This window comes from Sphingobacterium puteale, from assembly GCF_050986225.1.
Taxonomy (GTDB): domain Bacteria; phylum Bacteroidota; class Bacteroidia; order Sphingobacteriales; family Sphingobacteriaceae; genus Sphingobacterium; species Sphingobacterium puteale.
On the sequence record NZ_CP158959.1, the window covers coordinates 4,844,397 to 4,959,739 of the forward strand.

Annotated in this window: 85 protein-coding genes and 1 tRNA gene (2 of these 86 cut by a window edge); 22 read left to right on the forward strand and 64 right to left on the reverse strand. The window is 40.7% G+C overall.

Annotated features, from left to right (window positions below):
- The 6 genes from ABTV71_RS20615 to alaS form a co-directional block, all read right to left on the reverse strand.
- Nucleotides 1-596, reverse strand: partial view of a M14 family zinc carboxypeptidase gene (locus ABTV71_RS20615; RefSeq protein WP_433900883.1) — the beginning only. Its footprint begins 808 nt before the window's first position; 596 of the gene's 1,404 nt are visible here — the first part of the coding sequence; the start codon lies at nt 594-596; its stop codon lies beyond the left edge, outside the window.
- A 1-nt stretch (nt 597) separates the two neighbouring features.
- Nucleotides 598-1,653, reverse strand: a complete 1,056-nt coding sequence (locus tag ABTV71_RS20620) for a S66 peptidase family protein (protein ID WP_121122226.1) — start codon at nt 1,651-1,653, stop codon at nt 598-600.
- 10 nt (nt 1,654-1,663) lie between these two features.
- Nucleotides 1,664-3,001, reverse strand: a complete 1,338-nt coding sequence (locus tag ABTV71_RS20625; RefSeq protein WP_433900884.1) for a dihydroorotase — start codon at nt 2,999-3,001, stop codon at nt 1,664-1,666.
- 206 nt (nt 3,002-3,207) lie between these two features.
- Nucleotides 3,208-3,903, reverse strand: a complete 696-nt coding sequence (locus ABTV71_RS20630; RefSeq protein ID WP_121122230.1) for a response regulator transcription factor — start codon at nt 3,901-3,903, stop codon at nt 3,208-3,210.
- Between the two features lie 102 nt (nt 3,904-4,005).
- Nucleotides 4,006-5,103 (reverse strand): TlpA family protein disulfide reductase, encoded by a 1,098-nt coding sequence (locus ABTV71_RS20635; protein WP_121122233.1) that lies wholly within the window; start codon nt 5,101-5,103, stop codon nt 4,006-4,008.
- A gap of 273 nt (nt 5,104-5,376) precedes the next feature.
- A complete protein-coding gene (alaS, locus tag ABTV71_RS20640; RefSeq protein ID WP_433900885.1) occupies nt 5,377-7,992 on the reverse strand; it encodes an alanine--tRNA ligase in 2,616 nt (871 codons plus the stop codon).
- A gap of 429 nt (nt 7,993-8,421) precedes the next feature.
- Here alaS and ABTV71_RS20645 point away from each other — a divergent pair, with 429 nt between their 5' ends.
- From ABTV71_RS20645 to ABTV71_RS20660, 4 genes are all read left to right on the forward strand, one after another.
- The gene (locus ABTV71_RS20645) at nt 8,422-9,270 is read left to right on the forward strand and encodes a universal stress protein (protein WP_121122236.1); all 849 of its coding nucleotides are present in this window, start codon (nt 8,422-8,424) and stop codon (nt 9,268-9,270) included.
- A gap of 14 nt (nt 9,271-9,284) precedes the next feature.
- On the forward strand, nt 9,285-10,127 hold the full coding sequence (locus tag ABTV71_RS20650; protein WP_433900886.1) for a universal stress protein: 843 nt from the start codon (nt 9,285-9,287) through the stop codon (nt 10,125-10,127).
- A gap of 90 nt (nt 10,128-10,217) precedes the next feature.
- The gene (locus ABTV71_RS20655; protein WP_121122241.1) at nt 10,218-11,564 is read left to right on the forward strand and encodes an OmpA family protein; all 1,347 of its coding nucleotides are present in this window, start codon (nt 10,218-10,220) and stop codon (nt 11,562-11,564) included.
- A gap of 184 nt (nt 11,565-11,748) precedes the next feature.
- The gene (locus tag ABTV71_RS20660; protein WP_433900887.1) at nt 11,749-13,110 is read left to right on the forward strand and encodes a S41 family peptidase; all 1,362 of its coding nucleotides are present in this window, start codon (nt 11,749-11,751) and stop codon (nt 13,108-13,110) included.
- Nucleotides 13,111-13,115: 5 nt separating this feature from the next.
- On the opposite strand, the gene ABTV71_RS20665 is transcribed toward ABTV71_RS20660, so the two are convergent.
- The 6 genes from ABTV71_RS20665 to ABTV71_RS20690 all read right to left on the reverse strand — a co-directional run bounded on the left by ABTV71_RS20665 (nt 13,116) and on the right by ABTV71_RS20690 (nt 21,139).
- The gene (locus ABTV71_RS20665; protein ID WP_433900888.1) at nt 13,116-13,430 is read right to left on the reverse strand and encodes a hypothetical protein; all 315 of its coding nucleotides are present in this window, start codon (nt 13,428-13,430) and stop codon (nt 13,116-13,118) included.
- A gap of 78 nt (nt 13,431-13,508) precedes the next feature.
- Nucleotides 13,509-14,312: a hypothetical protein gene (locus ABTV71_RS20670; protein WP_433900889.1), complete on the reverse strand. Its 804-nt coding sequence runs from the start codon at nt 14,310-14,312 to the stop codon at nt 13,509-13,511.
- A gap of 56 nt (nt 14,313-14,368) precedes the next feature.
- A complete protein-coding gene (locus tag ABTV71_RS20675) occupies nt 14,369-15,724 on the reverse strand; it encodes a hypothetical protein (RefSeq protein WP_433900890.1) in 1,356 nt (451 codons plus the stop codon).
- A 211-nt stretch (nt 15,725-15,935) separates the two neighbouring features.
- Nucleotides 15,936-19,271: a TonB-dependent receptor domain-containing protein gene (locus ABTV71_RS20680; protein WP_433900891.1), complete on the reverse strand. Its 3,336-nt coding sequence runs from the start codon at nt 19,269-19,271 to the stop codon at nt 15,936-15,938.
- 161 nt (nt 19,272-19,432) lie between these two features.
- Nucleotides 19,433-20,395 (reverse strand): FecR family protein, encoded by a 963-nt coding sequence (locus tag ABTV71_RS20685; RefSeq protein ID WP_433900892.1) that lies wholly within the window; start codon nt 20,393-20,395, stop codon nt 19,433-19,435.
- A 129-nt stretch (nt 20,396-20,524) separates the two neighbouring features.
- The gene (locus tag ABTV71_RS20690; protein WP_433900893.1) at nt 20,525-21,139 is read right to left on the reverse strand and encodes an RNA polymerase sigma factor; all 615 of its coding nucleotides are present in this window, start codon (nt 21,137-21,139) and stop codon (nt 20,525-20,527) included.
- 262 nt (nt 21,140-21,401) lie between these two features.
- Between ABTV71_RS20690 and ABTV71_RS20695 the strand changes: the two genes are divergently transcribed.
- Both ABTV71_RS20695 and ABTV71_RS20700 read left to right on the forward strand, forming a co-directional pair.
- Complete coding sequence (locus ABTV71_RS20695; RefSeq protein WP_433900894.1) at nt 21,402-23,258, forward strand: DEAD/DEAH box helicase; 1,857 nt, start codon at nt 21,402-21,404, stop codon at nt 23,256-23,258.
- A gap of 212 nt (nt 23,259-23,470) precedes the next feature.
- The gene (locus ABTV71_RS20700; RefSeq protein ID WP_433900895.1) at nt 23,471-25,234 is read left to right on the forward strand and encodes an AMP-dependent synthetase/ligase; all 1,764 of its coding nucleotides are present in this window, start codon (nt 23,471-23,473) and stop codon (nt 25,232-25,234) included.
- A 223-nt stretch (nt 25,235-25,457) separates the two neighbouring features.
- Here the strand turns inward: ABTV71_RS20700 and rlmB are convergent, their stop codons facing one another.
- Both rlmB and ABTV71_RS20710 read right to left on the reverse strand, forming a co-directional pair.
- Nucleotides 25,458-26,252 (reverse strand): 23S rRNA (guanosine(2251)-2'-O)-methyltransferase RlmB, encoded by a 795-nt coding sequence (rlmB, locus tag ABTV71_RS20705; protein ID WP_394342584.1) that lies wholly within the window; start codon nt 26,250-26,252, stop codon nt 25,458-25,460.
- Nucleotides 26,253-26,325: 73 nt separating this feature from the next.
- The gene (locus tag ABTV71_RS20710; RefSeq protein WP_433900896.1) at nt 26,326-28,182 is read right to left on the reverse strand and encodes a DNA polymerase III subunit gamma/tau; all 1,857 of its coding nucleotides are present in this window, start codon (nt 28,180-28,182) and stop codon (nt 26,326-26,328) included.
- A gap of 362 nt (nt 28,183-28,544) precedes the next feature.
- Between ABTV71_RS20710 and ABTV71_RS20715 the strand changes: the two genes are divergently transcribed.
- Nucleotides 28,545-29,240 carry a hypothetical protein gene (locus ABTV71_RS20715; protein ID WP_433900897.1) on the forward strand — a complete coding sequence of 232 codons (696 nt, stop codon included), beginning with the start codon at nt 28,545-28,547 and terminating at the stop codon, nt 29,238-29,240.
- A 160-nt stretch (nt 29,241-29,400) separates the two neighbouring features.
- Here ABTV71_RS20715 and ABTV71_RS20720 read toward each other — a convergent pair whose 3' ends face one another.
- The 5 genes from ABTV71_RS20720 to ABTV71_RS20740 all read right to left on the reverse strand — a co-directional run bounded on the left by ABTV71_RS20720 (nt 29,401) and on the right by ABTV71_RS20740 (nt 38,206).
- Nucleotides 29,401-30,675 (reverse strand): BACON domain-containing protein, encoded by a 1,275-nt coding sequence (locus tag ABTV71_RS20720; protein ID WP_433900898.1) that lies wholly within the window; start codon nt 30,673-30,675, stop codon nt 29,401-29,403.
- 13 nt (nt 30,676-30,688) lie between these two features.
- The gene (locus tag ABTV71_RS20725) at nt 30,689-31,582 is read right to left on the reverse strand and encodes a DUF1735 domain-containing protein (RefSeq protein WP_121122286.1); all 894 of its coding nucleotides are present in this window, start codon (nt 31,580-31,582) and stop codon (nt 30,689-30,691) included.
- 78 nt (nt 31,583-31,660) lie between these two features.
- The gene (locus ABTV71_RS20730; RefSeq protein WP_433900899.1) at nt 31,661-33,709 is read right to left on the reverse strand and encodes a RagB/SusD family nutrient uptake outer membrane protein; all 2,049 of its coding nucleotides are present in this window, start codon (nt 33,707-33,709) and stop codon (nt 31,661-31,663) included.
- 23 nt (nt 33,710-33,732) lie between these two features.
- The gene (locus tag ABTV71_RS20735) at nt 33,733-36,864 is read right to left on the reverse strand and encodes a SusC/RagA family TonB-linked outer membrane protein (RefSeq protein WP_433900900.1); all 3,132 of its coding nucleotides are present in this window, start codon (nt 36,862-36,864) and stop codon (nt 33,733-33,735) included.
- A 19-nt stretch (nt 36,865-36,883) separates the two neighbouring features.
- A complete protein-coding gene (locus ABTV71_RS20740; protein WP_433900901.1) occupies nt 36,884-38,206 on the reverse strand; it encodes an IPT/TIG domain-containing protein in 1,323 nt (440 codons plus the stop codon).
- Between the two features lie 1,103 nt (nt 38,207-39,309).
- Between ABTV71_RS20740 and ABTV71_RS20745 the strand changes: the two genes are divergently transcribed.
- A complete protein-coding gene (locus tag ABTV71_RS20745) occupies nt 39,310-40,509 on the forward strand; it encodes a hypothetical protein (protein WP_433900902.1) in 1,200 nt (399 codons plus the stop codon).
- Between the two features lie 36 nt (nt 40,510-40,545).
- On the opposite strand, the gene ABTV71_RS20750 is transcribed toward ABTV71_RS20745, so the two are convergent.
- The 4 genes from ABTV71_RS20750 to ABTV71_RS20765 form a co-directional block, all read right to left on the reverse strand.
- Nucleotides 40,546-40,701 (reverse strand): hypothetical protein, encoded by a 156-nt coding sequence (locus ABTV71_RS20750; RefSeq protein WP_433900903.1) that lies wholly within the window; start codon nt 40,699-40,701, stop codon nt 40,546-40,548.
- Nucleotides 40,702-40,705: 4 nt separating this feature from the next.
- Nucleotides 40,706-40,879: a hypothetical protein gene (locus tag ABTV71_RS20755; RefSeq protein WP_433900904.1), complete on the reverse strand. Its 174-nt coding sequence runs from the start codon at nt 40,877-40,879 to the stop codon at nt 40,706-40,708.
- A gap of 211 nt (nt 40,880-41,090) precedes the next feature.
- Nucleotides 41,091-42,461 carry a hypothetical protein gene (locus ABTV71_RS20760; RefSeq protein WP_433900905.1) on the reverse strand — a complete coding sequence of 457 codons (1,371 nt, stop codon included), beginning with the start codon at nt 42,459-42,461 and terminating at the stop codon, nt 41,091-41,093.
- Nucleotides 42,462-42,528: 67 nt separating this feature from the next.
- Nucleotides 42,529-45,402 carry a TonB-dependent receptor domain-containing protein gene (locus tag ABTV71_RS20765; RefSeq protein ID WP_433900906.1) on the reverse strand — a complete coding sequence of 958 codons (2,874 nt, stop codon included), beginning with the start codon at nt 45,400-45,402 and terminating at the stop codon, nt 42,529-42,531.
- Nucleotides 45,403-45,807: 405 nt separating this feature from the next.
- Here ABTV71_RS20765 and ABTV71_RS20770 point away from each other — a divergent pair, with 405 nt between their 5' ends.
- The 3 genes from ABTV71_RS20770 to ABTV71_RS20780 all read left to right on the forward strand — a co-directional run bounded on the left by ABTV71_RS20770 (nt 45,808) and on the right by ABTV71_RS20780 (nt 48,566).
- Nucleotides 45,808-46,449, forward strand: coding sequence for an ABC transporter ATP-binding protein (locus tag ABTV71_RS20770; RefSeq protein WP_433900907.1), 642 nt, complete (start codon nt 45,808-45,810; stop codon nt 46,447-46,449).
- Between the two features lie 46 nt (nt 46,450-46,495).
- On the forward strand, nt 46,496-47,902 hold the full coding sequence (locus ABTV71_RS20775) for an ABC transporter permease (protein WP_433900908.1): 1,407 nt from the start codon (nt 46,496-46,498) through the stop codon (nt 47,900-47,902).
- A gap of 187 nt (nt 47,903-48,089) precedes the next feature.
- Nucleotides 48,090-48,566, forward strand: a complete 477-nt coding sequence (locus tag ABTV71_RS20780; RefSeq protein ID WP_121122305.1) for a hypothetical protein — start codon at nt 48,090-48,092, stop codon at nt 48,564-48,566.
- A gap of 78 nt (nt 48,567-48,644) precedes the next feature.
- Here ABTV71_RS20780 and ABTV71_RS20785 read toward each other — a convergent pair whose 3' ends face one another.
- The 9 genes from ABTV71_RS20785 to ABTV71_RS20825 all read right to left on the reverse strand — a co-directional run bounded on the left by ABTV71_RS20785 (nt 48,645) and on the right by ABTV71_RS20825 (nt 57,660).
- On the reverse strand, nt 48,645-49,358 hold the full coding sequence (locus ABTV71_RS20785; protein WP_121122307.1) for a 16S rRNA (uracil(1498)-N(3))-methyltransferase: 714 nt from the start codon (nt 49,356-49,358) through the stop codon (nt 48,645-48,647).
- A 19-nt stretch (nt 49,359-49,377) separates the two neighbouring features.
- Nucleotides 49,378-50,691 (reverse strand): hemolysin family protein, encoded by a 1,314-nt coding sequence (locus tag ABTV71_RS20790; RefSeq protein WP_121122309.1) that lies wholly within the window; start codon nt 50,689-50,691, stop codon nt 49,378-49,380.
- 8 nt (nt 50,692-50,699) lie between these two features.
- Entirely contained in the window at nt 50,700-51,242 is a 543-nt protein-coding gene (locus tag ABTV71_RS20795; RefSeq protein WP_121122311.1) for an inorganic diphosphatase, read from the reverse strand.
- Between the two features lie 8 nt (nt 51,243-51,250).
- A complete protein-coding gene (locus ABTV71_RS20800; protein ID WP_433900909.1) occupies nt 51,251-51,901 on the reverse strand; it encodes a DedA family protein in 651 nt (216 codons plus the stop codon).
- A 141-nt stretch (nt 51,902-52,042) separates the two neighbouring features.
- Nucleotides 52,043-52,459 (reverse strand): HIT family protein, encoded by a 417-nt coding sequence (locus ABTV71_RS20805; RefSeq protein ID WP_108635710.1) that lies wholly within the window; start codon nt 52,457-52,459, stop codon nt 52,043-52,045.
- A gap of 284 nt (nt 52,460-52,743) precedes the next feature.
- The gene (gene greA, locus ABTV71_RS20810; protein WP_077438377.1) at nt 52,744-53,217 is read right to left on the reverse strand and encodes a transcription elongation factor GreA; all 474 of its coding nucleotides are present in this window, start codon (nt 53,215-53,217) and stop codon (nt 52,744-52,746) included.
- 132 nt (nt 53,218-53,349) lie between these two features.
- Complete coding sequence (locus ABTV71_RS20815) at nt 53,350-54,048, reverse strand: response regulator transcription factor (RefSeq protein WP_077438378.1); 699 nt, start codon at nt 54,046-54,048, stop codon at nt 53,350-53,352.
- Nucleotides 54,049-54,150: 102 nt separating this feature from the next.
- Nucleotides 54,151-55,809 (reverse strand): sensor histidine kinase, encoded by a 1,659-nt coding sequence (locus tag ABTV71_RS20820; protein ID WP_121122313.1) that lies wholly within the window; start codon nt 55,807-55,809, stop codon nt 54,151-54,153.
- A 9-nt stretch (nt 55,810-55,818) separates the two neighbouring features.
- Nucleotides 55,819-57,660: a prolyl oligopeptidase family serine peptidase gene (locus ABTV71_RS20825; protein ID WP_433900910.1), complete on the reverse strand. Its 1,842-nt coding sequence runs from the start codon at nt 57,658-57,660 to the stop codon at nt 55,819-55,821.
- Nucleotides 57,661-57,843: 183 nt separating this feature from the next.
- Between ABTV71_RS20825 and ABTV71_RS20830 the strand changes: the two genes are divergently transcribed.
- Entirely contained in the window at nt 57,844-58,134 is a 291-nt protein-coding gene (locus ABTV71_RS20830) for a DUF4286 family protein (RefSeq protein WP_433900911.1), read from the forward strand.
- 34 nt (nt 58,135-58,168) lie between these two features.
- Here ABTV71_RS20830 and ABTV71_RS20835 read toward each other — a convergent pair whose 3' ends face one another.
- The 6 genes from ABTV71_RS20835 to ABTV71_RS20860 form a co-directional block, all read right to left on the reverse strand.
- Nucleotides 58,169-58,576 carry a DUF983 domain-containing protein gene (locus ABTV71_RS20835; protein WP_433900912.1) on the reverse strand — a complete coding sequence of 136 codons (408 nt, stop codon included), beginning with the start codon at nt 58,574-58,576 and terminating at the stop codon, nt 58,169-58,171.
- A gap of 30 nt (nt 58,577-58,606) precedes the next feature.
- Nucleotides 58,607-58,870 carry a hypothetical protein gene (locus ABTV71_RS20840; RefSeq protein WP_433900913.1) on the reverse strand — a complete coding sequence of 88 codons (264 nt, stop codon included), beginning with the start codon at nt 58,868-58,870 and terminating at the stop codon, nt 58,607-58,609.
- Nucleotides 58,871-58,897: 27 nt separating this feature from the next.
- Nucleotides 58,898-59,599 (reverse strand): RluA family pseudouridine synthase, encoded by a 702-nt coding sequence (locus tag ABTV71_RS20845; RefSeq protein ID WP_121122321.1) that lies wholly within the window; start codon nt 59,597-59,599, stop codon nt 58,898-58,900.
- Nucleotides 59,600-59,736: 137 nt separating this feature from the next.
- Nucleotides 59,737-60,741 (reverse strand): MlaD family protein, encoded by a 1,005-nt coding sequence (locus tag ABTV71_RS20850; protein WP_121122323.1) that lies wholly within the window; start codon nt 60,739-60,741, stop codon nt 59,737-59,739.
- Nucleotides 60,742-60,746: 5 nt separating this feature from the next.
- Nucleotides 60,747-61,520 carry an ABC transporter ATP-binding protein gene (locus ABTV71_RS20855; protein WP_108635701.1) on the reverse strand — a complete coding sequence of 258 codons (774 nt, stop codon included), beginning with the start codon at nt 61,518-61,520 and terminating at the stop codon, nt 60,747-60,749.
- A 6-nt stretch (nt 61,521-61,526) separates the two neighbouring features.
- The gene (locus ABTV71_RS20860) at nt 61,527-62,285 is read right to left on the reverse strand and encodes an MlaE family ABC transporter permease (RefSeq protein WP_108635700.1); all 759 of its coding nucleotides are present in this window, start codon (nt 62,283-62,285) and stop codon (nt 61,527-61,529) included.
- 257 nt (nt 62,286-62,542) lie between these two features.
- On the opposite strand from ABTV71_RS20860, the gene ABTV71_RS20865 reads away from it, so the two are divergent.
- From ABTV71_RS20865 to ABTV71_RS20875, 3 genes are all read left to right on the forward strand, one after another.
- Entirely contained in the window at nt 62,543-64,066 is a 1,524-nt protein-coding gene (locus ABTV71_RS20865; protein ID WP_433900914.1) for a DUF6600 domain-containing protein, read from the forward strand.
- Between the two features lie 257 nt (nt 64,067-64,323).
- Entirely contained in the window at nt 64,324-65,505 is a 1,182-nt protein-coding gene (gene pncB, locus ABTV71_RS20870; protein ID WP_121122327.1) for a nicotinate phosphoribosyltransferase, read from the forward strand.
- Entirely contained in the window at nt 65,498-66,199 is a 702-nt protein-coding gene (locus tag ABTV71_RS20875; protein WP_121122329.1) for a class I SAM-dependent methyltransferase, read from the forward strand. Before pncB ends, ABTV71_RS20875 begins: the two co-directional genes overlap by 8 nt.
- Nucleotides 66,200-66,332: 133 nt before the next feature.
- Here the strand turns inward: ABTV71_RS20875 and ABTV71_RS20880 are convergent, their stop codons facing one another.
- The 8 genes from ABTV71_RS20880 to ABTV71_RS20915 form a co-directional block, all read right to left on the reverse strand.
- The gene (locus tag ABTV71_RS20880; protein ID WP_433900915.1) at nt 66,333-67,214 is read right to left on the reverse strand and encodes a DUF4097 family beta strand repeat-containing protein; all 882 of its coding nucleotides are present in this window, start codon (nt 67,212-67,214) and stop codon (nt 66,333-66,335) included.
- 104 nt (nt 67,215-67,318) lie between these two features.
- A complete protein-coding gene (locus ABTV71_RS20885) occupies nt 67,319-68,137 on the reverse strand; it encodes a hypothetical protein (protein WP_433900916.1) in 819 nt (272 codons plus the stop codon).
- A complete protein-coding gene (locus ABTV71_RS20890; protein ID WP_147430301.1) occupies nt 68,127-68,684 on the reverse strand; it encodes an RNA polymerase sigma factor in 558 nt (185 codons plus the stop codon). Before ABTV71_RS20890 ends, ABTV71_RS20885 begins: the two co-directional genes overlap by 11 nt.
- Nucleotides 68,685-68,927: 243 nt before the next feature.
- Entirely contained in the window at nt 68,928-69,410 is a 483-nt protein-coding gene (locus ABTV71_RS20895) for a hypothetical protein (RefSeq protein ID WP_220700023.1), read from the reverse strand.
- A gap of 70 nt (nt 69,411-69,480) precedes the next feature.
- Nucleotides 69,481-71,076: a SusD/RagB family nutrient-binding outer membrane lipoprotein gene (locus ABTV71_RS20900; protein ID WP_433900917.1), complete on the reverse strand. Its 1,596-nt coding sequence runs from the start codon at nt 71,074-71,076 to the stop codon at nt 69,481-69,483.
- A gap of 12 nt (nt 71,077-71,088) precedes the next feature.
- On the reverse strand, nt 71,089-74,430 hold the full coding sequence (locus tag ABTV71_RS20905) for a SusC/RagA family TonB-linked outer membrane protein (RefSeq protein ID WP_433900918.1): 3,342 nt from the start codon (nt 74,428-74,430) through the stop codon (nt 71,089-71,091).
- Nucleotides 74,431-74,533: 103 nt separating this feature from the next.
- Entirely contained in the window at nt 74,534-75,637 is a 1,104-nt protein-coding gene (locus ABTV71_RS20910; protein ID WP_433900919.1) for a FecR family protein, read from the reverse strand.
- A gap of 166 nt (nt 75,638-75,803) precedes the next feature.
- On the reverse strand, nt 75,804-76,361 hold the full coding sequence (locus ABTV71_RS20915) for an RNA polymerase sigma factor (RefSeq protein WP_121122341.1): 558 nt from the start codon (nt 76,359-76,361) through the stop codon (nt 75,804-75,806).
- A 107-nt stretch (nt 76,362-76,468) separates the two neighbouring features.
- Here ABTV71_RS20915 and ABTV71_RS20920 point away from each other — a divergent pair, with 107 nt between their 5' ends.
- The 4 genes from ABTV71_RS20920 (at nt 76,469) to ABTV71_RS20935 (ending at nt 79,055) form a co-directional block, all read left to right on the forward strand.
- The gene (locus tag ABTV71_RS20920) at nt 76,469-77,617 is read left to right on the forward strand and encodes a hypothetical protein (protein ID WP_433900920.1); all 1,149 of its coding nucleotides are present in this window, start codon (nt 76,469-76,471) and stop codon (nt 77,615-77,617) included.
- Between the two features lie 106 nt (nt 77,618-77,723).
- On the forward strand, nt 77,724-78,242 hold the full coding sequence (locus ABTV71_RS20925; RefSeq protein WP_433900921.1) for an NADPH-dependent FMN reductase: 519 nt from the start codon (nt 77,724-77,726) through the stop codon (nt 78,240-78,242).
- A gap of 84 nt (nt 78,243-78,326) precedes the next feature.
- Nucleotides 78,327-78,548: a VF530 family DNA-binding protein gene (locus ABTV71_RS20930; protein ID WP_121122347.1), complete on the forward strand. Its 222-nt coding sequence runs from the start codon at nt 78,327-78,329 to the stop codon at nt 78,546-78,548.
- 54 nt (nt 78,549-78,602) lie between these two features.
- The gene (locus ABTV71_RS20935) at nt 78,603-79,055 is read left to right on the forward strand and encodes a KTSC domain-containing protein (RefSeq protein ID WP_121122349.1); all 453 of its coding nucleotides are present in this window, start codon (nt 78,603-78,605) and stop codon (nt 79,053-79,055) included.
- Between the two features lie 135 nt (nt 79,056-79,190).
- On the opposite strand, the gene ABTV71_RS20940 is transcribed toward ABTV71_RS20935, so the two are convergent.
- From ABTV71_RS20940 to ABTV71_RS20950, 3 genes are read right to left on the reverse strand one after another with little or no spacing between them, the layout of a single operon-like run.
- Nucleotides 79,191-80,885 (reverse strand): hypothetical protein, encoded by a 1,695-nt coding sequence (locus ABTV71_RS20940; RefSeq protein ID WP_433900922.1) that lies wholly within the window; start codon nt 80,883-80,885, stop codon nt 79,191-79,193.
- A gap of 47 nt (nt 80,886-80,932) precedes the next feature.
- A complete protein-coding gene (locus ABTV71_RS20945; RefSeq protein ID WP_433900923.1) occupies nt 80,933-82,048 on the reverse strand; it encodes a FecR family protein in 1,116 nt (371 codons plus the stop codon).
- Nucleotides 82,045-82,578, reverse strand: coding sequence for an RNA polymerase sigma-70 factor (locus ABTV71_RS20950; protein ID WP_121122356.1), 534 nt, complete (start codon nt 82,576-82,578; stop codon nt 82,045-82,047). Before ABTV71_RS20950 ends, ABTV71_RS20945 begins: the two co-directional genes overlap by 4 nt.
- A gap of 384 nt (nt 82,579-82,962) precedes the next feature.
- On the opposite strand from ABTV71_RS20950, the gene ABTV71_RS20955 reads away from it, so the two are divergent.
- Nucleotides 82,963-83,526, forward strand: coding sequence for a porin family protein (locus ABTV71_RS20955; protein WP_433900924.1), 564 nt, complete (start codon nt 82,963-82,965; stop codon nt 83,524-83,526).
- Nucleotides 83,527-83,760: 234 nt separating this feature from the next.
- A tRNA-Pro gene (locus ABTV71_RS20960) sits at nt 83,761-83,834 on the forward strand.
- A gap of 146 nt (nt 83,835-83,980) precedes the next feature.
- On the opposite strand, the gene ABTV71_RS20965 is transcribed toward ABTV71_RS20960, so the two are convergent.
- The 3 genes from ABTV71_RS20965 to ABTV71_RS20975 form a co-directional block, all read right to left on the reverse strand.
- Entirely contained in the window at nt 83,981-85,765 is a 1,785-nt protein-coding gene (locus tag ABTV71_RS20965) for a hypothetical protein (protein WP_433900925.1), read from the reverse strand.
- Nucleotides 85,766-86,228: 463 nt separating this feature from the next.
- Nucleotides 86,229-87,794: a RagB/SusD family nutrient uptake outer membrane protein gene (locus tag ABTV71_RS20970; RefSeq protein ID WP_121122362.1), complete on the reverse strand. Its 1,566-nt coding sequence runs from the start codon at nt 87,792-87,794 to the stop codon at nt 86,229-86,231.
- A 42-nt stretch (nt 87,795-87,836) separates the two neighbouring features.
- On the reverse strand, nt 87,837-90,821 hold the full coding sequence (locus ABTV71_RS20975) for a SusC/RagA family TonB-linked outer membrane protein (RefSeq protein ID WP_433900926.1): 2,985 nt from the start codon (nt 90,819-90,821) through the stop codon (nt 87,837-87,839).
- 434 nt (nt 90,822-91,255) lie between these two features.
- Here ABTV71_RS20975 and ABTV71_RS20980 point away from each other — a divergent pair, with 434 nt between their 5' ends.
- Nucleotides 91,256-95,215: a hybrid sensor histidine kinase/response regulator transcription factor gene (locus ABTV71_RS20980; protein WP_245971267.1), complete on the forward strand. Its 3,960-nt coding sequence runs from the start codon at nt 91,256-91,258 to the stop codon at nt 95,213-95,215.
- A gap of 75 nt (nt 95,216-95,290) precedes the next feature.
- Here ABTV71_RS20980 and ABTV71_RS20985 read toward each other — a convergent pair whose 3' ends face one another.
- The 12 genes from ABTV71_RS20985 to ABTV71_RS21040 all read right to left on the reverse strand — a co-directional run.
- The gene (locus tag ABTV71_RS20985) at nt 95,291-96,616 is read right to left on the reverse strand and encodes an MFS transporter (protein ID WP_433900927.1); all 1,326 of its coding nucleotides are present in this window, start codon (nt 96,614-96,616) and stop codon (nt 95,291-95,293) included.
- A 101-nt stretch (nt 96,617-96,717) separates the two neighbouring features.
- Complete coding sequence (locus ABTV71_RS20990; RefSeq protein WP_433900928.1) at nt 96,718-99,027, reverse strand: family 65 glycosyl hydrolase domain-containing protein; 2,310 nt, start codon at nt 99,025-99,027, stop codon at nt 96,718-96,720.
- Nucleotides 99,028-99,047: 20 nt separating this feature from the next.
- Nucleotides 99,048-99,695, reverse strand: a complete 648-nt coding sequence (gene pgmB, locus ABTV71_RS20995; RefSeq protein ID WP_121122370.1) for a beta-phosphoglucomutase — start codon at nt 99,693-99,695, stop codon at nt 99,048-99,050.
- Nucleotides 99,696-99,728: 33 nt separating this feature from the next.
- Nucleotides 99,729-101,597 carry a glycoside hydrolase family 13 protein gene (locus tag ABTV71_RS21000; RefSeq protein WP_433900929.1) on the reverse strand — a complete coding sequence of 623 codons (1,869 nt, stop codon included), beginning with the start codon at nt 101,595-101,597 and terminating at the stop codon, nt 99,729-99,731.
- Nucleotides 101,597-102,616, reverse strand: a complete 1,020-nt coding sequence (locus ABTV71_RS21005; protein WP_433900930.1) for a SusE domain-containing protein — start codon at nt 102,614-102,616, stop codon at nt 101,597-101,599. The genes ABTV71_RS21000 and ABTV71_RS21005 overlap by 1 nt, the downstream gene beginning before the upstream one ends.
- 61 nt (nt 102,617-102,677) lie before the next feature.
- On the reverse strand, nt 102,678-104,273 hold the full coding sequence (locus ABTV71_RS21010; RefSeq protein WP_433900931.1) for a RagB/SusD family nutrient uptake outer membrane protein: 1,596 nt from the start codon (nt 104,271-104,273) through the stop codon (nt 102,678-102,680).
- 40 nt (nt 104,274-104,313) lie between these two features.
- A complete protein-coding gene (locus tag ABTV71_RS21015) occupies nt 104,314-107,280 on the reverse strand; it encodes a SusC/RagA family TonB-linked outer membrane protein (protein WP_433900932.1) in 2,967 nt (988 codons plus the stop codon).
- 11 nt (nt 107,281-107,291) lie between these two features.
- A complete protein-coding gene (locus tag ABTV71_RS21020; RefSeq protein WP_433900933.1) occupies nt 107,292-109,877 on the reverse strand; it encodes an alpha-amylase family glycosyl hydrolase in 2,586 nt (861 codons plus the stop codon).
- Between the two features lie 195 nt (nt 109,878-110,072).
- A complete protein-coding gene (locus tag ABTV71_RS21025) occupies nt 110,073-111,083 on the reverse strand; it encodes a LacI family DNA-binding transcriptional regulator (protein ID WP_433900934.1) in 1,011 nt (336 codons plus the stop codon).
- Between the two features lie 526 nt (nt 111,084-111,609).
- The gene (locus tag ABTV71_RS21030) at nt 111,610-112,893 is read right to left on the reverse strand and encodes a Gfo/Idh/MocA family protein (RefSeq protein ID WP_433900935.1); all 1,284 of its coding nucleotides are present in this window, start codon (nt 112,891-112,893) and stop codon (nt 111,610-111,612) included.
- Nucleotides 112,894-113,002: 109 nt separating this feature from the next.
- Entirely contained in the window at nt 113,003-114,844 is a 1,842-nt protein-coding gene (locus ABTV71_RS21035) for an alpha-L-fucosidase (RefSeq protein ID WP_433900936.1), read from the reverse strand.
- A gap of 53 nt (nt 114,845-114,897) precedes the next feature.
- A protein-coding gene (locus tag ABTV71_RS21040; protein WP_433900937.1) for an SGNH/GDSL hydrolase family protein crosses the window boundary here: on the reverse strand, nt 114,898-115,343 show its end. Its footprint extends 520 nt past the window's final position; the window shows 446 of its 966 coding nt (coding positions 521-966); the start codon falls outside the window, past its right edge — the gene reads right to left on this strand; it ends in the stop codon at nt 114,898-114,900.

Below are 115,343 nucleotides of genomic sequence, written 5' to 3' on the forward strand. Positions count from 1 at the left end.
TTAACACATCTCGCATAATCATATGCTGGGGCCAACAAGGAAATTGTTACTGGGGTGGCGGCACCAGGGATATTATAGTAATTATTCTGATTATGGAGATTAAATGCAAAATCAGGTTTTAGTAACATCGCCTGCGCTTTCAGAAGAGCGCCTTCCACCGTTGCAACAGCACGTGCATCGCGATTCATATCCACATCCATCGCCGTTCTCCGCTGATAACGTTCTGCGCCATCGGGATTCAACATCGGAATAAAATATAAAGTCAGTTTCTCCGCTATTTCCTTTCGAAAGTTATCAAAACCATCCGTCTCCCCATTAAAAAAGTTAAACAGGTCAAACAGCGCCATTGTTGCCGTAGGTTCGTCCCCATGCATCTGCGACCATAACAAAATCTTTATGGGCCCTTGCCCATATTTCAACCTAAAAATCGAACGATCCTCTACTGACTGTCCAATCTCTTCAACAATAAATTGCTTACTGATCTCATTTCCTTGCAAAAGTGGCAAGATATCAGCATGATTAAATCGCCTATGCTGCAAAGCCTTTTCTTCATATAAAGAAAAGGCTTTGATAAAATCTTCTTTTACTAAATTCATCTTAATCTTTTAAGGCTCCCTCAAGTAAGGTGATCGTTCCCTGCGATGCATCCATTCTCACCTTTGCACCTACCGGAAGGATAAATTGCTCCGCAATATGTCCAATAATAGCTCCACTATAAGCAGGCACGTTCAAGGGCCTGATATAATCATTGAATAGCTGATCCAATGTCACAGAGCCATAGCCTCCCGACGGCTTACAATTGGTACATTTCCCAAAAATAAAACCTTTGATCACCGCCAATATTCCTGCATTTTTCAACTGACAAAACATCCGGTCAACACGTTCCATATCTTCATCCACTTCCTCTATAAAAAGGATCTTATCCTTAAAATCGGGTAGATAGGCCGAACCACATAATCCGGTCAATACCGTCATATTTCCGCCAAGCAGTACGCCATCGACAGTACCGGGAGAAATTGTGGCTATCCGGTCTTTCGTCTGTACAATATTATCCCCTTTTGATTTAGGGTTTTCAAATACCGCAGGTTTATTCGCTACAAATTGCGCATTAAATGCATCGGCAAGCTTCTTCGTCCATGTGCTTATACCGACAGCACCATGGAAAGCAACAAGTCCGGTTTTCGCATACAAAGCCAGAATTAACGCCGTTATATCTGAATAGCCCAACAAAATTTTAGGATTTTGGGCGATCATCTTATAATCAAGTCTGTCCAGAAGACGGGAAGTTCCCGAGCCTCCCCTGACACAAACTATTGCTTTGACAGCCTTATCAGCAAACATATCATGTATATCGGCGATACGCTCCTGATCTGTCCCCGCCAAATTACCATAACGGCTACGGATATGTTTCCCCTCTTTCACTTTAAACCCCAATGTTTCAAAGATCTCGCGAGCGATAGTAATTGATTCCTCATCGTCCAATACACCTGCGGGAGTTATCAATCCAATCGTATCACCGAACTTTAGCTTCTTTGCCAGCAAAGTAGCTGGCTCTTTTAAGCCTGTCACGGTTTCTGTAGCGCGCCCAGCCCCTAACACCGGAATGGCCAATGCGCCCAAAGCAATTGATTTTATAAAAGCCCTTTTTTCCATATTAAGCTAATTACCTATTGAACAACAGTCGCTCACCAGCGCCCTTTTCAATGATTTGTCCTTTCGAAAACGCAACTTTACCAGATACAATAGTATGTTCGATGGTTGAACTAAAGGTATGGCCTTCAAATGGTGACCATCCGCATTTAGAAAGAATATTTGATTTTGAGACGGTATAGGGTTTATTCAAATCTACGAGTACAAGATCCGCCCAATAACCTTCACAAATATAACCACGATCTTCTACCTGAAACAATGTTGCCGTATTATGTGCTGACTTTTGAACCAATTGTTCCAAGGTCATTTTACCTGCTTTGACCATATCCAATAATGCTTGTAAAGCATGTTGAACCAAGGGGCCACCGCTAGGAGCAGATGCATATGGCTGTGTTTTTTCCTCGATTGTGTGTGGGGCATGATCTGTCGCTATGACATCAATATGTCCATCCAATACCGCTTTAAGAATATGATCACGATCATTGGCCGTCTTAACAGCCGGATTCCACTTAATAAAATTTCCCTTTGTCGCGTAATCCTGATCAGAAAACCAAAGGTGATGGATACAGGCTTCCGCCGTAATTTTCTTGTCCTTTAATGGAATATCATTCCGAAATAGCTCAATCTCTTTTGCTGTTGATATGTGTAAAATATGTAATCTCGTATCATGCTTTTTGGCTAATTCCACAGCCTTGGATGAAGACAGGTAACAAGCCTCTTCAGAGCGGATCAAGGGATGCATTTCAATCTTCAATCCATCTTCACCATATTTTTCTTTGAATGTTGCCAGATTAGCCTTGATCGTTGCTTCGTCCTCACAGTGTGTCGCAATTAATGTCGGAGCGTTAGCAAAAATACCTTCTAAGGCCTTTTCATTATCGACCAACATATTGCCAGTGGACGATCCCATAAATACTTTTATACCGCAGACATTACGTGGATTGGTTTTCAGGACCTCCTCTAAATTATCGTTAGCGGCTCCCATAAAGAATGAATAATTGGCTAATGCATTCTTTCCTGCAATATCATATTTATCCTGAAGCAGTTCTTGTGTCAAGGTATTGGGAACCGTATTTGGCATCTCCATAAAGGAAGTTGTCCCACCTGCAACCGCAGCCCGACTTTCATGCCAGATATCCGCTTTATAAGTTAATCCGGGCTCCCTAAAATGAACCTGATCATCAATTAATCCAGGAAACATGTGCAGTCCCTCAGCATTGATTTCCTGATCCGCAGGATGGTTAATCTCCTGTGCGATCATTTCGATTCGACCATTGCTGATGTATACATCAGCAGCCTCAACTTTACCTTCGTTAACAAGTTGTGCAGATTTTATAAGAATAGATGACATGTTGATCTCTTTACTTTGGTATCTGTCAAAAGTAAAGATTTGTTGTCGTGATACCAAGTTATCTGTTCAAAAGAGTTGTCCTATTAAGGCGACAAAAAGCAGATAACATCCATCCTTATACCTATTGGATCATAACACATCGGCTTTTTCTAAAAAAAGCACAAAAATCCGGGCTGGAAACAAAAAAGAGGCCTAAGCCTCTTCTTTTATTCTTTATCAAATTTGTAACCTACTCCTTTTACAGTGGTCACATAATCGTCGCCTATTTTTTCACGGAGCTTACGGATATGTACATCTATCGTACGGTTGGTGACAACCACTGAGTCCTCCCAGATACTTTTTAGGATCTGTTCTCTTGTGAAAACTTTATTGGGTTTGGATGCCAACAGGTAGAGTAATTCAAACTCCTTTTTGGCAAGCACAATCTTTTGCTCTCCTTTGTAGACTAGGAAGGAATCTCTGTCTATCACCAGATCCGCGATCTCGATTTTGTCCTGTACAGAAGAATCAGACTCCTCCGACGCATTTCTTCTTAATATCGCATTGATGCGGCTCATCAGCGCTCGGGGCTTAATTGGCTTGGCAATATAATCATCCGCTCCAACATGAAATCCGGCAATTTCCGAATATTCTTCACTTCTGGCAGTCAAAAATACCATAAAGGTATTTTTGAATTCAGGCATCGCGCGCATGATGCGACAAGCTTCAATACCGTCCATCTTGGGCATCATCACATCGAGGATGATCAGATCCGGGTTTACTTGTTTGGCAACTTGTATTGCCTCTTCTCCATTGTGCGCTGTAGAGACCTGATAACCTTCACGATTTAAGTTGAATGCAATTAAATCCAAGATATCCTTTTCGTCATCAACAATTAAAATCTTTTGTTTCGAAGAACTCATTTGTCTTATTTTTTTGCTAAAATATGAACAAAATGATAACAATCGGTTAATCTAATGTTACCAAATCATTAAGTAATATTTCAATTAACAATAACACATTGATTACTTAATTGTTTTCTTCAGAAAATCTGCCAGCTCTTCGCCACGCAAGTTCTTTGCAACGATAATACCGTTCGGATCGAGGATATAGGATGTTGGCAAAGCCTTGACACGATAGTCTATTACAACCGGTGAAGTCCAAGCTTTCAAGTCAGACACATGGGTCCAAGTAAGTTTATCGTCTGCAATAGCCCGCATCCACGAACCGGGATTGTCGTCAAATGAAACAGATAGAATATCGAAACCTTTGGTATGATAAGCATTATACAACTTGACGAGGTTCGGATTTTCCTGACGGCAGGGCATACACCAAGAGGCCCAAAAGTCCACTAAAGTATATTTCCCTTTGAAACTGGACAGCTTTACTTCCTTGTTAGTAGGTGTAAAAGATGTAAGTTCCGGTGCCGGTTGACCAATAGCCATTTTCTTCAGTTTTTGGGTTTCTTCCTTAAACTGCGTCACATATCTATTTTCCGTAAATTCATTTTTAATTTTATCTGCATAAGCAATTATTTCTGCCTCTGCTACTTCAGGATCCAGTGTTGAGATGGCGTAAAATCCAGCTAGATCATTATGCTTACTGGAAAAATCAACCGCCTTGCTGGTATAGTTACGAAGTTCATTCGCAAATTTGGCTTTATATTCTGCACGAAGTTTTTCTATTTCGTCAGCAGTCGAATTCGCTGTTAATTTGGAAAAGACACCCTGAAGAGAATCTTGCACATAATCGCGATGGTTCCGTTCCTTAGCAAATGGCTGTATTGTTTTCGACAATTCAGATCCTTCAACAAGATAATCATTGACGTCCTTATGCAAATCGGCTTTAAATGAAATTGTCTCACCCGGAGAAGCGATAAGATCATAACGATTTTTACCGACGCGTAACGACAACAGCCTAGATTGACTCGCTTGACGCACAAACTGAAATTTGTTATTATCGCCAAAAAACATAGAATCCAGCTTGGTATCCCCTTCGTACAAGGAGATAACTTTTATATTACCGGGGTTTTCTATATTTCCTTCGATGGTAAACTGCTCTTTATTCTGGCAACCAAACATCAATCCAACCACTCCAGCTACTAAAAAAACTGCCTTTTTCATCTATATATCGTTTTGTAAGCGCTTCAAGTCCATCCATAACTGGATGTTAATAGCACTCGGTTTCCTTTTTTATTGTAGAAACTATCCTATTTATTGCTTTCCACCCTTGTTATTATTCATTCATAAATTGCTCTTCAGTCAAATTTACGAGCTCGTTACACCCGGTTTGGATAATTAGGATAGTTTCATAGCATAGAATTTTCGGAGAGACTTCCGATAAACTTGAAACTTATTCAAATAAGTATCCTAAGTCTCCGATTTAAATACGCAAATTTAACTTAAAAATTCCTTCGCACGTTCAATCGCGGTTTTTAATCCCGCAGAATTTTTACCTCCCGCTGTCGCAAAGAAAGGTTGCCCGCCACCGCCGCCTTGGATATCTTTTGCCAGATCACGGACGATATTGCTTGCATTCAAACCTTTTTCTTTTGCTAAATCATCTGAAATAACAACAGTTAAACTTGGTTTCCCGTCGAATTCTGCTCCTATAACCAAAAACAAATTATTGACAGCTCCCTTTACAGCATAGGCTAACGTTTTTACCGCTTCTGCATTAGGGAGATCAACCAGAGTCGATAAAAAGTTGACATCACCAACCTGCTCTATCTTTGCTTCCAGATCCGATTTCAACGCCAAAGATTTCTCGGTAATACTTTTCTCAATTTCCTTTTTCAGTGCACCATTTTCGTCGATGATCTTACCCAAGGCTGATACAAAGTCCTTTGGATTGTTCATGAGTTCTTTTAAATGATGTACCAATTCAAAATGCTCACGAATTACTGCGGCTGAACGCGTCCCCGTAATCGCTTCAATACGACGTACTCCCGCAGCAACAGCCGATTCAGAAACAATCTTAAAGAATCCGATCTGCCCCGTTGCTTTCACATGGGTTCCCCCGCATAACTCTTTGGAGAATTGGTCTTCAAAAGTAATCACACGAACAAAATCACCGTATTTCTCACCAAACAAAGCTGTTACACCTGAATCCAAAGCCTGTTGGTAAGGTACATTCCGTTCTTCTTTCAACGGGATATTCTCACGAATTTTAGCATTTACGATATCCTCTACCTGTTTGATCTCATCCTCACTCATCTTTGCAAAATGAGAAATATCAAAACGTAGGATATCCGCATTGACCAATGAACCTTTTTGATTTACATGTGTACCTAATACCTGTTTTAGTGCAGCATGCAATAGATGGGTTGCGGAGTGATTATTCTCCGTATCCAATCTTTTGGTGCTGTCAACCTCGGCGATAAAGGTTCCGTTAAGATCCAATGGCAACTTATTGGTAAAATGGACGAAGATTCCATTTTCCTTTTTTGTATCCGTAATGTAGATCTTTTCGCCCGTTTCCTCCGAAATCAATTCACCGGAGTCGCCTACCTGACCTCCTCCTTCTGCATAAAATGGACTGACAGAAAGTACCAGTTGGTATTGTTCTTTATTTTTTGCGACAACTTTACGGTATTTTACGACTTCTGTCTTTGCTGTCAATGTATCATAGCCTACAAATTCGAAGCCCTCATCATCATTAACGATAACCCAGTCACCAGTATCTATCGCTGTTGCCGCCCGCGAGCGATCTTTTTGAATCTGAAGTGCCTGTTTAAAACCATCCATATCAACAGACAATCCTTTCTCCCGCGCTAATAATTCAGTTAGATCAATTGGAAAACCGTAAGTATCGTATAATTCGAACGCAAAGTCACCATTAATAAGTGTATGATCTTCCACGTAATTTTCAAAACGTTGTACACCAGTGGACAAGGTTCTTAAAAATGAAACCTCTTCCTCCAAGATTACTTTCTGCACGAAATCCTGCTGTTGGATCAATTCATCAAATACACCGCTGAATTGTACTGCCAGTACCGGAACAAGCTCATGAATAAATGGCGTTTTAAATCCCAAAAACGTATAAGCATAACGTACAGCACGGCGTAAAATACGTCGGATTACGTAGCCCGCTTTGTTATTAGAGGGTAATTGTCCATCCGCTATCGCAAAACTAACGGCACGAATATGATCAGATACCACGCGCATTGCGATATCACTCTTTTCGTCTAAGCCATATTTTATCCCTGACTTGGCAGCGATAAAATCAATGGTCGGCGTAAAGACATCTGTATCATAATTTGAGGTTTTGCCTTGAATACATCTGACAAGACGCTCAAAGCCCATCCCTGTATCCACATGTTTCGCGGGTAAAGTTTGGAGTGAACCATCTTTCAAGCGGTTGAATTGCATAAAGACCAAATTCCAGATTTCGATCACCTGTGGATGGTCTGCATTGACAAGGCTTTGTCCTGAAACCTGTGCCCGTTCTTCCGTACTACGCATATCAAAATGGATTTCAGAACAAGGTCCACAAGGACCGGTCTCTCCCATTTCCCAGAAATTGTCCTTTTTGTTGCCAAGCAAGATACGATCTTCGGCTATCCACTGCTTCCAGAAATCGAATGCTTCCATGTCTCTGTTCAAACCTTCAGTTGCATCGCCTTCAAAAATGGTCACATATAAACGATCTTTGTCGAGCTTATAGACTTCGGTCAATAGCTCCCAGGCCCAAGCAATAGCTTCCATCTTAAAGTAATCGCCAAAGCTCCAGTTTCCTAACATCTCGAATAAGGTATGGTGGTAAGTATCTATACCAACTTCCTCTAAATCATTATGCTTACCTGAAACACGCAAACAGCGCTGCGTATCAGCAACACGCGGAAACTTAATCGGTGCTTCTCCCAAGAATAAATCCTTGAACTGGTTCATCCCTGCATTGGTAAACATCAATGTCGGATCATTTTTTACAACTACTGGTGCTGAAGGTACTATCTGATGCCCCTTGCTTTTAAAAAAGTCTAAAAAGGCTTGACGAATTTCTCTACTTGTCATTTAATTATCTAAAAATATGTGCAAACTTACTCAAAATTGGTCTGTTATGCAATGTAGAATACCAGATAATAACCTCGATTCAACGATTTTAACAGCCTATCTTCTGCATAGAAAATTGACTTTTCTAACAAAAAGATCAGGACTTAAGATTCAGGCGGACAGGGTTATTCTATTTTCAAGATGACGGTAATCATCATTATACATTAAATACATCATTTTAAAAGCATTAAATGTTATCCAACTTTGTATCATCATAATTAGTTCCAATACGTTTAACAATAAAAACATTTTGACTGATACCCATCCACAATTGCATTTGTTTTATTACATTTGATAGGGATAAGGGGCCTCAACAACGATTCTTTTGAATAGTTACCCTATACCGAAATAGAAATTTAAGATAAGATAGCGCAGATAAAATTCCTTCCAATGAAAAAAAACATTCTACTACCCGTAGATTTTTCGGCACATTCTAACAATGCGGTAAATTACGCTGTGGGTCTGGCAACTCAGAAAGGGTACAGCATTCACCTTTACCACAATTACACTTCAGCTTCCGCTGTATTCGAGGAGGAAACAGGTTCCACAGGTAAACAGAGTCCTATATTTAAAGCTGATATTCTGATTAAGAAGCTTGCCGAACAGATAACGTCCATGAATGCTGCTCTTGAGGTTACGACCCAATGTGAGCGCGGCATGATAACAGAAACTTTACCTGATATCGCTACACCTGATCGCTTTGATTTCGTGATTATGGGCACAAAAGGGATTACAAATGATGACAGTCAACTTATCGGCAGTACAACCTATGTCATTAGTAAAAAATCAAAAATTCCCGTTTTGGCCATCCCCGCAGAGGTGTCATTTGAACAACTTGACAAAGTTGGTTTATTGTCCAATTTCAAGGAAGAAGAAGTGCAGACGGTTCGGGATTTTGTCAATATCATGGGCAAAGATTTTGAATTAAAACTGATGCATGTACATTATGATCATTCTTCAGAAAACCGGATTGAAGACAAGTTGGAAGTGTGGAAATATAAAATCAAAAAATATATCGGCGTCACCAACATCGCTATTGAAGTCGACTCGATACAGGGAGATATTGAAGATCTCGACACCGTCCCTGAGGTCATCAATGAAATGATCCATGCTGAAAAGATCAAGATATTACTGGTGACACGTTCGCGAAAATCATTTTTTGAACGTGCTTTCACCCGATCAGTGGCAAAAGCATTGTTTAGCCATCCTTTAGTTCCAATATTTTTTACCAAAGCATAATTAAGTATATCGCTATGTCTAAATTATTAATACCCGTAGATTTTTCCGAAAATGCACGAATCGCAGCAGCCTATGCAGCCCAGATCGCGCAGGAAACACATGATGAAATTACACTCTTTCACTCCTTCACTTCACATATCAATAAATTTGCAAATGCGAAGCATTTAGTAGACCCGACCGAAGGTGAGGCTCATCGTAAGATGGAGGAACTTGTCGCCGAACTGCTACAAAAATATCCTTCGTTAAAAATTTCTACTCTTTTTACGAACGGGATTTTAGCAGAATCTTTGGATAAACAAGAGATAAAAGATAGCTATCGGGCCGTGATTATGGGAACAAAAGGAGTTACCGGACTCGAATCTGTACTAATCGGAAGCAACACTTATGACGTTATTAAAGAGTCAAAAATTCCCGTATTGGCAATCCCAAAAAATGCCGTAAAATTAAAAAAAGATAACATTGCATTACTGACTAATTTTAAGCCCGGTGAGCTTGAAGTGCTTAAGCAAGCGATTCCTTTGTATGGAAAAAACTTTCATTTACAACTTATCCATATCAACAAAAGTGAACTAGAAATCAATACATTAGGCCAAAAACTCGAAAAATGGATTGAACAGATTATTGCTGAAACAGGCATTGAAGACATTTCATATATTGTCAAAGTGCCGAGCTATTTCGCCGGTTCACGAGAGAACATCGCAAACGGAATACATACGATTATCAGAGATGAAGACATTGATGTGATTTTGATTACAAAAAGTAGAAAAACTTTTTTTCAAAACATTTTTACTGAAAATATTGTTAAGCACATGGCTTTTGAAATTGAGGTGCCAAATTTTTTCGGCCGAATAGATTGACCAAATAATTTTTGGCAAATTTATTGCAAGAGTAGTCAATGAATTAATTTAACAAGAATTTTATAGTAGAAAATTTTACAAGAACACATTATGAAAATTAGCCTTAAAAAATCAGGATTACTAATCGCGGCAGGAATTATCTCGACCGCATCCTTTGCACAAAGCGCAAAGCAGTCATCAATTGAAGGCACAACTCCATTTGGTCCGGCAACACAATACAGAACTTGGTCCATCGGTGTGGGCGCTGGTGTAACTAGCTTACAAAACATTGCCAAGTTAAATAATGGAGGTTATGACAAACTGGACTGGAACCTAGGTTACAGTGCCTATATCAAAAAGCAAATCTCACCTTCGTTCGGAATCAAGGCAACTTATTTTGGCGGCAAAACCTCTGGCTATACAGCTGATGACAAGCAAACCGGTTTTGAAACAAAAACTCCTTGGTCAGTAGCTTTATCTGGAGAATTTTTAGCGGCCAATACCAACTGGAGATTCTTCAATAGCTTCATCAAACCTTACGCATCTATTGGTGTGGGTGTAATGAATGCCGAAACCGCTGGAATTACCGGAGGAAACAGAGGTGAGTATGGCGATTCTTATTCAAAAATCTTTGTACCTGCTGATTTCGGTTTTAAATTTGCCGTTGCAAAAGGCATCAATTTTGAATTGGGTTATCAGCTGAACTGGGTAAATCAACGCTTCGACAATTTGGCTAACCCAGCTGGCGGACCAAAAATTGACAAAAACGACTTGTTCACTTACGCACACGCAGGTTTAGAGTTTGCTTTGGGTAGCGGTAGCAAACCAGCCTTGAACAATTCAAACCCTGTAGCGACCCTAGTAAGTGATTATACGGTAAAATACGATGACTTAAAAGCTCAAAATGATGCGTTAAACGCAAAAAACCAAGCCTTACAAAGTCAATTGGATGGTTTGAACAGTGACCTGAAAGATGATGACGGTGACGGTGTTGCAAACAAATACGATAAATGTCCAGGAACACCTTCTGGTGTGCAGGTAGATGGTGCCGGCTGTCCAATCACAGTAAAAAACGAAACTAGAGTCGTAGAGAAAGTTGTTGTCACAGAAGCAGACAAGAAAGTTGTCGCTGATGCGATCAAAAACTTAGAGTTTGATCTAAGCAAATCGACGATCCGTCCTACTTCATACGCAACATTAAACAAAGTAGCTGAATTGTTGATCGAGAAAAACTTTAGCTTGAAATTAGCCGGGCACACAGATAACACAGGTTCACGCGAATTGAATATGCGCTTATCCAAAGAGCGTGCTGAGTCAGTGAAAGCTTACTTGGTATCTCAAGGCGCAAATGCTTCACGCATCGAAGCTACAGGTTATGGTCCTGACCAACCAATTGCATCCAATAAAACTGCTGATGGTCGTCAACAAAACCGTCGTGTAGAGTTTACACTTTATTAATCGATATTATTCGATCTATACAGCCAAAAGGCATCACTTTCAAGTGATGCCTTTTTTTATGGAATCAATAGACTAAATCTGATAACTCTCTTGTGTTTAAAGTAAATAAACATTTGAAAAACAAAAAGATAACACCAACAAAACTTACATTATCCGTATTTTTATTAAGCTAAGATCATAAAAAATGCGTAAACCACAAGTTCTTGTTTTGGCCCTTTTTTCGCTGATTTTTTCCGCTTGTGAAAAAGATCCGCCCCTAAACGAACCAGGCTCAAATGAAGCGATCAATCAATGGACACTGAAACAGATGCGACAATACTATTATTGGAATGATAAAATCAGACAACCAAACGACTATCAGCAAGCTCCAGATCTATTTTTTAAAGGTATTCTATTTCAAGACGACCGTTACTCCGGCATATTACAGACACTCAACAGCGACACCTATGGTAATACTTTAACGAACACTTTTGGGTTCGATATGGTGCAACTCCAAACAACCGACAAAACCATCCAACTTGTCACTCAAGTTGTTCCCTTCAGCGAAGGGGATTTAATGGGACTCAAACGGGGAGACAACATCACCCACATCAACAACGAGCCCATTGGTCACAGCAACCTGAAATCCCTACTAAGCCAATCCTTGCTTTTACCAGCAATGCAATTGACGCGAAACGATGGCAAAATATTTATCCTCCCCTCTTCTTATATTTCGCAGCCCATCCTCTATACCGCCAAGCTCATCTCCTCCTCCCCCAAAGTAGGCTATATGTTCTTAAGTCAATTTGACTTTAGCGGAGCTTATTCATTATTGGAAGCAGTTCAAAATTTCAAGTCCCAACAGGTACAGGAACTTGTTGTCGATTTACGTTACAATCCAGGTGGCCAAGTCGCTTTTGCCGCGTTTTGCGCGCTCTTATTGGCAGATATCAAAGAAAATGACATTTTTGCCAAATACCAAGGCAACAAAAATCTCAAAAATAAAGCAGACAGCTTTGCAGCTGCGTTGCAAGGACAGCCCGACGGCTATTCATTTATGGCAACAGAAATTTTAAAGCAAGGTTTACATTTAAAAAGAATCTATATGCTCACGGGACCAAATACGGCATCTGCATCCGAAATGTTAATCAATGGATTGCGTCCCTATATACAGGTGATTCAAATTGGAGACAAAACGTACGGAAAGGATATGGCTTCGACCACCATATCCACCCCCGAAGAAATCCATGGTACAGAACGAGCCTGGCATTTGATCCCTATGATTTATAAAATCTACAATAAAGTGGGACAGGGAGATTATAGCGATGGAATTACTCCTTCTACCAAGATCGACGAATTTGCCTTTTTACCTTTGGCCCCAATAGGTGACACCAGAGATCCATTGATTCGGGAAGTATTACGAGCAATCAGCAATAAAAAACCGGGGGCCAAAAGCGCTGCCAATAATACAACAGAAAAAACCAGTAATATAGCTCCCCATTATATGGGAAGTAGCTATCAGACAATATTTATTGAAGTTAGCGCACAAGACAAGACCGAAAAGTAGTTTTATCAGTGTGCGCAGGAATTTAATGAGGTAATGACCATACGGAGATCAGCCCCAGTTTGCCCGTTTTTGGCTAACTTGCGAAGAGAAGGAGACAAGATTTTCGAACGAATGGTTCGTTCCTTCGATTCATAGTCCTGCACGATGTCTTCCAGCTGCTGCAACAGTTCCAAATATTGCCGATAAAGTTCATTCAGCTCCGCCATTTCATTCCGTAAGGCTAGCAGCGCAGCCGCATCAACGGACTGATCTACATCTCCCTGAATTTTCAGGGAGATAGCAAATAAATTGCGATGTTTTATAGCATTGATGCCTTTCATAATGACTATTTTTTTGAATTAATGGTTTACCATTGATGTAAGTGTTGACGGGTATCTGTGTTTATTTTGTAATGAGTTTTATTTCTGTAGCCAGATATTATCCAAACCATAGCCTATCCCTCCAATTTCTGAGAATGCATCAACATCAAAATATGCATCGGATTCTTTTTGAGGGAGATATACAATACCGATATCTACCGAAAAATTAAAAAACAAAAAGACTTTTTGTCCATCTATAAGGATCGGTTTTAAATCCTTATCTAATACTTGCGCCTTTGGCACAAAAGTAGCGTCAATCGGTATTTTGATAAATTCTTCGGGAATTTTATCTGATATCAAGTCGGTAATCAGGATTGGATTTTCGTCATACTTGACCATATCCATTCCCCAACTTTCATCATAGACAGGCTTACCTTGATAAATCGCCAATCGAATCGGCTCGCCATTTGGTGAAATCGTCTGGTTATAATTTAATATCTTTACCTGCCTCACACCCGGAATCGATTCGACATCATCTCCTAAGGGGTTGGGCCCGACAACGAGTGAAGGATCAATGGGACTTTTGCTATGCACACCAAAAGTATTTAAGCCTGACTTGAGGGCGAGACGTTGTTCTAGGACAACCTGATCCTTGCTATCATACGCAACGACCAATGAAGAATCGGCATCTTTATTTCGTATAAAAATAAAATTAGCATCGCTTGGATTAGCAACTTTTCCATCTATCGTTACTCTTTTTACATCCACCGACGCAGTGCTATAGGATCTAAAAGCAATCCGGGCTAGTTCTTCATTTTCTACAATAGGTTCACCTTTTTGACAGGAAGACAATAGCGCCCCAACCCAAAGGACTATAAAACAGAGAAATAAATTTTTAATCATCTATAAAGGATAAAGAAGTGAGCCATTGTATGGCTCACTCAATTAAATAATCAATATTAATAAGTTTTTGGAGCAAATTGAGTCCAGTTTGCAGTCCAAGGAGCAGTTGTTGGATGAAATGCACCACTATACGTTGTCGTTCCATTGCCATAGGCTGGTGATGTAGAAAGTGGTCTTAGAAATGCAGGATTAAACAAAGTCGCTGTCGGATAAAAAATATTAACACCGCCTGCTAGTTTCAAATAAGCAGCAGCATCTGTTGAAACATTTGTTTGATTTCCAGCTGGTGTTGCACCACTGAAAGCTGCTGTATACGCATGTATAACATTACCCGTAAATGTACCTGTTGCGCCATCTTGGAATGCAGCACCTGTCGCATAACCTGCGATAATCGAATTTTGAATATCATACTGTGAAGCTCTTCTCCAACGGTTACCAAATTTCAGCTTAGTCGTAGCTACACTAGCATCTTTAATACCCAAGAATGTGAAATTTTTCAATACGGGACGAGTCTTAGGTGTTGCTGCATATGGTGCTGTACCTTCGTTATCCGACTCCAAACCGTTTGAATCCGAGCTACCGCTTGATGTGCTATTTGTTGAATTAGGATCCTTTAATGATAAGGCATATTGAATTGTTCCGGTGTATCCATGATCGAAATCAAAGTCATCATCGTCATTCGATAATGCTACTAAGTATTTTGCATTTACAGTACCACCGAAGAACTCAAATCCATCGTCTTTACCCCAAGATACCTGGATATTTTCTAGCGTAGTACCAGTACCAACACCACCTAAAGTTAATCCGTTAATCTCATTATCAGCAGTTAAGTTGTAACCGGCAAACTCAATACGTACATACTTCAATGAGCCTGAATTATCTGCAGCATTTGTTCCACCGTAAGTAACATCTACACCTACAGGCTGAGGAATACCTTCAATTCTTCGTGTAGCAGCCTGATTGGTCGTTGCGCTACCCAATAGTACAACACCACCAAAATCACCTGGGTTACGCGATCCTGCAGCATTTGGAGAAGTAAATACGATTGGCGCAGAAGCAGTACCGTTAGCGACCAATTTCGCTGTTTTAGGTACAACCAAAACACCTTTGATATTTTGTGTCAATCCAGTGATTTCATCGTTGTATGCTTTGGTAACACCAGAGGTAATATAAGTACCGGCTTGAATTGTCAAGGTAGCACCTGGTTTTACGAAAGCAACACCATCAATTTTCCATACCGTATCCGCAGATAATGTCGTTTTGGTAATAATACCAGACGCATCTGTTGGGATCGTTGCTTGAGGTTTACTTGGCAAACCAGCGTTCAAATCTGAATTAGGTCCTACGTTGTCTTTGTTACAAGAAGCCAATGCGATTGCGCATACGCTTGCTACTGTTAAGATTTTTTTCATTTTGTGTTAAATAATTACTAGTTTTGCCATCACAAGATCATTTTTTAGACTATGCGCCATATGGGATAGCATTTCATAAGGGTGCATAGTTGTTTTCAATCACTCATTTTTTGTTTCTATTTTATCTTCCTGTTGTGCTATTTGGACAAGCCCGGAACTCATTACATAATTAAGGAGTGATATGAAACTGCCTCGCGCAGGTATTTTTTATTTAAAAATTATAGCTAACTGAAAGATTAAACCTTCGACCATCTCTTCTGCGATAGGTGATAATATCTCCCTCTTTATTATATTTTATAGATTTGCCTTTTTTCAACACATAAAATTTTGTATCATCTTGATCATAATCTTGAATATTCATATAATACCGCGTCCATTCATCCAATAGGTTGGCCATATTGAATTTTACTTCCATCTTACCCTTTAGAAAACGTGTATAAAGCTGCGCGTCCAATTGTTTTGGAGCCAACTCATATTCGACATTATTCATATTAACATTAGCTAAATTTGTGCGGTACCCGCGATGATTATAACTTGCTGTTACCCCAAAAAGTTCACCCCAATATCCTACACCTAGATTCAATAACCAGGGTGACTGCCCCATCAGTGGTCTATCTTGATTGGGATAGCGCTGTTGGACGCGCTCAGCAACTTGAGTTTCAGGATTATTGATCCATTCCCAAGGACTTAATACGTTGACTTTCGATTTGAGCAATGTTCCATTAGCGTAGACAAATAAGTTTTTAAACCACTCCTTTTCCGACAGAAATGTTAAATTTTTCCTGACTTCCATTTCGAGTCCAAGATTTTTCGCATTTTCCATATTGGCGAAAGTATAACTGTTCCCCCCACTATGAACAAGTTCTATGGGTTTATCCAAGTATTTATAGTATCCTGTTATAGAAATGATTTCACCTGATGAGGGGTACCATTCAAATCGAATATCTACATTATCGATCAACGTGGATTTAACTTGCTCGCCATAAACGTAACCGTCTAACTCATAATCATACATGGCGAACATGCCAACTTCTCTAAAATCCGGCCTAATTACAGTCCTCGCGTAACTACTCCGAATATTGAAATCAGGTGTTACGTTGTAGGTAGCATTAATCGAAGGTAAGAAACGCCAATTATTTTCTTTTACGCCAAAACGGTGCCGTTGCACGTCATTGGGATCCGGCTCATCCTGATAAGTTCTTTTATATAATTCCTCTTGTCGGGAGTTTAAATTAAAATGCTCCGCACGGACACCATATACCAACCTTAATTTATGCCATAACTTTTGGTCTGCCATCAAATACACCGCTTGTGACGCCATTTTACCATCATAAAATCGTCCACCACCTATGGCATCTGCATAATAATAAGCCTGGCCGTTTCCATTGCCTATATTATTAGTATCGAATAATTCATCGTAAGGGATTTCGATTTGGGGAGGCAATTGATTCGTGGTACCCTCCGCCCAAGATCTTGTCCAAGGAACAAAATTGAATAAATCCAGCGCTCTCTTTTTCGACCAAGCCTGATAACCTAATTTCACCAACGTTGGCATGGCTGTATTCATTCCGAATTTTCTCGAAAATGCCGTACTCCAATTATAATCCGTCTCATCTATATTTGTCCATCTCCGCGAGTCTTTGAAAACCCCCGCTACAGATGAGCTTCTGTGGGTCATTAGGCCAGGGGTTTGAAAATAAGGAATATTATCTATCGTCGTAGTTACCCTATAGGAAAGTTTTCGTTCGTCTAAAATTTGTTGTTTGATTTTGTTAATAGTGAACATTCCTTCAGCTTTTATTTCCCACGGCAATTGATACTCTCCAACCAACTGGTGTTGCTGCAAAGACATTGCTTCAGGCAATTGATAAATCAATTTGCTTACTTCCGGATTAGAATCATTATAGGGTTTTTGAATAGACTCATTATAAATATCACTGTATGTACGCGCATACATATTCTTTAAGGAAACTTTAAAAGCTTGTCCTTGCCAGCCCATATTGGCCATTAATCCTCCACTGCTATTGAAGCGATAGGATGTCCCTGCTCCATTGTCACCGAGACCTACACTATCAATATAATTATTAATACTTACGGAATTACGCACATTATTAAATGCAATGATGTTTTGCTCGTTTCTAAAATTTGCGGATGCCACAAAGCCCAATCGCTGTCCATTATTTAATTCATAAACCCGTCCTAGCGAAAAGCGCATATTCTGATTAGGGTATGCTTTATACTTATATTGCCGCAATGCATCGTTATTAAAACGCTTAGATTGTGCGATAGCATCCAAATCGTTGTACTTCACGCCCTCTCCGTATTCTGTAGGATTTAGGGGTGTATTATTTAACTCTGGATCTGTCAAAATATAACCGGGAGGCGCATCTAATTGCATTGCCCGATTGTTCCACTGCCAAGTCTTTATTCCATCGGGCATTTTTGACGATTTGTCAAAAAAACCGAAATATTCACTCGTATGCCGCTCCCCAAGACGGTAAAAGTCTTTGCCTGTTGTACGGGAATTTCCGCCTATCCCATATTGTATTGTCGTAAAATCCTTCTCCGGAATATCTAATGTATTCACCGAAACCTGTCCGCCCGAGAATTCAGCGGATACATCTGGCGTTGCTGTTTTATTGACCACCACCGAGCTCACCATCTCTGTCGGAATAATATCAAAGGAAAAATCACGTCTATTCTGCGAAGTGCTTGGAATCACGACCCCATCCAGCATGGCCTGATTGTAGCGGTCCGACATACCCCGTACTATTACGTTTCTATTATTAACCGTTGTCACTCCGGTAACACGTTTCAAAACTTGTCCCATATCATTGTCCGGTGTGCGGGAGATTTGTTCAGCCGAAATACCATCCGTTACCGACGCTGCGTTTTTTTGTGCCGCATACAATCCCGCTACGGAAGCTTTTTTAAACGATACGCTGACAACAGCTGTCTCCAACGCATTTACCTGCGCCTTCATGGCAATATTTAATCCTGTCCGTTGTCCGGCCTCTATTTTGACTCCCTCAATCCGTTGGGTCTGGTAAGAGAGATAACTGACTTCCAGTATGTAGGTTCCCGGTTCGGCATTCAACACATAGCTACCATCGATACCGCTTTGGGTTGATTTATTGGCACCGATCAGTTTGATGCTGGCATTAGCCAACGGCTGACCGCGATCATCAATCACTTTACCTGAGATCCGCCCATCCTGCTCTACCGGCTTTTCAACCAATGTAATATAGACCCCGTTGTCATGCGCCATCAAGTTCGTTTCTTTGAGCAGATAATACATGATATCCCGGACACTGTTGCTTTTGAAAATTTTGGCATTGACCTTTTTCTTTGCCAGATTATATTTCGTTGCATCGAAAGCGATATGTATATTTTGGGTTTCCAAACGCTCGAAAGCTGCCGGAATATTGGATTCATTAAAAGAAACTGTAATCTTTTTATTGAGTAACTGGCCGTATGCGCCCGAAGCAAAAAGCATTTCGGCCGACACGATCGAAAGAAGTAAACCTACCAACGATGTCCTTATCATAAACTTAATATCGTTTTGCGTAACGTATTGCTTAAAATTCATAAATTTGTATGCGTATATAATATCTCTATAAGTTGTTGTATATGTTATTTATACCATCTCCAAATGGTGTATGATTCAGAGTTGACGATGGCCGTCGTCAGCTCTTTTTTTATCCCGCATTAGTAAATATGCACTATCCCGCCCTCCTTTCTGGATTTGTTGTGATGAATTGCTTTGATACTTTCGAGGGTTGCGGCCCAGGAAAGCTGCTTTGATATCGGCATGCTATACCGTTGTTGAGCAATCCGCTCATCGTCAGCTTTAATATCCACATCATAGATATTTTTGACCGCCAGTGCCAATTCTGCAAAACTGCTTTGCTTAAGGTAAACTCTCCCCTCAATCCAGCTATTACGTGTCGTCAGATCAAAAGCCTCCTGATTACTATGGTGGTTATTTTTAGAATATCGGAGCTCTTCGCCACGAGTCAACACACCCAACGGATGATTATTGGCCGTGACCTGCACTTTACCTGTAAATACAGATACCGATATATCATCCAATTCCGCGTAGTTTTTTACGGTAAACGAGGTTCCCAGGACCGTTGTCTGTACTTGTTGGGTATTTACAATAAAAGCCTTTGTAGAATCTTTCTTGACCTCAAAAAACGCCTCTCCGGCTAACAGTTCCACAACACGGTCCCTCCTGTCATAAGAAACAGTATCCAATTTAATTTTGGAATAGGCGTTCATTACGACAGTTGATCCGTCGGCCAAAAGTACCCGTTTACGTTGCGAGGCCCCTGTTTCAAAAATCCGGTAACCCGGTTTTAAATGCGTTTCTTTTGCGATTAAATTAAGTTCCTGCTGTTTTTTCCAAAATAAAATACCAAAGCACAACAGCAGGCTTGCGGCAACTGCTCCACTCCAATAGCTTATTTTCCGAACCGCTGATTTTTTAGGAACTGTACCTCCGATACGTTGCTGTATACTATTCCACAACCGAACCTCATCTATCTCCTTTACAGGAAGTTCTTCCTGATCGAGCGTATCGTACCAGCGATCAATCAGGGACCGCTCAGCCTTGTTGGCTTTGTTCTGCTGATATCTATAGATTAAGGATTCAAAAATTCTTCTTTTCACTTTTCTTGCCTGCTGTTTATATACAAGTCTTTAAAAAAGCCGGAAAGTACTTCAAGAAATGGTTAATGTTTTATAAAAGAATTGTTAAGTTGATTTTTATTCCTGCGATCGCCTTTAAAAGCATAATCCCTACTTGGAGAGCTCATCCAGAACAAAAATAAGTAAGAGAGTAAAACTGCCGTTTTGAACATTTTGATAGCCGACAATCGCTTTCTTCAGCCTTTTGGACGCTTCTGTGAGGTTGTTTTTTACGGTTTGTTCAGAGAGCCCCATCCGCAGCGCTATCTCACGAATTGATAGATGCTCCCACTTCAACAAGAGTACCTGCCGCATATTATGCGGCATAATTTCCAATTCATCTTCCAGCATCTTTTCTAGCAAGAGGTAAGTTTCAAGTTCTTCCGAATGATGCTGTACGTAATCAAAAATATGTTTGCTCCAATGATCCAAAAGTTTATCTTTTGCTTTATTGGAATTGAAAAAATCTATAATTTTATATTTGAGCATTCCCTTAAGATAGGCAGGAAGATTCATCTGGATATCGATCGTATGACGTTTTTCCCAAAACTGAACAAACAGTTCCTGAAGAATATCTTCTACATCCTGCGAGTCAATGATACGGCGGGCAGCATGTTGATAAAGATCTTTCCAACAGTACCGATATAACTCAGCATAAGCATTCGTATCATTTCGCTCTTTAATCGCCCTTAGCCATTGCTGATATATAATTGGTAACTGATCCATACTAATGCCAAAAATAAGGTTGAGATATTAAGTTTCTATTAATAAATGAATAAAGAAAGCACAAGGAAGCAAAATTGTTTACAATCAAAAGAATACTTTTCAGCCCGTCATTAAAGGTATACCTCAACTAAAGTTTTTATCCCCTCAATTTGAAATTCTTCAATCCTATTAAAAACCAATCATTTAAATTCTTTGATTATTCAAATATTATTCTTACCTTTGCAACGCCTTAGGCAATAGTGCCTATTGTATATAATATTTCATGAACCCATTTTTAGAACTGGGAATCCGTGAGGAAGTTGTTAATGCCATCTCAGAATTAGGTTTCGAAAAACCTTCTGAAATTCAGGAAAAAGCCATTCCTGTTTTATTGACTGGTAACGACGATTTTGTCGGATTAGCCCAAACTGGCACAGGAAAGACCGCGGCATTTGGTCTTCCATTATTAGAGCAATTAGACTTTTCTCAAAAACACCCACAGGCATTAATCCTTTGCCCTACTCGGGAATTATGTTTACAAATCTCAAAAGATTTAGAAAAATTTGCTAAATACGTTGACAACGTACATGTTGTTGCTGTATATGGAGGTGCAAATATCTCAGACCAGCTACGTCAAATCAGACGTGGAGTGCAAATTGTAGTAGCGACCCCTGGTCGTATGTTGGATATCATTGGCAGAAATGCGATTGATTTTTCAAAAGTAAAATATGTTGTATTAGATGAAGCGGATGAGATGCTCAATATGGGCTTCAAAGAAGACATCAACAGCATTTTGTCAGAAACTCCTGACGAGAAAAAAACTTGGTTATTTTCGGCGACAATGCCTTCCGAGGTACGTCGTATTGCAAAAAATTATATGACCGATCCTGTTGAGCTTACTGTAGGTACAAAAAATACCGGTAATGCCAACATCGAACACCATTATTATTTGATCAAAGCAAAAGATAAATATGCTGCGTTCAAACGTATTGTGGATTCAAACCCTGATATCTTTGGTATCGTATTTTGTCGTACAAAAATCGAGACACAGGACATCGCCGAAGCGTTGATCAAAGATGGTTACAATGCAGACTCGTTGCACGGTGACTTGTCCCAACAACAACGCGACAAAGTAATGAAACGTTACCGTGACCGTAGTTTACAACTATTGATCGCAACAGACGTAGCTGCTCGTGGTATTGATGTAAGTGATGTAACTCACGTGATCAATTTCTCTTTACCGGATGAAACAGAAAACTATACGCACCGTTCTGGTCGTACTGCCCGTGCAGGTAAAACTGGTATCTCGCTTTCATTGGTCAATGTAAAAGAGCTCAGCAAAATCCGTCATCTTGAAAAGATCATCGGTAAACCTTTTGAGAAAAAACAAGTTCCTCAAGGTGCTGAAGTATGCGAAAAACAATTGTTCTCTATCGTTAAGAAGATTGAAAACGTTGAAGTAAATGATGAGCAAATCAGTCCATTCTTGCCTGCAATTATGGAAAATCTGGAATCTCTTTCAAAAGAAGATATCATCAAAAGATTTGCATCCCTTGAATTCAACCGTTTCTTGGATTATTATAAAAACGCTCCGGATCTAAATATCGAAGCCCGCGAAGGTTCTCGTGAAGATCGTGGCGACAGACGTGATGGTCGTTCTCGTGAAGGTTCAAAAGGTTATACCCGTTTGTTCATGAACTTAGGTTCAGTAGATGAATTCTCCCGTGGAGACATGTTAGGTTTTATCTGCAACAACGCGAACATCTCCGGAAAATCTATCGGTAAAATCGACTTAAAAGGTGTATTTACATTCTTTGAAGTTCAAGATGCTGAAGTAGAGAAAGTATTCCAAGGATTCCAAGGTGTGGATTACAACGGTCGTCAAGTACGTATCGAAGTATCTGGAGAAGCAAAAAGCGAAGGCCGTGGAAGAAGCCGTGGTGGTGACCGTGGCGGAAGACGCGACGGATACCGTGGTGGTGATCGCGGCGGAAGACGTGAGGGCGGATATGGTGGCGGTGACCGTGGCGGAAGACGTGAAGGCGGATTCAGCGGCGAAAGACGTGACCGTGGCAGCAGCAATGGCGGAGGTTTCCGTGATTTCTCAGGTAAACGTAAAGAATCTAAAAGCAAATACTAGGTTTAGTATTTAGATAAGCGTATAAAGACTCTGATCTGGAAAGCCCCGGCTTTGCAGATCAGAGTCTTTTTCATTTATAATTCCCCGACGGATTCACAACCAGTTCCTCCCTACTCTTCTCTTCAGCTTAATGCGATTATTCCATTTCCCATCTGCTTTAATATCCTCAAAAATCCGTAAATTAGCTTAATTACACGAACGGGATTTCCATCATGCTAACAGCAACACGATTATTTGACTTAGCCTATCTGCAACAAGAAACTGCGCCCGGCTTTCCGATGTTTTCCTACAAAAAAGGAACAAATTGGGTAGCGGTAAGTAATACAGAATTTATCGAACAAGTCAATCAGGTATCCAAAGGTCTGATTGTACTAGGTGTTCAAGCAGGAGAAAATGTTGCTTTAATCAGTGAAAACCGTATCGAATGGAATATTCTTGATTTTGCAATCCAGCAGATCGGCGCAGTCGTTGTAGCAATTTACCCCAATATTTCTGAATCCGATTACAGGTATATATTCAACCATGCTGAGATCAAAACTTGTATCGTAAGTTCCAGGAAATTATACACTAAAATCACTTCGATCAAAGACTCATGCCCGCTTCTGGAGCATATTTTCACCTTAGATAAAGAAGCGGATTTACCAGATTGGCAGCTTTTTGTAGCTGCCGGCGCTTCCATTACCGATGAGCAGGTTCAGGGACTTCGAAATGCCGTCAATACCGATAGCCTGGCTTCAATCATCTATACATCGGGCACAACCGGAAATCCGAAGGGAGTAATGCTGGCTCACCGTAATCTATTGGCCGATACTATGAGCAGTGAGTATTCCTTTCCTGTTGAACGTGGCGACCGGGCCCTTTCCTTTCTCCCGGTTTGCCATGCCTACGAACGTGTGTTCCAATATGTCTATATGTATAAGGGATTGACAATCTTTTTTGCTCAGTCGATGGATACTATTGGTGAAGATTTTAAATCAGTCCGGCCCCATATTTTCTCTGCTGTACCGCGTGTGCTTGAAAAAGTGTATGAAAAAATTAAGGCCAAGGGTGATCAACTGACCGGATTAAAACGCAATATATTTTTTTGGTCGCTTCGTATCGGAGAACAATATACCTTAGGCAACCGATCCTGGTGGTACGATGTCAAATTAAGTATTGCGCGAAAGCTAGTCTTTTCGAAATGGCGCGAGGCTTTGGGCGGAGATATCAAGGGTATTGCATCCGGGAGCGCAGCCTTACAGGAAAGATTAATCCGACTATATATGGCTGCTGGCATACCGATATATGAAGGCTATGGTTTAACTGAAGCAGGTCCCTGTATTGCGGTGAACTGCTTTAAAAGAGGAATGAAAATCGGTACTGTCGGTCTGCCACTGATCAATATCGAAATCAGACTTGCCGATGATGGGGAAATCCTCACCAAAGGTGAAAACAATATGATTGGCTACTATAAAAATGAAGAAGCCACTGCTGAGGTCTTAAAAGACGGTTGGCTATATACAGGAGATATCGGTCAATGGGTGGACGGTAAGTTTCTTAAAATAATCGACCGCAAGAAAGAGATGTTCAAGACTTCCGGCGGAAAATACATTGTCCCACAACAGCTTGAGTCCAAAATTGCGGAATCTTCTTTTATTGAGCAAGTGATGGTAATTGGTGAGTCACAGAAATTCCCCGCAGCTCTCATTGTTCCAAGCTATGTCAATCTGTTGGAATGGGGCAAACAGACTGTTCCGGCTTTGACAGAGCTTTCGAAGATAGAGTTCTTAAACAGTCCAGAAGTTAAACGGCAGATTGAATCTGAGCTCGATCGTATCAATCAAAATTTTGGCAGTTGGGAGCAGATCAAAAAATTTGCGATTATTCCAAATGAAATGACGATAGAGACGGGTGAATTGACCCCCACCTTAAAGATGAAACGAAAAGTCATCCTGCAAAAGTATGCGAAGGAGGTTGAGACGATCTACAATACTTAACGAGATAAAAAGACTAACCTATTTCTCAGGATCAAACAACAAAGTATGTAAGATGACAGTGTCTGGACCAGGCTTTTGTCTGTGTATTGAAATAAGAATCAGCAAGATCAGTATAAAATTGCTCCCGCTTTTGTTTACGCATCGAGTAAACGCAACAAGATCGGTATTCAAAAAAATAGCCTTTGTCAAAGACAGAGGCTATGTTATATCATAGATTTTATACTTATGACTTCTTGGGCAGGCGTTGACGAATTGCCTCATAAATAACAACCGCAGCCGATACAGACACGTTAAGAGAGCCTATTTCGCCATACATCGGTATCTTTGCGAGATTATCCGCGATACGGATTAAATCATTTGATACACCGACATCCTCGGCGCCCATGATGACGCAGGTCGGTGCTGTATAATCGACGTCATAGATGCTCGATGTTGTTTTTTCCGTACTAACAACCAATTGCACCCCTGAATCTATCAGAAATTTACCCACTTTTGATAGGCTATCATGACGGCAGACCGGAATTTTATACAACGCTCCAGCTGATGTTTTAATTGCATCCGGATTGACTTCAGCAGACCCTTTTTTCGGTACGATGATCGCATGTACGCCCGAACATTCAGCTGTACGTGCAATCGCTCCCAGATTACGGACATCAGTCACCCCATCTAGCATCAAAAGTAAAGGCGTTTCACCTTTTTCGTAGATCTGAGGGAGGAGCTCTTCAATATTTTGATAGGTAATTGGCGATATCACCGCAATAACACCCTGATGGTTTTTCCGAGTGATACGGTTCAATTTTTCGATGGGCACCTGTTGAAAAGCAATATTATGCTCTTTCAGTAAGGATTTCAGTTCCAGAATCAAACTACCACTTAATCCGCGTTGTACAAATAACGATTCAATTTCTTTACCACTATCGATCGCTTCGATGACAGCTCGGATACCGAACACCATCTGATTTACTTCACGTTTTTCGCCGTGATCACGATCACGTCTCTGAAAATTTCCTTGCATCATAAAAACTAAATATTACCTTCCAAATAGAAGAGATTGCAAAGGTACAAAAATTAACAGGAATTAAAGCTTTGATTTAGCTTAAACCTAAGTTAAACTCCTTACGCAAAGTATCCAAAAGTGGATTTTTGCTCACCATAGCCTGATACTTTTCCTGGGAGGTGTATGGTTTACGGGATACGGTAAATTCCATCATAACCCCTTGTAGATCGAGCGCAAAATTTTGCAGCTTGACGCGAAGATAATTCAACACATCCACTTTCGCACTTTGCAATACATCCATCTGTACAGCATTCTCGACATCTATCTCGATCAATGTGCCCTTCAAGCGAGGTTGCGTAGCCGTCATCATCGTATATAGATTGATTTTATTTTCTGCTTTCAATTGCTCGGCATAAGCATTCCAGATGGCTATAAATTGATTGAAGCTTACCTCACGCTGTTCAGTACCTCTTATTAATTCAGGTTCATCCCCCTCTTTGGCAACAGAATTATTGTCATAAATGGTGTTCAGATCGGGCAGCGATGGAATAATTGCTGAGGCAGAGGATCCCCATCCTCCTTTTTTGACTTTTGGGGGCACGTTTGAAGCTCCCTCATTTTTTACTTCGGGTTTGACGGTCGAAGTCTGGGGATTGGAAACTGTTGTTGGCGGGCTGGGGACGGGCGCGTGAGCCGATAAAGCTGGTGCTGATGGCGCATTTTGTCCTGTATTTACAGAAGATGCTGCCGTAGAAGAACTTTCCTTCACCTGCGAAACTACTGGCTCAGGGAGTTTTTTTTTTACTCCTTCAGCAGCTGAAGGAATCTGTACGGAACCAAGCTGGCTTAATTTAATGGCACTTGCGATGTGACACATTTTCAACAAAGCGAGCTCTACCTGCAAGCGTTGATTTTTACTCGTCTTGTAATTTATTTCACACTGATTTGAAATATTCAATGCTGACAATAGAAGCCCCGAAGAAGCTTTCTGCGCTTGCTGTAAATATTTTTGACGTATGCTATCACTAACTTCCAATAGTTTTAAGGTAGCGGGCTCTCGGGCCACCAGCAGATTACGGAAATGGGCCGACAAACCAGCAATGAAATGACTTCCGTCGAAGCCATGGTTCAAAATCTCATTAAATGTCAAAAGCGTTTGTGCAGCATCTTCAGCCAAGATCGAATCCGTTAACTTAAAATAATAATCGTAATCCAGAATATTCAGGTTATCGATTACAGCTTGATAGGTTACGTTTTTATTGGAGAAGCTGACGATCTGATCAAACATGGACAGGGCGTCACGAAGACCACCATCTGCCTTTTGGGCAATGATATGCAAACCATCTTGGTCATAAGCTATCGCTTCACGATCAGCTATTCTCGCCAGATGACCTGCCATGTCCTCCACTTTTATACGGTTGAAATCAAAGATCTGACAGCGCGAAAGGATCGTGGGTAAAATCTTATGTTTCTCTGTTGTAGCCAAGATAAAAATCGCATACGAAGGCGGCTCTTCCAAGGTCTTCAAAAAGGCATTAAAAGCAGCCTGCGAAAGCATGTGCACCTCATCAATGATATAGATCTTATACTTTCCGGCCTGCGGCGGTATACGGACCTGATCGATCAGATTGCGAATATCGTCTACAGAGTTGTTGGATGCAGCATCAAGTTCGTGTATACTGAAAGAATTACCGTTTTGAAAGGATTTGCAGCTGTCGCATTCGCCACAGGGCTCAGTCCCTGATAAGATCTGTTCACAATTTATTGTTTTGGCCAAAATACGCGCACAAGTAGTTTTACCAACACCCCGTGGCCCACAGAATAAAAATGCCTGCGCCAACTGATTGTTGTGAATTGCATTCTTTAGGGTGCCTGTGATGTGTTGCTGACCTACAACCGAATCAAAGGTAATCGGGCGGTATTTACGTGCAGAAACAATAAAATTATCCATTGCACGAAGATACGGATTTTAAAAAAGAAAATGGAGAAACTAAAACCTAAAAATCACAAGTTAGTAATTCATAGGGATGTCCAACTTTCTGGAGTCACTTCAAAGATCGGACATCCCTATTTTTCTTTAATTTTATTCACCCCTTCGGGGCTCCTTTCAGATTTTCTATTCTCAGGGGCAATTCGCTTATTAAACAGCTTCTTTATCCCATTGAGATAGCACATCTTTTATAGAAGCGTCTTTAACAGATTGCTTAGGGCATCACCGTGGAGTTTTTTTTGCAATGATTTTATCCTCATCTTTGTAGCGTCACCTTAATATTGACCGTTATATTATTATCAAAATAATTAAAACCAAATTTTATGAAGCAAAGGATAACTTTATTTTACACCATTTTATTCAGTATTTTTCTATTTTCCGGATGCAAAAAAGAAGATAATTACGATGAGCTTTCTAGACTGGCGGATCTCAAAATTCAGGAAGCGGTAAAACTTACTGAAAATCTTTCTTGCAATGATCTGAAGGAATGCCGTATTGACACACTTTATTATACCTACGTACCCGTACATCCGAGCTTCGAGCAAACCTATAATAAATTACTTGCCGAGGCCGCAGATCTTAAAGAGAGAGCACAGAAAGTATATAAAGGACCAATTATTTACAACACGAGCGTAGCCCCTAATTATCTTCCACCCCATTTTGGGATACGTTGCATCGCCGGTAAACTGAAAGTCGCTTCGGCTAGAGATCTGGAATTATCCGAAATCAATCAACGATTGGCGGATCTGCTCCCCAAATTGCAGACATTTTTTGATGACATTCCCTGCAACGACCCAAGTAAATGGCACATTGCCACCTTTCGTAAAGACTGTGAATTTATCTCCATATTGTATACGGACAAAGAAAACTTTGCTGAGTTTGGAAATATGGCAGAACAATATAATCATTTGGACAATGCCAAAAGAATACTGGACAAAAGCTTAAATTGTAGCGAGAAAAATGAAAAACCGGCTAAAGGTGTGGTCTGTGAAAATGGCAAGCCTAAAGTAACGTATTAATTTCTCTTAAAAGATTATAGAGCCAGTTTTTGGGCTTGGACTTGTATAAAATAACAACAAAAGCCCTCTAAGTTTGTGATAGCGGTTAAAAACTATTCGAGGGAGGGCACAAACTAGCCCATGTAACTTTTCACGAAAAGGTATACATGGGCTAGTTTTATTATTTAGTTACTGTAACAACGATATCGTCGACAAAAATACGGTTAACGGTAGCTGGCCAATTACCAGCACGCTGATCAAAAGCGCCACCCAATAACCAAATTTGAGTCTCCGCAGTAGCTCCCGTAACAACAAAAGAATAGGTCGCCTCTGGGGCTTGCCATGCAGCTCTGCACGATTCTAAATTCGAATTAGGAGTTGCAACGTTCATCACATTAAATTGGCTCACGCTGACCGTTCCTGGTCCTTTGACACCAACATTGAGTAGATGATGATCACCAGTGGCATATCGCACAGCTTTGAAGGTAACCAACAGATTTTTTGTACGCTGTACATTGGCCAGCTTCGGCGAAATTAGATCGCCGCCGTAGTTCGTACGTCCTAATTTAATAAAACCCGGTCGCGCATAAATCGATGCATAATTACTGCCACCTTCCGTCGTATTGATCGTACTGGTCCAGCCTTTGGCCAACTCTTCAGTACTCCATAAAGCAATCCTGGTTTCGCCTGACGTCGCATTAAAGATCTCGCTTCCATAGGTCAGCCAGTTAAAGTCCTCCTTAAGAACGACATCGCCCTCTACCTGCAATTTTACACCTTTCTGATATACAGCTAGCGGAGATGCCTGTTTCACGTCGTCTAAAAACAACAATAGATTTGCTGTACGCTCAATGTCGGTATTTTTATTTACTGTGATTGTTATTGGAGTATCGCCCTCACCTTCCATAGGAGCAACATTCACCCATTCAGATTCATCTTCCAAAGCGACTTTCCATTTTCCCGTAGCGCGGAGAATATACTGCCCAGTTATACCAGCTTCCAGAACTTCCAAACGGTTGGATATGCCATCTATTTTTAAATAGGGATCTTTCACCTGTCCTTGATCTGTGGTTCCTGCCTGCTCTACCTCCAGCACGTTATTTTGTAACTTTCCATCTAAAGTAAAAAACAAAGTCAGTTCACGCGCTTCGGGATCGGTATTTTTGTGAACGGTAACGGTAAATGTTCCATTTCCATTCCCCTCCATTGGATCTATTTTAACCCAGTTTTCTTTTCGGAGGGGCTCAACCTTCCATTTGCCAGTCGCCTGAACAGTGTAGGTTTCAGATACACCATTAGCCGCAGCGGTCAATTTTGATGGGTTATCTTTTAGTGCAAAATCACCATGTACCGCAAGATCGTCTTTACAGGATGTTAGTATCATTATCAAACTAAGACAAAAGACAACTATTGATTTTGGAAGCGTATCCAATTTGTAATAATTAATCGTATTCATGAATTCCATAATTTTATTTAGCCTGCATTTCAACACGTTCCTTCATAATTGTCGTCACATTGCCTATTGTATACTGATATGACAATAGAAACACGTTTGTGCGCATACCAAATGCTTCTTCCACTTTGAATTTATTCGGATACATGGGGTCATTGTCCAATTGTACGACCTGAATATCTTTGTAAGGCTTTATCTTTACGTTATTAAAATCATCTATCTCCAAGGTAAGACAGTTTTTCTCAATATTAGGTACTTTAGATATAAAGGTCTCATTGCCGGCGACCATCCGCACGCTATTGCTGGTTAATGGAAATAGCTGTTTATTCGCCGCTGTAGACAAACCATTGGCAAACCCCACCATTGAATACATGGTATTTTTGGCCTGTGATGCATATTCATTCTCTATGATAACCTGGTACAACATGGTGCTTTTCTTAGGATTGATTTCAACACCGGATGAGCCTGTCGCTTTCAGTCCAATAAAATAAGTAGAGTCCGGAGATAATCCATCTGGTCGCAATTTAACCATGGTACGGCCTGTTAGCTCACCTGCTTTGATCACAATCTTTTTGTCCATGATGTCATACTTCTCTTTGGGAAGTAATTTGGCATACAGATCTTCCGAATTATCATAAACAGCAAAATTGTATTTTACTAAAGGTTCTGAATCCTCTTCCAGTGCAATAACAAGATCTTTATCAGGCGCATGTGTACCTCCTGATGATGCCGCTACATAGCCAATTACCTCTTCTCCGGTCAAGCGAACCACTTCTTTAAACGTATTGTGATAATCAGAACTTATTAATGCTACCTCATTTTTATACATTTCCTTCTCGAATACTTCGTTGTCCTTACAGGCAACTAAAGCCATCGAAGATGTCAGTATAGCGATAAAACTTCGTTTCATAATTTAATATTTTAATGTCTTCCACAAACCAAAACGGTTATGGAAGACGGTTATATTTTCCTTTTCTAATGCTTAATCCTAATTATAGCCCGGATTCTGATCCAATGATGGTAATCTGCGCATTTCGGCACGAGGTATAGGCACCCAAATCAACTTTTTATCGACCTGCCTTGTCAGGAATGACGATGTACCTGGTGAAACTCGCTTGTAGAAAGATTCCCGATCCGCACCATCGGGGTTCATACCGCGAATAGGCTCACGTTCCGTTTCTTCGTACTTGCCCCAACGGCGTACATCGTAAAAGCGTCTGTTTTCCCATAGAAACTCCACCATACGCTCACGTTCTATTTGCTTCTGCACCTCTGCCTTGTTGGCAAGCTGCGCAGAGGACAATCCTGGTAAACCTGCACGGTACCGAACAGAATTAAAAGAAGCTTTTATTTCACTTTCATCCCGGCTCGCGGTATAGGTTTTATCACCAAGCTGTACTGTATGGCTTCCAGTAAGGTTATTTAGTGCTTCAGCGTAGGATAACAATATTTCTGCATAACGGATAATAGGATATGCTTTGGGCATCATTCTGGCCCCCGTACCACTGATTGCATCAAATGGGTTTACCCATTTCTTAATAACATAACCAGTTAATGGATAGTTAGGTGAAGATGCCGAGACACCACCTCGACCATCAGGTTCCTGGTAAAAATATTTAGCCGTATGTGTATTCAACGTCGTACTCGACAAAGCCTGCCACACAGCACCGTTGAAACCTATCGATGCATAAAAACGCATTTCCCGGTTTGCATACATCTTAAATATCCCTGCATTCAGTGGGTAACCCGAAAAATTACGCGATTGAGCCGTAAATAAATCGTCAAAAGTGCCACCGGCAGGAAGATCAGCCACTGCCTCAAAATACGTATCGCCACGTGCTTCTTCTTTGGTACGTCCGTCATCCATCAGATAGGCATCTACAACTTTTTGTGTCACCGAGAAACGTCCCCATCCTCCTAAAGTTGGCGGAAATGCCCCCTGATTCAAATCCGTTCTAAAATATTCTGTATTACGCCCCCAAATGTATTCAGGATTGATTGAAGCGACAGCTTCACCGGTAAAGACATCAGAATATGATCTAAATGCATCAATACCACCCGCCCCATTCGGATAGCTTCCATAAAAGTTGGGGTCGGAAGTTACGCCAGCCGGAAGTGTGGGCGTTCTTTCGTCCGCTGGCACTGTATATAATTTATACCGGCCCATATCCATGACACGCTTAGCAGCGGCAGCGGCTACTGCCCAACGTTTTTCATCGTATTGTTGTGATACATAATGTGTACCATCGGTCTTGCGAATCCAGCTACCAAAATAGGATGCGGCAACCGGTCCGCCATTAAACAATGGACTGGCATGGATCAAGCGCAAACGGGCGATCAATGCAAATGCTGCTCCTTTTGTCGGTTTGCCAAAATCCAATAGACTAACATCAGTGGGAAGTTGTATTGCAGCCTTTTCAAATTCACCACAGATGTATTCCATAGCCTCATCATACGTTGCCCGGGGCCGGTCATAATACGCAATATCCTCATTGGTATTCACAACTTCATCTCCCAGCAAGATCGGTGGGCCAAAATCTATAATGAGGTTATAGTATGCGTAAGCTCTAATAAAACGTGTATATCCTTCGATACGGTTACGGTCTGCGTAGCTCATATCCCTTGGCACATCGAGGTTCTTTAAAACATTATTAGCTTTACGAATGATTTTGTAGTATTTTCCCCATTGATTAAGTCCACCGTAAAAATCAGGCGTAATATTTCCGGTTACAAAATCCATCCCGTAATAAATATTAGTAGTTCCAGTGCCTGTAAGGCCATTTATAGCTTCATCTGTCGCCATTGGCCCGGGCGTATAATTTGATCTGATCGTATTGGATTCATCAGGGAACAGTGCTGCCGCCCCCCACATATACGCTTCGATATAACGCGTATTTGTATAAGCTGAATCAATATTAAACTCATCATCAAAGTATTTATCAATATTTAGATAATCTTTACAGGATGCCACCATAAACAACAGTTGTATGGCTAAGACGAATTTGGTTATTCTCTTTATGATTACTGACGTTTTCATGTCCTTCATTTATTTCTATACTATTAAAAATTAATATAAGCCTGTAACGAGTAAGTCGTCGGAATTGGATATTTACGCCCTCCCCAGGCCGCTTGTTCGGGGTCAAAAATCTTAACATTATCCCAGATATAAAGGTTATTCCCAACAAATTGAAGATCCATAGATCTGACACCCAGTCTCTTTAAAAACTTAGGGCTTAGGGTATAATTCAAAGTAACCTCCTGTAAGCGCAAATAGCGGGCATCATCCATCCAAAACGAAGACAGCTGACTGTTGTTACTGTTGTTTCCGTATTGCAAACGGGGGAATTTAGCATTTGGATTTTCAGCTAAAGATAGATCAATACCATGCTGTAACGCATAGTCTCTTGGGATCCAACGGTTGGCAGGGTCATTAGCCAAGGTAATGACGTTACCATCTGTACCGCCAAAAAACGGCATATAACCCATACCGGTATTTTCAGTAACATCTTTATATGTCATTGGCTGCCCCACATAGAAAAAGGACGTCTTCCCTGTACCTTTGAATAACACTCCTAGAGATAGATTTTTGTAACGAAACTCTCCTCCGAAACCATACATGGTCAATGGATAGTTGCTATGGGTCAATGGAACTTTATCCAGCGTATTGATGATACCGTCACCATTTACATCTTTATATTTGATATCACCAGGTAATACCGTTCCAAAGCTTTGTGTCGGACTGTATTTGATATCGTCTTCGTCCTTAAATAATCCTAATGATTGATAACCACGAATAGAGCCGTAAGGATAGCCGTTAAACTCCAAGTAAGAATACTCCAGGTAAGCCTGTTCCCAATTTTGTACGACATTCTTTGAATAGGTAAAATTACCCCGCAAAGTAAGAGTCATATCGCTATTGAGTTTGGTGGTGTAGCTCAAATTACCATCAGCACCCGAGCTTTTCATACGCCCCACATTGGCGTAAGGATTGGATATTACACCCACATAATCCGGCACCTGAACCCGTGGCTGGAAGATACCGTTGCGCTGATCCTGGAAAAAATCAATCACAAAATCAATTTTGTTATTAAAGAGCTTTCCCTCTATTCCTAGATTGGACTTAATCGAGCGTTCCCATGCTAGGTTGTCCGCCCCGATACGCGTTTCAGAAATTGTTTCAATGCCACCAACACCCCAAACACCGCTATTGTAAATATCCGCTTTCGTCAGATAAGGGAAACGGACAGCATTTAAAATCCGGTCATTACCTACGGTACCATAAGATGCCCTGATTTTGAAATAGTCTAACCAAGGTGCTGCATCTTTCACAAATTGGTAACTTGAAGGTACCCATCCCACTGCCACCGATGGGAAGAACCCATACTGACGGCCGGGCTGAAAGTTTTCAGAACCTGTATATCCAAAATTGGCGTCCAATAAGTATGTATCCTTATAACCATAGGTAAACCTACTGGAAACCCCTTGATAACGAACAGGTATTGCGGTCATATTACTGGTTGCATCATCGGTATCTTTAGCATCGCTCAGGTAATAATAAACCAAAGCTGAGGTACGATGATCCTCACCAAATTTTTTCTCATAATTAAGTGTAGACTCAAAATGATATTTTCGGTACTGACTTACGGTCTTCAGATAGGAAGCCGGACTTTCCTGTACCTTTTGAACCATGATTAGCGAACCGTCCAAGTTTCGGCCGGTTGCCTCATACAATGCCGGTTGCATCCATCTACGTTCGGCAAAATAACTCTGAATGTCATAAGCACCCTGACCACGAATTTTCAGACCTTCCAGGAGACTACTTAAGTCTTGATCAAGCGCCACGGTTACCTTACCTTTATAGTTTTGATTATTATAGTTACCCGTACGATTGATCATCACATAAGGTGATGAACGTTGGCCTGCTCCTAAACCAGGCAATAAGCCATTGGAATATTGAAGCGGAATGGAAATTGGCGTAAGTGTCGATTGTGTTTTCCAGATCGCATCCGTATTCCCATAACCCGGTTCTTTTTTAACCGATAAAAATCCATCTGAACCCAAAAACACCTTAGTCGTTTTTGTCAGGTTGATATCAAGGTTAAGCCGATAATTGTAAGTATTGTAACCAACATTAGAACTGTAAATACTATTCTTATCAACTTTGTAGGCCGCTGTTTCGCTATTACCGCCCAAACTCAGGAAATATCGTGCAACCTCAGAACCTCCACGTCCCGAAGCATAGTAGCTTTGACGCCAGAAACTTCGGTTTAGAATCTCGTCTTGCCAGCTGACATCAGGATACATATCTGGATCTAGATGTTGTTGTATAATACCTAATTCAGTATCATTAAACAAGGGCTCGCTCCCCCGCACTACGGAAGCTTCATTAGCCAATAGGGCATAATCATAAGCACGTAGGTATTTCGGTAAACGATTCAGTCTGGATAAGGTCGTATTTGCACGCCCTGTGATCTGTATCCGATCTACGGTACCACGTTTAGTGGTCACCAATACCACTCCGTTTGCACCCCGCACACCATATACTGCTGTTGCTGAAGCATCTTTCAGAATGGAGAAGCTCTCCACGTCTGCAGGGTCTATGGTATTTAAATCGCCTTCAAGCCCATCAATAAGCACTAAGGCTTTCGCGTTGGCACCAAATGTACCTATACCACGCACCCAAAAATCAGAGATATTTGATCCCGGTTCACCCGAAGTCTGCATGGATATAATGCCTGCTGCACGACCGCCCAGCATATTCGCAATAGAAGGCGCGGGACTTTGTAACTGTTTTACATCAACTGTTGTAATGGCACCTACAGAACTAATTTTCCGTTGTTTTGCGCCCAAACCAACTACGACGACCTCATCAATATTCGTACTCTTATCGAGCATTTTTATTTCCAGATTGTTGGTCGATTCTACCACCAAATGCTCGGCAACATCATAGCCAACACTGGTAAATACCAACCAGTCTCCATACACAGCTTTAATAGTAAACTTTCCCTTTTCATCTGTAGAAGTTGCTCCTGTCGGTTTATCCTTGACGTAGATTGACACTTTAGATATAGGTTGCCCCTTGCTATCAACGACAGTTCCGGCAATCGCTAACTGTTCTTCTGCTTGTTGTGCAAGTGCAGGTGATAGCCAGAGGCACAGCGGCAGGATGCACAAAAAATAAAAAATCTTCATAATATAATAAGTAGGTTAATTATTCGATAACTAATTTACGGATACGCGCATTGTTCCAATCGGCGATATAGATATCACCCTGATCATTCACCGCAACTCCCCAAGGTTGGTTGAACTGCGATTCTACAGGCCCACCGTCTTTATAACCAGCTTTAGTCGGTTGTCCGGCAACAGTAGAAACAATTCCATCAGCCGATAACATGCGGATACAATGGTTACCGTAATCAGCAATAAACATATTTCCGGTCTTATCAAATTTGATATCTTTTGGATAATTGAATACAGCATCTTTGACGGGGCCGTCACGAAATCCCGACCCACCCGGTGCATTGATACGTTTGAAGCCTTCGTTGATATGGTCAGGACGTAGGTCTAATACAGAAATGCCCTGTGCAAACGTGTTCGGGCTAGCGTTTGAGTGCAACGTAATATACAATTCCCAAGGTTTTGCAGGATTAATAGCCTGTCCATATTGTGAACCATAAGGCCCTTTGTGCACGATCGTCGCAGCATATGTCACCGGATCTATTTTAGCGATATGACCATCACGAAAGCGTGTATATAAATGTCCATCGTAGGGGCAAAAAGTCACAAAGTTGGCATAACGGTCGGCCTGAACGATCTTCGCATAATCCGCAGCTGAGAACTGTGCATTCCGCTGGCGAATTGTCCAAGCTTCCCTTGGATCAAAGGAAAAAAACACTTCGGCAACCGACTCATGTGAAACCGTCATAATACCAGTCACCCGATCTACCGTCACTCCATTGGCATAAGGGTTCGGTGAGGATGCCGCTGAATATAAAGGGGTAACAATATTTTCCTTTTCGTTGATACGCGCTATCCCAAATGACCCACCATCACGCCAGGTCATAAACAGGTTGCCTTGCGCGTCCATATCTAGGTATTTACCGTAGACATGTGCTTGATCAAGGGTACCCGCCAAAAAGTTTTTATCCCCCGTACCGGTGACAGTGCTAACTTGTGCCTGGATATGATAGGTAAATGATTTATCATAAACCAATGAATCTTTACCGATGACAACCGAGATTTTGGGATCATCGCCAGGGAGGCGTGGTACAATGGCATAAATGCGTTCTCCGCTCGAGGATACTACGGCGGCCCGTGCATTATTAAAATACACTTTGATCTTATTTGGATCGGATCCAAAATTTTGACCATCTAATAAGATTTTATCCTTAGCCCCGCCTTCTGCAGGATAGAAAGAAGAAAGCACGACCGGTTTATTGGGATCATGCTCGCTCTGTTTTGTCGCAACATCTTCCTTACAGGAAGAAGAAAACAGCAACATTAACAAAGAAAATGTTAATTGACTACATTTCATAATAACTTCGGTTAAGTAAATCTACAATTGGTTCTAAAAGTTAGATCGAATATAATTTAGAAAAACAAACAAAACAAATATTTACAAAATCAAAATTGAAACATAATAAAGTTGTTTTAATAAAATATGAAAGCATTAGAAATATATAACATAAGCCATCACAGGTAATAAGACCTTCGATTAGAACGCTGCAAAACTAACAACAAGCCCACACAAACCGTCATTCAGCTAGTTATTAAATCATTAAGATTGTTTTAATTTAATGCTAAGAGTGCATTTTGAACAGAAAGAAAATTAACAAATCAAATAAAACAAAAATGTTACAAAAAATAACAAAATGAAACCTTCATATTGTAACATCTTGTTAGCAATAATTTTGTACAGGAAAACAGATTTAAAAAACAAACAAAGAAAATAGTGCTGTATTTGGGATACAACCAACTAGTTATTTTCCTTTAGTAATTACCTGCCGTAATACTGTATTTCACGTATAGTTTTCCTACTGTTGGCCTACATTTGGTTTACTGGGATAGGAGAATAGTAGGCCAACAGTAGGTCAGTGGTACGTCAGCGTGCAAATAAGATCAGGGAAAATAGCAACGAACATAGTAAGTTAGTGCGATTAGCATTATCTAAAATTGTTCATCCTATTTTCGGAACTCATTCAGGAATGCTTCGCCCCTTCTTCGCCGATCACCTTACTTTTCTCCACTCAACACCTACTCTTTCCCTACTGATTATGTAGGCAATATGTAGAGAATGAGTAGAGAATCTATATGGGCATTCCGAAGACGGTACGGACAAAAGGCGAAGAAATACTGTACAAATACCAAAAAATAGTGCTTAAAAGCCCAATTTTTTGGTATCCCACTTCCCTAACTTTGATTTGATAACATTCCAAAAATCAGGAAAATGAAAAGGCATATAGCGTCATACAACCATTGTTCAGGGCGAGCATACTCGATTTATGAGCAGTACATGGTATGTATTATTTAAAGATTTCCAACCATTGCAATCCCAAAAACATTTTTCAATAATCGCTATAAAAAGCAACTATAATTTGTTAAATTTATATTACACTAATGTTATTAAATTGTTAAGAATTGAACATCAAAGGATACTATATTGCGTTTTTGACCATTTTATGCTGGTTAATCTACAGTCCACAACTTGTTAGCGCTCAAAAGCATGTGTTCGATTTCTATGATGGGAAAGTTTGCATTAACGTATCACCATCATTCAATATTCCATTCAATGACAGTTTAACAGGATCTCTCGTACAGGAGTTCTACCAAACTGCTGATCAGAGAGACTATCGTGATCTGGTAAATAGTTTGCTAGAATACAAAGATAAACAGCATCTCAACGACTGGGTATATTATCAGCTCGTGCGTCGAACAGCGCAACAGATAGCGCCAAAAACGGAAAATTACGCACGTTACACATTATACAAATGGTTTCTAATGTGTAAATCTGGATATGACGCACGTCTGGCGGTAGGAAACAATCAGATTATCTTTTTTATCCAAAATAATGAGGATATTTCTGATATTCCTTTCTTTGAAATTGATGGTAAAAAATATACCTGCTTAAATTTCCATGACTATGGAAAGCTATTTCAAAGAGCAGATGCCTATATACCCGTAAAGATTAAAGTACCGGAAGCCACCAACGATTTCAGCTATAAAATCACCAAGCTTCCAGATTTTATACCTGCAAACTATATTGAAAAACAGATAGCATTCAATGATGGTCATAAGGCTTATCATTTTAATGTTAAACTGAACAATGATATTAGCGATCTTTTTAAAAACTATCCTGGAGTTGATTTCGAAACCTATTTTAATATTCCATTGAGCAAGGAAACTTATCAATCGCTTATTCCAGCATTGAAAGAAAATTTAAAGGGCAAGAACGAAAAACAAGGTGTTGATTATTTAATGCGATTTACACGTTATGCTTTTTTGTACGAAAACGATGAAGAGAATTTTGGCACAGAGAAACGTTTATCTGCGGAACAGACTTTGTTAAATAAATATAGTGACTGCGATGATCGTGCAGCGCTGTTCTTTTATCTCGTTAAGGAGATCTACAATCTACCAATGATCACTCTCCTCTACCCTACGCATATCACAATGGCCGTCCAATTTGAACATCCTATTGGTGACGCAGTTTTGTACAATGGCAAATACTATTCGATATGTGAGCCTACTCCACAAGCCCAAAGTTTAGCGATCGGTCAATTGTCCGATAAACTCAAGAATCAATCGTATCAGATCGTTTATCATTATGAACCTAGGTAAAATTTCCGGCAAAAAATAGCCACATAGCTGTAGTTATTACATCTTATTAATAAAGTCTAATAGATCAGTATATCGACCATCTGTACGGTATGCTGCAATGGTTACCGTATTTTCTCTGCCTTCGGATTTAATTGTGATCACATAATCAAGTCCATCCGCACAACGTGCGCATTCATTAATTTTAACATCCATTAATTTATAAGTATTGGATATAGCTGGACAGCTGTTTTAATGTGGCCTCACTTGTTTTATAAACTTTATCTTTTTTTGATCCTGATAGACCATCTTTAGGATATTTAATTTCAGTCTTATTTTGATCAATGCTGATGTTCACCCCATCACCCCAGCCAGAAATTCCCTTTATTTCCATTTTTAGTCCGGAATCTTCAGGATTAACTTTGTCATCAGACTTTTTACAGCCCAAAAACAGAAATATGCTTCACGCAAATAAATAGATTGTCTTTGTCATAATTCTAAAGTTTACATTATTTGACTCTATAACGAAATATTGGCACAAAATGCTACAAAAAAAAATCCTGCTAAAAGCAGGATTTTTCTATTTTACTAAACTATAATTTATTCTAGTATTTATTGCTTTTAGGATCCCAACTAGCCCATCCTTTTGTCCAGTCTGTCGTCCCCATTGCACCGATAAACGTCTCTTTTGTTAAGCTAGCCAAGTCTCCTTCATATTTTGCTTTACCTAATGCCGGTGAATCAGATTTCAATAGAAGATTTGGAGCTGAAATGCTTGTACTAGTAAATCCAGCACCATCTACGGAAGTAGTAGCAAAATCTCCAAATCCGTTCAAATATCCTGTCAAATCAGCTACAGAAGCAAAAGATGTTACATCTTTTAAACCATAATTTGCTGTATTACCAAATACCATATTATTTGAAAAGATAGAGCGCCCCGCTTTTAATTCTGCTGCAGGAAAATCGGAATTAAACTCTACAGCGTTTCCTTTTGCACCAACAATGATTGAATTAGCCAATACCATTCTACTATTCAAACCAAAGTGAATGCCAGCACCATGCTGAGCTTGAGATTCTTTACCAGGACCTATGAACGTAAAGTTTGACAATACCGGTCTAGAATATAGATTATTCAATACATTTCCTTTATTTTCCAACTCTATTCCTCTAGATGTCCCTGCTGCATCTGCTATGTTTGGATCCTTAATAGAAATTCCATATTGAATTTTACCACTGTAACCTTGATCGAAATCAAAATCATCATCAACACCTCTGTATGCAATCAAATGAGATGCATTCACAGTTCCTCCAAAAAATTCGAACGAATCATCGCCTCCATATGATACTTGAATATGATGGATCTTCGTGCCCGAACCAACGCCACACAATGTCAACCCATTAATCTCTTTATCTTTTTGAATTGCAATTCCAGCAAACTCAATACGTGCATAAGTTAATTCACCAGAATTGTCATCTAGAATAGGAGACAAGCCTCCGCCATAGTTAGCAACGGTCGCTCCGAGCGCTCCCCCTTCATATTGTGATGTTCCATCAGCTGTATTAACTTGAGATTTTCCACAAATGATTATACCCGACCAATCACCTGTATCTTTATTGCCGTCAGCCTGGTCGGAAGTAAACACGATAGGTTTATCAGCAGTACCATTTGCTTTTAATTTCCCACCACGTTCAACAATTAATGCCCCATTCGTTGATTTCTCACCTTTAATAATAGTACCTGCTGGAATTTCTAATGTTGCACCATCCATTACCTGCACATAACCTCTTAACAAATATGTTTTTGAAGCACTTAAAACTTTATTACTCGCAATTTTACCTTCGATCACCTCTACTTCTCCAGTTCCAGGATTAGGATCAACAGGGTTTGGATTATCAGACTTACTGCAGCTCGCAATACCCATCGAGGCCGCTACTAGAGCTAAAGCAAACCATTTTGAATTCATGTTTAATTTCATAATTTGTTTTTTTTTCAAAGGTATCAACAGAATGTAACCTTAATGTTAACTAATATTTATTTAATCTTTAAAACTTATAACCGAATGACAGTGAGAAGTTTCTTCCATATTTCACAGAATTAATTAATTGGTCTCCACTAACATTATATTTACCATTTTTATCAACATCTTGATAAAAAATAGATTTTGAATCTAAAATATTCCCCACATTAAGTTTTAGTTCCGCCTTATTAGAAATCAACTTTTTGGATAGTTGAAAATCTAATAAACTCCGTGGTGCCTCATAAATCGTATGATATTCATCCACAAATATTGAATTGATATAGTTCCCAAAGCCTACCACATCAATACGTCTTCCGGCTCTATTAAAAAACACACTAGACTCCCAACCATTTGCACCGCTGTATTGTAATCCTAGATTAAGTAAATAGGGTGATTGGCCATAGAGGGGTCTTTTATTTTCGGCTAAGAGTGTAGAGCCTTCAAAATTAACTTCAGATTTGATTAATGATGCATTGGCACTGAAGACTATTTTTTTCAGAAATTCAGACTCATCATTAAAAATCCCCAAATCATGACGAATTTCAATTTCAGCTCCAGCAATATAGGCTTTAGGCGCATTAATAAATGTCACTGTTCTACTCGCTGCTGTAGAACCTGACCGAACGTTCGTTTCGATAGGATTCTTTAAGTCCTTGTAGAAACCAGAAACTGAAATCAACTTACCTAAACTAGGATAAAATTCATAACGAACATCTATATTAGAAATTTTAGTCCTTTTTAAGTTTGGATTACCAATTTTCATGCTATTGGTAATAAAATCAAAAAAGCTAAATGCTGCCAGTTCCCTAAATTGAGCCCTTGCTACTGTATTAGAAAAGCTAAACCTCAAATTGGTTTTTTGAGTCAATTCATAAGTTAAATTCAATGAAGGCAAGATATCTGTATAGTTATTATTTACATTATTGTCTACATCAACGGAGATTGACCCTGTATTTAATTTTTCTATATAATTTTCAACTCTCGCTCCTATAGTCGCTTTCAATTTCTCAGAGATATTACCCGAAATCATAGCATATCCTGCATTTAAATCCCCTGTCCCTTCATAGCTATTTGTTTGATTGGTAATATCTTCTATAAATAATTTATTCCCTGCTATATTATTATTATCGAAAAGTTGATCTTGAGGGAGCCCAAGTAATTCTCTAGACTCATTGAAGTCGGCTGTCTTATTCACGTACCCCAACACTCTAGCATCCACATTACGTTTTTTGTATTGCTTTAGAACGCCCACTTTAACAGATTGTTCAAGTCCTAATAGATTTAGCCCACGAGACCAATTGACACCTCCGCTGTAAATATTTTCTTCGAGATTACTATAAAATTTACCAGCCTGTTCTGGTGATGGGGAACCATTTGGGATAGCAGCCTGAAAAGGCACGTTAGGGTCGGTTTCGTCCACAGATTTAATATAACTCAACCTTCTCAAATCAGGTTCATTATCCCAAATTCCGCTGTAAGATAGGTTCCAAGTCAATTTTGACTGTTTGGAGGGGGCTAACAAATATTCCCCATCTAATACACTATTAAACATTCTCTTCTCGAAAACCTCTAACATAGTAGTCTTGCGATAATTCTCATTTACTATTTCACCTTCACGAGAAATAAAATTTTGCTCTAAGCTTTGGTTGAAGATATTCTTTAATGATATTTTAAATTTGTCATTAATGTAAGATAGGTTTGCCAATGCTCCTACCGAAGAACTAAATCTATAATAGTTATCTCTATATTTGGAGTAGTAATTATTATATCCTTGGCTTGTGCCATTAAAGTCGTTTCGTATTTCATTAGATATACTTTCTGAATTTCGATAAGTTAATGAACCAATCACCCCCAATTTCCCGCCATTCTCAAGAAGAAATGAGTTACCATAAATAAATTGAAGATTTTGATAAGGCAACGATTTTCCAAGATTTTTATAACCCCATGTATTTTTAAAGTCTTTTGTATACTCGGCTTTATCGTTTGCTGGTAAACTTGTATATGATTCTTTATTCTTTGGAAAAGTTGAAGGTAGATTATTATCTGGATTTTTCAATCCAAAATAATTCCCTACAGTTCTTTTGCTTCCATAAAAGTCTTTAAATGTAGTTTGTGTATTCCCTCCCAGACCTACACTAAACTCTACTGTCTTTTTATCCGGAAAATCTTTCGTTTTGATATTAATAGCTCCCCCCGTTAGGTCACCAGGTAAATCTGGGGAGGCTGTTTTACTGATAACAATATTGTCAACTAGAGAAGAAGGAATAATATCAAATGAAAATGCTTTACGGTCTGGTTCTGTACTCGGTAGTGGGCTATTATTTAATAAGGATGAATTATAGCGATCACTCAAACCACGAATTACAAGAAATTTATTATCCTGAACACTTGCACCACTGACACGCTTTAATACTTCACCTGTATTTTTATCTGGCGTTTTCTTAATCACTTCGGCTGAAATACCATCAGAAATAGAAATGCTATTCTTCTGCTGCGCATACAATGCACCTATTGATTCTTTTTTAAATGTACCCGTGATCACAACCTGATCCAACACTTTTCCCTCGGAATTGTCAAGAACCACATCTAAATTCGTTACATCCTTATCTTTAATCTCTACATCAGTAATTTGCTTTGTCGCAAACCCCAAGTAGCTAAATTCTAAGGTATACTTTCCTGCGGGTACAGCCGGAATATTGTAATTACCTGTTACATCCGAACTTCCTACACGTGAAGTACCAAGAACCTTTACCGTCACCCCCGCGATGGTCTCTCCTGTCTTGACATTTGTAACTTTACCTGCAATCTTCCCACTCCCCTGTGCATAAACTGTTGTTGACGCAGCTACGACGAACGTAATGGCAGCAGCGATTCTTTTAAGTTGTAATTGTGGTTCCAATTTATTTTGTTTTTTGTTTCTGCAAAGCTATTGGCATAATATTATATTAACATTAACAAGGAATTACCATTACGTAAACCACTTGTTAATTTAATGTTACTCATTAGGGTTTTGTGTTTATATTTTGGTCAAAAACACATCTAAACTGCATTTTGAGCGGATATTTTATAATTTCTATCGAATTATATTAAAGCAGTGTAATAAAATTATTAAGTCAAAAAGTTATTAACATATAATAGCTATTTCCACGTTTTTGGTATAGTTCCTCTTATTCTATAGCTTATCACAAGAAAAGTACTCCCCTATTTATGGAACAAAATGCCAAGAATGATCTTATTATTGCAATATAATTGCATATACAAAGCAATTTCTCTAAGTTTGAATATATTTTCAATTTTTGAGCATATGAGCAACCCGATCGTATCTACTGAACAGCTAACATTCCAATATACGAATGCAAAAAGCATCGCATTTCCTGATATCCATATCGAGAAAGGACAGCACACACTACTATTGGGCGATTCAGGCACAGGAAAAACAACCTTATTAAACATGCTGGGTGGCCTATCCCGACCTGAAACTGGTCATGTTAAAATTAATGGTCAAGATCTTTCGCTATTATCAAATAGCAAAATAGATAAGTTCAGATCGCAATATATTGGGTTTATCTTCCAGGAAGCTCACCTTCTCAAAAATTTAACTTTGCTAGAAAATATCAAATTAGCACAATCGCTCGCCGGAAAAAAAGTCAATGTAGATGAGATTCATCAGGTATTGAAACAATTGCAGTTGGAGGACAAAACTGGTGCCTATCCAAATGAACTGAGTCGTGGCCAACTGCAACGCGCCGCTATTGCGCGTAGTGTGATCAATAAGCCGGCGCTGCTCATTGCGGATGAACCCACAGCAGCTTTAGATGATAACAATACAAATCGTGTGCTGGAACTCCTTTTGGATATCGCAGATACTGCCGGCTCAACCCTATTGATCACCACGCATGATAAACGGATTAAAGATCAGTTTTCAAAAATGTATCTCTTAAAATAATGGCGCACGCCAAATATTCATCACCCTTTTAGATTCAAAATTTGCTATGAACACGATACAGTTGGTTTGGAAAAATTTAAGTAGACAATTCGGTTCTGTCTTTTTGAGCATTTTACTGACAGCTTTTGGAATCTCCATACTGGCTGTACTCTCGATTACAGGTGAAACATTCGAAAAGCAGCTCGACAACAACAGTAAGAACATTGACCTGGTCGTCGGAGCCAAAGGTAGTCCTCTTCAATTGATCCTATCCAGCGTATATCATATTGACAACCCAACGGGAAATATACCTTTGAACGAACTCGAGCCACTGCGTCAGAACCCGCTTGTACAATTAGCGGTTCCCTTGTCATTGGGTGATAACTTTAAGGGACATCGAATTGTCGGTACGGACTCTTCTTTTCTAGCCATCTATGGTACCAAAATAAATAACGGCCGCATCTGGAAAAAAAACTTTGAGGTCGTTATCGGTGAACAGGTAGCTAAAAAAAACAACTTGAAAATAGGTGACCAGATCAACAGCTCACATGGACTGAGCAAGGATGGCCATAGTCATGACGAACATCCTTTTACTATTGTGGGTATTCTAAAGCAAAACAACAACGTAACTGACAACCTCATATTGACCAACCTCGAAAGCGTCTGGGATGTTCATGGTATCGCCCATGATCATGCCGATCACGAAACAGCAGCTCAAAAAGAAAAACGTGAACGGGAAGAAGACCGCGAAGAAACGGTTAAAGCACACCTGCACCACCATGGCGAGGATTTGCCGGAAAATTCTACTGCTCAAGTAGCAACCAATGAAAAGGAGCATCATGATCATGACCATGAAGGACATGCGGATCATGAACACGAAGAGGAAGGTGTATTTGTTAAATCCATCGGCGCGGATATGGTGAAACAGAATGGTCTTGAAATAACGGCTATTTTAATAAAATACCAGTCACCGGCAGCCATCGGTATATTGCCCAAAATGATCGACCAACAAACTGATATGCAAGCGGCTTCTCCGGCTATGGAAAGTACGCGTCTGTTTTCACTCCTAGGTGTAGGAATAGATTCTTTGGCTATCCTTGCTTATGTCATCATGCTCATTGCTGGCCTGAGTGTATTTATTAACCTCTACAATGCGTTGAAACAACGTAAGTATGATCTGGCCATTATGCGTACACTCGGTGCGTCTAAAGGAAAGTTATTCAACATTGTTCTGTTGGAAGGTCTGATCATAACGATCGTTGGTGGACTGGTGGGACTTTTATTCGCACATCTGGCTTTATACTATATCAGTAACCAAACGAGCCAGAGCGCTGACTTTATCGAAGCTTTTAGGCTACATCCAAAAGAATTGGTATTTTTGCTTGTTGCTTGCCTCATCGGCGTGCTCGCAGCGCTGATTCCCGCTGTGAAAGCGTACAGGACAAGTATCGCTGGTACTTTATCAAACAAATAGGACGACTGGGTATTGGTGTTAAAAAACGTAAGAATAGCAGATACAAGATAAATTCTGGATGTGCATCGGCAAAATCTCAGTACGCAATACAATATACTCAATACTAAAACAGATGAAACCATTATGATTTATTCATCATACAGAATAAATCTGATCGCTTCATCGCAACTACAAAAAAATTAAACAGATGAAAAAAATTATCACGGCATTTGCCTTCATATTCTTCAGCATTATACAGGTACATGCACAGATCGGTAGCAATCCCGATGTGCCTGATCATACACCCATGATGAACAAAACATGGGACGCCATTGATAAGATGGCTTATAAAGTGACTTATAATGGCGCAAAAAAAGTATATACCCCATTTTATCCCAAAGAACTCAAAGCACTGGAAAACAAAGTGGTTGAACTCCCAGGTTATATGGTTCCGCTGCACAGTGGACGCAATCACAAGAATTTTATGATGTCTGTCTTACCTGTCATGCAATGTCAGTTTTGTGGTTCCAATGGAATACCACCTATGGTAGAAGTAACTTTAAAAGGGGGAGCTATAAAATTTTCCGAAGACCCTATCAAGCTCAAAGGAAAAATGGTTTTTACAAAAGATCCGCTGAAAGGAAATTCTGAGATTCAGATCGTCGACGCTGAACTGATAAAGTAATAGAAAAAGTATCTTCAATGTTGAATCTGATCTACTCCAGATTAGATTCACATTGAATCACTGAGAAAATAGTATGAATTATCTATTGAGTAGTGAGGTTTCAAGACAGGCTGCCAAAGCCGCTGTCTCTGTCCGTAAACGGGCTTCCCCAAGCGATACTGGATGAAAGCCGGCTGCTAAGGCCATATCGATCTCCTCTGCTGAAAAATCTCCTTCCGGACCTATCAAAATGATATAATGTTGTCCAGCTTCAAATACTTCGTTCAAATACTTCTTATCCGAATCAACACAGTGTGCTATTGCTTTTTGAGCACCTTCCTTTGGAAGATCTTTTAAAAACTGTTTAAAGGGTGTTGCAGGATTCAGTTTTGGCAGATACGCTTTCAAAGACTGTTTCATGGCTGATACAATAACTTTATTCAAGCGGTCCAACTTCACCTCCTTACGCTCGGAATGCTCACAGATAATAGGCGTAATTTCCTGAATTCCCACTTCGGTAGCTTTTTCCAAAAACCACTCGATACGATCGATGTTCTTAGTGGGCCCAACAGCAATATGCAAATGATAATTTGGTTTCTGGTAGTTCTCCGTAATGTCCAAAATCGCTAATACGGTACGTTTTGGATGTGGGTCCATAATTTCAGCTTCGTACAGGCCGCCGCGACCGTCTATTAAATTTAACCGGTCTCCAGCATTCATGCGAAGCACACGCACAGCATGCTTACTTTCTTCCTCACTAAGGATAAAATTTTGTAAAGAAGGATTTAATTCCGGTGTAAAAAATAATTGCATGTACTGCTTCCTTATAATCCTATTCTTCTATATCATCATCAGCTGACTCAACCAGTTCTAACTTGACAAACTCGATGTTCTGTTGTGCTTTGCGGATAATTGTAAATACGTATCCATATTCTTCTTTCCGCTCGCCTACCTCAGGAATTTTATCAAAGATTTCACTGACCAATCCAGCCATTGTATCGTAATCCTGACTTTCGGGTAATTCTATCGGAAGAAACTCATTCACATCATGAATACTAGCCCCTGCATCTACCATATATTCTGTTTCAGATATACGTTCTACAACTGGGGTTTCCTCATCGTACTCATCTTGGATCTCTCCTACCAATTCCTCCACAATATCCTCCAGGGTAGCCATCCCTGCTGTCCCTCCAAATTCATCCAGTACAATGGCCAGTTGCAGGCGTCGCTGCTGAAACTCGGCCATCAGATCATTGATCTTTTTGGTCTCAGGGATAAAATAGGGCTTGCGCATAATATTTCTCATCACCACCTCTTTGCCTTTGGCCAATAGCGGAAGGATATCCTTGGTATGCACAATACCAACAATCTGATCAATGTTATCTTCGTAGATCGGAAGACGTGAATAGCCTTCCTCCGTCATAGTCTCAATCAATTCCGAAGCGTCCGCTGTTATTTCGACCGCGACAATTTTCGTCCTCGGCACCATAATATTCTTGACGATACGTTCATTAAAATCAAAAACATTTTTAATTAACTCATGTTCAGAAATATCCAATGCGCCGGATTCTTTTCCTTTATCCAAGAGGTATTGTAATTCTTCCGAAGAGTGGGCAGATTCACCTTTAGTCACCTCAAATCCTAAAATTTTAAGCAGAAAATTAGCAAAACCGTTTAGGATCCATATAAAAGGTCTAAAGATAAAGTAGAAAAATTGCAGGGGAACCGCAATCTTCATCGTTGTTGCAACGGGTTTTTGAATCGCAATTGACTTGGGAGCCAGCTCACCAAAGACAATATGCAGTACGGTAATAATTGTAAATGCCAGCACATGTCCTGCGTTGGTCGCTATCGTACCGGTCAATTCAACACCAAAGAAACCTAAAGCTCCCTGCACAATCTGGGTCATTACAGCCTCTCCTACCCAACCTAAGGCCAGTGAAGAAAGTGTAATACCCAATTGTGTAGCGGCCAAATAACCATCCAAATGCTCCGTTATACTTTTGGCTATTGTAGCAACTTTACTACCTGTTTTTGCCTGAACTTCAATTTGGGAGATTCGGACTTTGACAATAGCAAACTCGGCCGCAACGAAAAAGCCGTTGGCCAGTACTAAAAACAATGTCCAAAAAATATCGAGCGCCATGCTGGGGGTTATTTGTTAACAAATTCTGTTTTGTACAACTCAATAGCCTCTATCAAGATTCTTTGTGCTTCTTCACGTCCTTTCACCCCTTCAACGATAACTTGTTTCTTTTCTAAAGCTTTGTAACTTTCAAAGAATTGTACAATTTCCTTCATTGTATGCGGCGGCAATTGATCAATGTCTTTAATGTAGTTGAATATAGGATCATTTTTGGCAACAGCAATGATTTTATCATCTTGCTCTCCGCCATCAACCATATTCATGACACCGATAACCTGTGCTTCCACCAATGTTAAAGGTAAAATATCAACCGAACAAATTACCAAAATATCCAAAGGATCTTTGTCATCGCAATAAGTCTGTGGAATGAAACCATAATTGGCTGGATAGACGACAGAGGAACTCATTACTCTGTCCAAAAGCAACAAACCTGTTTCTTTGTCTAATTCGTACTTTCCTTTGGATCCGTTTGTAATCTCAATGATAGCATTTACGGCATTTGGCACATTCTCACCTGGAGAAACCATGTGCCAAGGGTTTTGTTTACTCATTTTTTATTTTACTGTATATTTTGTTTGTTTCTTTTGTCTTTTATTCGCTTTTTGAGCAAAGTTATTGCAATAGGCAAAAATGCGATCACAATCATCCCAACCACAACGTATTCCACATAATGGATAATCCAAGGAAACTCTATCCCTAGGAAATAACCGGAAAGTGTTAATATCAAGACCCAAATTAAAGCTCCACTGATATTATATAAAACGAATTTTTTGAAGTCTAATTTTACAACACCGGCAAAGATCGGAGCAAAAGTACGAACTATTGGAACAAATCTACCTATAATTAATGCGGTTCCCCCATATTTATGGTAAAATTCTTCCGCCATCACCACATATTTCCGTTTAAAGATAAAACTATCCTTTCGCTTGAATAACATGGGACCGGCTCGATAACCGAACCAATAGCCTGTAAAATTGCCCAGTATTCCTGCTCCCAATAAGCCCAGACAAAGCGTATAAATGCTCACATCGATCTTATTGAGCGCGCAAAATAGTCCTGCTAAAAACAATAAATAATCGCCCGGTAGAAAAAAACCAAAAAACAGACCTGTTTCGGCAAATACGATTAATATAACTAAATAAAACCCGCCTGAACTCAGGAGCTCTTCGGGGTTCATTAGTTGTTGAAATGACAACAAAAGTTCATGCATAACTTTCAGTAAAAATCAATGTTGTTTTCTCCATTTTAGAATCAAAATCTACTTTTTTCCCCTGTACAATTTTAAAACAACAAAGTACAAATATAGTATTCTTCTAAAAAACGAAAGTAAATCAAGTGTAATATAATCTTGTTATTGATTTTGTGCAGTTATGCTGATAATAGACTCACGGATTGTTTCAGCGATCTGATGTAGTTCATCTTCGCCTAAACTCAACTTAGGCCCAGCAAAATTTAGGTCACTTATTTTATTGATCGGAACAAGATGAATATGCGCATGCGCAACTTCCAATCCCACAACAGCCACGCCAACTTTAACACACGGTATTACTTTTTTTATCCCCTGCGCAACGATTTTTGCAAATACCCAAAGCGCCATGTACTCATCATCTTCAATATCGAAAATGTAATCTGTTTCTTTCTTAGGTATCACCAAAACATGACCTTTCGCCAAAGGACTGATATCCAAAAAAGCCAGAAAATCATTACTCTCCGCAACTTTGTAAGCTGGAATCTCTCCAGCGACGATTTTTGAAAAAATTGTTGACATATTATTCTATATTGGAATAAACTCCTTTTGTAATAAAGTATTGAGATATTAATAGTGCATAGGAAACTTCGATTCTACCGGCCATCGGCCTGCAGAAAGAAAGTCTAACGTCTACCATTTACTATCTAAATACATTTGATAAAAAACGACCATAAGTAACATTAAGTATGATGTTCTCAACAAATATAAACAAAAAAGGTCGCGATTGCTAGAACCCGACCTTCTTAATATAAAGTTAATTTGCGGATGTGCGGTTATGGCATACCGCACATAACCGACATATGTTATCTCGAAATCTCTACAATTTCAAATTCAATCTTACCTGCAGGTACTTCGATCTCTGCCGTGTCACCTTTCGACTTGCCCAATAATCCCTGAGCAATAGGAGATTTAACGGAAATCTTGCCCGACTTAAGGTCCGCCTCTGATTCGGCAACCAATTGATAAGTCATCACAGCACCATTCTTTTTATTTTTGATCTTAACGATAGACAAAGCTAGCACCTTAGACGTATCCAATTTGGATTCGTCAATCAATCGGGCTGTCGCCAAGGTATTCTCCAAGTTGGCTATTTTAGCTTCATGGAGTCCTTGAGCTTCTTTAGCAGCATCATACTCCGCATTTTCAGACAAATCTCCTTTGTCTCTTGCCTCTGCAATAGCATTGGCAATTTTAGATCTTCCTTCCGTCTTCAGATAAGCTAATTCCTCTTTAAGCTTACGCAATCCTTCTTCCGTAAAATAAGTTACTTCTGCCATAATTTTATCTTTTTCTTATTTTCTACATTTAAAAAAAGAAACAAGACCATATTACCCTCTTCGGGTAACATGGTCTTGCTTTCAATCTATACGAAGATAATAATTGTTTTCAACAAAACAAATTCTTATCCATCAAATCTCTTCTTCATCAACAAATTTATAGCCCAATCCGCGTACTGTCTGCAAATAATGCGGTTTGTCAGGATTTGTTTCTATCTTCTTCCGCAGACGTACGACGTGCATGTCCAGCGTCCGTGTATTCACATTGGAGCTATAACCCCATACCACTTCCATCAACTCCTCACGTGTGATCTCCCTACCTAAGTTTTGAAGAAAATGTAATAAGATTCTATTCTCTAAAATAGTTAATTCGACCTTTTTACCATCCCGTATCAAGGAATGGATATTTGGATGGTGTTCTGTCTGTCCAAACTTGTAGATTTCGGGGCTGTTCTTGGGCAAGAAAAACTTCACCTTATTATCTATCATTGCGATCAACACGTCCATATTAAACGGCTTGCTAATATAGTCTGTCACACCAAAGCTATAAGCTTCAATCTTGTCCACATCCTGGGACTTGGCTGTCATCATAATAATGATATTCTCAAATCCTGCTTTACGGACATCCTCGCAGATCTCGTTACCTTCTTTTCCCGGGAGCATCCAATCTAAGAGGACCACGTCCGGTCGTTTCTCCAAGATTAAACTTTCTGCTTCATTCCCATTTCCGCTTTGGATGACTTGATAGCCCTCAGATTCTAATCGATGTTTTACCAAGAAACGTAAGTTCTCATCATCTTCAATAACAGCAACAGTGATGTCTTTATTCATAAGTAAATAATTTGTCTTTTAAATGTCTTATGAAATATCCAGTTTATAATTATAAGTTTACAAGCTTTCTAAACATGGATATTTCATATTTAAATTTAGTTTTTAAACCGGAAATACTAACGTGAAGGTAGTGCCTTGCCCCAATTGGCTTTTTACCGTAATATCTCCACCAATAAACTCAGTGATCTCCTTACAGAAAGCCAAACCTAAACCAATACTTCCTTGCTGATTATATTGACTTTTTATTCTATAAAACTTTTTGAAGATATTGTTAAACTCTGCCTTCTCTATCCCAATTCCTTCGTCCTTAAAAGTAATAACAAAATTCTTCTTATTTTGTTGTATCGCAATATCCAAGATTTTATGCCCATTTTTCGAATATTTGTAGGCATTGTCTATCATATTTTGAAATACACTGCTCAATAACACCGGATCGGCAAGCATCGATGTTCTTACATCAATTTTTGTGCTAATTTTGAAGTCAGCATATTTTATTCTTGAGGAAGCAACCAAATTTTCGGTAAATTCCTCCAAGTCTACCTCCTCTTTATTTAATTTGATGGTTTTATTTTCAATTTGACTAAATGACAATAATTTATTCATCAGATTATTGAGCCGGTCAGCTTCCTGATCCAAAATATTACCATACATCTTTCGCTCCTCATCGGATAAAACTTGTGCACTCTTGATGTTATTTCCAGCAATTTTTATAACGCTTACAGGCGTCTTAAACTCATGGGTCAAATTGTTGATAAAATCATATTGCAATTTAAAAAGTCTCCCGTTAATTTCTAAATTTCTATAAATTAAATATAGAATAGCGATCAAAATAATATAAATCAAGGATATACCTCCCAATACGGGCCAAAAACTACGGTTTATTTCCTTCGAGAGAAAACTTTTACTTGATCTAAAGAGCAGTTTATAATCTGCCAAAGCTCCTGGTAAAGGCATTTCTGTAGAAATTTCATCGTTCTCGGGCGTAATCGGTGCCCCTACCAAGGGGACGATCTCCACTTTTTCGTAGAGATTGGCATAACTATTTTTTACCTCCAGAAACATTGGGTCGATCTGAAAATTGAACATGTCCTGTTCATAGCCGACAGTATGGTCCAGATTACCCTCCATAATGGCTTTATAAACGATCAAATCATTGACCCTTGGTATATTTAAATAGGTAATCTGTCCGGGTCTGATCGTATAGAATACCTTTAAAATATCCTTGTCAGAAAGTTTAGCATTCGGCTGCAACTTGTCAATATAAGTAGCGAGCTTAACCCCAATGTTATTGATTTCCTCCGAATGCAGCCCCATCTGACCACGGTCACGGATCGTATTTTTGTTCAGCCCCGAGCGGGATACCGTAAAAAAAGTAATGGTCTTAGGCTGAATTCTCAAATTATTGACTATAAAACCGTAATTTAAATTATGATCATTGTTAAATTGTAAATCAAAAAAACCGATTTCGCGCACAAAAGGATAAGAACTTAAAATACTGTAGGCATATTTTCCGGCTTGTACAGAGTCCAAAAAGCCCTGATAAAACGAGACCTCAGGAATTCTATTTTGGAAAAAGTCATTGAAAGGAACCAAGGTCTGATCAAAAATTTCCGATTTCCTATTGGTAAATTCATTCTTTATATGGGACTCGGTATAGCTTCTGGATAGAAAAAGCGCAAAAATATACAAACCACTGATGACGATGAAAAACATCAACAATAGTCCGTAATTTTTTCGATAGCTGTATTTCTCTGCTTTCATATAATGTCCCTAGTCCGCTAGATATTTTGCCAAAAATCGCTCCAGTTCATTATAGTAGCCAAATATATTCTCATCTTTTTTAAAAGTTCTGTCTTCATCTTCCTTCAGGAAATATTGCACAGGAACATGGTTATTCTTCAGTTTCTGAACAAATTGGTTTGCATCTGTCACCGAACTAAATCGATCTTTGCCCCCTTGGACTAACAGTACAGGAATCCGTACCTTATCCGAATGAAAAACAGGAGATATATTTTTAAACAGCTCCGCTTCCCGAATAGGATTCCCTACGATCTGATACATTTTCTGCACATAGGACTTAAAATACGGTGGAATATCCCTAAAATAGGTAAATAGATTGGTATATCCTGAATAAGAAACAGCACATTTATAAAGGTCTGAATTGAAGCAAGCAGCATGTAATGCCGAATATCCCCCAAATCCTTTCCCCACAATGGCCACACGATCTTTATCGGCAATCCCCTCTTTGATCAGCCATTTTACCCCGTCCGTAATATCATCTTGAATTTTCCCACCCCATTCCTTAAATCCAGCAGTCCAAAACTTCTTTCCAAACCCTGTTGAGCCCCGATAATTCATCTGAAAAACCAAATATCCCCTGTTGGCTAAAAATTGTGCTTCATTGTCAAAACCCCATACTTCGCGTCCATTGGGACCATCGTGCGGCAGTACCACCATCGGCAGATCTTTTCGGTTGGAATGTATAGGATAGGTCAAATACCCTGAGATCGTCATGCCATCTCTCGCTTTGTAGGTAATAAATTCATTGGGAGCCAATTCCTTACTTTTGAGATCCGAGTTATTGTCGGTTAATTTGGTCAATTTTTTTGACCTAAAATCGTAAAAATAAATCCCGCCGGGATTCACATCTGTATAGGTTTTAATAATGACTCTCTCTCCCGAAACATCGGTATTGAGTACCTGGAATTCAAAACCATCAATTTGCTTAGACAGTTCATCATATTTCCGTTTTGTTTGTTCGTCAAAAAAATGCCGGCTCTGTCTCGAAGTTGTATAATTAACAAACAACAAGCGGTTTTGCTCCGGGAAGTAACCTCCGGGACTTACATCGACCTCTTTATGGCTATACAGCTCTCCCAATTCCCTTTCGTTGACCAGATCATAACTAATGAGAGCCAGCTTGTCACGATTTATATTTGAAAGTGCATAAATAATACGGTCTGAACTATCCTTATATCCCAACGGAGTGAAACTACTCTCGACATCACAGCGTATAATCTCCTTAAAAGGTTCTTTCTCAGAAACCCGAAAAAGAACTGATTGCTGTACCGAATCATTTGCTATTGCTAAACGCACCTGCCCATCATTGGAAGCAATCCAAGAACTCATATTACCGGGGTTTTGTAAAATCAGTTCCCGGGGTCTTCCGTCCAAATAAATGCGATACAGATCAAAAAACGAGGAATCACGGTCATTGATTCCAGCAACAAAACTATCGCCGTTGGAAACCATCGGATGAACCCACCTGAATCTTGCACGGGCAGGTTTAATTAATGGCCAAATCTTTTCTGTGTTGATGTCCACAGCATATAAACGTAAACTATCCTGGGCAGATTGCTCGGTCAAAAAGGAAATTTTGGAATCGTTATTCCAGACAAAGGATTTTACATTGATATCATTCTGATAAGTGAGCTGCTTGGAGCTGTCCTTCTCCATCAAATCTATCAAATAGATATTTTTGCAATGATTGTCCATACCGATATAAGCAATGAACCGGCCATTGGGAGAAATTTTAAAATTTGATTTTTCAGGTGTGGAAAAGAATTGATTAATGGGTATAGGGTCAACCTTATGTTGTTGGCACCCTAACATAGTCAATGCACAAAAAAATAAAACAGTCCAAAATTGCAACCTCATAATCCCGAATACGTCCTTATCATTTAACCCAAATATTGTAATTAAATACCAAATTGCAGCCAATGCAACCTTATTTTTACAAGATATAGTAATTAAACGTAATATTCAAAAATAGCGCATAAAACCGTATTTTTGTTTATGTTTTTATACAATGTATCTGTTATAGCAGAAGAAACAATCCATCACGAGATCGTTTCCTGGATTGAAGATAATATCGTACAATCCCAAAAATTTCGAGTGCATCTTCTGGAAATGCTCCAGTCCCCGCACGAAGGAATGACTTATTGTATTCAAGTCGTCCTGCCTTCCGAAGAACATATCACGGATTTTCAGCAGGTGCATTTGATACCATTACAACAACTTATTTCGGAGTCGTACAAGGATAAAGTTTTCCTTTTCGACAGTACAATGAAATACTTAAAAAAATAAAGAGCTTTTTAGCTCTTTATTTTTTTAAGTATTGTTATTTCTTCTTATTATCCTGCGCCTCTTTATCTTTCTCTTCTATTTCCAAAGCGAGCTCATAGCGAGGTTCATAGCTTATTTTTGGCGTTAAAAAATGTAATAGGATCAAGCGGGAATACCTGAAATTAAAGGGAGCGAAAACTAAGATGGTCACAGCCAGACCTCCCAAATAGAACCAAGGCGATTCACTTCCCGTCAAAATCGCAATAGCAACAGACACTGACACAATTTCAGCTACCGAAAGTGCATAGCTAACATACATTGCTGCATAAAAATAGCCGGGCTCGACCTCATATTTAACGCCACAATGTGGGCACACTTCATTCATATGCTGCTTCCGCAAGCTGTATACCTTTCCTTCAAATACATTTCCGACATGACATTTAGGACATTTGGAATGTATCATTGCATGAAATTTAGATGTCGGCATTGGATTCTACTTTATCTCGTTAACAAACTTTTTGGTTGGCGGATTCTTTTTTCGGTATTTTTTAAACCATAGATAGCCCAGTCCTGCAGCGGCCAGATAAGGAATCACCAATAGAAATAAGATACCGTCGTTCAACCCCTTTCCCTGCATATTGCCTTCTTTGGTAGAATTTTCGGCATTCAATGTACACATGGCACACTGTGCTCGGGAAATAGACACCATCGAGCAGCTTAAGGTAAATATTAAGAGTAGATATTTAAACCATTTCATAGCCCAAAGTTACTGAAAATTTAACGATTAGCGTACCAATGCTTCAAATTTGTCCCAAAAACCATCTTTCGGCAATGAAGCCTCCAATGTCATCCGCTCTTTTTTGATGGGATGCATAAACGCCAACGATCGCGAGTGCAAACAGATACTTCCCAATGAACTTCCTCTTGGATATCCGTATTTGTTATCGCCGACAATAGGGCAACCCATCGCCGCCAGCTGTGCACGAATCTGATGTGTACGGCCTGTAAGAGGTTCAACACGTAACAGGTAAAATCCGTTCAACTCACCTATCACCGCGTAATCCAATTCAGCATAGGTACCGCCCTTCACTTCACGTGGGAATGCCTTGGTGACTCGCGTCTGTCTATTTCGAATTAACCAGTTGATCAATTTACCTTCAGCATTTCGCGGACGTTGGCGCACAATGGCAAAATAAGTTTTCTTTACCGTGCGATCTTGAAAGAACTTATTCATACGCTCAAGGGCTTTGCTCGTTTTCGCGAAAAGAATCATACCGCTAACCGGTCGATCCAAACGATGGATAACCCCAACGTAAGCATCATTGGGTTTATCATACTTCTTTTTCAGGTAGATCTTTACCATGTCTTCCAATGAAAGGTCTCCGGTTTCGTCAACTTGTACAATATCCCCTGCCCTTTTATTGATTGCTATCAGATGATTGTCTTCAAAGATCACCTCTTTATCCGTAATTTCAGGTTTATTCATTTCCTCTTAACTAAAAGTCATTCAAACGTTCACTATAAGCCTAAGTTTCGTTTGAAAACCCATATGGTTTGTTATTTATTAAAGAAAAAAAGGCTCTACGCAAGCGTAAAGCCTTTCGATAATATGTTTACGACAGTTTACTGTGCACTATCTGCCTTAAGTAACTCGGCTTTCTTCGCATTTTCCTTCATTTTTTTCTTAAAGAAGCCGCGTAGCAGGAAGTTATGTTGCAAGGCTTCCATATTCTCATCCAACTTTTCGGTACTTGAATTCAAATTGTTAATTGCCGACTTAATCTGGTTAGCGGAAGCAGGATCATTCAATAAGACACCTACAGCATTATCCTTATCGTTCAATCTGCTCGAGGCGTTATTCAAATTATTGATCAATGCATTTGCGGTCTGCGAAACGCCCTGCAATTGAGCAGCAGATTGACGTAAATTGGAGAATATCGCCGTATCTGTGGTCAGATCATGGATCAAACCTCTGTTGCTGTTCAACGAATTTGTCAATGTAACCAAGTTTGCCGATGCCTTGTTCGCATTGTTCATTGCCGCACTGATGGACAATAAACTCGCACGTAATGTATTCACCATAGCCGTATCGGTCAACATCGCACCGACCATCCCCTTGCCATCTGCCAATCCACGTGATATCTCGACAAAGTCTGTGGTAATCTTAGCCAGGTTTTCGTTATTCACCTGCAATGTCTCCATCATAGCTTCCATATCTGCAGTTTTGGCGGACCGCAGGAAGTCACCTGTTTCTACAGTAGGTGCATTTTGAGATCCCCCTGAAATAACAACAATTTTATTACCGATCAGTCCATCGGAGCCTAATTTCGTGACTGCATCCTTACGGATATATTCTGCAGATTTCTCTTCAATAGTCAAAACAACTTCGACATCCTGTACACTTTTAAAATGAATATTTTTAATAATGCCCACCTTAACTCCAGAAAACCACACATTACTTCCTACTTTCAATCCTGCAACATCAGGAAATGAAGTGGTGATCTCGATGTTTCTTGTAAATTTCTTCTGCTGACTGCCTAAAATAAAAATCCCGGCCAAAAGAATCAATACGCCTAAAAAAACAAAAATACCAACAATGATAGCTCTTTTATTTTCTGCCTTACTCATGTATATTATAGAATAAAATTATAATTATAAAACGCCCTTACCCGTGCGTCGTCTGTATCAAAAATTTCCTCAAAAGACCCCTGTCTTTCAAATTTACCGTCCAGTAACATCACAATACGATCACCGACTTCTTTTGCACAGGCCAAATCGTGTGTAATAATAATTGACGAAGTCTTATACCGCTCCTGAACCTCATTAATCAACCCATTAATATCCAAACAGGTAATCGGATCCAAACCCGCCGTGGGCTCATCGTACATCATAATCTCCGGCCTAAGGATTAGCGTACGCGCTATACCAATCCGCTTACGCTGACCTCCGGACAGTTCAGATGGCATCTGGTTGATTGCCTGAGATAAGCCTACCCCATCCAACACCTCTTCCACTGCATAATTAATCTCAGACCGTGTCAGCTTCCGTTTATTTCTCACCAAAGGAAACTCCAAATTCTCACGAACCGTCATACTGTCATAAAGCGCGCTATTCTGGAAAGAAAAACCTATTTTTAATCGTAATTCACGTAGTTGACGATCGTTTAATTCAGTAACAGATTCACCCAATACATCAATTGCACCCTCATCGGGTTTCAATAAGCCAGAAATCAACTTAATCAGAACCGACTTACCGGTACCTGAACGACCTAAAACAACAAGGTTTTCTTCCTTATATAAATCTAGATTAACATTCTTCAGTACATGGTTATCTCCAAAAGACTTACTTACATTTCTGATTTCAATAACAGATTGAGAATGATCTATATTTAATTTCGCTTTTTCCATATACCACTATCCAAAGAACGACAAAACCTGAACAATAATTATTTCCTCAATAAATACAAGGAACATTGAAGCGACTACAGCAGCGTTGGCAGCTTTACCTACCCCCTCGGTACCTTTTGAAGAAAAATAGCCGCAATAGCAACTAACAGCTCCAATGGTAAAACCAAATATCACCGCACGCAATACCATAGCCCCTAAATCTTTGAAAGCAATGGTCTCAAAAACCTGCGTAAAAAAACTTAAAAAACTCAAGTCATCTTTACTCATCATACTGAGGTAACCACCCAAGAGACCAATACCGGCCACATAAAAACAGAGGACTGGAATACCGATGGTTGTAGCTAAAATTCTACTTACAATCAAATACTTATAAGGATTCGTACCGGACACCTCCATGGCATCGATCTGCTCGGTCACATTCATCGAACTTAATTCAGCGCCGATCTGTGACCCCACTTTACCTGAGGCGATCAAAGCTGTTACGAGGGGGGCCAAAGCCCGAACAATTGCAATGGAGATCAAGGATGGCAACATCGAAGTTGCACCAAATTCTTCCAACGAAGGACGAGACTGTTTTGTAAAAACAAAGCCAACGATAAATCCGGTTAAACTAATCAAAGGCAACGACTTATAGCCTATCTCATAGCATTGGCGTATAATTTCCTTGAATTCGTATGGTGGTGTTACTAATTCGCGCCAAAACCGTAATAAGAAACGGTGAATGTTCGCGAATTCTAGAAAAAAAGTCTGAAGTTTTTTAGCCATTTAAAAATATGTCTATGTCAAATCAATGTGTCATAAAACACCTTATATACTCAACAAACACGTAACAATTCGAGCGGTAAAGGTAAATAAAAAATATGTATCTAAAATTGTCGTTTATGTAAAAAGATCATCAATTTGACTTTTATATAAAAAAAATCAGATTTATAGTGTACCGATTAAACCATTTAATACGTTATGCTGTCATAATAACAACGACAATCGCATAGAGTTTTGTCATACTTTAAAATATTACGAAGATGAAAAATTTAAGGCATATAAAATATTGGGCATTGGGTCTGATCGCAGTTGCTTCTTTCACAAGTTGCACAACTTCCATGGCTCAAAGAGGAGGATACAACACAGGATATAACAATTATAACAATTCCGGTGTTTCATTTCAGATGTTCTATGATGAGCTTTCACCTTACGGGCAATGGGTCAATGATCCAAACTATGGATATGTGTGGATTCCGGATGCTGGTCCCGACTTCCAACCTTATGCAACCAATGGCTATTGGTCAATGACGGATTATGGCAATACATGGGTCTCCAACTACGATTGGGGTTGGGCTCCTTTCCACTATGGTCGTTGGAATTACAATGACCGTTACGGCTGGGGTTGGGTTCCTGACTATGAATGGGGGCCAGCATGGGTAAACTGGCGTCAAAGCAATGATTATTATGGCTGGGCTCCATTAGGTCCCGGCATGAATATCAATGTTTCTGTCAATATCCCCATGAACTTCTGGACCTTTGTTTCAGTCAATCATTTTATGAACCGAAACATGGATAGATATTATGTGAATCGTCGAAATTATAACAGCATCTATAATAGAACTACTGTTATCAACAATACGACTATCATCAACAATAATTACTATGTCGGTGGGCCGCGTCGATCTGATATCGAACGTTATACAGGCAGAAGTGTTACGGTCAATCGGATTACCAATGCGGACAGACCCGGATCTGCACGCAGCAGCAACAGCCGTACAAGGACAAATGAAATCAGTATGTACCGTCCGACTGTAGACCGCAACACACGTTCATCTGCACGTCCGGCCAATGTCGTCGATGCATCGACCCGCACACGTAATAATAATAGTGCGATATCGGACCGCAACAACCGTGTCATTTCCAATCGGGATAACATCAATTCCAGATCCGGAAACCGGGAGTTATATATAGACAATAGTGGTAATGCCTCGGTCAGATCACGTAATGATGCAAACAGCAACGGGTCTACACGTAGCTCTGCTGACAATAACAGTAGAACGAGAGACAATGGTACAACCAACAGAAATAATAGTGGAACAACTCCCAATTCAAATAATTACGATTTCAGAACACGATCGGGCGGACAGTCGAATCCAACAAATAATAATACCCCTACTTCTACCGGTAGAACCAGACAGGGAACCACTGTTGACGCCAATTCTTCACGCGGTTCGCAACCAACAACGACACCGCAAAGAAATGGTAACTATGAATCGGGTAACAGCAGAACTCGTTCTAGCCAGCCCGTATACCAACCTGCTCAACCGGTGCAAAATAGGAGCTATGAGACAAGCAACAGTAGAACGCGTTCTAGTCAGCCTGTTAACCAAGCTACTCAGCCAGTACAAAATAGAAGCTATGAGAGCACCCGTACTAGATCCTCGGCTCCCGCAGTGGATAGATCAGGTTCGGCACATAGCGGTAACTCTTCAGCGCCAAGATCAAGATCATCTGAAGGCTCTAGCCGTTCAGGCAGCGGTTCTGAAAGAACACGTACACGATAATAGATTAAATTTAGGATAAAAAGCGGGTCAGTGAATCACTAACCCGCTTTTTTTTAATCCGGTCACTTGTTGATTCTTCTTTTATTCTCTTTAGACTTCAGTAAATTTCCTTTGCTCCCCTAGTCATCCCATTAAAAATTTCTGGCGCTATTCGCGCAGCCATTGAACCGCGAAAGTTTTATTTATGATGAACAATCCACACAATTTCATGTTAATTAGTAAATTTACAAACTCAAACAAAAATCAGATTAATAAAGATGGCTTCATTCACCTCTATATTAGATAACGACTTTTATAAATTCACGATGCAGAATGCGGTAGTTAAGCTCTTTCCTAAGGCAAAGGCGCGCTACCACTTTATCAATCGGGGCCATCACAAGTTTCCGGAAGGGTTCGACGTCCTTTTGAAGGAGGCTGTAAACGAAATGGCAGACTTACGGCTTACCAAAGCTGAAAAAGCCTTTTTCGCGAGAACCTGCCCATACATCGACCCGACCTATTTTGATTTTCTGCAAGGTTATCGTTATGATCCCGATGAAGTTAAGATCACACAGGATGGGCCTGATTTAGAGGTTGTCATCGAAGGGTACTGGTATCGGACTATTCTCTGGGAGGTACCGTTAATGTCGCTTATCTGTGAGCTTTTCTATGAATCACAAGGCTTAATCCGTGCATCAGATGAGGAAGTCATCGCCACGGCCAAAGACAAAATTGAAAAATATAAAAAACTCCATATTACCATCGCTGATTTTGGCACCCGTAGAAGGCATTCCTATGAAGTTCACGATCTGGTTGTCCGTACATTAAAGCAATACGGAGAAAGAACCTTTATTGGAACCAGCAACGTTCATCTGGCCATGAAATATGAAACCAAACCCATTGGCACGCATGCACACGAATGGTTTATGTTTCACGCCGCTAAATATGGCTATAAAATGGCTAACTTGCTGGGGCTGGAACACTGGTCTGATGTCTATCGGGGCGACCTTGGGATTGCGTTATCCGATACCTATACCACCGAAGTTTTCTTTCAGCAATTCGATAAAAAGCTCACCAAATTATTTGACGGTGTACGACACGACAGTGGCGACCCGCTGGAATTTACGGACAAGGTTATTGCGCATTACAAGAAAAATGGCATAGATCCGCTGTCAAAGACAATTATATTTTCCGATGGGCTTGATTACGATAAAGTTGAGCGCATAGCGAATTATTGCGAAGGTAAGATATTACACTCCTTTGGCGTTGGCACCAACTTTACCAACGATGTAGGACTTAAGCCCATGAACATCGTCATCAAAATGACTGACGCCCTCCCAGAAGACGATCAATGGACACCTGTCATAAAACTTTCAGATGAGCCCATGAAACATACTGGTGACGAGGATTCCATCTATATCGCAAAAAAAGTATTAATGATTGATAATGACAATGTATAGAGACGTATATGGCGAAGCTTTGGATGATTACTTTGTCCATCAAGAAGAGAAATTCCCTTTAACACTACATACGAGCTATGGCGACCAAGAGGAAATGCCTGTTGAAGTTTTCTTTAGGGATGCCGACGATTTTCCGGAACTGGAGTTCATTGGATTATCGCTCTGTGATGGACGGGTGTTGGATGTAGGAGCAGGAGTGGGTGGCCACAGCCTATATTTACAAGAAAAAGGATTTGAAGTCGATGCCTTGGAAATATCGCAAACAGCCTGTCATATTATGCAGCAACGTGGGGTACAACGTATTATACATGAAGATTTTTACGAGTACAGTGGACAACGTTACGACACGCTACTGTTTCTCATGAACGGCGTTGGTATCGCTGGCGACCTTGAAGGGTTTAAAAGACTATTACACCATAGTAAAGAGCTCCTCACTGAAAAGGGACAACTTATTTTTGATTCTTCAGATATCGCTTATCTCTATGAAGATTATAAGGTCAAAAAGCCTCCCTACTATTTTGGAGAGATTCAATATCAATACGAATATAAAGGACAAAGGGGCATTCCCTTCAAATGGCTGTATTTAGATCAGGATAAACTGATCAACATATCCCATGAACTGGGCTGGGTAGTCCAGATTTTATATGAAGATGAAAATGATCAGTATTTGGTACGCATGGAACCGAAAAAATAACAGACCTATTTCAGAACTTTAGGCACAACTGAAAACGCATCAAAAAAAACCTTAAATACCTGTTCGGTAGTTAAGGTTTTTTTTGATGCGTTTGTATGCTAAACGTGGTCAGCCTATTTCAACACTTCACCTACTATTTTTGGGATCTAATATAGATATCACCCATAGAAGTCTTCAGGATCACATCCTGTCCGCCACCATTCATTTTTCCTTTAACAGTATTTGACATGTTGTAAGGACTACTTTTAGGTTCCTCAACAGGCTTTTCAAATTGAAATTCATCTGCCGCATAGATATTGCCCATTGAGGTCTTCATATCTACGTTGGCGCCGAATTTTGCTGGGAAAGCCACATCCACCGCCCCCATTGCGGCAATGAGCGAAATAGGCCCTTTGACCGGTTGCACAAATTTAGCAACAACATCCCCCTGAGCAACCTTTACATTAATCGGTCCTGTTACATTGATCACTTTGACATCCCCCATCGTGCTGGAAATCTCCACTTCTGCGCGAATATCTTTCACCTCAATCCCCCCCCCATTAAAGAAACCTCCGCGGCCTTTTACGCTAATAGGAAGATTAAAAGGAACCCGCACATGAATGGAATCCTCCATTGGCATGCCTACTATACTGATTTCGGTCACGCCAGCATTATTTTGGATATTCATCCCCATTCCCGAATTATCGGACAGGCCGGAACCGTTTACAACGCGTAAACCTTTAGTACGGTCGTTTTCTTCCTGTTCCTCTACATTCGCCGTAATTAAAACTTCTTTACCATTATAGCCTTCGACAGCCACATTATCAAATTTTAGCAATAACTTCTCTCCTAAAACAGGTACTTTAAACTCTTTCCAAACCTTATTTCCACTATTTCCAATAGCACCTCGAATTGCTCTTGGCGGTCTGGGTGGCTTCGGCGGTACAGCCCCCTCCACATTCTCTGATATCTGCGCCTGCAATGCATGTGCAAAAAGCAGCGCCATTCCCATGATGATTATTCTTATCCTTTTCATCTCCTTAATTTTATTGTTTCTTTATCTAATATTTTTCAAATCTTCCCTGTATTCGCTAGCTCCGTCTATCCCATTTGTTTGGTAGTCCTTACCGCTCTGTGCCCTTATTGATGCAACAACACGGCATAGGCCTGCTCTTTTACAAACTTCAATGTAAAGGGATCTTCCACGATCGCATTCAGTTTGTCCTTTGTGCTGTTTTTCATTTCCAGCTCGTCTCGCTGCCCGATCATTTGCATCAGTTCGACCTGCAATGTAGGATCATTCTGTGCGACGAAAAAATCCTGAACTTTCTGTTGCCTGGCTTCCGGTGTCATTCCTTCCAATAAGGTCTCAATGGCTGCCATACGTACATTGCTGCTTTCATCAGAAACTGCCATTTTCTCCAGCACTCTTGTTTCATCGTCATTCAGACCACCTTGTTTTTGTAAACCAAGTATGGCTGCAAGACGTGTACTTGCCCAAGTGGAATCCTGAAGCATTTCCATATAATCCTGTTTTTTGACCGACAGGCCCTTGTCCTGAACTGCTTTTTGCCCCTTCACTTTAGCCACACGATTTATTTTTTGAACATTTGGCATTGTTTGTATGATTCGAACCGGCTCCTTCCTTTCAATTTCTACAGAAACTCCCTGCTGTGCAGGTGTCATTGTTTCTAAAGCATCCTTTTGGACAGAAACTGGTCTTCCTTCTGCTACTTTGGTCACATGATCTTCTTTCTGATTAAAAATCAGTAATGTAGCAGTACCTACCAATAATGTCGCTGCTGCAATGCTTGCCCATCTCCATAATGGTTTAATTCTCTTTTCCTGTACCGGAGGAACTACCTGTGGTTTGATTTTATTCCATAAATCCGCAGAAGGTTCTCTATGGTCAAATGCATCCCGATTCGCATTTACAAAATCTTTCAAATTATCCCGCATAATTATACCTCTCCTTCAATTGTTCGTAAATTTTCTTTTTGGCCCGATGGTATTGACTCCTTACCGCTACAGCCGTCATACCCAAAGACTCAGCAACTTCATCATGACTCATATCTTCAAAAAGATAAAGATTGATAATCATTTTGGGTATCCCGGTCAACTGATCAATAACCGATTCCAGATCAGTTAATCGACATTCCCGCCACTCCTTTTCCAATAACTCATCTTCACCCTCGTCCCGGATTTCCAGATCATCAATCGGTGTGTGATATTGCTTATTCTTTCGTAAGAGAGAGATAGCTTTATTCACCCCCATCCGTCGCAACCAAGCCTCAACATTTAGTACCGCATGCCACTTATCGGATTTTGAGAAAAACTCCACAAAAGTCTCCTGTAAAATATCCTCGCTCTCCTCCTGATTGGACAAAATCCGATAGATCGAGTTAAAAATCTTCTTCGCATAGCGATGATAAAGCTGTGCAAACCCTGATTCGTTACCGGACTGGCACATCGCTAATAAGTCTCTATCGCTAAGTTGATTCTGCACGTGTATTATTTAATACTGTTAATTTTCTATGTTTCTATTCTATAGTCGGAAAGCGTTGGAAAATGTTGCAATATAATTTTATTTTTTTTCTAAAATAAATAACGAAGCGCTCGTAAACCGCAATAAACAACTTTATTACTGTTTTTAAGCAATAAAAAAACACCCAAAGAATACCTTGAGTGCTTGCATTGACAAAAAGTACTTTATGAAGTTTTATAAAATCTTCAATAAGCCAGTGTTATATTATTTTATTTTTAGATAGGTTTCTATAATAGTATGTTTTACACCGAGTTCAGGTAAGTTCTCCTCCCCCCGTTGAATAAGTGTATCCCCTTTAAATTCCAGTTCGAAATCGAACTTATTGCTTTCCCAATCACGGAGGCTACAATATTGTAGCCGTTCCTGGTAATTTTTACCGTCAAATGAATAAGTTCCTCCACCGGCAAGAAAATGAGGTTCTTTCCCTTTCCCTTTCTCTTTATCGTGGTTAAAAAAAGAAAAATGATCTTCATTAAACATCTTAAACATTTCGGTTTTGCTGGTATCAGTAAATGCGGTCACTGTATCTTTCCCTTTGATTGTTTTACTTTCCAGGAGTCTATAAGTCCCGGTCAATGACTTGGCTTTTGAAGCCTTATTTTCTTTCTGTTGTTCGCTGGCATTGTTGCATGAAAAGAGCATGCATGGCAACATCGCCAATAGCAAAATTTGATTTTTTAGGTTCATAGTATTTTATAAGAGGTTTAAAGAGGCCAAACTACGAAAGTTCGGCCTCAAAAAAAACAAACCATTGTGATTATTTGTCCCACCAGACCCGGCCGGCAAGATTATCCCCGCCGGGTACCGCTGAAGAAGCAGCTTTATAGTTTTCTCCGTTTATAGCGGCTTCATTAGCAGGATATGGAAAGCGACGTGGAATCGTACCCGAAGTTGCATTTCCAGGATAGTTTACAGGTGTTAGTGCTGGTATGCCGGTTCTACGCCAATTGCTCCAAGTTTCATAAAAATCAAGCATGGTGATCGTGTGGGCCCAATACTGTGTATTTATCTGTTTCAAGCCATCCGAAGTACTAAATGGATGTGCCGTTAAGTACGCATTTGCTTCGGCCTCACTGATAGCCAACGAGCCATCATATTGATCAAGGAAAGTTATACTTGCTTTGACCCCTTTGTTATAATGGTCACTTGCACTACCTCCAATTCCCCACCTTTGCGCGGCTTCCGCTAAGAGAAGCTCTGACTCACCAAAGGTTAATATAAAAGTAGCCCCCGTTCGCTTAACCATGTTTGGATTAGGCGATGAATAATCTGGAAAGGTCGTGTAACTCGGATCTCCACTGATATTATATAGCGGGTTAGCTCCTAAGTCCTTTCCATTGGGCATACCTTTTTGTTTTGCTGGATCAGATATAAATCCGGCATTCTGGTCTTTACTTTGTTCAGACAGGTAAAGCTGAGTCACCGCAACTTTTTTCAATCTTGGATCATTATTGGATTTCAGATAATCAATAAATGTTTTGGACCATTTAACATAATAGTTTTCCTGCCCGCCATCGCCCAATAATACTTGACTATTCCGGTTCTGGGTAACTCGGGAACCAGAAACATCATGTAGGATAAAAGCATTGTCCGTATTGCTGGCCATCGTTTTACCCACAACTTTTTGTACGTATTCTTTGGCCTTGGCTTCATCTACTTTCACCAAACGCATGGCCGTACGGAGCAAGAGTGAATTTCCAAATTTCCGCCATTTAGCAATATCGCCTTTATAGATAATATCTCCGGTCACTTTATCACCATCATCTTTCAGGGCTGCCGTAGCGGTTTCAATTTCCTTCAATAAATCATTGTAGATATCTTGTTGCTTGTCATACTTTGGCTTATAGATTTTATTGTAAAAACCTACACCTGCTTCTGAGTAGGGAACATCACCATACAGATCCGTCAGACGAGCAAATATCAATGCCTTCCAGATCCTTGCAACATGATGAAGATTTGCATATTTCGGTTTGTCTTTTGTAAACTCGACAACATCGACAATATTCCGAACCTGCTCAATATAGGCACCCACTACTCCATTACCCCAATAAGCTGCCGTATAACTTTCGTTTAGCATATATTTATCTCCCGCCCAATAACTCACAACGGTAGACAAACCCTGCATCATTGTAGCTGAATAGATCAAATTTCCACGCCAGGTATCGTACGCGAAATCAAAACTTCCTGTGTAAAATAACTGAGCAGAACTAAATGTATAATTAGGATCCCAATTGTCTTTACTATAAGCAATTGGATTTGTATTTATTTTTTCAAAATCTTTTGTACAGCTGCTTACGATAAGTGCTGTTGCTGTAACTAAGCTAGCGAGTGTTGGTTTTATATATCTTTTCATGAGGGTTTTCGATTAGAATTTAACACTTAAATTAACACCATAGGTACGTACAGCGGGTACACCTCCAAGTTCAAGCCCCGGAAATGTAGCGTTGTAGCTCGATTCAGGATCAATATTATTTGTCTTCTTCATGATTATCCAAAGATTTCGTGCTACAGCACTGACTGTTATCGCCTTAATCTTATTATGGAATAGATTGGAAGGAAAAGTATACCCCGCAACAATTTGACGTAGTTTAACAAAATCAGCGTTGTTGACAAATATCTTCGATACATTATTTGCAGTGTTGGTATAATAGGTTGCTGCCGTGCGACCTAAACTTTCACGGTCAGCCACCGTTTCCTGATGTAATCCATTGATATATCCATAATAATCTGTACCAGAAAACAGCTTTCCGCCCCATTTTCCATCAATCAAAAATGAAAAATTGAATCTTTTATAATTGAATTCATTGTTCCAGCCTGCAAACCACTTGTTCATAGCCGAACCATAGGGCTTTAAATCACCGCGCAGTGGAGAACCGTCCGCTGCCTTTAAAATATTGCCTTGATCATCATACCTATTATCGAATGCCATAATTTGAAAAGCAGGCATCCCGACCCGATTCATTAAATAACCTACTCCTGAGCGTGAAATTGCAACAGACTGTTCATCCATTCCATCTGCCAACGAAAGCACTTTATTATCATTATAAGAGCCATTGAGTGAAGAAATCCACTTAAAGTTTTCCGATTTAAAGATTGTTGCTGAAATCAGTGCTTCAAAACCTTTGTTTTGCATTTCACCGGCATTTAGCACAGCACCGTTATAGCCACTTGAAGAAGGAGTCGTGATAAAGGAAATTTCGTTTTTCGACTTTTTATTATACCAAGTAAGATCTAGATTCACCCGGTCATTGAAGAGGCGCAACTCTGTTCCGATCTCTAACTCTGTAGCTGTAGAAGCTTTTAGGGAAGAATTGGGAATATTGTCGTTTGAAATAGTTCCCAGTGGTTGCCCATTTAATGTTTCGCTTCTAAAATTATAGGTTAATAAGGTTTGATATGGATCCGTTGCCTGTCCAACTTGTGCAAAACCAGCCCTTAACTTTCCATAGCTCAGCCATGTGGGTTTAAAATACTCTGAAAAGATAAATGATCCCGAAACAGCGGGATAAACAGAATTTAATTTATTGTCAAACCCCGGTGTAGCTAATGTAGAAAACCAATCTGACCGTAAACTTCCTGTTAAATAAGCAACATCCTTATAGGCAAATTCCAATGTACCATAAGTTGATTGTGTTTCCGATTCACTTTCGAGATAATTAACCGCCTTATTCTTTGCATTTAATATATTATAGACACCAAATATGGCGAAATCCGTTCCTAAGTTAGTGGTCTGCTTGATTTTTGTATTTCTATAACTTGCTCCAATATTAGGCGTCAATGTATAATCTCCCAATATAAAGGACTTACCGATCAATAGGTCTGCATTGACATCAGCAAATTTTGTTTCCTGCTCGGCAATCTTTCCACTTGGATAATATCCCGTACCTGAAGGAACGACATTCTTATAATGATCGGAATATCCATCGCGTCCCGCACGTGCCTGAAAAAACAAGCCATTATCCATGGTATATTTTGCGGTTACAGAGGCAATAGAGCGATCGCGATTGGTATTGTTGATAAATTCGTTTGCAGCAAACCAAGGGTTGGTTGCATAAACGTTACCCGAATTATAGAGGATCTCATTTCCAGCATCATCCTTCCACGGTTTTAAATCCTCGATATTAATGCTTGTTGGTAAAAACATCGCATTATAATTGGCATTACCAGCACCATCAGATACCATTGGACGATTCTTCACTTGTTCCAAAATCATATTATACCGTGCATCAATGGTCAAGCCTTTAAGTGGTTCGAACAATCCAACCAAATTAAATGACTGTCTCTTCAGTCCCGAATTGGGGACAACAGATCTATTATTTACATCTGTTCCTGACAAGCGGATCGATCCACCTTCAAATGATTTATTAAGTGCCAACGTATTTGTCCAGGTTGAACCTGTCCGATAGAATCTTTTAAGATTATCTTTTTGTAATGAATATGGCCTTTCCACCCCATCAAATTGCACCACAGGAGTGCCATCCAACTTCGCCCCCCAACTTGAACCGCCAACCTGAGCGGCACCAGCCTTGTTTGTTGGCTTTTCACCATTCGCACCCTGGCCGTACACCGTTTGCCAGTTCGTATTGTCTATAATTTGTTCGCCTACAAAATTACTGTTAAAGTCGATTGAATTCCCCTTACCCGATTTTGTTGTAATTAAAATCACCCCTGCTTTTGCACGGGAACCATATAAAGCAGAGGCTGCTGCACCTTTTAATACAGAGATACTCTCAATATCGTCCGGGTTAATGTTGCTGATAGCATCCCCCAAATCCGGAGCATTGTCCCACTGACTGCCCGCGTTTCCTTTGGTGTTCGCATTTCCGATTCCCACGGGTTTACTCTCCATCGGAATACCATTGATGACATACAACGGTTGATTGGTTTGATTCAAACTGGAAACACCACGTATGATTACATTAGAAGCCGCTCCCGCTCCCCCTGAGGTTGCAGTGATATCCAAACCCGCTACTTTTCCGACAAGTGAATTCACCACATTATTTTCGCGCGCAGTGGTCAGGGACTCCCCAGCAACCTGTGTTACGGAATACCCTAGCGAACGTTTTTCTTTTTTCATCCCCAATGCGGTAACTACGACCTCATTTAACATCCGGTTGTCTTCCACCAAAATGATTTTCATGTCACCATCTTTCGTCACAGCCACTTCCTGCGAAGCATAGCCCGCAAAAGAAACAATCAACGTATTACCAGTAGTAGCTTCAATGGAAAACCGTCCATTGATATCGGTCGCCCGTCCGACAGCTGTTCCTTTAACACGGACACTGGCTCCTGCTAATGGATTTCCTTTGTCGTCTGTTACTGAACCCGAAACGGAAACCTGTTGCTGTTGACTCACCACAACAAGGCCTTCTTTAGATACCGAATACACCAGTCCACTTTTATTGAAAAGCTTCGCCAGAACGTCCAATACTTTTGTATTATTGACATTGACAGACACTTCTTTATTTAAATTCTCGTTGGTCGAATTATAAACAAAGTAATAATCACTTTGCTCTTCGATCAGCTTAAGTACCTTGCTCAGTTTTGTCTTTTGAACATCCAAGGAAACTTTTTGTTGGGAAAATACAGATGCTGAGACATTGATTACAGCACACGTAGTCATAATTAAGGCTAGTTTCATCCGGATAATGAATCTAAAATGCACAATATATCCATTGCGCATTTGCAATAAGCAATTTTTAATCATATTTTAGTGTTGGTTAAAATTAATATTAAGCAGCACGCCCCAATGTTGCTGCTTTTGGTTAATCATTTTTTCAATGAAGGATGGTGTTGGTCCACCATCCTTTTTATTTTTCTGAGATAGTTATTTTTTTCCCATATAATTCAAATTTAAAAGGTTCGACTTTTTGTAAAGCACTCAGTACCTGAGTAATGTTTTCTTTGCTAAAGGTTGCCGTGAAGCGATACTGCTTTAACTGCTCGCTTTGAAGCTGAATATCCACGTCATACCAACGCTCCAGGGTGCGTCGTAAAGTTTCGAAATCTTGGTCCACAATTTCTAATCTATTTTCCTTCCAGGCGATATCAGGTATTTCGGTGGTATTTGACTCCACTACGGGGATATTTTCGATGGCAATTTCTTTAATGGGCAATTTACCTAGGGTTGGTTTATCTCCCTTAGATGCATCAACTAAAAGCTCAGCCTGATTTTTGAATATCGTAATTTTTTGATTTGGCTTAATGACAACGGAATTCTCGCGCTGCCCTTTGCTTTTCATCTCAATGGATCCCTCCACCAATACAGCTTCAGCTGTTGGCTCTTCGGGATAACTTTTCACATTGAAGGTTGTTCCCAAAACTTTGATATCAAAGTCAGAAGCCTGTACCATAAATGGTTTTTCTTTATTCTTCGCGACCTGAAAATAGCCTTCACCAACTAATTTCACAAGGCGCAATTCACGGTTAAAATCCGAAGATACCTCCAATTTACTCGCAGAGTTTAAGGTGACAGTACTACCGTCAATTAACTCAAAAGTCTTTTTCTCACCCTTCTTTGTCTGGTAAACCTGACCAATATCGGTCAGCTCCTGAGAGACGATATCTTGTGTCGGAACTGTATAATACCATATTCCGCCCGCCACTAAAGCAACGAATACCGCAGCAATAGCAGCCCATCTTTGCCATGCTATTCGACGGATAGGTGAAGATTCAACTGGAGCATTTTGAAGATCAGTTTTCAATCTCTCCATTTGTTCATGGACGGATTTTCGGTTTCCGACCAATATTTGGTAAAGACGTTTTGCTTTTAAGATCATTTCAGCCTGCTCGGGATGATTTAAGCTGTATTGTTGCCAGTAAAGGATACAGTTTTTATCCTCTCCGGAGCAATACTTCTGAAAAGTATCGTCAATCAAAAAATCCTCTAACTGTTTATAATCTTTTTGGCTCATTCTAATGGGTATTTATCCTATAGTGCCCGAAATGAATCCGTTTTCCTAAGAAAAAAATAAAATATTCAATAAAAACCTGATTATAAGCTATTTATTTTTACTCAAATTCAAATAGGAGATCTGCGAGGTTCATGTTAACGGTATAGCCTGCTTACTGATAAAAGCACTAAATATCCTTTAGTTCCTCCCGCAAGATTTTCAATGCATCATAAAGTGTATTGTAAGCGGTCTTAACAGACATTTGTGTGATTTCCGAGATCTTTTCGTAAGAATAACCTTCAAAAAACTTCAGGTTGACCAATTGTTTCTGGCGAAACGATAATTTCTCCAAGGCTTCCTTTAAGCGAATCTGAATAATTTCATTGGTTTGTACTTTGATGACAAACTCTTCGTAAGGCATCTCGATCCATTCATCCTCCGCCTTGACGTTTTGAAGTGCCGTATTAATTTTATGCTGCTTTTCGATCAGTCGCAGCATACGCCTTTTTAGAAAGGTAATAAGATAGGACTGTACATTTTCAACGCGATCAAGCTGTGCTCTTGTTTCCCAGATCTTAACGAAAACCTGATCGGTCGCTTCACTTGCCAGATCGCTATCACCACAGGTACGGATCCCAAAATTAACGAGCTCCTGATAGAGTGCTCCATACAGATCAAAAAACGCTGCCTCGTCACCTGTACGAATACGCTCCCACAACAGGCGGTACCCCATTTTATTTCTCATAACAAAGCATATAATCCGTATTAAAGCTAATATAAGTCCTTATTTCCAAAAGTATAAACTTAATCCGTAAAAGGAAAAAGTTTTTATCTTTAGGTATAGTTATCGGTATGTGGTCTGAAATTATAATTACCTTATTTATCTGTATTGCATTGAACTTCTATGTGTTGAAGTGGCTTCGCGATCATCGAAAGATGCGACCAAAAAGTATACTAGCCTACTTAATCACACCGATTCTTTATCTATGCATTCGTTTATTGATGATAAAATGGGTATTTATCACTGTTTTTGCATTGGTATGGATCGGTATTATTGTCTTCTTGCTCCGTAAGACTATCATCTATTTTACACCGCAAAAATTTCGTTCCGAAAAAGAAGAGATCATAGAAGCCGAAATTGTTGATCCCAAAGCTGATGAAAACAGGGTGGTTTCGCAGAATCCGAAAGACGCTGAGCAACCAGCAGCTCTTTCCAAGTTCCAAACAATATCTTCACGGTGCATAAATAAAACAGACCAAGACCAAGGTTCACGACAGCCCGATCCAGCCGCCCCTGCCGATATCTCTGCTGTCGAAATGACGGAAATTCCGGATGAACGCCACAAGAAAGAACGACAGCTTTTATTATTACAGTGTATCTCCTTTTATGCGACGATTTATAACGTTGTTTTTTGTCTCTTTCTCCTGATTCGAAAAGCGTATTTGCAGACAGATCAAGATGATGACATCATTGGTCTTTTCGGCACATTCCAGATCAACAGTATTATTTGTCTTGTTGTTACAGCAATTATCTGCAAATTATTTGACACACTAAATAAACTGACCAATCTGATCCAGCTCGAAAAAAAAGGGTACAAATTATTCCTTTTTATCTTACTTGGCTTTATTTGTTTTTTCTATTTCCGGCGAGATTTCATTACTTTAGAAACGCTAATCATGCAATCTTATGCTCATCAAGGTGTCTTTTTTCTTATTGGAATAATAACCTTTCTGCTCGCCCAGCTTGCTTTTATGACCATAGATTATCCCAGTTTTATCCACTATCAATTTTCCAGAAGAAGGGACTTAAAAGTCATTATCATACTCAATTTATTTTTGTTAGTTTTAGTAATGATTATCTGTGAGATTCTGTTAAAGGGACATCAAAACAGTTTCAATACTAGTCATCTTTTCACCCTTTATCCTACAATACTACTATTTTTTCTGGAACGAAAAAATTACATTCAGGCTAAAAACTATGTCAATCGTGTGGATCTATAATCGTAAATTAGCAGTTTCAAAATCTTATAGGCGCAACTGAGCTCCAGTACTGAAAATTATACATTAAACAATCAGGGCCTTGGCGTCCAAAAAGTAAATATATTCAATGAAAACCATCTTCGCGATAATAGGTAGTGCAAGCGAACATTCGTCCAATCACCAGCTCGTGCGGCATCTTCAACATAAGGTTAGTCCGGAAGTCAATCTTGTTCTCTTTGACCGTTTAAAAGAATTACCCCATTTCGACCCAGAGGAAAGCAGCTCCCGTCCACCCATAGAGATCATTGCCCTACGTCAGGTCATTCAGGATGCCGACCTGGTATTGATCAGTAGCCCAGAATACATTTTCAGTATCCCCAGTGGACTGAAAAACCTGCTCGAATGGTGCGCTGCGACGACTATTTTTACCGACAAGCCAGTCAGCATTATTACAGCGTCAGCGCAAGGAGAGACGGGCCATGTCGAATTGCAACGCATCATGCAGGGGCTTGGAGCTCAGCTTGACGCTGAAAAAAACCTGCTTGTCCAAGGAATAAAGGGCAAACTTGATGCTGCGGGAAATATCTGGGATGAAAAACTCGATCAACAGCTTGACGCGCTAGCGGAGCAGCTCAAGAATGCCTAATTAAAAGAAGTCGGACCTATCATGTTGCGACAGCAACACGATAAAAAGTCCGTTAAAGTATACAAAGATTGCTAACTTTACAATATGCAAGAACAAGTCAATAATCCATTACACGGAAAACGGTTGGATACAATCATCGAGTATTTAGTGGAGTATTATGGATGGGAAGAACTGGGACAAAGGATAGCCATCCGTTGCTTCAATGAAAACCCGAGCATAAAATCCTCGTTAACTTTTCTACGGAAAACACCTTGGGCGCGTGAAAAGGTTGAACGGCTCTATGTCAAAACCCTGGGTAAAAAATAATCTTATTTCCCTGATAATACAAATAATCTGATTATTAAGCATATCTTTGCCGCCATGAAAAAAATTGCCGACTACCGAAAGTTGTTAAATGTGGATAAATCAGCGGATCTCAAGACGCTCAAATCCACCTATCGGACGATTATGAAAGAATGTCATCCGGATAAATTTGTCAATGACGAAGAAGGTCGTTTGGCTGCCGAAGAGAAGAGTGTAAAAATGATTGAAGCTTATCATTTTTTGGTAAGTATCTGCCCGGAAACTATTGAACAACAATTACCGATCTATACAGAAACTATTACGAATTCGGTTATTCAGGATATCGACTGGAAAGCCCAAATATTGACAATCACCTTCCAAGATGGCAGTCAATATGAATACTTTGGCGTCCAACGAAATGATTATGTAAAATTTGTCAATGCTGATTCATTGGGACGATTTGCACGAAGACATATTTTTCATACTTATCCATACCGGAATGTATTGAAAACAGCTACTGTTGTTGGCTAGTTAAAGCGTGTATAGACTATATATCTGTTAAAGCACAAGCGCCTTTGTTGGTACAACAAAGGCGCTTATGTAAAATGTTAAATGTTTAAAAGCTATCTGTATAACACTTGTATACCCAAAATAGTTTTAATTAAATTATAATTTTAACATGAGCCCGGCGATACCGCCACCGTAGAACGTATTTCTGCTGCGGTCTCTTCCCCAGGTTTTCCAACGGGTACCCGTCCCAGAAATCGTGTCTTCATCCCGTTCAGCATAGTTGAAACTTGGTGCCACAAAAAAGGACAGGACTTCAGTTAATTTATAGGCTGGTATAATACGGAAAGAAGACTGATGATTATCCAACAATTTAAATTTATCAGTCAGATGATTACGTGTCGTAATTTCCGTGCGAAGCGCAAACTTAGCAGTGTTCAGCAGAACTGCCCCTAAACCTGCTTCAAAGGTATATTTAGAAGGTCCATCATCAACAAGAGCTGCACCGACAGATAACACACTATAAAGTACCCTGCCTCCGGAACGAAACTGCAGTCCAAGGTACCGATTCTCGTCTATTGCCAACGAAAGACTTTTTTCTCCGTTTTTGATTAGATTTAATAGACCGATCGGGTAATCACTACTATCAGCAATATTAACAATTCCGGCCAGTTGAAATCCCTTTACTTTTTTTGCCTTATTTGCAATACCCGCTATTTGGATGCCCACTTCTCCGCTGCTATTGTTTAATACACCTGCTAATTGGGTTGTTCCCGCAGCTTCCTTTGCGGTATTAGCAACACCAGCGATCTGTACGCCCCGTACGGTGTCAACTTTATTCAATATCCCGCCAATCTGGACACCTTTAACGGTTCCAAAAACCCGATTACCTACCCCCGCTAACTGTACACCACCAACATTCCCGCCGACAGTATTAAATACCCCCGCCACCTGGAACCCGTGCATATTATATTGGTTGATATTGAATACGCCTCCGAGCTCTACGCCACTCACTCCAGCGGTTGCGCCGCCGATGATATTTAATGAAAATTTATTGACAATCTGTGACCGAATAAAACCATGTGAGCTTAATCCCGGCGTCATAGATATTTGATACGGGCTATATAGAAACATCCCGCCGAGGTTCATGCTCTGAATCCGTTGGGCAGGCGACAAAAAGACTCTTCCAAAAAACGATCTATAAAGACCATGATCCTCCTCATAGCCTTCAAAATAACCATACTCACGTTTCTTTTTGTCACCTATCTGTGCTTCAATAGGGAAAATAACCATTACACTGGTATCCCGAAACATCTCCTTGCTCACATTAACGGCGATCAGATTACTTTTTTTCTTAACATCCAATTCAAAATAACCATTCTTATCTGTCAATGTAGATAGCAAAGCACTTCTGTCAAAAATACTGGCATTGGAAATCGGGTTATTGGTTCGGATATTTTTAATATACCCCGTGATCACAACCTTATCTTTCCTTGGGGTCTGTACTTCAAAATCAACCGACATCCGTTGCGGCGTATATTGAACGATAATATGTTTACCTAATTCCTTAAAGCTATATTCCTTACCCAAAATCCCATCGAGATAATCGTATAAATTTCCCCTATAGGCCCTGGGATAGATGACACTATCCATCTGTAAGATATTTCCATTAAAGGAAAAGAGCACATCCTGCCGATCTTTTAATAGCTGAAAGACTTCGCCGACGGTAGTTTTTGAGAAAGCGGGCATTTGAATTTCTGCAGCGAGCTTTTGCTGTGCTAGCCCCAAACGAAAGGAGCATAGCAGAGAGAAAAGGATATAAAACCTGATTCGCTTTATAAAAAATAGTATCATGCTACTATCTGTACAATTTTGTTTCGAAAACATGTTATCGTTTTTGATTATCTTGTTAAGTGAATTTCTTTATCCCGCACTTCGACCTTTAAGTCTAGGCTTTTTGCCATCACCTTGAGTATTTCTGCCAAGCTATTTTGTTTAAATTCGGCAGTATATGGTATTTTTTCAAGAGCAGGATCATCTAGCATAACCTTATAGTCGTATGCTCGATTAAGCACCTCAGTAACCCTTTTTAAAGGTGTATTTTCAAAATTAAACTCACGGTCTACATAATATTTATAGAATTTATCCTGAACAGGCCTCTTTTCAACTTTCATGGTATCTGTATCTCTAATCGTCAGCATTTGATCTGGCCGTAAGAAAATCTCTTTATCTGCATAGGCCACTTTGACCAATCCCGTGGCGACGATGACCTCCGTTGCATTGGAAATACGACGCACATTAAAACTGGTTCCCAGTACCGTTATATGCGTATTGCCTGTCGCAATTACAAAGGGATGTTTTTTATCTTTTTCCACCCGAAAAAACACCTCTCCTTTTTTTAATTCCACATTTCTGTTTTTATTACTCCATGTGCTGGAATAGGCTAGTTCAGTATTCTTATTGAGCGTGACTATAGATCCGTCAGGCAATGCATCCTGACGTACGGCTTCTTGGCTCACAAGGTGCATTTCCTCCCGCTGCGAACGATCAAACACATAGAATCCTACCATGCAGACCAACAAAATGCTCGCCGCGGCCCACCAGTTCCATTGAATCACTTTTGCTTTTCTTTTTGGGGTTGCAGTCGATTCCGATGCTCTTCTGTCCCTAACGATTTTAAAATCCATCCAAGCCTTATCCACATCCACTTCTGGAACCTCCAGGGGTTTAGGCAAGCTATCCCATAACTTTTTCATTTGCAAATATGCCTCCCTATTATTAGCGTCTTTTTTCAACCATTCCTCTACGATCATACGCTCAGCTTCATTCGTTTCCCCGACCATATGTCTTTCTAGTAATTCCTTATTCATAGCGTATAGATAAGATAGAAATACATTTTTCACTTTTAGGTATTCTGCTCTGTTGTCAGGATCGTCCTCCAACCAGCGCTGTACTAAAGCATTCTCTACTTCATTGGTTTCCCCAACGATATATCTTTCCAGTAATTCCTTATTCATAACCTATAGATAAGATAGAAAATAATCAATGTCAAATAATCCATCAGTTCGACACGTAAGTGACGCAAAGCCTTGCTCATGTGCCCTTCTACTGTTTTTATGGACAGATCCAATGTTGTTGCAATATCCTTGTATTTCATTTCCTGAAAACGGCTCAATTCGAATACAGTCCTGCTTTTTTCAGGCAGTTCGGCCAAGGCGACCCTTAATTTATCATCCAGATCCTTGCTGCTCTCATCTACAGCCGGCTCCCAATCCTGCCTATGTTGTTCGTAAGACTGATATTTGAGCTTACGTTGTTCCTTCTTTAGGACATTCATGCTTTCATTATAGATAGCACGATAGAGATAAGCTTTCAGCGAAGTGTGTACCTGTTCTTCCCAATCTTTTTCCCATAATCGCAGAAATACTTGCTGTACAACCTCCTCCGCTCCGTCGCTATCACCCAGGTATCTAAAAGCATAACGATGCAATTCCTTGTAATGCGCTCGAAAAAGCTGCTCGAAATTCTTTTCTTTATTTTCCGACATTGGCCAAATCTACCATTTGATTAAACAATCTACTTTATACTAAGACAACGCAAGTGGTCATTACCCTTATTTACTTTTTACTTTTTTCTTGTTTATGCTAAGCCCGCCTTGGTTTAGTGAATTAGCAGCCCTTACACCCGTTCCATAAATCTAAGGTCATCTTCCGGTATCCTGCGCTAACGCCACTGTCTTATACCGGAAAGCATCGTTCAATATGTACAACCTCCGTGCGAAATGATGCTATAAGCGATCTTACATTCCTAATTGGAACTAAAGTTAATAGCTAAAAATAGAAAAATGTTTTTTTTCTAAGGGTACAATGATTTTTTGTTGTCATATCATAAAAGCACATTAGTGAATAGATCACAAAAATTAGTATTAAAGATGAAAACAACATTCAAAGTAGCCTTATTGGCATTAACAGTATTGGGAGTAACAGGTACAACACAAGCACAAGAGGTGACTTATGGTATACAAGTTGGAAGCAACTATCACATGACATCATTTGGAAATAAATCCGTTAAGGACAATAATGGGAAAGTAGGCGTTTCTGTTGCAGCATTTGCACGTGTCGGGGATCGCCTCTTCTTTCAACCCGGCATTGGAGCCAGTTTACTGCGTAAAGAATATTCGTTTGAAAATACACAGAAGACGCCTAAATTTTACCAGGTTAATCTTCCGTTGCAAGTCGGCTATAAATTACTGGAAAACGGTGATTTTAGCCTTCGCGGTTTATTAGGACCACAATTAAACTATGATCTAAAAACCGTCAAATCCAGTGCAGCTACAGATTATAAGAAATTCTCTCTTGACGGCAGAGCCGGAATTGGAATAGATGTCAGTCGCTTCACCGTAGACGCTTACTACAGTCATGGATTAACAAGCGTGGACAAAACTTTAGACGCTAAGAACAAAACTGTTGGCATTATGGTCGGCTATAAATTCTAGCAATAGCTCATTCAAAAAACAAAAATACCTCCCCCGACGATTGAATATTTGAAAAGAGCATGCAGGGAGAATACGAATAAAGTCTAAAAAAATGGGATGTCAAAAAGTCGGGCATCTCATTTTTTTTCAATTAGATTTTATTTTTTGTCAATAATTATTATTTTAGCGCTACCAAAAAATTATTCTTAAAAAAACGAGTTTAGGATCATCCTATACATTCGTATTGGAATAATTCGGGATGTAGCGTAGCCCGGTATCGCGCCAGCATGGGGTGCTGGAGGTCGTCGGTTCAAATCCGGCCATCCCGACAAAAAAAATAAAACCACTTTATTCAATAAAGTGGTTTTATTTTAACAATTCGGATTTTATCTAATTAACAAATTGACCATCAATAACTAAAACCGCAACAAGATGCTGTACTAAATTTTACGTTAAGTGATCATTCGACTTTGTACTATTTCTCTATCACCATCAATTCTTGCTCAAGCATAAAGCTCACTAGCCATTTGTCCCCGATTTTAAAAGCATTTAGATCATTCGGTGTATTTTCGCTTGATTCATTTTCCAGTTGTACATATGCATAAATTACTTCAGCTTCCCCTTCCTGTTTAAATGTGGAACTATTTATCAAAATAGTTTTTATTCCATGTGTAAAAGCGTCTCCATATTCATAAAAAAAACGAAAATTATCCCCATCTGGAAGCATGATATATCTATCAAAAAGCTGATCTTTTAGTTTAATCGATGGAATGGACTCTTTTTGACCGATCGGAAAAAAGTATAATTCATTATCGACTTTATCAAAATAAAACGTCTGTTTATCAGCAGATAGATAGCTGGGGTACCATGGTAAATTAGCGGGCAACTTCACTGTTTCGACAGGGACCAATTTAGCATTGAGCGATAGGTGATAGATGACCTCGTTTAATTTAAACAGCAACGGAAAGTCCGGGGAAGTGCTATTCATTGTTGCAGCGGGCAGATACTCGATTTTCCCTTTGGCAATATGGGCTTCTGCCAACAATTTGTCTACAGTTTTTTGCGCTATTATTGTCCCTGTCTTACTGTTGACACATAACATTTCATAATTCGCGGTCCGATCCTTATGATAAAGGATATAACTATGCTCCGGAGTCATATAAGTATGATCGATAATCATATCCCCTGCCATCGGCAACAACTTTTTGGAAGCCCGTTCTTTATAAAATGTAGTCTTTTCATTGCTTGGTTCCGCGCTGTATTGCCCCCATCGGAATTGCTTATTGATGCTGAATAGCGTTCCATTTTCAACCCTAAAATCGACGAATTCTGCTGCATTTGGTTGTTGTGGAGAAGCAATTTTACCGACCTGTATACTACTGTCAGCAGGATTGATAGACAACAGCTGTTGATCTTTAAAATTAAGGTAATCTGGCTGTGGATGTAAGCGAATGATTTTGCCCTTTGTTTGATCCAGCGCAGACAATGCTTTTGTATTTTCTGCTAATTTTCTTGTCCATACCTTTTTGGCACCTTTTGCGAGTTGTCCTCCCGGATCAATCCGGATGACACTATCCAACCAGTTCTGCCATACCTGTTTTGAAGCATCCTCCGTCGGTACACCCAACCGCTCCATTGTGTTGCTGAGATATCTTAACCGTGCCTTTGCGAGATCAGCTAGCACTGTTGGCCGATAATCATGTATTGTTTCACCACCATCTGACGTTTTAGCACAACCCACGTAATGTACCATTACCTTATGTTTGCTATCTAGTTTTTCTATCCAGCGGGGCACATCCCGGAGATCCCGATCGTCGATAAATTTTGTCCATTCAATAGTGTCGGTCAAATTTGACCTGTCAAAAATTGACGCCGGATAAGGATTATGTTCAATTTTGTCCTTGTTATGTGCATTGAAAAATGAGGCATTCTTACTGTAATAACAGTCTTTGATTCCTGGCACAGCAATTATTTCAAATGTAAAATCTCGATCATAATTATAAAATAAGTTCCCTCTATCTGGAAAAAGGGGAATCAATAAAATATCCTTCGTTCCTAGACGTTTGGCATCAGCTTGATTCAACTGCAGAAAAAAACCACTTTCTGGCAAGTAAATATTCCCCTTATTAAGCACAAATAGCAACCGTTCCATTGCAAAACTCAATTGGACAACTCGATAATCCGATTTGAAGCGTCCTGTAACAGATTGCACCTTTTCCATTGTATCCACCTCTACCTGAAATTTTCTATTATTCGCCATAGTATCGTTATTGCCATGACATTGACAAAATGCCACGATCAATAAGACCAAATAAAGCTGCCTAAAGACCATACCTCTCATTTATTTCATTAATAATATAATTGATTGAATTTACAGCTTTTCCGCTAATTAAAGTAAACCAGTTAATATCCGCCTTTCCTTACATTATATTCGTCTTTATTTCATACCCTATTCGAAAATGTTGTACTGATTCGCCGCAATACTGTCTATCGCCTCTTCTGGATACCTACCTATCTAAAGACAATAAGCAACAAGCCCGAACGACCTAGGACCATAAAAAATTGAGGGTTGACAGCTGACCGGCATAGGTAAATTATAGGAGCAGCTGAAAAAGATTAAAAAGAAAAAAGGTATTTAGATGACCCGGACAATCCAGATCGTCTAAATACCTTCAAAACAGCTATTGCAAGCTATTTTCTCTGTACGGCTATTGGTATAATGATCAATACCCCGGATTTTGTTTCAGGTTAGGATTCACCGCGATCTGTTGGCTCGGGATAGGATACAACAATGTTTTTGGATCCGGATCAGCAGCCTTTTCCTGCCAAGCTTGCAAGAACTTGCCGAATCGGATCAAATCTTGTCTCCGCCAGCCTTCCCAATACAGTTCCCTGGCACGCTCATCCAATAAATTGTCCAGTGTCAAGGTGGTTAAATTTGTCACACCACGGTTTATCCGAATACTATTGACCAAAGCTAGCGCCTCACCCGCCGCGCCTGTACCGCCTCTCAAAATCGCTTCTGCTTGCATCAGTAGCACGTCCGAATATCGGAACACCACCCAATCGTTGTTCCGCTGTCCTGAAGCAGCATAATCAAATGCATACTTCATGGGGCGGATTCCCGCTGTCTCCAGCGTTGCTCCAGAAGTACGGATGGTAACCTCTCTGCTAAATGACAGCGGAGCTGTTGAAGGGTTGCGGGCCATTAACGGCTTGTTCGTACTCCAATTATATTGTTGTCCGGCAAAAAAGCCTACGTTCTGACGACCAAAACCTTTTTTTCGATTGGAGGTTGTGTCCGCTGCATAATCATAATAAATCCCTCGACGTTCATCAGATGCCGAAAACTTGTCATAATAGTCCGAGAGCGTACACCAACCGTTCCAACCACTTGGATTCATATTATAATGCGCTATTGTATTCCAGGTTCGATCCACATTTCCGCCTCTTTCACCATTCTTGTTTAATAGCGTAAAAATATTTTCGGTCGACTTCACATCATTATCAGGTGCAAAATTATCGAAATATTTTCCCTTGGCAGATACAGTATACTGCGCAGACATCGTAATTTCCTTTGCCAAAGTAATCACTTTATTCATATCCTCAGCTGCAAATGTAGGCGCCTGTCTATTGACAAAAGCACCTTTATTCAGATAGATCTTCATCAGCAAAGTTTTCGCTGCATTCCTATTGGCAACATATGCTGCCCCGTCTGTTGGAAGACTGCTTAAAATGTCATTCAGGTCTTTGACTATATAATCAACGGCTGCCTGTGGTTGCAAAACCTCTGGAGCGATCCTAAAATCCTCCATTGCTTCACCTTCTCGAATAGGAACGACCCCGTAAAGATCGAGCAAATCAAACATTGCCAGTGCTCTTATAAATTTTGCTTCAGCAGTTTGTTGTGCATTAGGCTTGTAACGCAACACATTACTGGCGTTATAAATCGCAGTCCCCAGACTTACAAAAGTATTATTCATGTAAGCGTTATCCGCATTCCAGGTATGTAAATGAATTGCACGGTGCATTCCATTATCATCCCAGTCTCCCCCTCTTGTAGGAGCCATCGCTGCATCGGTTGAAATTTCTTGCATCACCCAGCGCTGCTCCTGTTGATAAGGGGTATTCAGTGAGATATAGGCAGTAGTCAATAAGCCGCCTGGCTCGACTTCAGAAGTTCCCTCCTCCAATTCGCCTTTAAACTCTTCTTTCAGTTTGGTGCAAGATGATGTACTTGCCGCAACCGAAGCTATCAATCCAATATATAATAAAGTTCTTAATTTCATCTGTCTCATATTTTTGTTTATCCAATGACAATATATCTTAATCTAAAGTGAAAAATTAACACCCAATAAGATATTTCTCGCAGGCGGGTAAGGTAGATATTCAATACCCAAAGAAGGGATTCCATTCGTAGAACCGTCTGTATTCACTTCGGGATCAAATCCAGTATATTTTGTGATAATAAAAAGATTCTGTCCGGTTAGTGACACATTTAAATTCTTCAATGTTTTACCCACGTTTCCTACGCGGTAGCTTAATGTCAGGTTGGCCAATTTTAAATAATCTCCTTTTTCCAAGAAACGTGAAGACGGTGCTGCCGAATTCGAGGTAGACTCTTTGACCGAGGTATCAAAAAATTTGGATCCAATGTTTCGTGAAGACAGATTAGTCAATCCCAAACCTGTAGCAGCGGTATTGTTAAATAAGTAATGACCAAAAGCACCGTTCATATTGGCCGCTAGCGAAAATTTCTTATAATTTACATTCGTAGAGATACCCAACAAGGTTGTCGGATTCGGGCTATTCATGTAATACTTATTGACGGCCGGATCGTTTTCGGTACTTATGCTACCATCCAGTCCCCGGTACATACTTGTTCCTGTCTGTGGATCTATCCCTTGGTAGTCGGCCAAATACCAAACGTTCAATGGCTGTCCATTCACCATGCGTTGTCCCAATACGCCGGAGAAACCTTGCCCTCTTAACGCACCTGTTTCGTAGTAACCGACAAGTCCACTGACGCTATTTTTAAGAAAGGTCGCGTTACCGGTCAAATCCCAAGTCCAGTTGTCATTTTTGACTATCGTACCGGTTAATGCGATTTCCACACCTTTATTAACGATTTCACCATCCAAATTTACCCAGATACGGCCGGCTGGTGCTGGTTGAGCAAGTGTCTGCTCAAATAAAGCGTCCGTTGTCTTTTTATTGAAATAATCAATAGAACCATATAATCGGTTACCAAGGATGCCAAAATCTATCCCCGCATTGATTGTGGTTGACGTTTCCCATTTAAGGTCAGGGTTACCGTAATTCGCCTGACTGATACTCTGATTGTTAAAAATAAGTCTATCTAATGAGGCACCAGAAGGGAATTCCTGATTTCCGGTCTTACCCCAGCCAAGCCTCACTTTCAGCTGATCGAAAATACCACTTGACTTTAAGAAATCTTCTTCCGCCACATTCCAGGCAACAGCAAGTGACGGGAACACGGCATATTTGTTATTTGAACCAAATTTTGTCGACCCATCCCTTCTTACCGTCGCTGTCAATAGATAACGGTTCAAATAATTAAATCCTCCACGTAAAAATAGCGACTGCAATTGATTGGTTGGACTTCGATAGGATGCTATTTCCCTATTTGCAGGTTTACTGTATTGCATGTAGTCGAAATAATCCAATCCCATATACTTGAACCCGCGTCCAAACATAATATTATTATTAAAGTTATAGTCCAAATATTCATAGCCCGCAACCGCATTGACGCTCCAATCCTCGTTGATCTGTTTATTATAGGATAACATATGCGTCATCTGTAAGTTTGTCTCGCCGTTATTGGAGATAAATGCTTGCTCATCTTCGTTATTGGACGGTTCGATCAGTCCCGCACGATACATTCCCTGGCGATTACCTGTCTGACGCATGGCGCTATAGATAAAACGATATTCCAAATCATCCGTAATTTTATAATATGGAGCCAAATTGATGACGAGCGTATTGGTCGTCGCTAAATCCTTAAAGGCTTCAATACTGGTCAATGGATTTCGGGTGGTTGTACTGACAAAAGTCAGATTGCCCTGCGCGTCCCGTAATGGACGGGTTGGATTCCACTGTAAAGCCTGTGAAATAATGTTACCTTCTGAACCTACCGTCGCATTGATCGGTGCATATTTATTGTCCATTTGTGTCAAAAATAGGCCAAAATCAAGTCCCAGTCTTTTGTTCTCCAAAAAGCGAAAATTTCCACTAAGGTTGGCCGTATATTTCTTGAGTTGCGAACCGCGGATAATACCATTCTGATTTAAATAACCACCTGAAAGACGATATTTTCCGTATTCTGTTCCTCCAGCCACATCTGCATAATAATTCTGTGTGATGGCTTTTCTGGTGATGGCTTTAAACGCATCTTCATTGCCACCAAAATCAGCATCATCCACTTCGTTTGGGGTATAGTATTTCAATGCCTCTCTAAACCGCGACGCATTCAATACATCTGGGTATTCACGCATTGTCGACACCCCAGCGGAAGCGCCCACAGAGACTTCTGGCGATCCTTCTTTGCCTTTCTTCGTGGTAATAATCACAACGCCGTTTGCACCACGTGATCCATAGATTGCCGTTGCTGAAGCATCTTTCAAAATGTCCATGCTCGCAATATCACCCGGGTTCAAATAGGTCAATGGATTCCCTCTGTCCGAAGAAAATCCGCCTCTTCCCTCCGGTAATGGCGAGTTACCGGACATCGGCACCCCATCCAATACAAACAGGGGATTATTGCTCGCCCGGATGGAGGAGTTACCACGTATACGGACCGTGGTCGATCCCCCAGGCTGTCCCGTGTTATTAATAACCATTACGCCGGGCGTCTTTCCCTGTATCAATTGATCGGGACTGGTCATAATACCTTTGTTGAAGTTCTTTGCCCCAATGGTGACCATAGAGCCCGTAAGGTCTTTTTTCCGAGCAGTACCATAACCAATGACAACCACTTCCTCCAGCCCCTGATCGGAACTCGGTTCAAGTGCAATAGTCATATCATTACCTGTAATAGGCACTTCCTTTAATGTATAGCCAACATAGGATACCTCAAGCGATTTGGCATCATTGGGTATATTCAGTGAAAATGCACCCTCAGCATCGGTGGTGGTTGCTGTGGTACTGCCTTTTACTTTAATTGTAGCGCCAGTCAAGGGACTTTGGTGCTCATCCACAACCTTTCCTTTCAGCTCCCTGGTCTGGGCTACTGCAGTAAAGGTGGTGAGCAGTAATGCTGGCATCATTACACATTGCGCAAGTAGTTTGTTTTTCATACGCGTTTAAATTGATTGGTTTAATTGATTCTGTATTTCTGAGCAATTTCTCACTCAAGTAACGTAAAGTGATTTCAATGTTTCCAGTCCAACAACGGACTGAGATCTATGTTCTCCTTGGCACGGCTCTCGTTGGGTCTGACTACAAATCCCTTTTCCAGAACCTGAAAACCGTCGTGAAAAACCAGTCTCCCGATGCAGCTTGTATAAGCGCAATAGATGAATAAGTAACTCGCTGAAAAATAGAAATACAACAATTTGTTGTCATAATTTTAGGGCAAGGCATACGTTTATCTTTGGTTATTATTGTACCATAAAAATCGCCAAATCATTGCTGTTAATCCAATCATAGCGTCTCAATTTTATATCATAGCGTATCAGTAAATCTCTTTTTTTCTTTTTTATTGACTATTTTTAGATAGATATTATAAATTGTGCACGGAATAACCTTTATACCTATCCTATATCTACTGCTCGTATGGACTAACCTGCAGGCGCAATCACTCTATTTTAAAAACTATCAGCCCCACGATGGTCTCTCCAATAGTTCTGTGAAGTGTATTACACAAGATACTCAGGGCTTTCTATGGTTAGGGACAAGGAATGGTCTCAATCGTTTTGACGGCAATCAATTTAAGATATTTAGGCACAATGCTTCAGATCCCTCAAGCATCGGGAGTTCATCTATTTTAAGTATCCTTACTGATAGCAAAGGAGTGTTATGGGTGGGAACGACATGGGGCACCTACTGTTACGATCCGGTTAAAGAAAACTTCAAAGCATTTAATCGAATACCAATAGGTGAGGTAAATGCCATACATGAGTACGCCGGTTTTATCTGGTTGCTTTCCAACGGGAAACTTTATCGCTATAATCCTTACACGACAGAGATCGTTTCTTTCGATCAAAACAAAAACACGCTGGTGGCCATTACCAGTAGTAAAAAAGGCGGTCTGTGGACCACAGACAATAACAGTACCATAGAACGATATCAAGTTAACACAGGCAAATTTGTTCAAATTGCGCTCAAAAAAAATGATCGGAAAGCACTGGCCAATACCAAGACTGTTTACGCCATCAACGATTCTCTACTTATGGTCGGCACCATCAATTCAGCCTACCTTTTTGATTTTAAAAATGGAACGTTAAAAAATCTATTTGCAAACCATTATCCCAACAAAGTTATTCAGGCAAATTGCATTATTCAACAGACAGAGTCGGTATACTGGATCGGAACAGAGACGGGAATATATACTTATGACATTCACACAGGTGAAAGCCAACACATCAAAAAAGATCTGCTCAACCCATTTGCCATATCTGACAATGCTGTTTTAAATTTCTATCGAGACCGGGAAGATAATATTTGGTTTGGAACTTTTTTTGGCGGCTTTAACCAATACAGCAATCAATTCGACAATTTCAAAAAGTACTTATCCGGATTTGGGAAATCGGCTCTATCAGGGAATATCGTACACGATATAAAGAAAGATAACTATGGAAATTTCTGGATAGGCACCGAAGATGGGGGGCTAAACAAAATAGATGCTCAGACACAACAGATTCAGCATTTTGTTGCCAATGGAAAAAAAGGAAGTATTGCACATAACAATGTTCATGGCTTGGCGACGATCGGCGATGATCTCTGGGTAGGCTCTACAACACATGGACTTGATATACTGGATGTAAAGACCGGAAAATTAAAAAAACACTATGACCGTATCGGCACAGGCCGATTACAAAGCAGTTTTGCCGTTTGCATCTATAAGTCCAGGGACAACAGCATGTTTGTCGGAACAGACCGCGCATTATACGTCTACAACAAAAATAGAGACAGTTTTGATCTCCTTCCCATTACAGCATGGATACAGGGAATTTATGAGGATGAATACGGTATACTTTGGGTCAATACTTATGGTAGCGGAGTCTATCAATATAACCGGGGTTCGGGAGAGATACAACATTTACTATCCGAGCAAGGTAAACAAAATACTCTGGTCAATAATTATGTCAATGGTTTATTCGAAGACAGCAAAAAAAACCTGTGGTTTTGCACTGAAAGCGGCCTCTCAAAATACCGCCGTGATGGGCATTTCACCAACTATCTGACCGAATCGGGTCTACCTTCCAATCAGGTATTTAAAGTCCTGGAAGACGACAATAACAGCATATGGATATCAACAGGTGGTGGATTGATCAGGCTGGATGAAGGTATCCCCCGTAGGATTATCTATACATCGAGAGACGGGCTTCCTGCAGATCAGTTTAATTATAATTCAGCTTTTAAAGATAGCGACGGTACCTTATATTTTGGCACCATTAAAGGAATGGTCAGCTTCAACCCTACAAAATCTATTAAGAATAACTTTATTCCACCTATATTCATTAGTGGCATTCAAATCAACAATGTAAGCATACCCGTTCATGAAAATGGCATAGTAAAACAATCCATCACCCTATCAAAAGAGATCCGCCTGACCTACGACAGTTCCAATATCAGTTTCAATATCGCAGCTTTGAGCTTTGTTTCCCCAAAGAGCAATCCCTATCGTTATATCATGGAAGGATATGACAAAGGCTGGACAGATATCACCGGCAGCCAGAAAATCTATTATAATAAGCTTCCTCCCGGAAGTTATACTTTTAAGTTCAAGGGCGCTAACAACAATGGGATCTGGAACCCGATGGAAAAAGAACTACGTATTGTCGTTTCGCCTCCATGGTGGTCATCAGTATGGGCTTACGTCCTTTACTTTTTGACCATTAGCACAATTGTTCTATTGATCTTGCGGTATTATTTTTTGCTGATCAAAGCGAATAATGCACAGAAGATGGATAGCTACGAACGTAAAAAGGAGCAGGAAGTTTACAATCTTAAACTCGAGTTTTTCACCAACCTTGCGCACGAGATCCGCACACCATTGACGCTGATTAAATTGCCATTGGAGAAACTCATCCGAACACATCAATTAGAGGATAACGATACGGTAAATGATCTTGCCCTGATCGAAAAAAACACAACGAGGCTGATTAGGCTAACCAATCAGCTTCTGGATTTTAGAAAAGCAGAAACAAATAATATGAGCCTTATCTTTACAAAAACAGACATTAACAGCTTGTTACTTGACGTATTCAATGACCTAAACACTCTAGCAAGAGAAAAGATGTTGCAATATGATCTTTCCTTGCCCCGGATTACACTCACTGCCCAAGTTGATGAAGAAGCTTTGCGCAAAATATTTACCAACTTAATCCATAATGCCATAAAATATGCCGCTCATCAAGTCCATGTCAAATTGCTTCCCTTCAACAGTGACGATATTATGTTCAATATCGAATTTCGAAATGACGGCGATATTATTCCATTCGAAAAGAGAGAAAAGATTTTCGAACCCTTTTATCGGCTGAACGAATCAAACAAAGATACGGGGACAGGTATAGGCCTCCCTCTCTCTCGTTCCCTGGTCGAACTTCATCGGGGGTCTTTGTCCTTAGCCTATACCGAAGAAAATCGAAACATCTTCCTGCTCTCCCTTCCTATCCTTCAGGAACAGTCGCTTGATATCAAGCCTCTTCTCGAAGAAACAGCAGATCATGAGGAAGGCAAATTATACGGGAAAGCAGACGAAAATGCTGAAAAACCCGTCATCCTCATTGTCGAAGACAATAAAGAAATACTGGCTTACCTCAATAAAGAACTAAAAACTGATTACACCATTTTGCGTGCAGGAAATGGCGCTGAAGCACTTGAGATATTGGACCAGGACAATGTACAGCTCGTCTTGACAGATATCATGATGCCCATTATGGACGGCATCGCTTTATGCAAGCGTATCAAAAGCGATATCCTGTACAGCCATATCCCGGTCATCTTCCTCACAGCAAAAAATGCACTAGATTCTAAAATTAAAGGCCTGAAAATTGGTGCCGATGCTTATATCGAAAAACCCTTTTCACTGGAATTCCTAACCGTACAGATACGAAACATCCTTAACAACCGTAAGATCATCAAAAATTATTTCACAAATTCTTCCATTTCCAATCTGAAGGATATTAATGTATCGGCTCCCGACAAGGATTTTATAAGCCAGCTCAACACTGTGATCTACGACAATATATCAGACATAGATCTCAATGTTGACGAGTTGGCTCGGTTAATGAATATGAGCCGACCAACCCTATATCGTAAAATTAAAGGTTTATCTGATCTCACGCCTAACGAGTTGATCAATATATCGCGTTTGAAGAAAGCGGCGGAATTGTTGGTTCAAAGAGAATATAACATTACTCAGATTTCGACCATGGTCGGTTATACCGTTCAATCCAATTTTTCAAGGGATTTCCATAAACATTATGGGATGCCTCCAAGTGTTTACATGACTGAAAATAGTTGAATCTTCCGACAAGAAATAAGCTAGGTGGATTTTGGGGCCTGCATGTGACATAAGTGTCACACGCAGGCCTCAAATTTATTGCTTGCTTTTGGGGACAAAGAATGCGGCCAAAAACATGAATATGCCTGCCAGCAATAAGCCATAGATCGATTGGCTCTGGAAGATGAATTTAATAATCATACCACCAAAAAAACCACATACAATCTGCGGCAGTGTAATGAAAAAATTAAAGAGGCCCATATATACTCCCATTTTTGTCGGCGGTAAATGGTCGCTCAAGATGGCGTATGGCATGGCCAATATGCTCCCCCAGGCGATGCCAATACCAACCATCGGTAAGATAAGCAATGTGGCATCTTTGATCAGAAACAGCGAGATCAGCGAAAGACCACCCACAATCAGTCCAAAAGCATGGGTTTTACTGCGCCCATACCGTTTGGCAATCGTGGGGATAAACAGGGCATACAGGGCCGAAACCCCATTGTAAATTCCAAACAGCACGCCTACCCAATTGGCGGCTTCCATATAAAGATTCTGGCGGTTTCCAGCTTTTAGATAAAACACAGATTCGGCAATAGCCGGCGTGGTATACACCCACATCATAAATAATGCAAACCAGGAAAAAAACTGTACCCAGCCCAATTTCTTCATTACCGCGGGCATAGCTTTAATATCCTTAACAATCGTAGTTAATCCAAATGCAGCGGTATTATCTACGGTCTCGACGGTTTCTTCGGTAAATGATTTCAGTTCCGATGGACTATATTCCTTTGTTTTGATCACCGACCATAACACCGAAAGCGACAATACCAGACCACCGGCATAAAAGGAATAAATGACATTCGTAGGCACATGCCCTTTCTCCGCAGTACCAGCAACCCCCAGATAATTGGTCAGGATATAGGGCAGTAACGACCCGACAACAGCTCCTACTCCAATGAGAAAGGTTTGCACAGAAAAACCAAGACTACGTTGCGCGCTAGGCAGATTATCTCCAATAAGTGCCCTGAACGGCTCCATAGTCACATTAATGGATGCATCCATAAACATCAGCAGCCCCGCTCCGATCCAAAGTGGTGGCAGTAAAGCTGTAAACAAGGCTGCATTGGGCATGAGAAACAATGTCAATGTGGTAAGCAGAGCGCCCACTAAAATATAGGGGCGACGGCGCCCCATACGCGTCCACGTCCGGTCACTATAATGACCGATAATGGGCTGGACGACCATACCTGTTATCGGAGCTGCCAGCCAAAATAACGACAGGTGCTCCACATCGGCACCAAAAGTCTGTAGGATACGCGAAGCATTGCCGTTCTGTAGCGCAAAGCCCATTTGTATTCCTAAAAACCCAAAGCTCATATTTACGACCTGGCTTATACTTAATTCAGGTTTCTTTCCCATAATAGGCTATCAAAATTTAAGACAAAATACAATTTATTTACTATTTAATCCCCATTTTTCAGCAATGTAGGCTAAGATCCAACATCGCTGAAATTATGGATTTATCTGAGTTGTGACACCTGTTTTCTATCTTGTCCAGCCAGTACGAAATCTTCGGTTGCCGTCTGGATATGGACTGAAGTGTCGCTGATATTTTCGATCGTATAGCCATCGGCGTCTACCGCAATCAACAGTGTCGCGCCACGAAATAGGATACGAAACTTATACCCCTCCCATTCGGGCGGTAACATTGGGTTGAGATAAAGTTGTCCATCTTTTACGCGCATCCCTGCAAAGCCTTCTACAATGGTCATCCATGTACCGGCCATTGAGGTAATATGCAAGCCGTCGTCGGTATCGTTGTTATAGTCATCCAGATCCAGACGTGCTGTGCGCAGATAAAACTCATAAGCTTTGGCGGTTTTGCCCAGTTTTGCAGCAAGGATGGCATGAACACAAGGTGAAAGTGAACTTTCATGTACAGTCAAGGGTTCATAAAAATCAAAATGACGGGCCAGAGTATCATCACCAAAATGCTCTTCCAAAAAGTAGAAACCCTGGAGCACATCAGCCTGTTTGATATAACAGGATCGCAAAATACGGTCCCAGCTCCATTTTTGGTTGATCGGCCTTTGCAACGGATCGAGTTCCTGTACAGGGATCAATTCTTTATCCAGGAAGCCATCCTGCTGCAAAAAGATCTTCCGCTTCTCGTCGTAAGGGAAATAGAGGTTGTCGATAATATGCTGCCAATGATTTTGTTCTTCGGCAGTTAATTTTAACCTGTCTACTAGACTTGCAAAAATTGCCGATTGAGATCTTTCAGCATTTCGAAGACACGCTAAAGTATATTCTAGACACCAGGAGGCAATTCGGTTGGTATACCAGTTATTATTGACATTATTCTCATATTCGTTAGGACCGGTTACGCCCAGCATCACAAATTGCTGTTTATCCGCACTCCAATTGACACGTTGTGCCCAGAATCTGCTGATCGCGATCAATACATCCAATCCATGCGACCAGATATAATCGGTATCCCCCGTATAACGTACGTAATTGTAAATGGCAAAAGCAATAGCACCATTGCGGTGAATTTCTTCAAAAGTAATTTCCCATTCGTTGTGACATTCTTCTCCATTGATCGTCACCATCGGAAAGAGGGCCGCCCCATTACCGAACCCCAATTTCGTTGCATTTTCTATCGCCTTATCCAGCTGCTGATAGCGGTACAAAAGTAAATTGCGTGCAACTTCTGGCGATTGCGTCGCCAGGTAAAATGGAATACAATAGGCTTCGGTATCCCAGTAGGTCACTCCACCATATTTTTCGCCTGTGAAACCTTTTGGACCGATATTCAATCGGGCATCCTCACCCGTATATGTTTGATTGAGCTGGAAGATATTGTACCGAATAGCTTGCTGTGCGGCTATATCTCCCAAAATTTCGATGTCACTTTCGTCCCAGATCGCCTTCCAGGCTTTGGACTGTTTTTCCTTCAGTTGGTCAAAATCAAACGCCCGTAGTTCAGTCAGCCGTTCTGTAGCGACAGTCTTTAACTTTTCTACAACATGGTTTTCGGAAGTGACAATCGCCACTCTTTTTTCAATACAGAGTGTTTGTGACCTCCCCACTGTCGCGCGATAGCGTTGGGCCATATAGCCATTTTCCGAAATGGTCTGTCCCACCTCAATGACTCCAGCCGCTCCCGTGACTAGCGTTTCGAGTTCAGCACAGACTTCAAAGCCCGTCTTTTTCGTTCGCGAGGAAACAAATAAGTTATTCCCCTGCTGTCCCTGTGCCAACGACTCCCAAAACTTTTCATCGTAGTTGCTGTCTCTATTAAGTACCTCGGCATCCAAAAAAGAAGTCAGCTCAATGGCAATATCACCTGTCAATGCCTGCAATTTATATTGCAAGGATGCTGTCTCGGAAGCAAAGAGATGATACATACGGGTTGCATCAACTTTAACTTCAGCACCGTCGGGCAGCTGAACGACAAAACTACGCTGCAACACACCGTGCAGCATATCCAGACGACGTTCAAATGAGCGGATGTTGACCTTCGCCAAATCCAGTCGCTGCCCGTTGACCAGAATATCCAGACCGATCCAGTTAAAAGAATTAATTACCTTGGCGAAATACTCCGGGTAACCGTTTTTCCACCAGCCTACTCGTGTTTTGTCAGGATAATAGATTCCAGCAAGGTAAGATCCCTGTAAACTTTTACCACTAAAATACTCTTCAAAATTTGCCCTTTGCCCCATACGACCATTGCCGATGGCAAAAATACTTTCCGAAAACTCATTGTGATCGGGTCTAAACTGATCTTCGATAATCTGCCAAGGATCATGTTTGATATATGTTTTCATACGTTGATTGTTCTACTCAATTAAAATCTTTCTACCAGCTCGCTGAGGTCTTCCACCAGCGCATCCGCCCCAATGAGGTTCTCAGGTTTTCCAACACCGATCACGCGCATTTGAGCTGCTTTCGCAGCATCTATTCCCGCTTGTGCATCTTCCAATACCAGACAGTATCGTGGTTGTATGGTCAATGCTTCCGCCCCTTTTAGAAATACTTCTGGATCTGGCTTTGAGGTCTGTACTGCATTTCCATCGATCAGCGCATCAAAATAGCCCACGATCTCTGTTTTCTGAAGGATGCTCAACGCATTCTTGCTGGCTGATCCAAGTGCAATCAGGATATCCTTTTCGCGAAGCCGCTGTAGCAATGCCAAACTGCCGGGCAAGAGCTGCGCAGGACTAAGCTGCTCGATCAGCTCGAGATACCATTGATTTTTCTGTTGCAACAATTGTGCTTTCTCCTGTTCCGATTTCTCCATTCCTGCCCACTTCAGAATAAGTTCAAGCGATTCAACGCGGCTCACGCCCTTTAGCTGCTCATTGTCAGCCAATGAAAAGGAATAGCCCAATTGCTCAGCCAGCCTATGCCAAGCCTGAAAGTGGTAAATTGCCGTATCCACCAGCACACCGTCCAAATCAAATATTACGGCTTTTACTGTAGTATAATTAATCATTGAAAAAAATGAAATTTAAAATATCGCCTTGTATTAAAATTTAAGGTCAAGGACTTTGGTCTCATAAGCCGCTAATTTGACTTTATTATCAACTGGTTTCAGTCCCTGCTGACTGATGACATCCACATAACCTGTCGCTTTTGCATTCCGTTCAGCAAAACGATCAAGCTTGACTTCCATTTCCTGGTCGTTGCAATTCATTATCACCATGACAGTTTGTTGCTCATTATAGCGGAAGTAAACATAAATACCATCTTCAGGTACATACTGCATGGTTTTCCCAGACTGCAATACAGCATGTTGTTTGCGGTAGTTGGCAAGGGTACGCACAAAAGTCCACATATCCTGTTCAGCTTCCGTTCTACCTGAAGCTGTAAACTTATCGTTTTTGTCTCCGGCAAAACCACCCTGAAAATCTTCACGCAAGAGACCGTCCGGATTGGAAAAATTCTTCATCAGAATTTCTGCACCATAGTACAATTGTGGGATACCTCTGGTCGTCAGCAACCATGCCATTGCGGATTTATATTTTTGGATATTTTCTCCGACCACAGAAAAGAACCTGTCTTTATCATGGTTATCCAAAAAAAGTACATTCCGTTCTGGTTGTGGGTACTGATAGTCCGATGCCAAGGTTGAGTACAGCTTATTTGCACCTGCAGTCCATTCCGTCTTTTGATTAAGAGCGTCGCCAATAGCATAATTCAACTGGAAATCCGTCACCCCCATCAATTTGGAGTCCACTTCCTGGCCAACATGTTTGCCGCCCAGAAAATATGCCTGATTGGCAACACCATGCACCCAGGTTTCGCCAAAAAAAGTAAACTGGGGGTACTCGCGTTGAATGCGATCTGTCCATTGGGCCATAAAATCAAGATCATTATAAGGATAAGTATCTATACGAAATCCATCTATTCCGGCCGTTTCGATCCACCAGATATGACTTTGTGTTAGATAATTCTGCACATATGGATTTTGCTGGTTCATATCCGGCATAGTAGGGACAAACCAACCTTTGACCATTTTCTTTTTATCTGCCGCAGAGGCATAGGGGTCAAAAATTGTCTGGTCTTTGTATGACGTCTGTGTGTAGCTAGGCCATTCGTTGAGCCAATCAGCCATCGGCTTATCTTTCACTGTCCAGTGGAAACTGCCGATATGATTGGGTACCACATCAAAAATCAGTTTCATCCGACGTTTGTGCAGCTGCTCACCCAGTTGGACATAGGTTTCATTACTTCCAAAACGTGGATCTATATGATAGGTTTCGGTATTGGCATAGCCGTGATAAGACGCTAAGGGCATATCGTTCGTGAGTACAGGAGTCATCCATACCGAGGTTACCCCCAGATCTTGGAGATAGTCCAGTTTATTGATCACGCCTTCTAAGTCTCCACCGTGCCGTAAATACATGGAGTCGCGGTTGAGACTCTGGTCTAACATACCTTTGACCCGGTCGTTTGCTTTATTGCCATTGGCAAAACGGTCGGGCATAATCAGGTAGATCAAGTCTTTGCTGTTTACCCCTTGCGCTTTGACCCCTTGGTTTCGCTGTTTTAATTCGTAGCGATAAGTCCATTTCTTCTTTCCTTGACTGAAGGTGAAAGTAGACCATCCCGGTTTAGCCGAGGCGGAGATTTTTAAGTCTAAAAACAGGTAATTGGGATTTTCCACGCGGTTTACCTGAATGAGTTCAACGCCTTTGTCATCAACCTGAACCTCACTTTTCCCGATCTGAGGACCGTAGATCACAAGCTGTACCGTTGGGTTCTCCATTCCTACCCACCAGTTTAACGGTTCTACCCGCTGAATGGATTGCCCCTTTAAGGGGCTCCATCCAAGCGCTGTTAGTGCCACAATTCCTGCGGTAAGTCGTATTGTTTTTTTTAATTTAGTCGGCATTATTTCTTAGTTAAAGTGTATGTATTCGCATTGAGGTCAAGGATGATATCATAAGTTCCGGCATTCGCTACTGCGATATCAGCACCACCCGCGACAAGGTTTCCATTTGCCCCGCCAAAGTTCGTTCCCCATTCGTGATTCTTGCGGAACTTAATCGCGCCCGCAGTCAAGTTTACAGTGAGCTTCCATACTTGGTTGGCGTTATCGTATTTCATGTCGGTATCTGCATCCCAGCCTTTTGGTGTCGCACTACCGATGACGCCCCAGCTGTGATCTTTGAATATAATGGTATTCGCTGTTGTATTGACTTCAAGCTCAAGATTGCCTGTGCGTGGAGCTTTAATATCTTGACCACCATTGTAAACTATTTTACCCGGCTCTGTTTCTCCATACGAATTGCTCCAATTTCGTTCAGGTGTCAGTTTAAATGTCAATTTCCCCTCCGGAAAATAGATTATTCCACTATAAATCCCGTTACTCGTTGGCGAAATCAACGATTCAGCATTGGCCTCAACCCAATCTTCATAAGCCCCTATGGCATATAGATAACTGGTGGATGCGTAGGGACTGGCTTTTAAACCACTGATCGTGGAAAATACAGGCGCAATCTTAGCGTTGATACTGGACTTCAGACGTATATCAAAATCCGATGCTTCACCAGTAGGCACACCAAGAGCCAACAGGTAGCTATTCAGTTCATAACCTGTGAATCCAATTGCACTGTGTCCATTGGGTATCACAACTTCTTTCACTGTTTTAAAATTATCACCCTTGCGTCCAAACTGGATCACATTTGTTACTGCAGCCTGATACCCAAAGTCCGGTTGCACCAGATTCAGGTGCAAGACTGTATCGTTAGCGGTTGCTTTTGATAGGGTCAGATTACTTTTATCCAACGTCAATGCGGCGGCTTTTACCGATTCTGTCGGATGAAGCCGGGCCTGCGTTTCGTCTTTTTTACAACTTTGGAAAGCCACCAGCACGAGGAGCGCTATTCCGATATAGTGTATTAGTTTCATGTATAAATCTTTTCTTTTTCCATTTCACAGATGGAATATGGGTTTATCATTCGATAAGCAATTAATTATAGCCCGGATTTTGCACGAGATTGGAATTGGCAATCAGATCTGCAGCCGGGATCGGGAACAAAGTCCGGTAGCTCGGTACTGCCTGACCGGCTAACACGCCACCCTTAAATGGCCAGAGATAATTATCGCCGGTGAATTTGCCATAACGGATTAAATCCGAGCGTCGAAATCCCTCCCAGTACAGTTCTTTCACCCGCTCATTCAACACGTTATCCAAAGAAAGATTGGTCAGGTTTCCACTGGTATTCCCATAAGCACGTACGCGCAATTTATTGACATAATCCAGGGCTTTAGCCACTGTTCCTCCCGATCCACCCCGCAAAGTACCTTCAGCGTAGATCAGGTGCATTTCTGCCAGACGGATCAACGGAAAATCCACCGAAGCGACAAAACCTTCTGCAGCGGTAGGCGCAGTCTTGCCATCTTTATTCATGTTACTAAATTTAGTTACAGCCAGTCCCTGCTTATACACGGCAATATCTTCGATCTTCACACTGGAATTCAAATGAAACATGGCGCGTTTGTCTGTGGCTCCAGAATAGTCACCAAAAATTGCAGCGATGTTGTCGCGTACCCTATTTCCGGCCCATCCACCACCAGGGACACCAAAAGAAGTCGGATTCATGGAAGCATCAATCGCGGCATTGATCAGGTAAGTCGTCCCACCTTTACTTTGGGTCTTTGTGCCATCATAAGGTAGATAGAATATAAATTCTGGATTGTTGACATCATTATCCGCACGAAATAATTCGCCATAGCCTGTACTCAGGCGATATCCTGAGTTTAGCACTTTCTCGGAATAAGTAATCGCTTCGCTGTATTTTTTATTGCCAGCCCCCAAATAAACTTCGGCATTGAGGTAAAGTCTGGCCAGCAAACCCCATGCTGCCACTTGGTCTACCCGTCCATACACATTCTGCTTTGCACCTTTCAACTGTTCAGCTACGGCCAGCAGTTCCTTTTCCACATATGCAAAAAGATCCGGTCTTTTAATCTGAGGCGGCGGAACCTTGCCCACAGCAGTTTCTTCGGTCACAAAAGGTGGATTGCCAAAAAGATCCAGGAGTACCCAATAGTTATAAGCACGTAAGAATCGCGCTTCGGCTCTATAGTATGCAATTTCTGCTTTATCATCGTCTGATATGCCACGTTCGCTCAATTTTGCGTCTGTACTCTCCCGTAGAAACTCATTGACCAGGGTTGCGCTGTAGATACAGCGTGTGTAAAGACCACGCAACATTGGATTGCTATCGTCAAAATTAAGATAATCCAGGCCGCTGATACCCGGGTCGTTCAACCAGGCACAGGCAGCCTCGTCTGTTGTCAGTTCCTGCGCATTCCAAAAAAGGCGTAAAAAATCAGAAGTCCCCGGATCCAACCCACCCAGATCAGAATTATTGGGTCCGGCTGTACTTGGCATGGTCAGACTACCGTAAAGTCGCGCAAAGGCCATGGTATACCCCTTAAAATCTTTGTAAGCCACATCGGCAGTCACGTCATTGGTCGGCTTCAGATCCAGATCTTTATGGCAGCTGGATAAAGCCAATGCCAACAAACAAGCCGATATATAGTTATTTAGTTTTTTCATTTTTGTTCGTGTTAATTACAATGTTTACAGATTCACCTTCCTAAAAATTGACATTGATCCCCAAAACATAGGTACGTGGCCGTGGATAGAAACGGTCGTCGATACCATTTGAAATTTCAGGATCCACCCCCTTGTACTTGGATACGGTAAATACATTCTGTACTGTTGCTGAAATCGATAGATTAGCCTTGCTGTTCCGTAAAAATTGACCAAACTGGTAGGACACATTGAAATTATCCATCTTCAGGAAAGAAGCATTTTTGATGTAATAATCACTTTGCAGCTGTTTTTCCTTGAAGTTGCTGTTCAGAAAATCCACCGGTGCATTATTGATCACCAAGGAAGCCTGGTCGATCACATTATAGCTGCTGCCAAAGTTTGACGAAACGTTGTCATAGACGTAGTTATCCAAATTAGCCCTTAAGGTTGTTGTTGCCGACCATTTTTTATAGGAATATGCAGCGGTGAAGCCCAGTAAGTATTTTGGCAATGGAGACTTATACATATAACGGTCGCTGTCGCTGATGACTCCATCACCATTACGGTCCACATACAGACCTTCTACCGGTTTCCCCGCTTCATCATAGACCTGTTGAAAGGGCCTAAAGCTATAGGGGGTATAACCGACCATATGTGCCTGTATATTATTTCCGGTTCCACCACGGATTCCGCCGGTTTCAATTATAAAATTCGGATCATCTGATAAGGTCAAGTTGGTCACCTTACTGTGGTTGTAGGTAAAGTTAATTCCAAAATCCAGTGTGGAATGTTCGGATTTGACGGGTACTACATGCAGGTTGACCTCCAGCCCCTGATTTTCCATATTGCCGACATTGGTGAGCAGAAAATTGCTAAAGTTAGATCCAACAGCAATTGGTATAGTACTCAGGAGATCCTTGGTCTTTTTGGAGTAGTAATCCACACTACCATAGACCGTATTGTTATGAAAACCAAAGTCAATGCCCGCATTGTAGGTTGAAGTACTTTCCCAGCGGATATCACCATCGTAAACGACTGGCGAGTACAGGTAATAATATTCATTTCCAAAACGGTACATTGACTGGTCACCACCTATGGTATAATTTGGCATATAGGAATAGTTGGCAATACCATCCTGTTGTCCTGTCTTGCCGTAGCTCAGACGCAATTTTAAATCAGAGATCGTCTGTTGATCTTTTAGGAAACTCTCATTTTTTGCGCGCCATGTAAAACCTACAGAAGGAAAATAGCCCCAGCGGTTGTCCTGACTAAAGCGTGAAGAACCATCGGTACGTAGTGTCCCTGAAAGCACATAGCGGTTATCGTAGGTATAGATCAGACGACCGTAATAGGATATCAGTAGATTTTCAGGCCGGTCAAAAGGCAAGTTTACCGAGGTTAAGACCTCCCCAGCTTCATTGGTACGGGCAAAATTATATGATTTTGTGCTATTTTTATAATAGCCATAGCCGACTGTCGCGTCTATATTACTTTTTATTGCCGGTAATTCTTTATCATATTTCAGATAGAACTCCAGCGTTTTGTTGTTGATGTCGGTTTTATATTCTGTACGCTCACCGCCCTCATTAAAATTACGGGCCGCAATCGCTGGCGTAAATGTATTCCCCTTGGACCGTGCCAGATCATAACCAACATTCAAGTTGGCATGTAATTCCGGAAGAAAATGAAAACTATAATCCACCTTTGCATTTCCGATGCTTCTGAAAACATCGCCATTATCTTTGCGTAAATCCAGCAATGCAAGTGGGTTGCGTGGCGCGTTCGGATTAGGCTTCCCACCTTGGATCCACTCGTAGTATCCCCCAAAGCTGTTCTTGTCCTCTACATAGACCGATTGTGTCGGATCAAATTGAATTGCTGTTCCGATAGCATCCTGTGTTGCAAATTTCGACTTCGACCAAGTGCCGCGTACATTTACGTCCAATGAAAGATGATTATCCAAAAATTTCGGGGTCAAAGCCAATGCCGCTGTTGTCCGCTTTAGGTTATCATTCTTCAGCACACCGTCCTGGTTCATATATCCCGCAGAGACACGATAAGGCATATTGCCTGCTTTAGAAGCAATGTTAACGTTGTTGTCCGTAGTAAAGGCGTTACCATAGATTACATCCTGCCAATCGGTATTGGCAGTTCCCAGCAGTTTTTTCATGGCATCAGAACCATTCGCATTAACATAGTCCCGAATCTGATCCGCATTGAGCAACTTCACTTTATTGGCTACTGTTGCGAGTGAATTCTGTGTAGAAAAATTGATCTGCGTTCCCGAACGGCTACCTTTTTTTGTTGTAATCAGGATAACCCCATTGGATGCACGCGAACCATAGATAGCTGTCGCGTTAGCATCTTTCAGAATGGTGAACGTCTCAATATCATTGGGGTTGATTAAGCTCAGCGGGTTTGCTATCCCTGATACCGATCCACCGGCTAAAGGTACTCCATCTACGACGATCAGTGGATCGTTGCTCGCATTCAATGAGGCGCCTGTACGGATACGAATTGTACTCCCTGCTCCGGGCTGCCCGCCACTTGTGGTAATCTGTACTCCAGGTACCTTCCCCATAATTAATTGCTCGGGGGAGGAAATCTGTCCTTTCTGAAAATCCTTGGCCGTAACGGTACTGATTGAGCCGGTCAGTTCACTTTTCTTTTGCGTACCGTAACCGATCACCACGACTTCCTCCAACTCACTTTCATTGGATTTAAGGTATAAGTTCAAGGGGTTACTACCGTCTTTTACCTGAATCAAGGTATCAAGGGAGGCATAACCGACCATACTCACCTTCAGACGCAATTTCCCCATTTGCAGTCTATCCAAGCTAAAGTCCCCATTCGCGTTGGTAGACAGCGATTTTTGGATATCCTCAAAGCGCACTGTAGCACCTACCAAGGAACTGCCTTTCTGGTCCATTACTCGCCCTCGAAGCGTAGCCTGCTGGGCAAATGCCGAAGCACTTACTCCAAGTAGCATGTTCAGGGCCCAAAATGGACGTAATAGCTGTTTGTTCATAAAATAACTGTTTATTTATTTAGTTTTGTTTTGCTTATCAATTGGTATTGCCCGGGCAAAAGGCTCAATTTTGTCTGAGCGGACCAGCTAAGCTCCTTCCCCGTAAAATTGTCTACCCAAAGTCCCTGTAATGCTTGTGGTAATACAAACTCCGCACTTTCCACCCCGAAATTGCCCAATACGCCCACTTGTTGCCCATCCTTTTCCAATAGAAAATATTTCACCGCATCTTTTACTGCCGCAGCAACGATATTTCCATTTTGAAAGATGTTATTTCGCGTTTTAAAACGCGTGAGTTTCGCATAAGTCTCAAAGAGCTGTCTACGTTCGTCTTGTTGCAGATAATTCCATAGAAGCGGTTTTTCCCCAGTTCGACCATTTTCGTCAATAGATACATCATAGCCGTATTCACCAAACTGCCAAATCATCTTAGGTCCAGGCGAAGCCAATAAAAATAGCGCCGCCAGTTCCATACGTTTTAGTGCAGTACCGAGATTCTTAATATTATAGCTACCTGCTGCGTTTCCATAGTTCAAGCACTTGAACAACAGCCGCTGTTCGTCGTGACTTTCCATATAGGATACAAAAGAGGGCTGTGCCATACCGTGACTGGAGGCAAACAATCGGCTCAGATCCGATCCATTATTTGCATTCCAGCCCATTGCTGCTTCGTTGAATACAGCATTCATATTGTTCCAGAGCATCATTCCGGATTGCGCTAGCTCGATTTCTTCCTGATCTCCACCCAGATGTTCAAGAATAATATAGCAGGAAGGATCTATGCTACGAATATGCTGTTGATATTGCTTCAAAATCGCAACACGCGATGCATCATAGGCATTCCAGGCCGACAGATCAGTCTCCAATGTGCCCGAATTTTTCTGTGTAAAGCCTTTCGAGAGATCAAAACGAAAACCATCAATTTTGTACTCTTGCATCCAATAACTCAAAGCATCCTTGACAAAAGTTTGGGTATAGCTACTTTCATGGTTAAAGTCGAAACCTACATTGAACGGATGTTTAGCAACCGTATTAAACCAAGGATTATTAGCAGCAACATTTCCCTGTTCCATATAAAGCTGTACGAGCGGAGATTGACCAAAGGCATGATTAAAAACAACGTCCAGGATAACGGCAATACCATTTTCGTGACAAGCGTCCACATAGGCTTTCAGGTCATTCTTTGATCCATAATACTTGTCCAGTGCCCGATGAAAAGATGGGTTGTAGCCCCAGGTTGAATTGCCCTCAGATTCCTGTATAGGCATCAGTTCAACGGCATTGACCCCTAAGCGCTTTAAATAAGTCAAAGAGTCTTTCAGTACAGTATACTGATGCTGTTTGACAAAATCACGGACCAACAGTTCATAAATCACCAAATCACCTTGTGCAGGTTTAGTAAAGGAGCTGTTTTTCCAGGAATAAGGCTTGGCTGGGAGATCCAATACCCCAACTATTCCATGTGCAGCTGCGGGATAAGCTGGTAGTACAGTGCTTGCCAAATCCAACGCCGGATCATTTTGCGGATCGAGAATCAGTTCGGCATAGGGATCAGCGATATACAATTGGCCATCCACCAAAAACTGATAAGTATATTTTTTGGAGAAATCCAGATTCGATACCGTGATCCACCAAGTTTTACCATCCGGTGTCTGGCTCATCGCATAGGCCGGCGAGGCTTTGTAGCCGTTGAAATCTCCCAATAAATACACACTGTTTTTTAAAGGTGCTGCCAATGCAAAGCTGACTTGGCCTTTTTCCTTATTGACCGTCGTCCCATTAGGATTAACTCCTCCTGGAAGCGCTGCAATGGCTGGTTTTGCCTGTACAAATAATTCTATTTTAGTCGTCGCTACCTTGCCGCCAGTTTCAAGACGCGCTTCAAGTTCATGCAGTCCACCGCTTTCCAAGCTGAAGGACTTTTCCAACGACTGTGCCCCGCTAGATGCCGAGATTTGCAGGCCATTGTCCCAGATGCTGATTTTTCCCGACTGGGTTGCCTGAACCTTCAGCTTTAGATTTTCACCAACAGTGTACATTTTCTCTGTGGAGATCGGATTTGTGGGTTGCAGCGTTGGGGACACAAAACGAATTGCTTGTGTATTGCTCGCCACAAGAGGTAAAAATAGATCCGAATTATTTTGGTTTCGTTGAACCAGCGATCCGTCGCCATTGCGTACCAAAAATGCCAGCTGACCAAATCGATCAGCATTGCTCAGGTTAAAAAATTTAGAGGGGGTTAATGTAAATGAATAGAGCCCGGAAGCTATAAATTTTAATTTGTAAGCGTTATCATTCTTTGACCAGTCTGTCACGACATGCTGCCAATTGCCCCCATTGACGGAAATCAATCCAGCATGTAGGTACAAATCTGCTGAACTGCCTTTTAAAGCGGCATTTCCTTTGGAAAGATCAAATTGCAAGGTAACTTCCCTATCCCAGAAAAGAAATGGAGAAGACAGATTGACGAGACCAGCTTCTTGCTGCTCATTCACAGGCGGCTGTTCAATATCAACGATATCTTTTTTATTTGCACATGATGATAATAGGACGATCATCCAGAGATACCCTATTAAACGAGTGATATGCTTCCCCATCGATAATTAGTTTTAATTGGAATCTGATAATGGGAACGTTCCCGAAATCAAGGTAAAAAGAAATCGCTTATTGCGATTTTTTGGATTCCCTTATCCAATATTTTATACAAATTGATTATTTGAATACTTTCGGGAATGTTCCCGAAAGTATTCAAATCTAAATAATGGGATTGCAAAAAACAAATATTTTTTTTCTTATCTGAGGCTAGATTTTTGAAAAATAAGCTGGGAATTAAGGTAAACCGAATTAGCAAACTTATCATTAGTTGGATCCTCCATCTTATCCAATAGGTATTTTGTTACTAATTCGCCCATTTCATAAGCAGGTTGCTTCACCACACTGAGTGCTGGATCAATCAGATCGGCAATATCCAGACAAGAAAAACAAATGATTTTGAGATCTTCAGGAATTCGAATTGCGTGCCGCTTGGCGACTCGTATACTTGAAATGGCGAGACGCTCTACCGAGGCAAATATGGCATCAGGTTTCTCCTGTTCGATCAAGCCTGCAATATCCTTCATATTTTGTTCAGCATCATTGACCGTATCCAATATAAGCTCCGGCCTGATGGGCATCCCGGCTTCCTGCAAAGCTTTTTCGTATCCATCTTTACGTACTTTACCAATGGAAACATTTGGGTTAATCGCTAAGTAAGCAATCCGCTTGCATGCATTATTGATCAAATGCTTTGTTGCGAGGTAAGCGGAATCAAAGTCATTACCCGTGATATATCCGCCTTTCCAATCGTCATAAGCACGGTCAAAAAACATAACGGGTATTCCCCGTTCTGCCAACAGTTGCAAATGCGAATGGTCTTTCCCTTCACCCGAAGCCGAAATGATAACGCCATCCACGCGCCCATTCGCTAGCGAACGCACGATGGAAGCTTCATTTTGCACTTGATGGTCGGTCACATAAATCAGGGTGTGGTAGCCCTTGGATCGCGCCACAGCTTCTATGCCTTTGATCGCCTGGGAGAAAAACTTATTACCAAATTCGGGAATAATAATCGCAATAGTCAGGCTTTTGTTCGCTTTCAGGCTACTCGCATAAACATTCGGCGAAAAACCGATTTCTTCGGCCATGGCCAAAATACGTGCTTTCGTCGCCGGATTAATATCCACGTTATCCCTGAATGCGCGGGAAACGGTCGATTTTGACAAGCCCAATCGTTTGGCCAGATCTACTATTGTTAATTGAGACATATTGGATTCCCTTTGCTTTTCGTATTTAATAATTGTTGGGTACAAATAAAGCAATTATCTGACCAGAATAGCAAATTTTCTTTTTGTCCTCTTTGTTTTAAATCAGCGGGCCATGTTTTTTTTTATCTCCCGATAAGAAAAGCAATCTAGTGATCAAATCGTGTAAACGATCATTCCAATATGCTTGCTTTCATCCGCTTTCCGTTAACAGAAAAACTTGTTTTATATGGCCTTTTGTGTCGACAGCGCTAATGCTGTCTTCGCGTTGTCTTCGTATTGTGTTCGTACCACCTTCGGATGTGGAGAATCTTGCTACGGCTATTGATCGAAAGTTGGCCAAGTAATTCCTGTTCAGGGTCTGGTCAATATCTAGTCAATAGCTGTACCATATCTGTATCGCATCCGAATAAGGTAGGAAGCAGGCACGAATCTTTCCCCACTATTTGATCAAAAATTGTGAGCGGGTGCTTAACAGGCTTAGCGTATTTTGCTAAGCCTGTTTACAATTAATCGCCCATTTTCTTTACTAGAACTTTTTAAAATCCCATTCGCCGCGATATGGACGACTGCGCATGAGGTTGGCGTATTCGTTGTCAAACTGTTCTTTCTGTGGGTTCCATTTCAGGTCTTTCTGTAGTTCATACGCTATGTTAATGGCGTTGCAGACAGAGCTTGTGCGATGTCCGACCTCCACGTCACAAATCGGCTTACTCCTTTTTTTGATCGCGTCGATCCAGTCCTGATAGTGATTATCACTATAATACAGACGGCGATCAGCAGCTGTTAATTTGAGATTTGCCAGGTTTTCCGGGTTTGAACGGATAAACTCCCGACTCACCTCAATCTTTCCTTTTTCACCAATAAACTGAATCGCATTATGTACTCCCCATTGCACATGATTTACCTTAACACCATTTGCGTAGCTAAAGGAAAGTCCCGTAGTGCTATTGGGTTGTTTCGGTGGATAAAACCGAACTGGGCCAGATTCATCCATACCCAATGCCCATTGGACGATGTCAAACATATGCGCTCCCCAATCCGTGATATAACCACCGCCAAAATCGCGATAGCCGCGCCACCATGCCCATTTATCATCTTCCAATGGCGGACTTAAGATTGGGTTATATCCCCTATAAGGTGAAGGCCCAACCCACATATCCCAGTCGAGATAATCTGGAGCTGGCATGGATGGAAGATCACATTGCTTGACCGGCTCGCCAACAGATACGTTGATTTCTTTTATTTTACCGATATAACCGTTGAGAACTAATTCTGCCGCCTGTCTAAAATTGTACGATGAGCGCTGCATGCTGCCTGTTTGAAATACACGTTTATATTTTCGGGTTGCATCGACCATTGCCCGCCCCTCTGCAATGGTGAGCGCCAGGGGCTTCTCGCAATAAATATCTTTGCCAGCTTTAGCGGCATCGACCGCAATCTGTGCATGCCAATGATCTGGCGTTGCAATGACGACGGCATCAATATCTTTTCTATTCAACAGTTCCCGATAATGCTGATACGCCTTGAGATCGGTCTGTGCCTTTGACAGTTCCGTTTGTTTTTTTGTTGTTGCAGCAATAAATGCGGCCAATTTGTTACGATCTACATCACAGGCAGCCAAACTGGCGATTTCCTTACAACGATTGAGGCCATTCATTAAGGTATAGGATTGTTTTCCTACACCAATGAATCCAAGATTGATACGATCGCTTGGTGCAAGGAATCCATTTCCGCCCAACACAACGCGAGGAACAATGGTAAAAGCCAAAGAGGATACAATCCCCTTGGCTATAAATTCTCTTCTTTTCATTCTTTGTTTATAATTTATTTTCTGTTCGTCTTTACCGACAACTTTTTAGGCTTTTGACTGCAAAATGATTTAGCTATAAATGATTTGTTCAGGTTTTCCTAAAGATAGTTTATTCTTGAATCGGAACCAAGGTAATTGACGCAATCTCGGGCAGAGTGTCGCCTTCGATGGAAGTAGCTTGCAAAATCACTTTTGTACTGGGCTCGCCAATCACTTGCTGAGATACCTCTATGATTCCCATACTCATTTCCTTAAATTTATTTTCTTGTTCAGTTATAAATTCCCATGGAAGTTGCTGACCGAGCATCGAGAGCATAATTTTTCCTCGATGTTTATTGTTGGGCAGGTAATTAATGAGCACCTTATACTTACCGGGTTTTTGAATTTTGATATCCCAAAATACCCTGTCCTCAAGATCTTTCCATTGGCCGATAGCGTTTGGACGATTGGGATCATGGGTATGTGCACCAATTATTTTCAACCCCTCCCCTTCCTGTAGTTTTGCATTATTTGCGTTCATTACAATACGCCCATCTGCCTGTGTCTGGGTCAGACTTTCCTCTACAATTGGTTTTCCCTCTATTTCAACAACAATAACTTTCGGGCCTTTACCTTTATCAAAGGTATCGACAGGAATTACAGGTTTTCCATTCTCCGAAGCTGGTTTTATTTTTGTTTTGGGTGAAGCCAAAGTATAAGCAGCTGTCACCCGGTTTTTGATAGGCAGATCTATTTTTCCACTGGCAGGGCGGTCGAAGACATGCAGGTATAATTTACCGTTCTTTTGAGTGCAATAGCCCCAATCCAAGGCCTGAAAAGGACTGGCCGTTGTTCCGTATATCGCTTCACTATTGATCTTCATCCAATCACCGATCTGTTCCATAATCCGCACCGCAGGTTCGGGAATTGCTCCATCTCCATCCGGACCGACATTCAACAGAAAATTTCCGCCTTTACTTACCGTTTCTACAAATAATTGCATGATCTTGGGAAAGCTTTTCCAGTTTTGATCGTGAGCACTGTAACCGTAACTTTCATTCATGGTGTGGCTCACCTCCCAATACATGCCAGGTAGACCTGTCGGTGGAATATATTTCTCCGGAGTTCCGATATCACCGTTTTTATTTTCAAGTCCATTCCAAAATCGATTATTGATAATAATGTTGGGCTGCCATTTGATCAGGTCGGTTAAAATATTTTTTGTGCCCCAGGCTTCGCCTTCATGCTGTTTGCTACTGAAATCGGGCCATAACATATCCAAGCGCCCATAATGTTGGGCAAGCTCTTTAATTTGACCATACAGATAGGCTTTATAGCGCTCATGATCAGGCTGGTGGTTATTCGTATTCGGGTTTAACTGAAATGCCTCATAAGAATCAGGATGCTGCCAATCCAACAGCGAATAATAAGCACCTACCTTCATTCCCTCCCGGCGGAAAGCTTCCATAATTTCGCGGTAAAGATCCCTTCCCTTTGGCGATAAATTTGCCGTACCCGTTACGTCATTGTTCAGGGCAAAAGGCTGTTGGCTATTGAATAGACTAAAACCTTCGTGGTGTCGGGAGGTCAGCACCATATACTTCATGCCCGTTTTTTTCGCAAGACGCGCCCAGGAGCGTGGATCAAAAGAACGTAATGCAAATTTTGGTTTCAGCACTTCAGCATACTGCTTACTAGGAATTTTACCCCAAGTCTGAATCCATTCGGCATAATGTTGTGGATATTGCTTTCCCTCAAAAGAACCTCCTGCTGCACTGTATAAGCCCCAATGGATAAATAGTCCAAAACGGGCTTCCTTAAACCATTCCATGCGCTTATCTTGAGTCTCTTGCCAACCAGCCGCACCTTCATAAGGTGGCGACTTGGTCTGTGAAATTGCGCCTTCATTCATGCACAGCAACATTCCCACTGCGGCTGCACACTTCCACTTAAAAAAATTGATTTTCATCATGATATAGATTTATACATAAAAGTTCACTTATTCGGAGGGCAAGCTATCGCCGATCAGAAACCCAAGGCTTTAATTTCATCCTGAATAGCAGCATATGCTTTGCTTGCATCTTCCATTGGAATTCCCTTGGATAGTCCTGGTCGTTTATGGCCTGTATAGGTCAGCCATGCGTCTTTCATCATCGTCTGCCTTTTCAAAACAAGCGTATATAACTGGCGAAGTTTTGGCTGATTGCGCAAATTGTCATCCCATGTGCTTTCAATCGGGAAATCAGGCATCAGCTGCTGTACAATTTCCTTAGCCATTAGCCAATGCCCCAACTCTCCAGGGTGCACCCCATCTGCGGCCAGCTTAAACTGAGCGTCTTTCTCGATCCTAGCTTCCAAGTAACGACGCATGCGAAAATGGAGGTCTATGATTTCCCAGGACTGCATTTTTGCATAGCCGATAAGCCATTCGGCATAGCGATCCAATACTTTATTGTAGCCATCGAGCCGAA

Excerpts from the sequence above, each read along its gene's own strand:
- ABTV71_RS20835 (WP_433900912.1), bottom strand. The coding sequence starts at position 58,576 with ATGATACATTCCAAATGTCCTAAATGTCATGTCGGAAATGTATTTGAA.
- ABTV71_RS20755 (WP_433900904.1), bottom strand. The coding sequence starts at position 40,879 with ATGGAAATAAAGGGAATTTCTGGCTGGGGTGATGGGGTGAACATCAGC.
- ABTV71_RS20855 (WP_108635701.1), bottom strand. The coding sequence starts at position 61,520 with ATGGAAAAAGCGAAATTAAATATAGATCATTCTCAATCTGTTATTGAA.
- ABTV71_RS20770 (WP_433900907.1), top strand. The coding sequence starts at position 45,808 with ATGAGCAACCCGATCGTATCTACTGAACAGCTAACATTCCAATATACG.
- ABTV71_RS20875 (WP_121122329.1), top strand. The coding sequence starts at position 65,498 with ATGTATAGAGACGTATATGGCGAAGCTTTGGATGATTACTTTGTCCAT.
- ABTV71_RS20630 (WP_121122230.1), bottom strand. The coding sequence starts at position 3,903 with ATGAGTTCTTCGAAACAAAAGATTTTAATTGTTGATGACGAAAAGGAT.
- ABTV71_RS21025 (WP_433900934.1), bottom strand. The coding sequence starts at position 111,083 with ATGTCTCAATTAACAATAGTAGATCTGGCCAAACGATTGGGCTTGTCA.
- ABTV71_RS20625 (WP_433900884.1), bottom strand. The coding sequence starts at position 3,001 with ATGTCATCTATTCTTATAAAATCTGCACAACTTGTTAACGAAGGTAAA.
- ABTV71_RS21020 (WP_433900933.1), bottom strand. The coding sequence starts at position 109,877 with ATGGGGAAGCATATCACTCGTTTAATAGGGTATCTCTGGATGATCGTC.
- ABTV71_RS20775 (WP_433900908.1), top strand. The coding sequence starts at position 46,496 with ATGAACACGATACAGTTGGTTTGGAAAAATTTAAGTAGACAATTCGGT.
- ABTV71_RS20790 (WP_121122309.1), bottom strand. The coding sequence starts at position 50,691 with ATGGCGCTCGATATTTTTTGGACATTGTTTTTAGTACTGGCCAACGGC.
- ABTV71_RS20970 (WP_121122362.1), bottom strand. The coding sequence starts at position 87,794 with ATGAAATTAAGAACTTTATTATATATTGGATTGATAGCTTCGGTTGCG.
- ABTV71_RS20915 (WP_121122341.1), bottom strand. The coding sequence starts at position 76,361 with ATGAGAAATAAAATGGGGTACCGCCTGTTGTGGGAGCGTATTCGTACA.
- ABTV71_RS20665 (WP_433900888.1), bottom strand. The coding sequence starts at position 13,430 with ATGAAAGGCATCAATGCTATAAAACATCGCAATTTATTTGCTATCTCC.
- ABTV71_RS20850 (WP_121122323.1), bottom strand. The coding sequence starts at position 60,741 with ATGAGTAAGGCAGAAAATAAAAGAGCTATCATTGTTGGTATTTTTGTT.
- ABTV71_RS20865 (WP_433900914.1), top strand. The coding sequence starts at position 62,543 with ATGAAAAATTTAAGGCATATAAAATATTGGGCATTGGGTCTGATCGCA.
- ABTV71_RS20715 (WP_433900897.1), top strand. The coding sequence starts at position 28,545 with ATGAAGCAAAGGATAACTTTATTTTACACCATTTTATTCAGTATTTTT.
- ABTV71_RS20620 (WP_121122226.1), bottom strand. The coding sequence starts at position 1,653 with ATGGAAAAAAGGGCTTTTATAAAATCAATTGCTTTGGGCGCATTGGCC.
- alaS (WP_433900885.1), bottom strand. The coding sequence starts at position 7,992 with ATGACAAGTAGAGAAATTCGTCAAGCCTTTTTAGACTTTTTTAAAAGC.
- ABTV71_RS20945 (WP_433900923.1), bottom strand. The coding sequence starts at position 82,048 with ATGAATAAGGAATTACTGGAAAGATATATCGTTGGGGAAACCAATGAA.
- ABTV71_RS20710 (WP_433900896.1), bottom strand. The coding sequence starts at position 28,182 with ATGGATAATTTTATTGTTTCTGCACGTAAATACCGCCCGATTACCTTT.
- ABTV71_RS20975 (WP_433900926.1), bottom strand. The coding sequence starts at position 90,821 with ATGAAAAACAAACTACTTGCGCAATGTGTAATGATGCCAGCATTACTG.
- ABTV71_RS20780 (WP_121122305.1), top strand. The coding sequence starts at position 48,090 with ATGAAAAAAATTATCACGGCATTTGCCTTCATATTCTTCAGCATTATA.
- ABTV71_RS20680 (WP_433900891.1), bottom strand. The coding sequence starts at position 19,271 with ATGATAAGGACATCGTTGGTAGGTTTACTTCTTTCGATCGTGTCGGCC.
- ABTV71_RS20650 (WP_433900886.1), top strand. The coding sequence starts at position 9,285 with ATGTCTAAATTATTAATACCCGTAGATTTTTCCGAAAATGCACGAATC.
- ABTV71_RS20740 (WP_433900901.1), bottom strand. The coding sequence starts at position 38,206 with ATGAAATGTAGTCAATTAACATTTTCTTTGTTAATGTTGCTGTTTTCT.
- ABTV71_RS20990 (WP_433900928.1), bottom strand. The coding sequence starts at position 99,027 with ATGAAAACATATATCAAACATGATCCTTGGCAGATTATCGAAGATCAG.
- ABTV71_RS20880 (WP_433900915.1), bottom strand. The coding sequence starts at position 67,214 with ATGAAAAGGATAAGAATAATCATCATGGGAATGGCGCTGCTTTTTGCA.
- ABTV71_RS20895 (WP_220700023.1), bottom strand. The coding sequence starts at position 69,410 with ATGAACCTAAAAAATCAAATTTTGCTATTGGCGATGTTGCCATGCATG.
- ABTV71_RS20785 (WP_121122307.1), bottom strand. The coding sequence starts at position 49,358 with ATGCAATTATTTTTTACACCGGAATTAAATCCTTCTTTACAAAATTTT.
- ABTV71_RS20645 (WP_121122236.1), top strand. The coding sequence starts at position 8,422 with ATGAAAAAAAACATTCTACTACCCGTAGATTTTTCGGCACATTCTAAC.
- ABTV71_RS20735 (WP_433900900.1), bottom strand. The coding sequence starts at position 36,864 with ATGAAGATTTTTTATTTTTTGTGCATCCTGCCGCTGTGCCTCTGGCTA.
- ABTV71_RS20910 (WP_433900919.1), bottom strand. The coding sequence starts at position 75,637 with ATGAGCCAAAAAGATTATAAACAGTTAGAGGATTTTTTGATTGACGAT.
- greA (WP_077438377.1), bottom strand. The coding sequence starts at position 53,217 with ATGGCAGAAGTAACTTATTTTACGGAAGAAGGATTGCGTAAGCTTAAA.
- ABTV71_RS21030 (WP_433900935.1), bottom strand. The coding sequence starts at position 112,893 with ATGAAAAGAAGAGAATTTATAGCCAAGGGGATTGTATCCTCTTTGGCT.
- ABTV71_RS20675 (WP_433900890.1), bottom strand. The coding sequence starts at position 15,724 with ATGAAAAAAATCTTAACAGTAGCAAGCGTATGCGCAATCGCATTGGCT.
- ABTV71_RS20720 (WP_433900898.1), bottom strand. The coding sequence starts at position 30,675 with ATGAATACGATTAATTATTACAAATTGGATACGCTTCCAAAATCAATA.
- ABTV71_RS21035 (WP_433900936.1), bottom strand. The coding sequence starts at position 114,844 with ATGATGAAAATCAATTTTTTTAAGTGGAAGTGTGCAGCCGCAGTGGGA.
- ABTV71_RS20845 (WP_121122321.1), bottom strand. The coding sequence starts at position 59,599 with ATGAATAAACCTGAAATTACGGATAAAGAGGTGATCTTTGAAGACAAT.
- ABTV71_RS20950 (WP_121122356.1), bottom strand. The coding sequence starts at position 82,578 with ATGTCGGAAAATAAAGAAAAGAATTTCGAGCAGCTTTTTCGAGCGCAT.
- ABTV71_RS20920 (WP_433900920.1), top strand. The coding sequence starts at position 76,469 with ATGTGGTCTGAAATTATAATTACCTTATTTATCTGTATTGCATTGAAC.
- ABTV71_RS20760 (WP_433900905.1), bottom strand. The coding sequence starts at position 42,461 with ATGAAATTAAACATGAATTCAAAATGGTTTGCTTTAGCTCTAGTAGCG.
- ABTV71_RS20820 (WP_121122313.1), bottom strand. The coding sequence starts at position 55,809 with ATGAAAGCAGAGAAATACAGCTATCGAAAAAATTACGGACTATTGTTG.
- ABTV71_RS20670 (WP_433900889.1), bottom strand. The coding sequence starts at position 14,312 with ATGATTAAAAATTTATTTCTCTGTTTTATAGTCCTTTGGGTTGGGGCG.
- ABTV71_RS20885 (WP_433900916.1), bottom strand. The coding sequence starts at position 68,137 with ATGCGGGATAATTTGAAAGATTTTGTAAATGCGAATCGGGATGCATTT.
- ABTV71_RS20635 (WP_121122233.1), bottom strand. The coding sequence starts at position 5,103 with ATGAAAAAGGCAGTTTTTTTAGTAGCTGGAGTGGTTGGATTGATGTTT.
- ABTV71_RS20930 (WP_121122347.1), top strand. The coding sequence starts at position 78,327 with ATGCAAGAACAAGTCAATAATCCATTACACGGAAAACGGTTGGATACA.
- ABTV71_RS20730 (WP_433900899.1), bottom strand. The coding sequence starts at position 33,709 with ATGAAAACGTCAGTAATCATAAAGAGAATAACCAAATTCGTCTTAGCC.
- ABTV71_RS20935 (WP_121122349.1), top strand. The coding sequence starts at position 78,603 with ATGAAAAAAATTGCCGACTACCGAAAGTTGTTAAATGTGGATAAATCA.
- ABTV71_RS21010 (WP_433900931.1), bottom strand. The coding sequence starts at position 104,273 with ATGAAAAAACTAAATAACTATATATCGGCTTGTTTGTTGGCATTGGCT.
- ABTV71_RS20925 (WP_433900921.1), top strand. The coding sequence starts at position 77,724 with ATGAAAACCATCTTCGCGATAATAGGTAGTGCAAGCGAACATTCGTCC.
- ABTV71_RS20905 (WP_433900918.1), bottom strand. The coding sequence starts at position 74,430 with ATGATTAAAAATTGCTTATTGCAAATGCGCAATGGATATATTGTGCAT.
- ABTV71_RS20805 (WP_108635710.1), bottom strand. The coding sequence starts at position 52,459 with ATGTCAACAATTTTTTCAAAAATCGTCGCTGGAGAGATTCCAGCTTAC.
- rlmB (WP_394342584.1), bottom strand. The coding sequence starts at position 26,252 with ATGATGCAAGGAAATTTTCAGAGACGTGATCGTGATCACGGCGAAAAA.
- ABTV71_RS20795 (WP_121122311.1), bottom strand. The coding sequence starts at position 51,242 with ATGAGTAAACAAAACCCTTGGCACATGGTTTCTCCAGGTGAGAATGTG.
- pgmB (WP_121122370.1), bottom strand. The coding sequence starts at position 99,695 with ATGATTAATTATACTACAGTAAAAGCCGTAATATTTGATTTGGACGGT.
- ABTV71_RS21000 (WP_433900929.1), bottom strand. The coding sequence starts at position 101,597 with ATGCCGACTAAATTAAAAAAAACAATACGACTTACCGCAGGAATTGTG.
- ABTV71_RS20860 (WP_108635700.1), bottom strand. The coding sequence starts at position 62,285 with ATGGCTAAAAAACTTCAGACTTTTTTTCTAGAATTCGCGAACATTCAC.
- ABTV71_RS20940 (WP_433900922.1), bottom strand. The coding sequence starts at position 80,885 with ATGATACTATTTTTTATAAAGCGAATCAGGTTTTATATCCTTTTCTCT.
- ABTV71_RS20750 (WP_433900903.1), bottom strand. The coding sequence starts at position 40,701 with ATGGATGTTAAAATTAATGAATGCGCACGTTGTGCGGATGGACTTGAT.
- ABTV71_RS20800 (WP_433900909.1), bottom strand. The coding sequence starts at position 51,901 with ATGCATGAACTTTTGTTGTCATTTCAACAACTAATGAACCCCGAAGAG.
- ABTV71_RS20700 (WP_433900895.1), top strand. The coding sequence starts at position 23,471 with ATGCTAACAGCAACACGATTATTTGACTTAGCCTATCTGCAACAAGAA.
- ABTV71_RS20695 (WP_433900894.1), top strand. The coding sequence starts at position 21,402 with ATGAACCCATTTTTAGAACTGGGAATCCGTGAGGAAGTTGTTAATGCC.
- ABTV71_RS20840 (WP_433900913.1), bottom strand. The coding sequence starts at position 58,870 with ATGAAATGGTTTAAATATCTACTCTTAATATTTACCTTAAGCTGCTCG.
- ABTV71_RS20725 (WP_121122286.1), bottom strand. The coding sequence starts at position 31,582 with ATGAAACGAAGTTTTATCGCTATACTGACATCTTCGATGGCTTTAGTT.
- ABTV71_RS20985 (WP_433900927.1), bottom strand. The coding sequence starts at position 96,616 with ATGGGAAAGAAACCTGAATTAAGTATAAGCCAGGTCGTAAATATGAGC.
- ABTV71_RS21005 (WP_433900930.1), bottom strand. The coding sequence starts at position 102,616 with ATGAAACTAATACACTATATCGGAATAGCGCTCCTCGTGCTGGTGGCT.
- ABTV71_RS20690 (WP_433900893.1), bottom strand. The coding sequence starts at position 21,139 with ATGGATCAGTTACCAATTATATATCAGCAATGGCTAAGGGCGATTAAA.
- ABTV71_RS20900 (WP_433900917.1), bottom strand. The coding sequence starts at position 71,076 with ATGAAAAGATATATAAAACCAACACTCGCTAGCTTAGTTACAGCAACA.
- ABTV71_RS20815 (WP_077438378.1), bottom strand. The coding sequence starts at position 54,048 with ATGAATAAAGACATCACTGTTGCTGTTATTGAAGATGATGAGAACTTA.
- ABTV71_RS20825 (WP_433900910.1), bottom strand. The coding sequence starts at position 57,660 with ATGTTAGGGTGCCAACAACATAAGGTTGACCCTATACCCATTAATCAA.
- ABTV71_RS21015 (WP_433900932.1), bottom strand. The coding sequence starts at position 107,280 with ATGAACAAACAGCTATTACGTCCATTTTGGGCCCTGAACATGCTACTT.
- ABTV71_RS20660 (WP_433900887.1), top strand. The coding sequence starts at position 11,749 with ATGCGTAAACCACAAGTTCTTGTTTTGGCCCTTTTTTCGCTGATTTTT.
- ABTV71_RS20965 (WP_433900925.1), bottom strand. The coding sequence starts at position 85,765 with ATGGCGAATAATAGAAAATTTCAGGTAGAGGTGGATACAATGGAAAAG.
- ABTV71_RS20655 (WP_121122241.1), top strand. The coding sequence starts at position 10,218 with ATGAAAATTAGCCTTAAAAAATCAGGATTACTAATCGCGGCAGGAATT.
- ABTV71_RS20955 (WP_433900924.1), top strand. The coding sequence starts at position 82,963 with ATGAAAACAACATTCAAAGTAGCCTTATTGGCATTAACAGTATTGGGA.
- pncB (WP_121122327.1), top strand. The coding sequence starts at position 64,324 with ATGGCTTCATTCACCTCTATATTAGATAACGACTTTTATAAATTCACG.
- ABTV71_RS20830 (WP_433900911.1), top strand. The coding sequence starts at position 57,844 with ATGTTTTTATACAATGTATCTGTTATAGCAGAAGAAACAATCCATCAC.